Genomic DNA, 113393 nt, shown 5'->3' on the forward strand with positions numbered 1-113393 from the left:
GCAGACCGATTTCATTGTTGTAATTGCCCTGGGTCTTATAGGTCTTGTAAGTGGTTGCTAGTAGCTGGGCCAGCATATCCTTGGTCGTCGTTTTACCATTGGAACCTGTCACTGCCAGCACATCCACCTGCATCTTTTCCAGATAGTACTGGGCCAAGCGCAGAAAGGACGTCAGGACATCATCAACCAAGATGTAAGTCCCCTCTGCCACTGGGCGCTCAGATAGGGTGGCAGCAGCTCCCTGAGCAAAGGCTGTTGCGATAAAGTCATGGCCATCACGCGCCCCTTTAAGCGGCACAAAAAGGTCACCCGACTCAATCAAGCGGCTGTCAAACTCTGCATTTCTAAGCGCAACATTTTCAAACTGAGTCACATCATTTTTCGCAGATAGGACTTCTGCAATTTCATATAAATCTAATTTCATACTTCTTCCTCGTTTTTCGGTTTGCTCGCAAAAAGAAGGACCGAAAATTTTCAGCCCCTCTATTATATCATATTTTAGAGAAGATGCGCCTCTCTCTTGGCAAATGCCTCTTCAGCTAGGCCAACTAACTTCTCAATCAAGTCAGGATAGGCCAGCCCCATATTTTCCCAAAGCAATGGATACATAGACCACTGGGTAAAACCTGGCATGGTATTGAGCTCATTAAGGAAGACCTGACCATCTTCTGCATAGAAGAAATCACAGCGGGACAGTCCCAGACCGCCCAGAGCTCGGAAAGCGGCCTCTGCATTTTGACGCATCAGGCTCACTACTTCTTCTGGAATCTTAGCCGGAATATCCATGGTAATTTTATTATCAATGTATTTGGCTTCGTAGTCATAGAAAGCTACGTCTTTGACCACTTCTCCGGGCAGGGTACTCTTGACATCCACATTGCCCAGAAGCCCAACCTCAATCTCGCGAGCCGTCACTCCTTGCTCAACCAGCACCCGGCTGTCATATTTGAAGGCCAGATCCAGAGAAGCACGCAATTCTTCTCGATTTTCGGATTTAGAAATGCCGACACTGGAGCCCATATTGGAAGGTTTGGTGAAGACTGGATAGGTCAATTTCTCCTCGATTTCCTGGATTTTTTGCTCGAGATCCTCGCCATCAACCAGTGCTACATAAGGCACTTGGGCAATACCTGCCGATTCCAGCACTCGCTTGGTCGTGATTTTATCCATGGCTAGGCTAGAAGATAAAATATTACAGCCAACATAAGGCATTTTGAGTACTTCTAGGAAGCCTTGGATAGAGCCATCTTCGCCCATGGGACCATGCAGAACTGGAAAGACTACTGCTCCATCTTCGTAAATATCGCTGGGTTTGATCTTTCGAGACATGTCCACTGTGGCATTGGTCATCAGCTTCTCATCAGCCGCTGGCTTTGCTTCAAATTCCTGAGTTTGGATAAAAGCTCCGTCCTTGGTGATGAAGTAAGTCTTCACCGAGAATCTATCATAATTGACAGCCCGCATGACGCTCTCAGCTGATAAAACCGAAACTTCCCGCTCTGCACTGCGTCCGCCATACAATAAAATCAATCTTTGTTTTGCCATGATTTTTCCTATCATTTTCTAAAAATAGTACGATTTACAAAAGCTGCCATCTCGAGAAGAATCAGGCTCAAAAGCTTGGTTTTACACCTACCTAGCTGGTCGATTCTTCTAAGCAAGAGCTTCTGTATCAGTCCGTTTTAGTATATCACAATTCCCAGCATTTTTGAACAGAAAAAAGGACTCTTCCAGCCAGCTAAAGCCAGAAAAATCCTTGACGTTTACAATTCCGTCCGATTTTCGATAGCGCGAATCAGCGTAACCTCATCCGCATACTCAATATCGGAGCCAACCGCCAAACCACGCGCTAGGCGAGTCACCTTAATCCCAGCGGGTTTCAAGACCCGTGAGATGTACATGGAGGTCGCTTCGCCATCCGCAGTCGCATTAGTCGCGACGATAACCTCCGTCACCTCACTATCCATCAGACGAGTGATTAGACTTTTGAGATTGATATCGTCCGGTCCAACGCCGTTCATAGGCGAAATCAAGCCATGCAGGACATGATAAAGTCCGTGGTATTCTTGGATATTTTCCATGGCTGACACATCCCGGCTGTCCTCAACAATCAAAAGAGTTGATTGGTCTCGCGACTGGTCTTGACAGATAGCACAAGGGTCTTCGTCCGTCAGGTTGCCACAGACAGAGCAGTAGCTCAGCTCACGCTTAGCAGCCAGCAGATTCTTGGCAAATTCATTGACATCGTCATCGCTCATGCCAATAGTGTAAAAAGCCAGTCGAGTGGCTGTTTTGATGCCAATGCCGGGCAGCTTTGAAAAACTGTCAATCAGCTTGGCAATAGGGGTTGGGTAAAGCATAAAATCCTTTCTCTATTCTCAAAAATCTCCTCAAACCAGATTGCTGCACTTGCGTACTAACTGCTCTTAGCTTTCTATGTTTGCTGATGATTTTCATTGAGTGCTAATTCATAGGGTGTTGTTGATTGTATAGATTGATAATATCACGAGTGATACTGTGGCTGACAGTAGAAGATAGGTTCGTATTGTGAGGGAACACCACTGCCACCGCAATCTGTGGCTTCTCACTCGGTGCATAGGACACGACATTAGTATTGATGGCTTCTTTCTTGCCCTTGTCCACAAAGGTCTCAGCCGTACCAGTCTTGGCACTGATTGGCACACTCTCTCCCTGAGAAATTGTCCGGCCAGTCGTAAAGCCACTGCTGCCATGAACCACTTGATAGAAGCCTTGCTTGATAATGCTCATATCCTCGTCAGAGATATTGACCTGATTCAGCTCCTTGGTGTCAATTTTCTGCACCAAATCACCCAGTCCTCCTTGGTCGCTGTTGCCGTAAATGCCTTCAACGATATGCGGAGCCACACGCTTGCCATTATTAGCTACTGTTGAGGCATACTGGGCCAGCTGAAGCGTTGTATAGTTGTCAAACTGGCCGAACGAATTGGTCAGATAGTTGGCAAAGGTAAACTTGTCTGGAAGATAGCCTGTGGACTCATTTGGCAGGTCAATCCCTGTTGAAGTGCCCAAACCATATTCTGCAAAGGTGGACCGCAGCTTTTTCATGGACGGATCCAGCTCATCAAAATCCAGCTTCATATCCGCTGAGTAAGGCGTCCCCATCATCTTCAGCGCTACCTGCACCATATAGGTATTGGAAGAGTATTCCAAGGCCTCTTGGGCTGTGATAGCACGTGAACCATACTGGGTGAACCAAGAAGTGATACTGTCCGTACCGCCAAAGCTAATCGGCTGGTCTGTCAGGACTTGGTTGCCGCTAATGGCGTTATTCTCCCAGCCCGAGGTCAATGTTGCAGCCTTGACCACAGATCCCGGAACAAAGACATTGGTCATGGTTCCCAGAGCATCGACAGAGTTTTCTCCAGTTTCCAGATTGTGACGTATGCCTGCCATAGCTAAGACGGCGCCGGTATTGGGATCCATAGCTACGGCATAGACACCCTCAGAGTAAGTCGCATTGCCACTAGCCAACTCTGCATTAAAGGCATTTTTGAGAATGTCCTCTACTCCCTGCTGGAAGTTCAAGTCCACCGTCAGCTTGAGATTGTCGCCCTTGCTGCCGTCAGAGATATTTTCCACACTCTCCATATTACCATTTTTATCTAGATGAATCTCCTTCTCAGCTCGCTTGCCTTGAAGGACTGACTCATACTGCTTTTCCAGATAGGAGGTCCCCACCCGGTCATTGAGGGAGTAGCCTTTTTTCAGGTAATCATCCACTTCCTCAGCCGGAAGTCCAGTCTTTTCTGTCGAGATATTACCCACGATAGAAGCCAGTGAGGTATCCAAGACCTTGCGGTCCCAGCCCGTTGAGACACTGATACCTGGCAGCTCTTTGCTGCTGGAAGCCAGTACAGCTACCTGCTCTGTTGTTAGCGCATCTGTCTGGATGGTCCCCGTCGCAAAGTTGGAAATCGCATTCATCTGACTAAAGAGAACGATGGCCTTCTTTTCCTCATCCGTATAGCCCAGCTGCTTAGGGTCAATGCTCTCAGCTGCCGCTTTATAGATTTTGGACTCAGGCAGGCGGTTGCCGTCTGTATCAAATTTCTTGTCCTTGGGTAGCTTTTCCACTACTTCTTGATAGACTGCGCTGTCCGCCAAATAATAATCGACTTCTTGGCGGTCTGTCACCTCTGTATCGCTGACACTGACATAGGTCAGGAGCTTTTGAGCAGTCGCCCGAATCTCCCCAGCCGTCAGCCGGTTATCCCGTGTATAGGTCACTACCTGCTTGGTCGTATTTTCCACCAAAGGCTTGCCAGTAGCATCATAAATCTGCCCACGTACTGAGCTAGTCGTAATCTTGGTCTTGCTAGCCTTGGCCAACTTATCCGTGTAAAAGTCCTGATTGACCACCTGCATATAGCCTAGACGGGCAATCAAGGCTAAAAACAAAAGCATCACGATTCCAAACAGCAGATAAAGCCTTCTGGTGATGGAATGACTGTCAAATTTTCTCTTCTTCCTTGCCATCTTCTCTCTCATTCTAGTAAAAGTTCTGACCTTTATTTTACCATAAATCCAGCTCGATGAATGTTTCAAAACTGATAGAAAATCTGAAAATATGGACGAGTTAAGAGGAAATCCGCTAAACCACAGAACCTAAAAGACTTGCCGGCTAGGCTTCTAACAATCCTTGTCCTTCCTCTCTGGAAAAGCAAAGAACCTGAGAATAATCTCAGATTCCTTTAAGCTTATTTTCCAAGGTAGTATTCTTTTACTACGTTCAATTTTTCGTCAAATTCGAATACCAATGGTGGGAAGTTTGGAATTTCCACGTCCATGATTTCATCGTCAGACAATTGTTTGATGTGCTTCACAAGGGCACGGATTGAGTTACCGTGTGCACCTACAAAGACATTTTTGCCATCTTTCAAAGCTGGAGCAATCTTATCTTCCCAGAATGGAAGGGCACGCTCAAGCGTAACTTTCAAGTTTTCAGCATCTGGAATAACTGAGTCGTCCAGTGAAGCATAACGACGGTCAGTGTGTGCTGAGTGCTCATCATCGCGATCCATGTTTGGAGGCAATACATCGTATGAACGACGCCAGATATGCACTTGCTCATCACCAAATTGCTCAGCTGCTTCTGCCTTGTTTTTACCAGTCAGACCGCCATAGTGACGCTCGTTCAAACGCCATGATTTTTCAACTGGTACCCAAAGCTGATCAGCCGCTTCCAAAGCAAGGTTAGTTGTCTTAATCGCACGCTTCAATACTGAAGTGTAAGCTTGGTCAAACTCGATACCAGCTTCTTTAATCAGTTTACCAGCGTCGATTGCTTGCTGTGTACCTTTTTCAGACAAGTCAACATCAGCCCAACCAGTGAAAAGGTTCGCTTTGTTCCATTCAGACTCACCGTGGCGAGCAAAAACTAATTTTACCATTAGATGGATTCTCCTTTTATTTTCCGAGGCAGTCCCCGTTTATCTATTCTATTTTACAAAATTTTCGCCTAAAAAGCTAGCCTATTTCGTCAAATCAGACGTTTTTCAGCAAGAAAGCGCTTTTGTATTTCCGAGCAGAAACCTTTGCCCTAACACCCACCAGATAGATAAACCTCGTTGGCTTCCTTAAGCCACCAAGTCCGCCGCCTGTCTATCAACTGATAAATAAGCAGTAAGCCAGACACAATCCAGATAGAGAGCATATTGACAAAAATGAAAAGTTCTACACCTTTAGCATGCTGGGCCGGAGTTAGCTGGCTATGTTTACCTATAAAGACATCTCCTTCAACCCCATAAATCTTTGGCATAATAATATTAATAAAGCAAATAACAGCGATAAAAGTAACAAGCCGAACAGGCCAAGAATAAAGGATTTTATGAAAACGCTCAAATCCTAAAGAAAAAGTAGAGAAACGTTTAAAGCGTTCTTTGCCCATAAAAAAGATGAATAAAGGAATGTAGCCTTCATAAGTGAAGCTAATCATTGTAGGCGTATGACGGCTAGCAATGAAAAAGCTAGAAAAGCCGTAATCTCCAGTGGTTAAAATCCAACGGCTTAAAAATTCTGGAAGAAAAATAGCTGGTATCACAAACAAAGCTGCTGAAAATTCCCTTCCAAATCTTACACTCCATACTCGCTGCATCTTCTCCCATATCAGGTGCAGACGTGCTTTGTCCGCGCCTTTCTTAGGAAAATTCTCTTTTATGAGTCCACCGCAAGAGGGGCAAATGGGATAGCCAGCTTCCTCTTCAAAGAGAAGATGACGACATTCCAAAAGAGGCGATTCATCACTGTCTGACAACTCATCCAGCCATTTCTTTCTCCACCAGAACATAAGACCTCCTAAAAATCTAACCTACCCACAAAGTAATACCCCTTAAAGATTTCGATACTACAGACTTATGGCGAATTTACCTATATTGTAAATCCTTCAGAACTCTTTGAATCTCTTTGTACAAGGCTTTATTCTGCTTTCATTATATCAAAAGAGAATTGGCCTGTAAAATAACAGCATAAATATATAAGGTATTATCCTTAAAATATATGATCTTGCTAAGTGCTGTACTTGACTAGGTATCAACGTCTCTATGCTCAGATAATATCCTGCGAACATGCCTTGCTAAAACACATAGAAAAAGGCTAAGAGACATAAGTTCTAGCCTTTCTTTTTATTAGAAATAGAATCTTGACGCAATAGCTGATTGCTCAAGTACTGCTTTGAAGTTGCTGATTGAATTTGCGAAGCGAGTCACAACTTTGTTCGTCTTTAGGCTCCAAAAAGCTGCTAATAATCCTCGCAGTCACACCGCCCCTTGCTGGCATTGGGGGCATAGGCCATAGACAGTCGTTTGGCTTTGGGTGATGTGGTAGCCAGTCTGCACTTCAGCCTCATGCTTCACATCTGGAAGTTCCAGCTCCATATCAGCGATACGGCCGCATTTTTCACAGATGACATTGAGATGCTGATGGCCCATAAAGTCAAAGTAGGTCGTCGTATCATTGCGAACCTTGAGCTCAGCGACAAAACCCTCATCAATCAGAACCTTGAGATTATTATAAACTGTTGCCAGACTCATATTAGGAAAATTGGGCTTCAAGTCCTGATATATCATTTCAGCGCTAGGATGGTCGTGACTTTGGATAATATAGTCAATTACCGCCTTCCGCGTTTCTGTAATGCGCACACCCTTGGCGCGCAAATGGCCAATTACTCGGTCAAAGTCATGCTGATGTTCTTGTTTCATTATTTACTCCGTTGTAGCCTCTCATCTAAGTCATTACCATTATACCATGACTAGGCTTACTTGGCTATTAAGAATGATTGTAAATAAGACCTAAAATTTTTAAATTCTATCAGTGCCTTGATTTTCCTGCCAAAAATAAAAAGCCTGCTATTCCCAACAAAAGTTGAGATAACAGACTTTTCATTTATTCTAGATTTTCAAAGCTTTTTACTGAAGCTTAATCTTAGTCACGCTGACGTTTGGTCAAGCCAACTGCTCCTCCAAGAGCCAAGAATCCAAGAATCAGCATCCAGACAGATGTATCTTGGCCGGTCTTAGGCAGAATTCGTTTCTTGCCAATCTCTTTAACTTGAGCATCTACAAGCAAGCGGTTGGTTACATTCATGCCTTCAGCTTGATTGTTGTAGCCTTCCACTTCGTCCTCGCGGACACTATAGATGATTTCTTTTCCATCCTTGAAGCGAGGCAGGTTTTCAAAGCTGTATTTCCAGCCCATCGCCTCATCAACAGTTACGCTGATGCCTGTATCCTGTCCATCTGCAAGTAAATGAACAAGGACACTCTGTGGTCGGCGACCTGCAGCGTTATCATTGTCAATCCAGATCACACTGCCAGTAAGCGTAGTTGAGTCAGCTGCGAAAGTCCAAGTACCGACAAAGTGAACATCTGCACCATTAATGGTTGCTTCGTTCTTGTCATATGACTGGAAGCTCCAGGTACCGTCAGATGTTTCAACTTCTGTCTTCACTAGTTGTGTTGGAGTGGCTTTCGTACCGTCGGCTAAATCAAGTTTGTCGGCTGGAAGCAAGGATTTAACTTCTTGTGGCAATTCCTTACCTGCTGTACCGCTGACAAATTCATGTGTAGCCTTGTAAGTTGGTGCCGGACTAGGTTTTGCCACAAACGTCCAAGTTCCAACAAATTTAGCGTCTGCACCATTAATAGTTGCTTCGTTCTTGTCATATGACTGGAAGCTCCAGCTGCCATCAGATGTTTCAACTTCTGTCTTGACCGGCTGTGTTGGAGTGGTCTTAGTGCCGTCTGCCAAATCAGATTTATCAGTTGGAAGCAAAGCCTTCACTTCTTGTGGCAATTCCTTACCTACTGTACCACTGACGAACTCCTGAGTTGCCTTGTAAGTTGGCGCTGGTGTAAAGTCCCAAGTGCCGACAAAGTGTGCATCCGCTCCGTTAATAGTCTCTTCGTTCTTATCATACGACTTAAAGGTCCAAGTGCCGTCGGCGGTCTTCACTTCTGTCTTAGATGGCTGGGTCGGGGTGGACTTAGTACCATTCTCCAGATTCTTTTCTGTTTCTGGTGTTAGGTCTTTGATTTCCTGCGGGAGTTCCTTACCAGCAGTGCCACTGACAAATTCATGTTTCTTTTCATAGAGCAAGTCAGTAGTAACTTGATTAGATGGTGCTGAAAGATTATCTACTTTTAAAGTCACGGTATTTGCAATCGTTGCAGCACCCTTTTCTGCTAACTTTTGATTGGTTGCAGTCTTGTAGGTAATGACAATATCCTGAGAAGAATTTGCTTTAACATACTCCGGTGTCATCTTGACCATAACGGTCTGACCTTTCTTTTCAATCGTGTAATCACGACCTTCCTGCAAGGCATTACCGCCAGCCTCAACCTTGAGCTCCTTGTAATCCAGACGCTCGTCAAAGGTTTCAGTCATCTCAATAGTAGTCGGGGTAGCCAAAATATCCTTACCAGGAACTGGAATCTTGAAGGTTCCCTTATAAGTCACCTCTTGACCTTCCTTAGCTGGAATCTTAACTGGATCCACTTCTAAGACTGGCTTGGGATCAACTTTTTCAATATAAAGACCAAAGACTGCCGAGCAAGCTTCTGTTGATAAATAACCGAAATTCAACGTGTTATCTGCAGAACGAACGGCCAAACCAGAGATGTTGTTTTCATTAGCAGCACCGCTAGTTGAAGTCGTTGCTTCCCAAATTGTCCGACCGCTCTGATCTGTTTGATTCAAAGCATTGGCATTGTTCATCAAGCGCTTATCAACAGCATTTTTATAATCATTAATATAGAAAGACTCTTTTAGACCAAAACCGTCAACTACATCAATGTCAGTCGGTTTCATAACCAACTTCAAATCTGTATCCGAACCATCCGCATAGCGTAGCTCTGCTGTAACATCAGCCTCCACCCAGAAAGCTTTGTTCATAATGTTATTATGGGCCGCATCCACATATGGGATATTCCCAATCTCAAAAGCGCTTCTCTCCCACAACTCTGAAATAGAGAAAAATTCAACTGCATTTTTTTGAGTATCATTCATCTGAGCTTCTGCTGTAGATGAGTTCAGATAGTGGAGTGTTACCTTATTAAAAGTCAGATAGGCATCTACTTGTTTTCCATAAGCCGTTCCAACATTAGAGAACTTAAGAGAAAGCGGCTTATTAAAGACCTGATCTGCTTTTTGAGACTTGTCTACTTTGATGGTGAAATTTTCCATTTCTCCAGGATAAACTGCTCCCAGATACTCATAGTTTGGATTAGTCAAATGAACCTGTTCAATCGCCTCTGACTTAGAAAGAACACTGACATTGTTAACATTCAAGTCAAACTTATGAATATTCAACTTGGACAAATCCGTGCCATCCTTCAGCTCCTCCAAGGCAGACAAGGTCTGAATGGGGAGCAGAAAGATTGAAAAAAGCACAACAAATAATCCTATCAGCAAGCGAAATTTGCTGCCATAAGGATTAACAGGACGCAATGAGCCCTGAAGTGGTTTCCATTTCATTTCTTACCTCCTAAACTTTTTCAATGATTTCGCAATCATTACACAAAAAGAAATGCTCTCTTCATTTTATCATAAACACCTATGATTTAAAAGCACTTTTGCTAAAATTTTAAACTTTTTATTTTAAGTCTTTAAAAAAGTTTGTCTCTTATCATTTTCTTTTGTTTAGAGACAAATTCCTTCACTTTAATGCAAAGTAAAAACTCCAAGAAAGTTCATAAATCAACTTTCTCGAATCACCTAAATCTCTTATTAAGCTCAAGAAATGAGAGCAAAAAGAAAAACCTGACATACTCGCCAGAGGCAAGTGTATCAGGCTTTATTAACCAAAATTATTTTACAGCGTCTTTAAGAGCTTTACCTGCTTTGAAAGCTGGTACTTTAGAAGCTGCGATTTTGATTTCTTTACCAGTTTGTGGGTTGCGGCCTTTACGTGCTGCACGCTCACGAACTTCAAAGTTACCAAAACCGATAAGTTGAACTTTTTCACCTTTTGAAAGGTACTCAGTTACAGCTGCGAATACAGCGTCAACTGCTGCTGCTGAATCTTTTTTAGTCAATTCTGTAGCTTCTGCTACTTTTGCGATCAAATCTTGTTTGTTAGCCATTTAACAAATCCTCCAAATTTTTTCTGGGTTAATAACCCTAACAAATATTATCATATCTAAAAAAAGCATTCAGGTCAAGTACTAAACCGCTATTTTCTAAATTATTATGGTTTTATTCGTAACGAATCAGCACAGCCCAAGCATTTTCCCCAGTATGCGTCTGAATAATGGACCCTGTTTCCAGCACTGAAATAGGTTTCTTGACATATGGCTGTAAACTTTCCTTCATTTCTAGTGCCAATTCTGGACTGCCTGCATAGGAAATTCCAATTTCAGCCACTTGTTTGTTTGGCAGACTTACTGTCAAATCATCCAGCCATTTCTTAAAGGTCTTAGCGCCCCTTCCCTTGACAATGGGCTCCAGCTGATGATCCTTCATTTGCATGATAACTCGGATATTGAGCAGGGAGCTAATCAAACCAGAAACTCGGCCTATACGGCCTCCTTTAACCAGATTTTCTAAGGTAGAGAGACCGATGTAGAGCTCTGTCTTTTCCTTCACTTCCTCTATTTTAGTCAGAATCTCCTCTAGGCTAACTCCTTCCTTGGCCAGTTTAGCTGCTTCAGTGACTTGGAACTTCATAGCCTGATCAATAAAAGAGCTGTCAACAACCGTCACATCAGCATTAGCCAAAGTCGCTCCTTGACGGGCTGCTTCGACAGTTCCTGACAAGGCATGAGACATGTGAATGGAGATAATCTGTGCTCCATCCTCTGCCAAGCGCTCAAAAACATCAGCAAAGACTCCGACAGGCGGCTGGCTGGTTTTAGGAAGATTGCGACTAGACTGCATAAGACGAAGGAACTCACCTTCCTCTAGGTCTGCATCCGAATAGACCACCCCGTCCACCATAACAGAGAGAGACACAATTGTAATGTCTAATTCCTTAGCAACCTCCGGTTCAATGGTTACGGATGAGTCAGTTACGATTTTTATTTTTGTCATAGATTTCCTACTCTGTATCTAAATTTTAACTTGTTATTACACTACATTATACCAAATTTTTATGGTTTTGTGGGGGAATATTCGCTAAAATCACAGCTCAGGCCAAGCGTTTCCTAAATTTAATCTGCTTGTTTTAGTTTTTTAATCTTTTTGCGCTTCTTTAAAATTAGATGAAAAAGTGTTTACATGCCGCTTTTTTTAGCTTTATTGGGGAAAATTTTGGGAAAAAGCTGGTTTTCAAAGAGAAACTCAGCAAAAAAAGATTGGATTTTCCCAATCTTTTTTCAGTCTTCAGCTACCAAACCATCATTTTTTATAGCATACTGCTCTATAATGCCATTATGGCCAAAGAGAACTCCATGGAGGACTCCTCCATAGACAGCTCCGCCATCCATTCCAATCTTGCCATCCTCAGTCATCCATAGTTGCTTAGTACCTGGCGCTTCATGCAAGAGGTAAAATGTCGGTGTATGGCCAAAGACAATCGTTTTGCCAGTCTGATTGCTGCCTTCGTGAAAAGGAGCACGAATCCAAACCTTTTGATAATCACTGGTTTCTCGCCAGTCTTTCAGCTCCAAATCTAGACCAGCATGAACAAAAATGTACTGTTCCGTCTCCAATAGGAAAGGCATCTGGCGAATAAAATCTACTAAATTGGCCGTCTCCGTCTTGACACGTTCCGCGTCTGCTACTCCATCTACAGGAGCATTAAGAGGTCGGCCTAAAAGCGAATTAATCGTCGTATCTCCGCCATTGCGTCGGTAGTGGTCATAAGACTTTTCAGGATTATCCAGCCAGGTCAGAAACATATACTCATGATTGCCAGAAAGACAGATAGCTCCTTTCTGATCCACTAAATCCTTGACCCGCTCCAAAACCGCTCGGCTGTCCTCGCCACGATCTATCAAGTCCCCTAGAAAGACTAGTTGGCTGCGACCGTCCCAATGCTGGATCAGCTCATCCAGCATACCAGCCTTGCCATGGACATCACCGATTGCAAAATGTTCTGTCATACTCGTCACCTCCTAAAGGAGACCGAAACACTAGTGTCTCAGTCTCGATTGTTTATTTCTTTAATAATTCTCTGGCTTGAGTCAAAGCAGCCTCCGTCACATCTTCGCCAGCCAGCATCTTAGCAACTTCCTGAACACGCTCGTCAGCCGTCAGCAAGCGAACCGTTGAGACGGTTGAATTCTCATCCGAAATCTTCTCAATAAAGAACTGATAATCGGCAATCGCAATAACCTGCGGCAAATGGGAAATAGCCAAGACTTGGCCGTTGGAGCCAATCTTGTGAATCTTCTGAGCAATAGCTTGGGCCACTCGGCCAGAAACGCCCGTATCCACTTCGTCAAAGACAATGCTGGTCTTGCCTTCCTTACGAGAAAAGGCAGACTTGATAGCCAACATGAGACGGGAGAGCTCCCCGCCAGACGCAACCTTCACCAAAGGTTTGAAATCCTCGCCCGGATTTGCTGAGATGTAAAACTCTACTTGTTCATTGCCTTCACGGTTGAACTTGCCCTTACTGAACTGCACTTTAAAGCGCGCCTTTTCCATGTAGAGGTCCTGCAGCTCTTGCTTGATTTCCGCTTCCAGCTGGGCTGCTAGGCCGTGACGGGCCTGACTTAGCTCCTGAGCTAGCTCTACCAGCTCTCTCTCCAAGGCCTTCAGCTCTCGGTCCATATCCTCTGAGGACAAGTTACTTCCAGTTAAAAGGCTGTATTCTTTGGAAATTTGAGCAAAGTAATCCAACACATCATCTACCTGACCGCCGTATTTACGTGTGATGCTGTTAATCAAGTCTAAGCGACTCTCCACCTGCAACAGCCGATCTCCGTCAAAGTCCAGTCCATCTAAAATATCCTCTAGGCGCTTGCTGACATCTTCCAAGACATAATAAGTCTCTGACAAGCTGCCTGAAAGCTCCTTGTAGGCTGGATCGTAATCCTCGATAGACTCAAGGTCATTCATAGCTGAGCGGACATTGGTCAAACTGGAAAAATCTTCATTATCCAGCATAGTATAGGCATTCGTCAGCGTATCGGCAATGAACTTGTGGTTGAGCAGGCGGTCTCGTTCCTGATGCAGGGCAGTATCTTCACCGCTTTTGAGGGCTGCGCTCTCAATCTCCGCCATCTGAAACTCCAGCATCTCAACCCTGGCCTTATGCTCCTGCTGATTTTTCTGCAAAATCAGGACTTGCTTGCGCAGGCTTCGATAGCGGTCAAAGGTCTCCTGATATCGGCCTTTGAGATTTAAAAAGTCTGCTGAGCCAAACTCATCTAGCATGGCAATATGAAGCTGGGGTCTCATCAGCTCTTCCTGATCATGCTGACCATGGATATCCACCAAGTGCTGGCCGACAGCCTTTAGAACAGACAGATTAACCATCTGACCGTTGATACGGCTGACACTACGGCCGTTTTGCAGAATTTCCCGACGGATAATCAGCTCATCGGTCAGTTCCCAGCCCTGCTCCTCAAAAATCTCTCGCAAAGCTCTGCTATTTTCCAGAGAAAAAAGTCCCTCTATCTCAGCTTTGGGCGCTCCATGACGAATAACATCCGTCGTGGCACGGCTGCCCAGCATCATGTTCATCGCATCAATAATAATAGACTTGCCGGCTCCAGTTTCCCCGGTCAAAACCGTCATTCCTTGCTCAAAATTAAGGGATATCTCCTCAATAATGGCAAAATTTTTAATCGAAATTTCTAATAACATAGGCTTTCCTACCAATGGTGAATGATGGTTGCAATCCTTGCAGCTGCTTCCTCTGTCATCATAACCATCAAAATGCTGTCGTTGTCTGCCAAGATACTGAAAATATCCTCAGCAAATTCATTTCTAAGATGGCGCTTGACCAGTGCTGTGCTCCCCGGAACCAGACTGAGATTGATCATATTTCCCAAAACCTGACAGGACAGGATGTTATTTTCAGCCAAGCCCAGACTGCTAGTCATGGTCTTAGGCAGCTCGTAGATATAGGTGTTATCCTTGAGCGGTATCTTGACAATGCCCAGCTCCTTGATATCCCTAGAGACCGTAGCCTGCGTCGCTGTAATCCCAGACTCCCTGAGATGTTCTACAATTTCCTCCTGTGTGCCAATGTCATAGTCACTGACAAAGCGTCTAATCTTTTCTAATCTATCTTTCTTATTCATCCTTAAATTCCTTGTGTGCTGCCTCTACGACAGCTGTCATCATTGCTGAATCAAGAGGCTGCGGCTTTGTGCTCTTTTCTAAATAGGCCAGAAATTCCACATTGCCCTGACCGCCCTGAATAGGCGAAAAATCCAGTCCCCTAACAGAAAATCCAGACTCCATCATAAATGCTATGACCTTTTCCAGAACTGCCAGATGGACCTTTTTATCCTTGACAATCCCTTTTTTCCCAATCTGCTCGCGGCCCGCTTCGAACTGGGGCTTGATCAATGCAACCACTTGGCCATCCCGAGCCAAAATCTCATGCAGAGCTGGCAAAATCAAACTCAGCGATATAAAGCTGACGTCAATACTGGCAAAGCTCGGCTCCTGCTCAAAGTCAGTCCTTTGGGCATAGCGAAAATTAAACTGCTCCATGCTGACAACCCGCTCATCCTGTCTGAGCTTCCAAGCCAGCTGATTAGTACCGACATCTACTGCATAGACCAGCTTAGCTCCGTGCTGCAGCATGACATCTGTAAAACCGCCGGTCGAAGCTCCGATATCCAAGGTCACTCGGTCAGTGACCGAAATATCAAACACTTGCAAAGCCTTTTCTAGCTTGAGGCCGCCTCGGCTGACATATCTGAGTTTCTCACCTTTTAAGCGCAGCTCTGTGGCTGTGTCAATCTTTTCACCCGGCTTGTCAAAGCGCTGGCCATTGGCCACAGCAATGACCAACCCAGCCATTACACCACGCTTAGCCTGCTCTCTGGTCTCAAAGAGCCCTTGTCTGTAGGCCAGCACATCTACTCTTTCCTTAGCCATTCAATCTCAAACTTTCTATTATCTTTTGAATTTTTCCACCTGAAAACACTGTCTTCTCTTCCAAGTCTGACAGAATAACCACAGCTTCATCAAGGGTCTGATTGAAAAAGTTCTTAGCTCCATCCAGTCCCAGAAAGGCTGGATAAGTCGACTTGGCCGCAGCTAAATCTTTCCGCGGGGTTTTACCCAGCTTTTCAAAGCTGGCTGTCACATCCAAAATATCGTCCCGCACTTGAAAGGCCAGCCCTAAGAGCTCTCCAATCCTACGAAGCTTGTCTTGAACAGGCTGCTCGGCCTCAGCAATCAAACCAGCTGCGACAAAGGGATACGTCAGAAGTTTTCCAGTCTTATTGGCATGGATATTTTTTAAATCTTCCAGACTAATTGCTTGACCTTCGCCTTGCATGTCCAGAACTTGACCTGCGACCATACCAAAGCTCCCTGCTGCCAGAGACAACTCAGAAATCAAGTCCACCTTGACCTGACTAGGCAGCTCAGCCCTTGCCAGTAGTCCATAGGGGTCCAAAAAGAGAGAATCACCCGCTAAAATAGCCATATCCTCTCCAAACTTCTTATGGCTAGTCAGGCGGCCGCGACGATAGTCGTCATCATCCATAGCTGGCAAATCATCATGGATAAGGCTACCAGTGTGAATCATCTCAAGAGCCGCCGCGACCTGATAGTGGGCCTCAGCCAGCTCTAGGCCAAAAGCTTGAATCAACTCCAATAGCAATAGGGGACGAATTCGCTTGCCGCCTGCCTGCACCGAATACAAAATAACTTCTGATAAATCCGACGACACTTGCTGAGACCTATAAAAATCTTCAATCGTCAGACCGATTTTTTCCAATTGCTCGTTTCTTGTCATTCCATTTCCGTTTCTGTGCCGTCTGCCTGCATGACCTTAACCAAGGTCTTTTCTGCCTTGTCCAGACTAGCCTGGAGTTCCTTTGAAAGCTTCATCCCCTTTTGGAATTCCGCAATCGCCTCTTCTAGCGCTACATCACCATTTTCCAGCTTTTGGACAATGACTTCCAAGTCTGCTAAGTTTTCTTCAAATTTCTTTTCTTTGGACATGTTTTACCTCTACTTCCAGCTGCCCATCCCGCATGAGCAGGGTCAGCTCATCTTTTTCTTCAATGCCTGCACTTGATTCGACAACCTTTTGATTCTTTTGGACAATAGCATAGCCACGCGCCACGATTCGACTGGTATCCAGCATAAGCAAGGCCTCGGACAATCTCCTGACTTGAGCCACCTTGTTATCATAAATAACTGCCATATTACTGCGCAGTAAGCGCTCCAACTGGGCAGTCTGCTCCTGAAGACGCTGAACGCGACTGAGCGGATTCAATGCTTCCAAACGATGCTGCAAGATTTTGACCCGCTGTTGCTCTTCACTATAATATTCGCGAATTTTTTGCTTGAGTCGCAGGTTGAGCTGGTCTAACTTCTGCAGATGACCATCGTAAAGCCGTTCTGGCTGTCTGAAGATAACCGACTGGGTCAGCTTATTTAACCTCTCTCGATAATAGCTCAGGCGATTGGAAATCGCTCGAGACATGCGGTTTTCCTGCTGCTGCAAATGGCCCAGCAGGTCTAGCTTGGTGACCGGTGTTGCTAGCTCAGCCGCAGCCGTCGGAGTCGCAGCCCTGCGATCTGCTACAAAGTCCGCCAAAGTCGTATCTGTCTCATGGCCGACACTAGAGATAACAGGAATCCGAGACTCAAAAATAGCCCGAACCGTTTCCTCTTCATTGAAAGCCCAGAGATCTTCAATAGAACCGCCACCTCGACCAATAATCAGTACATCCAAATCCGACCGCTCATTGGCCAGTCTGATGTGGTCAGCAACCTGAGCTGCAGCACCATCTCCCTGCACTTTTGTCGGATAAAGGACAATCTCCACTCCCGGAAAGCGACGGCTGACCGTCGTGATAATATCCCGGATGACCGCTCCGCTGGGACTGGTTACGACACCGATTTTCTTAGGAAATTGGGGCAAGGCTTGCTTGAATTTATCTTGAAAAAGCCCTTCTTCTCCCAGTTTTTTCTTGAGCTGTTCAAACTGGATAGCCAAAGCCCCGATACCATCTGGCTCTGCCTTTTCAATAATAATAGAATAGGAACCGTTCGGCTGATAGAGCTGCACCCGGCCAATGACATTGATTTTCATGCCTTCTTCCAGCTCAAAGCCCAACTTCTGATAGACACCAGACCAAATCGTAACCTGAATGACGGTCTTCTCATCCTTCAATGAAAAATGCTGGTGATTGGGACGCCGGCGGAAATTGGACACTTGGCCAGTCAGATAGACCCGCTCCAAATAAGGATCCCGCTCAAACTTCATCTTCAGATACTTGGTCAAGGTCGAAACCGACAAATACTCTGGCATGCCCTTTTCCTTTCTTTTCTAGTTTTTCAGTAACTTTTATTATAACAAAAAACTGCATAAAAAACCGATTACAAAGTCTAAAAATTCCCTGAAAAGCAAGAAAAAAACTGGGCTTCCACAAAAGAAACCCAGCTGACTTAAAACCCAAGAAAAAGTCTACTGACTCACCTCCTTCATCCACTTTGGAATGACCCTGCTGATTGCCGTTGGCAGGACGACATAAGCTTCCTGACTCAAATCATCTGCGATAAGGGAGTGAAGAAGTGTTGCAGCCGCCACTCGCTCAAAGAGGCTGCTGGACTTGAACTGTCCTGCAAATGCGGCAATCATACCAGCAAGCGTATCCCCCATGCCGCCAGTTGCCTGATAAGGTCCGCCTACTGTCAGCTCAAAGACTTGTTCTTGCCCACTTTGATAGATGGTCGTCCCATGCTTTTTCTGCACAACAATACTACCTAGAGGCAGCTGATTGACTGCTACCTGATTGGCTGCCGCTGTCTGATCTGACAAGCTCAAACCCGCTAAGCTTTCCCACTCCTTCTGGTGAGGGGTAAAAACTGTTTGGGCTTTTGGAAATGGCAAAGCTGCCTTGCTAAAGAGTGAAATGGCTCCGCCATCCATGATGAGTATCTGCTGTTCTGCCACAGTCTGGACTACCTTTTGTAGGATATCTAGACCTAGTTGATTCTCCGCCAAGCCAGGACCAATCAAGACTAGATCTGATTTGGTTAGTTGCTCTGTCAATCGGTCTTGCTCCTCTAGGTCAAAGGCCATGGCCTCCGGTAAATGACTGTGCAGAGGGGCGATATTTTCTCTGTCTGTAGCAACAGTCACCAGACCGGCCCCACTATTGACTGCTGCCAAAGCTGCCATGATAATGGCGCCCCCATAAGGATAGGTCCCCCCAATCAGTAAGAGACGGCCGTAGTCGCCCTTGTGACTATCCAAGGGACGTTCCCTAATGACTCTTTTTAAAATATTTTCAGCATTTTTTGACATGATATTCTCCTAGATCAACTTCATCCTGCACTTGTCTCAAGATGACCAAACCTATCTTCATTATACACCAAAAGGCACCTAAACAGGTGCCTCGTATCGCAAGAAAGTTATTTTTCTCGGAAATCTGCAAATTTTTGTAAGATTCTTGCTGCGACTGCCTTGGGTAAATTTTCCTGAAAGGCGACCTGCTCATCCGCATAATCGCTCAAGCCTGGGAAATCACCAACCTGCACAGCATAGAGAGAATTCTTAAAGAGCTGGATATCATTTTGATCATTACCAAAAGCTACATAATCCGAACCGCAGAGTTCCTTTACAGTTGAAGCTTTATTGGTTTCAGCCGGATTGATATAAAAACATTTCTCATGTTCATGATAGTCTAGACTCAGATTGGGCAAATTTCCAAAACGAGCCTGTAAATCGTCTAAGAGCTGCTCATGATTCCCCATGTATATAACAACCTTAATGGGATGCTGGAGTTCACTCAGTTTCAGATGTCTTGCTCGCTTGAGAGGATCTACACTGGCAATAAAAGGAATTTTTTCTAAAATCTGGCCGCTGTAGTCAAAAGTATTATCAACGAAAAAAGGCAAATTATAGGTCAAACAAGTATCTAGAATGGCTTGATAACTTGACTGATGCAGCTGACGCTCAAACATCAGCTGTCCATCTTGATAAGCCACTCCGCCGTTCAGGCCAATCACAATCTGCTGGCTCAATTCCGGACCTAATAGTCCCAGACAATCCCGATAGGAGCGCGCCGAAGCAAACAGAACTTCATGCCCAAACTGAGGAGCCGTCAGCAGAACCTGCTTAATCTCCTCATCAATCGTCATATAATCAAAGGACAAGGTCCCATCCAAATCAAAAACAAATTTCATGATTCAAGACTCCGTTTAAATGCTTGGTAGGTCTGCTCCATTAGCATGGTAATGGTCATAGGCCCAACACCTCCAGGTACTGGGGTAATCAGACTGGCAATTTCAGACACTTCATCAAATTGAACATCGCCAATCAGCTTGCCATTTTCATCCCGGTTCATACCGACATCAATGACAACGGCCCCCTCCTTGACAAAGTCCTTGGTCACAAAATGTCCACGTCCGATAGCCACCACCAAAATATCTGCCCGCTTAGCAGTCTTGGCTAGATTGTGAGTCCGCGAATGCGTTAGAGTAACCGTCGCATTCTTAGCCAAAAGCAGCTGAGCCATGGGTTTACCGACAATATTACTCCGCCCGATGACGACCGCTCGCTTGCCTTCCAGTTCAACGCCATATTCATGGAACATTGCCATAATTCCTGCAGGAGTAGCTGGAATCATAACCGGATGGCCGCTCCATAGCTTACCCATATTAAGCGGATGAAAGCCATCAACATCCTTGTCTGGATCAATGGCCAACAACACAGCTTCATCATCGATATGGTCAGGCAAGGGCAGCTGGACCAAAATGCCATGCCAGTCAGGATTTTGATTATAAGTTTCAATCAAGCTCAAGAGCTCTTCCTGGCTGGTCTCTTCTGGCAGACGTTCTACCTTACTCCGAAAGCCAGCAGCCAAGGCTGAGCGCTCTTTATTACGTACGTAGATTTGACTGGCTGGATTATTTCCCACCACAATCACTACCAAGCCCGGTACCTGACCTGTCTTTTCTTTGAGGCGAGCCGTTTTTTCAGCTAATTTTTTCTGAAGCTTCTCTGCCAAACCTCTACCATCAATAATCTGGGCCATGTCATTCTCATTTCTTTTTCATTATCTTTTTCATTATACCAAAAAAATCTGTGCCCAACCTATAACTTTTTCTTATACAAGGTTATAAGGCGAGGATTCATTGGCAGCTAGTGGTAAAATTTTCAGACCTACTAAATCTTTTTCAAAATAAGATAAAAAGGGTAAAAATAAAAAGCAGCTAAGTGCTTTTTAGTAGAGTAATTCATAAATTTCCATTGCAATCAAATCGATGCTGTCGAAAGTATAGGTCTCACGCGCTGCAACATCACGCAAGGTGAAGACAGAGCCGTTTTCTTCGTCGTAACTGTAAGCTACTTCAGCCACAACCACTCCTTCACGCTCAAAATTACGTTTTAAATTTCCGCCATCCTTAGCCATAGCTTCTAAGCGGTTGATAATTCTAACTAAATGTGATTCCATTTTGTTTCTCCTATTTACTTAGTTCCCTCTTATTTTACCATAAATAGCGACTGAAATACCACTAAAAGCCAATTTTTTGCAATTTTTCAAGAATTTGTTTTCATTCTGCTCGGTCTAAGGGAGGATTTTGTAGTAAATTCTTGCAAAGTTCGAGAATACTGATATAATGAAAATATAAAACTTTGACTATTTTTGACCTTTAATCATTTCTATAAATAGCTTGCACACTAAAAGAAAAGAGGTAACTGCATGCTTTGCCAAAATTGTAAAATCAATGAATCTACGATTCACCTTTATACCAATGTAAATGGCCATAAACAGCAGGTGGATTTGTGCCAAAACTGCTACCAAATCATGAAAACAGACCCCGAACATTCCTTGTTCGGCGGAATTGCTAATGCCAACAATCACGGAACAGATCCTATTGATGACTTCTTTAACAGCCTCAGCAATTTTCAACAGCCTCAGGAACCAACTACTCCTCCTACCCAATCTGGCGGAGCCTATGGAGGCGGTGGCGGCTACGGTTCCAATCCTAGCAAGGGTGGTCAGCCTCAGCCAAGTCCGCAAAAGCCAAAAGGCCTGCTGGAAGAGTTTGGTATTAACGTGACTGAGTTGGCTCGCCGAGGCGAGATTGATCCTGTTATTGGCCGTGATGAAGAAATCGTCCGTGTCATTGAAATCCTCAACCGCCGCACCAAAAACAATCCTGTTCTCATAGGAGAGCCAGGAGTCGGAAAAACAGCCGTGGTTGAAGGCTTGGCCCAGAAAATTGTCGATGGTGATGTGCCTCATAAACTCCAAGGCAAGGAAGTTATCCGCCTAGACGTTGTCAGTTTAGTACAGGGAACTGGTATCCGTGGCCAATTTGAGGAGAGAATGCAGAAGCTTATAGATGAGATTCGTTCTCGTCAGGATGTCATTCTCTTTATTGATGAAATCCATGAAATTGTCGGAGCAGGCTCTGCTGGCGATGGCAATATGGACGCTGGGAACATCCTCAAACCAGCTCTGGCTCGCGGTGAGCTCCAGATGGTCGGAGCAACCACCCTCAATGAATACCGTATCATTGAGAAGGATGCAGCACTGGAGCGCCGCATGCAGCCAGTTAAGGTAGATGAGCCGACTGTTGAAGAAACCATTACCATCCTCAAAGGGATTCAGAAAAAATACGAAGACTACCATCACGTCAAGTACACGGATGCGGCTATTGAAGCTGCTGCGCTTCTCTCCAACCGCTACATCCAAGACCGCTTCCTGCCAGACAAGGCTATTGACCTCTTGGATGAGGCTGGTTCTAAGATGAATCTGACCCTCAACTTTGTCGATCCCAAGGTCATTGACCAACGTCTGATTGAGGCTGAAAACCTCAAGGCTCAAGCGACGCGTGACGAAGATTTCGAGAAGGCGGCTTACTTCCGCGACCAGATTGCCAAGTACAAGGAACTCCAGCAGACAAGTGTGCTAGACAAGGACACTCCGATTATCAGCGAGAAAACGATTGAGCACATCGTAGAGCAAAAGACCAATATCCCAGTTGGCGACCTCAAAGAAAAGGAACAGTCTCAACTAGTCAATCTTGCCAGTGACTTAAAGGCCCATGTCATCGGTCAAGACGATGCCGTAGATAAGATTGCCAAGGCCATCCGCCGCAACCGGGTCGGACTAGGAAGTCCTAATCGCCCAATCGGCAGCTTCCTCTTTGTCGGACCTACTGGTGTCGGTAAGACTGAGCTGTCTAAGCAACTAGCCATTGAGCTCTTTGGCTCGGCTGACAGCATGATTCGCTTTGATATGAGTGAATATATGGAAAAACACAGCGTGGCCAAGCTAGTCGGTGCTCCTCCGGGCTATGTCGGCTATGATGAAGCTGGTCAATTGACTGAGCGCGTCCGCCGCAATCCTTACTCACTTATTCTGCTGGATGAGGTGGAAAAGGCCCATCCCGATGTTATGCACATGTTCCTGCAGGTTCTAGATGATGGCCGCCTGACTGATGGCCAAGGCCGGACTGTCAGCTTCAAGGACACCATTATCATCATGACATCCAATGCCGGAACTGGCAAAGCTGAAGCCAGCGTTGGCTTTGGAGCAGCGCGTGAAGGCCGCACTAACTCCGTTTTGGGTGAATTGGGCAACTTCTTCAGTCCTGAGTTTATGAACCGCTTTGACGGCATTATCGAATTCCAGGCGCTCAGCAAGGACAATCTGCTGCAAATCGTCAACCTTATGCTAGACGATGTCAATCAACGCTTGGCAACCAACGACATTCATCTGGATGTTACGGAGAAGGTCAAGGAAAAATTGGTTGACCTGGGCTACGATCCGAAAATGGGGGCTCGCCCACTGCGCCGTACCATTCAGGACCATATCGAAGATGCTATTACTGACTTCTATCTGGAAAATCCAAGCGAAAAAGAGCTCAAAGCTATCATGACCAGCAATGGCAAGATTCTCATCAAGTCAGCAAAGAAAACTGAAAGCACAGAGTCCGTTCATTCATCTCAAGAAGAAAAATAAATTTCGACAAAATAGAGCAGAAAACAGTTAGTTTTCTGCTCTATTTCTTTATTTATCCTTCTGAACCTTGTAGCGCAGAATTGTTTTCAGCTTGCTAGGTTCTGTCCGATTCAGATTATTGAGATAGATTTCCCTATGAGTATTTGAAATCCGTGTCAGCTGGTGACTCTGGCAAAAGGCATCCATTTTAGCGAAAGATTGAGGTTCTTCGTCAAAAGGTCCTAGGTGCAGCATGGCGACACACACTCCTTCCGTCATTTCTTCAAAGCGAATCTCATCATAGAGAGGATTAGGCTTTTTGACACGGACTTGTTCCAGAGCCTTTTTCACCATCTCTCCAGTGATAAAGTCCGGCTGGCCAATCATAATAGTATAAATCAATTCTTCTTTAATGAGTTCTCCTGCTTGCTCTTGCTGCCAAAGTCCTTCCAAGGGATAAACTGTAAAATCAGTAAATTCTTGCTCGGCCGCTGTCTTTTTGTAGTTCATCTTGATAGCATAGGCTAAACTGTACAGAGCACCGACTCGTTCAGAAAAGTCGGCAGCATTAGGATTGCCCTTGCCGTCAATCATGATAAAAGATTGGGCAGGAACATCTATAAGACAGGGTGCAGACTTGATTTGATAGATTTCACGATTGGCTTTTCTCCATTCATATTTCATGAGAGAGCCCTCCTTTCTTTACTACAAACAGTATAGCAAAGAAAAGCTGACAACCTCTGTCAGCTTTTATAAATATCGGCAATAGCTTTTAACTTTTCTTTGAATTCTTCCCGTAACCGAGGCGGCTCCATGATTTCAACTCCATCCAAAAAGGATAGCAAGTAGGTATAAAGACTATCGTGACTCGGCAAAAGGGTTTCGACATAAAGGCTCCCATCAGTCTCCTCTATCTCTGCTTCCGAAAACTCCTCGTACACTCGAAAGGCATGCTTCCGATCAAATTTCAAGAGGACTTTTACAGTGCCTCCTAGCCGCTCCTCAGGACTCAATTTCTCATCCAAGACTCTCTGCTTAAATCTTTCCTCTAACATCTGACAGTCTCTCATTCTGCTGAGTTTAAAAAAGCGCGGAGCTTGTCTTAAACGACAAAAGCCAGCAACATACCAGTTTTGGCTTTTAAATACTAACTTCAGCGCCTCTATCTTGCGCTGCTCTCTTTCTCCACGCCCATTCAAGTAAGAAAAAGATAAGACTCTTCTTTGCAATATTGCTTGCTTAATGGTATCAAACAGTTCTTTCTGATCTGCTTTCTTGCGCCAATCAGTGAAATCCACCTCCAGCCAGGAAGTTGCCTGAACTTGAAACAATGACTGCAACTTAGACAGGGTCTCTACTTGCTCGCCATCTGTTAAAATCTGCAAGCCTTGAAGAGCAGCTAATAGCTCATCCCTCTCATACTCTGAAAATAAGGCCTTGTCTAAGACAAAATCCTTCATCAGAAAAATACCCCCGCCCTTGCCTGGGCTGCAATAGATAGGGATTCCTGCCAAACTCAGCTTGTCCACATCTCGATAGATGGTCCGAATGGATACTTCAAATAGTGAGGCCAATTCGGGAGCTGTTGTGCGACCCTGCTCTAAAAGAAGATATAGGATTTTAAAAAGTCTGCTTTCTGTCATAAAACCACCTCGCTACTATTATAACAATTTCTCCTATAAATGTTTTACTATTCCCATAAAGAAGAGATTTTTAAACAGTCCAAAGAAGGAATTTATAATTTGAAAGGAATTTCTTTCAAAGACTATCATTCTTTTTCTGTCCAATAAACCGAGTAAATTCTTGACAGCTGGGCCTTAGTCCATTATGATAGATAGTAAACTGACTAGAGATTGAGGATATTAGAATGACAAATCCAACCTTTGGTGAAAAGGAAGCAAATGTAGAATATGTGACCCGCTACGGAGTCTATGCCGTTATCCCAGATGAGAAGAAAGAAAAGATTATTTTGGTTCAGGCGCCTAACGGGGCTTGGTTCCTGCCCGGTGGAGAGATTGAAGAGGGGGAGAACCATCAGACTGCCCTTGAACGCGAGCTGATGGAAGAACTTGGATTCACAGCCCAGCTTGGACGCTATCTTGGACAAGCTGATGAATATTTTTACTCCCGCCATCGCGACACCCATTTCTACAACCCGGCCTACCTGTATGAGGTCACCTCTTTCCAAGAAGTCCAAAAACCGCTGGAAGATTTCAACCAGCTTGCCTGGTTCCCAGTCGAAGAAGCTATTGAAACACTAAAACGCGGCAGCCATAAATGGGGTATCCAAGCCTGGAAAAATACACTTAAAGCTTAAAGAAATCATTCACAATTCATAGCAAACATGTTATAATAATAGCAGGTATAAAGCAGGAGGAAATCGTATGAAGCTTATTAATACAACAAACAGTCATGCTGACCTTGTCAAAAGCCAATTGGAAAGCACCGATGCGATATTAGTCGAAGTTTATTCTGCTGGAAACAGCGATATTGTTTTTACACAAGCTCCTCTTCACTATGAAATTTTGATTTCAAACATGCACCGTGCTGTACGCGAACAGGAAATCGAAAAAATTAGAGAGTTTTTCTTGAAGAGAAAAATTGATGCAAATACTATTGATAGAGCTGCTATCCGCACGATTTACGCTAATAATCTAATCGAAATTTCCATTCCTGTGAAACAGTAAAAACTAAGGCCTGTCCTTAGTTTTTTTATTGTTTATAGATCATGGTAATGTGAGGTGTCGATTCAAAAATAAAGGGTTGGCCAACTGATTTGAAGCCATACTTTTCATAGAGAGCAGCCACCTGAACCTGAGCCTCTATTTCAATTTCCTTTCCTGGCCATTTCTCAGCACATAATTGCAAGATTTCTCTGATAAGCTGTCCTCCTAAGCCCTGTCCTCGTGCAGACTGAGCTGTGACTACTCGACCAAAGACTAAATGCTCTCCCTCTTCAAAGACACCGGCATAAGCATCAATTTCCCCTTGTTTATTAGCATGGTAAACATGCACTGCTTCTAGGTCTTTCTCATCCAGTTCATGATAGATGCGCTCCTGCTCCACCACAAAGGTGTCAATGCGAAGTTTTAAGATTTGATAAAATTCTATCGGGTTCAGCTCTGTTAATTTTTTCCTAGACCACATACTTGTTTCCTCTAACTTTTTAATGTATAATAAGTGCAAATGCAACTATCAAGGAGTTCCTATGGATTACCGTCAACTTTTCCGGCAAATGGGCTTGATTTCTAGACAAGCCATGATGAAAATGAATCAGAAAGCTAGTAACTACGGCCTAGACAATAATTTGTTTCTACTTCTCATTCGCATCGTCGAAAATGAAGGTCTCAGCCAATCACAACTGGCAGAGCTAGTGCAGATTGACAAGACTACGCTCAGCCGATCTCTAGGAAAGCTGGAAGATAGAGGCTTGATTATCAAAAAGACCAAAGCTCAAAATAAGAAGTTCAAAGAGCTCTATCCTAGCAGTCAGGCTCTCAAACTCTATGACCAGCTGATTGGCTTTGAAAATACCTACGCCAGTCAGGCTCTGCAGCAACTAACTTCCTCTGAGCTCTTTCAGCTCCAAAATATTTTGGCTAAAATAGACACACCTAAGTTATAAGTAGTATAACAGAAAACAGTTGCGTTTGCAACTGTTTGTTTCTTCTAATCCGCCTACAAATCAAAAAATCCTCAAATCTATCTAAAAAATGGCTTGCCACTAAAGGGCAAAGCCATTTTTTATTTTGGAAACTTACTTGCTCTCAAAGCCTTCTGAGACAGCTTGAGCGAAATTTTCTTCTAAAATTTCTGCACAGTGGTCACAGACAAGAGCTTGATAACTGCGCTCTTTAACTGTTGTGTCAATGCGACGGCAGCGATCACAGACTTGTCCCTGCGCATGCTCTACGACAAAAGCTACATCTTCAAAGACTAGAGCGCCTTCTGGAGCAGGTCCTTCAGCAATCGTTAATTGAGAAACGATGAAGAGCTGGGCCACATCGCTGTTAACTGCTTCCAGCAAGGTCTTGATGACTTCATTCGGATAGACAGTCAGATGTGCTTCCAACGATTTCCCAATAACCTTCTCATTGCGGGCTTCTTCCAAGGCTTTCTGAGCTTGACTGCGGAAGTCCATAAAGGCAGACCAAGTGTCCAAGATTTCTTCTTGATTTGGGAAAGTCAGAGCTTCTGGCAATTCGGATAACTGAACAAATTCTTCCTCTTCATGCTCCAGATAAGACCAAATCTCTTCTGCTGTGTGTGGCAGAATTGGCGTCAACAGCTTAGTAATCTTGACCAAAATATCATAGAAGACAGTCTGCATCTGACGACGTTCTAATGATTTAGCTGCTTCGATATAGACGACATCTTTGGCAAAGTCCAGATAGAAAGCGGACAAGTCAACGGTCACAAAGTTGACAATCGCTTTATAAATTGTCAGAAACTCAAAGTCTGCGTAAGCCTTGCGAATAGTGTCTACTAATTGATTGAAGCGGATAGTCATGTATTTATCAACAGAGCGAAGTTCTTCGTAAGCTACGGCATCCTCAGCTGGATTAAAGTCAGAGGTATTGGCAATCAAGAAACGCAAGGTATTCCGAATCTTACGGTAGGTTTCAGAAACTTGGCTCAATATATCCATGGAGATACGAACGTCATTGCTGGAGTCGACACTGGTTACCCAAAGACGCAAGATTTCCGCACCAAATTGTTTTTCCACATCACTTGGAGCAATGGTATTTCCAAGGGATTTAGACATCTTTTCACCCTTGCCATCTAAGGCAAATCCTTGTGACAAGATTTGTTTGTAAGGAGCCACGCCATGGTTAGCAACTGATGTGATAAGAGATGAGTTAAACCAACCACGGTATTGGTCAGAGCCTTCTAGGTAAAGATCAGCCGGATAAGTCAATTCTGGACGGTTAACCAAAACCCCATTCCATGATGAACCTGAGTCAAACCAAACGTCCATGATATCCGTTTCCTTAGTAAACTCGCCGTTTGGAGAAGCCGGATGAGTAAAGCCTGTAGGAAGCAAATCCTTAGCTTCGCGTTCCCACCAGACGATAGAGCCATGCTCTTCAAAGAGCTGAGCTACGTGTTCGATAGTTTCAGACGTCATGATTGGTGTTCCGTCTTCGGCATAGAAGATTGGAAGTGGAACTCCCCAAGCTCGCTGACGAGAGATAACCCAGTCACCACGGTCACGAATCATATTGTAGAGACGTACCTTCCCCCATTCAGAATGGAATTTAACCTTGTCAATTTCATCTAAAATTTCTTGACGGAATTTAGAAACAGATGCAAACCACTGTGGTACTGCCCGCCAGATGATTGGCTTCTTAGTACGCCAGTCAAATGGATAAGAGTGAGAAATTTCTTCCTGAGCAAGGAGCAAATCACCAAGCTTTTCAATAACCGTCGGCACAACCTTATCATAGAACTGGCCTTCAAAGTCAGGACCAGCATTTTCCATCATGATACCGCGCTCATTGACTGTCACAGCAACTTCCAGTCCATTGGCTACACCGACATGGTAGTCGTCCTCACCAAAACCAGGCGCTGTATGAACGATACCGGTACCAGAGTCAGTCGTAACGTGGTCACCCAGGATAACAAGTTCATCTACAGCAGTATCCCATGGGTGAACTGTCACGATGTGGTTTAATTCTTGACCACGGTAGGTAGCTAAAACTTGAACATCAGTCCAGCCAAATTTCTCTGACAGACTATTCAACAATTCTGAAGCAACCACAAACTTACGAGATTCACCAGCTGGTTGAACGACTACGTAATCAATATCTGCTCCAACTGTCAAACCACGGGAAGCCGTAATGGTAAATGGAGTTGTTGTCCATACGACGATGTAAGTATCTGTGTCCAGTACCCCTTTTCCGTCTTTAACTCGGTTGGCATAGTAAAGAGATGTGGAAACCAAATCATGGTATTCAATTTCCGCTTCAGCCAAAGCTGACTCAGAAGACCAAGACCAGTAAACGGGCTTAGCGCCACGATAGATATAACCTTTTTTAGCCATTTCGCCAAAGACGCGGATCTGAGCGGCTTCATAATCGGGAGTTAAGGTCACATATAGATTTTCCCAATCACCTGACATACCTAAGCGCTTGAAATCATCACGTTGTTTGTACACTTGAGAAAGAGCGTATTCATGGCAAAGTTTCAAGTACTCAACCAAGTCCATTTCTTTACGTTTGACACCTTGTTTTGCCAAGACTTGCTCGATTGGCAAACCATGTGTATCCCAACCTGGAATATACGGTGCATAAAAACCAGTCATGGATTTTGAACGAATGATAATATCTTTAGAAATATGGTTCATGGCGTGGCCAACGTGAATATTCCCGTTAGCATAAGGAGGGCCATCATGTAGGATAAAGTGCGGCTTACCTTCATTCAGTTCCTGACGGCGTTGATAAAGCTTAGCTTCATCCCATTCCTTCTGCCAGATTGGCTCCTTATTTGGAAGACCGGCCCGCATAGGAAAAGCAGTTTTTCCAAGGTTAAGTGTTTCTTTCAGTTTCATTCTATTCCTCTTTATTTTTAAAATTACAAATTAAAAACCGCAAACTTCTCCAAAAAGGACGAAAATTCGCGGTACCACCTTTGTTTAGGCAAGACAATAGCATAATGCTCCTCTTGCCCCTCTTTGTCCGTAACGTGGACTGCCGTCTCATCCTACTGATTTCAGACGAAAGTTCTGTAAAATGATAGCCCAAGCAAGATGGACTGCAGATCTCTCACCATCATCTGCTCGCTGAAAGTATTTTGCTTGGTCTGTGTTTTTACAATCTTATCTTCTTTAAAAATTATAAAATATTTACTGGAACTTTTTGTTCCCCATTTGTATCATCATCGTGATGGTCAGCTTCTGAGTTTTCCTCAGCTGCATGAGCTTCTATATCTTCATCACTGAGCGGAGAAAAAGCTTGGGTCGCAGCTAATTCACGGTTAGCAGCTTCAATGCGCTCTTGCAGCTCAGCCATTTCTTCTGGAGAAAATTGACGAGTCACATCCACTTCTTCCTCACGAACAACTGCTTCTTCTCCCAGAACCTCAGATACAACTTCCTTGAAGGCCTCATCGCTGGTCTGCAGATAAGTAGCTGTCGGACGCAGGATTTCTTCCCACTCAGAAGAATCCACAATGCTGAGTTGGCTCTCAATGGTTGATTTCAAACGTTGATGGAAGACACGTGTTTTGTTTTTCAGTTCTTCTGTTTCAATGGCTACTTTCTTAGCATTGTCAGCTGCCTGACGCAAAATTTCATCAGCCTTGTACTTAGCTCCATCCAACAAATGCTGCGCATCCTGCTCTGCCTGACGGACAATATTCGTAGACCGCTCGTTGGCAGCAACTTTAACACGCTCAGCCGTATCTTGAGCAATCAAAACAGACTGGCTGAGAGAGTCTTTCATCTCATCAAAATATGTCAGACGTTCTTCCAGATTGCGAATTTTTGCTTCTTTTTCGTGGTTTTCGCGAACCAAGTCCTCATAATCGCGGACAACGATGTCAAGGAATTCATCTACCTCTTCAACATCATAGCCTCTAAACTTGGTTCCAAAGGATTTATCTTTAATTTCTAATGCTGTAAGTGTCATAGTTCCTCCTCATTTACTAGCTAATAATTCAACGGTTAACTTATGTTTTCCATTCTTGGAAAGGCCATTTTCTCTTAAAACCTTAAATCTTCCAAATCGTCTAACGCTTATCAAGTCTTCAAGCCCGACCTGCTGGCTGGGATTGTCATTAACAGCATAGTTCATTTTCACATGCTTGCCAGAAATCAGCTGAGCAGCCTGGCTCCTTGACAACTTAAAGGTGCTGGCTACCAATTTATCCAAGCGAAGACTAGATGCTAAAATTTCTCTGGTAACAGCCTGCTTCTGCTCTTTCAGCTGCTCCTCAAAGGAAACTTCCTTTAATTTGACAGGCATCTTTGCTACTTTAGTGACATGATCTATAAAATACTGAGCCAGTCTCTTATCTACAAAGAGCTGAGCGCGGTCTCCAACCACAAGAATATCACCAAAGGTCCGTCTTTCAATCCCTAATTGATTGAGAAGAGTTCCCATAATCTGCGAATGACTGATTTTATAAAATTTGCTTGCATAGGAAATTTCCAGCAAGCTCAATTCAAAATCATCCATATTTAGTTGGTAATAAGAAGGCGCCACAAGAACTCTTGCCAGTTCACTTGGAAAATAATCTGAACTAGCAAAGACTTGCACATCATATTGCTTGCCAATATTCTTCAGGATTGAGACCTGATGGGGATTCAGAAAAGACGTTGTTTCAAAGGCATAGGTATCTTGAACCCGCTGAAGCAACTCCAGACTCCTATCAATAAACTCTCGATCCTCATGCGAAAAGTGTTGATATAAATCTTTCATCATAATAACATTAGTAAGACGCTTATTAAATAAAAGACCACACGATTTAAAAGGTTTAAAGCCAGAATTGCAACCCAAACGGTAAAGTCCAGCCCTGCAAACTGCAAGGGAAGACGGCGGAAAAGTTTTAAATACGGTTCTACAATTTGTGTTAGAAACTCTCCGAATTTGGTTTGATAGGCTCCTGGAAACCAAGACAGAAGTGCATAGACAATCAAGGCAATGCTATAAAGATCGAAAAGATTAGAGATGGCACGAATTACAAAATATAACATATCTCTTATCTACTGCGCTTCATATCAAAGTCGAATTCACTGATTTCAACATCGTTAGGCAGGCGGATATCTTCCACATTTACCACTACATTAATCGGAGTCAGCAAATACATAGTGCTTGCAACTTTTTTCAAATTTCCAGCCAAGACATAACGCGCACCGTCTAGGTAGTCTAAACAGCGACGAGCCTGTACCTCAGTCATATACTGGAAGTCAATCAGGATGCTTTCATTGGCCAAAAGCAAGTCAACAATTTCAGTCGCTTCCTCATATCTCCTCGGATAACGGACATCAATCGTAATCTTCTCATCCGCATTTGCCCGGTGCTGAGCCAATTCCTGCTGACGTGCATGCAGTCTGGTAATATTCTCTGTCGAAGATTTCTGTTGTGGCTGTGGTTTAGGCTGTGGCTTAGCCGCAGCAACCGGACGAGGAGCTGGCTTGCTCTCTCTGACTGGTTTAGGCTGAACCAATTCAGGCTTCTGCTTAACAGGCGCTGCAGGTCTGCTGACAGTCTGCTCCTGAACCTCAGTCTCATCTCCATCTTCTGTAAAATAATCTATAAATTTATCAAATCTATCTTTTAATGACATATTTCTTTCCTATTTAAAAAATGCTGTACCGATTCTGACATAGGTCGAGCCATGGGCAATTGCTTCTGGATAATCACGGCTCATTCCCATGCTTAATTCAGAAAAGGGCATATTATTTAACTGTTTCTTTTTTAATTCTTTTTGTAGTTGATGAGCCTTTTCAAAAATTTGGTTCAGCTCCTCATGACTAGCTTCAAACGGAGCCATAGTCATCAATCCCACAATTTGAACATTTTCTAATTTTTCAAGTTCAGGCAGGACAACTTCAAGTTCTTCAATCAAAAAGCCATGCTTGCTCTCTTCTTTAGAAATATTCACCTGCAGGAAACATTTAATCACATGTTGGGCCCGTTTGTCAATCTCCTTGGCCAATTTTACAGAATCTAAAGCGTGAAAGTAATCAACATAGTTAATCACATCCTTGACTTTTCTCCTCTGCAAACTGCCGATCAGGTGCCATGTCAGATTCTCATCTTTCAGAGCATGGTATTTATCTAGAAATTTATCTACCCGATTTTCTCCGATATGCTGAATACCTGTACGAACAAGCTCCTGAGTTGTTTCGCAGTCAACATATTTGGTAACTGCAATGATATTTACTGAATCTTTCAAACGCTGGGCTTGCTCCGCCGCTTGAGCGACGGATTGAAAGACCAACTCTTTATTATTCTGCAAATTCATGATTTAGATTAACGATTTCTGAAGAATGGAGGTGTTTCCAATTCATCATCATCTTCATTAGTTTCTGCATAGCGCTCCACGCGGGCTGAGGAACTTGGTTCAGCCTGACGAACAATCGCTTCGCGGCGAAGATCCCAATCACCAAAGGCTGAACCTTTAGGCGCATCCGTTCTTTGACGAGTTGGAGCAGGAATATCAACCGTTTCGGTCATATCAAAGTTTCGTTCAAACTGTCCTGAGCGAACTTCGCGATTTGGCTCAACTTGCTGCGGACGGCTTGGACTAGTAGGTTGTGGTGTCTGACGAATGCCGCTGACCTTTTCAACCTTGTCCTGACGAACACCAGTAGCTACAACCGTCACGCGGATTTCATCCTTCATAGACTCGTCAATAGCAGTACCGAGCCAGATATTCACACCATGGCCTGCTGCTTGGTTGACAATTTCTGAAGCTTCTTCAGCTTCAATCAAAGTCATATCTAAGCCACCAGTAACATTGACAATCACATCCTCTGCACCATCAATGGTTGTTTCCAAAAGAGGTGAGTAGATAGCTTTGCGAGCAGCTTCAATGACGCGTTCTTCACCGCTACCAACACCAATTCCCATCAAAGCATTACCCTTGTCTGCCATAACTGTTTTCACGTCAGCAAAGTCAAGGTTAATCAGTCCTGGGCTGGTAATCAAGTCAGTAATCCCTTGGACACCTTGGCGAAGAACATTATCTGCTTCACTGAGTGCTTCAAGGAGCGGAGTCTTCTTGTCTACAATTTCAAGCAGGTTGTTATTTGAGATAATCAAGAGTGTGTCTACATGCTCGCGAAGTTCGTTGATTCCCTCTACCGCAAAAGTTCCACGCTTGCTTCCTTCGAAACCGAAAGGACGTGTAACTACAGCAACAGTCAGAGCACCAACATTTTTGGCGATACGAGCAATCACTGGAGCAGCACCTGTCCCAGATCCACCACCCATACCAGCAGTGATGAAGACCATATCTGCTCCTTGCAGAGCTTCGGTCAGGACTTCTTCGCTTTCTTCAGCTGCCTTACGTCCTACTTCAGGCTGCCCTCCGGCACCAAGTCCGCGAGTCAGCTTAGGACCGAGCTGAATAACTGTTTCAGCTTTGGCACTGCTAAGAGCTTGAACATCTGTATTTGCTGCGATGAATTCAACACCAGCAACACCTTCATCAATCATTCGGTTGATGGCGTTACCGCCACCTCCACCGACACCAATAACTTTAATTACTGCGCCTTGTGCAGCAGCAGCGTCAAATGAAAATGTCATATTCTCTGTATTCTCCTTAATCAAACATTTTGCCAATTAGGTTGCGCATCCGATCTGTAATACCTGTTTTGGGTTCTTGGTTTGGCACATCAGCACTGGCAATTGGAACTTCTTGGACCGGCTCCTCAGGAATCTCATCAGCTGGTTGAGGTTCAAAGCGTGGTACTGACTGAGCAGGACGCTCAAAGGATACAGGTCGATGGCGCAGTTGCTCATCACCATGAACAGCAACCTGAGCCAGCATATCCACATCTGTTAAGTTTCCAGCATACTCTGACAAGCTGATAACATGTGCAAAGGCTGGATTGCGAATGCCGATTTGATTTGGCACATAAAGCTTGACATTCACGCCAAACACTTCCTGAGCCAGCTCAACCACTCCTGGAAGAATAGCTGCTCCACCAATAATCACAATGCCGCCTGGCAACTCGAGGAGATGCCTTCTATCCAAATCGCGTTTGATTTGCTCAAAAATATGTTGGATACGAGCAGAAATAATCTCAGCCAGATACTTTTCAGTTACTTCAACCGGCTCAATCTCTCCAATCACTTCTACTTGGAAAGACTCTGTCCCAGCTTCAGGAACATAAGCAGAACCATAGTTAAACTTGAGACTTTCAGCTAACTTTTGCGAAGTCTTCAAAACCTTGGAGATGTCCTTGGTTACGTAGTCGCCACCTTCTTGGTATATATTCGTATATTGAAGTTCTTGACCTTTAACAGAAGCCACTGTAGTTTGGCCGCCGCCCATATCAATGACAGTTGCCCCAAACTCACGTTCCCCTTCGTTCAAGATTGACTTAGTCATAGCCAATGGGGAGATAATAACGTTCTCAAGCTGAACTCCCGCACGCTCCACTGTCTTGCGGAGGTTGTGGAGAATAGTCCGTGGTCCAGTATAGAGAAGACCACGCATTTCTAAGCGAATCCCCATCATACCGCGTGGGTCACGAATCCCTTGGAAACCATCCACTACAAACTCTTCTGGGATGAAAGTAATCACTTCCCGGTCAGGAGTCATACTCTTAGTCAGAGCAGATCTAACAACATTCTCTACATCTGTATCTGTGATTTCCTTAGAATCACTAGTCACAGGAATCATACCCTGAGTAGGCTCAATCTGTAAGAGATTAGCCGGAAGCCCGACATTAACTAAACCAATTGAAATGCCTGCCTTTTCTTCTGCTTGAGAAATAGCTGTCTTAATGGCAGCAGCAGCAGCCTCAATATCAACAATAATTCCATCTTTAACGCCAGCGCTTTTTGCGTTGCTGACCCCAATAACATTCATTTCATCGTTGATGTGCTCTGCCACCAACACTTTAATTGAGCTAGTTCCTATATCTAATCCAGTAAAAAAGCCGTCTCTAGCCATTACACCAGTCCTCTCTATCTTCCATGTTTCCGGTCTATACTAATAACGCTAAAAATTAGAGTTACCCAAGCTTTATTATAACATAAAGAAAATGAAAATGCGCAGTTTTTCTACATATAATTTAGCGATTTTCGGTATTTCCCGGGTTTTCTGTTGAATTTTGTTGCTCTGCAGATTCTTGTTCTTGACTTTCTGTCACCTGCTCAGCCGCTTGTTCTGTTGGCTGTCCCGTCGATTCCTCTTCTGCTTTCTGCTTTTCTTCGTCAGAAGAAGACGACTCGTTTTGAGCTCCTTCAACATAACTAAAAATCCCTGCTTCCATATCTACGACACTAGGTACACCCTCTTCCAGCTGCGATTGGATTCCCTTATAATATGGCAGTTTCTTAGCAATATGCGAAATTGGTACCAAGACTTTGTTGCCATCATGCATGGTCAGCGTAACCAAATCCGGTGTCACCTTGCTTGGGGTCAGCTGAACTGTCTTAATATTTTTCTTAACCGAAGCCGGTACTTTTTCAATTTGAAGAGCAAATTCTTTAATCAATTTTTTATCTGAAAACTCTATCGAAATATGGGTTTCCGGCATAGAATCTGCAGCAGTCGGGTCCGAAATAATCTCCCCATTTGTCAGAATAGGATAGTACTGCCCACCCTTATGCAGATAGGCCAGAACTCCGTACTCCTTGACCTTTACCTGAAAAGTAATCGGAAACTGATAAGCCATCTCCAGGTTGTTAATCCAAGGACTAGAAGCTTTCATATTGCGGATATGATTGCCGCCATTGATAAAGGTTGTTAAAGTATAGTCCTTCTCATCAATCTTACTGCTTTTGAGCAGGTCTTCCTGACTGACCATTTGATTCCCTGAAAATTCGATTGTCTTCATGGTCGCCAGTGGCGTCAAAAAATAAACTGATATGATAAAAATCAAGCCACTGCCCAGTAAAACCGGCAGTGCTCGATAAATATGAACCTTCGAGATATGCACCTTAGCAGCTTCTTTTTCTGCCTTTTTCTGAAGTTTCTCCTGTTTTTTGCGCTCTTTCTCGCTCAATCCGGTCTCTAGCTCAGGTTCGGATGAATCATCTTTCAAATATTCTGTTTCTTCCTCTTCATAAGATGAGTCGTCTTCTTCCGTCTCTTCAGCTATTTCTCCGCCTTCGATTGGGTCCTCAGCTTCAGCTTCTTTTACTTCCTCTTCTTCCAGCTCCTTCTGTTTACTTGCTTCTTCCTGAGCCTTCTTTTCAAGATATTCTTTGTTTCGTTTCTGCCATTCAGAGAGGTGCTCACTTACCTCTTCCTTTGGCTCATCATTGTTTTTCTTGCTCATTTCTTTCCTTTGTCAATATCCACTTTCAATAAAGCATAAAATTCATCTACAGACTTGATTTCTTGGGAATTTTTCATAGCTTGATGATAAGAAGCTTGGTTAGCCAAAAGGTCATCAAGTGCTGCCTGTAAATTGCTCATATCCAGCTGTTCCTCTGCCAATTGCTTGGCATATCCCTTTTTCACAAAATAATCCGCATTTTCAATCTGATCGCCGCGGCTGGCTTCGCGTCCCAGAGGAACGATAATGTGCAGCTTAGCCATGGCCAAGAGCTCAAAGATTGTATTGGAACCGCCGCGAGTCACCACTACATCTGCCAAGTCCATCAAAGGCTGGTAGAGGTCGGTCACATAGGCTCTGCGAAAGAAACGGTCAGACAGAACATCCAAACTTGCATCGCCTGTCAGATTGATAATGTTGTAGCGTTCGGTCAGCGCAGCTTGATTCTGGCTGACAAAGTCATTAAAGACCTTAGCACCAGCAGAACCGCCGACAAAAAGCAGGCTGGGCAGTTCTCTATTAAAATATTGACGAATTTCTTCTAGTTCCTGCGGTGCGACTGACTCTTGGTTACCGACCTTGGTCACAGCTCCGACATGCTCAATCTTGGTCAGACTGGAAGGTTGCTCAAAGGTTGCATACATCTTGGTCGCACACTTATAGGCAATTTTATTGGCCAAGCCAATGGATAGATCCGACTCATGAACATAAACGGGAACTCCTGACAGCCGGGCTGCAATCACGGGTGGAACGGACACAAAGCCTCCCTTAGAAAAGAGAGCCTGCGGCCGCACCTTGAGCATGATGCCCAGCGACTGGAAAATGCCCCAGACGACCTTAAAGCCATCCAGCAGATTCTGCCATGAAAAATAGCGACGAAGCTTACCCGTAGCCACCGAATGAAAGGTCACGTCTAATCCTGACTTTTGGATTTCCTGGTACTCAATACCATGCTTATCGCCAATATAATGAACCTGCCAGCCTTCTTTGATAAATTTCGGAATCAGGAGAAGGTTGAGAGTTACATGCCCAACCGTTCCTCCGCCTGTAAATACAATCTTCTTCATCTTAACCTTTTAATTCTTCAAATGCAGCGAGAAACTCATCGCCACGGACTTCAAAATTACTATACATATCCCAGCTGGCATTGGCAGGACTGAGCAAGACAATGTCTCCTGGCTCCGCTTGAGCAAAGGCCTTGTGAGCTGCATCCCGGACATCAGTCGCATCGAGATAAGAAACACCTGCCAGATCAGCCGCCCTCTTTACACGCGCAGCTGATTGTCCTAAGATCACCATTTTCTTGAGTCCTTTGAGGTCAGGCACCAACTCGTCAAATTCATTACCACGGTCCAAGCCGCCTGCAATCAGAATCACCTTGCTATTGTCAAAACCAGATAAGGCTTTCTGGGTTGCCAAGATATTGGTAGACTTGCTGTCATTGTAAAAGGCAACCTCATTCACCTGCCCCACATACTGGAGGCGGTGCTTAACACCACCAAAAGCAGACAAGACTTCTTTGATCGTCTGATTGTCAATGCCACGCAGTTTGGCTACTGCAATCGTAGCCAGAGCATTTTCGACATTATGACTGCCAGGGACGCCGATTTCAGCCGCCTGCATAATCGCTTCTCCACGGAAGGTCAAGACATCACCCTCTAAATAGGCACCATCCACCTTTTCAGTTGTTGAAAAAGGGACAACAGTAGCCTGAGTATGGCTAGCCATTTCCTTGGCCCAGTCCTGATTGAAATTCAAAACCAAATAATCATCAGCTGTCATGTTTTTCTGGATATTCCACTTGGCAGCTGCATATTCCTCAACAGAGCCGTGATAATCCAAATGAGTCGGCATGAGGTTAGTAATAACAGCGATTTGCGGATGAAAATCTTCAATCCCCATCAACTGGAAGGAAGACAGTTCCATGACCAATGTATCTTTGCTGCTGGCTGTTTGGGCTACCTGACTAGCAGGAAAGCCGATATTACCAGACAATAAACCGTTTTGACCGCCAGCCGTCAAGACTTGCGCAATCATGGTTGTGGTCGTCGTTTTGCCGTTTGAACCCGTAATACCAATAATCGGTGCTTCCGAAATCAGATAAGCCAACTCGACTTCAGTAATAACTGGAATCTTCTTCTCCAGAGCTCGGACGACCATGGCATTGTCATAAGGAATACCTGGATTTTTCACCATCAGTTCAAAGTCTTCGTCCAGCAACTCCAAGGGATGACCTCCTGTCACCACTTTTATGCCTTCTTCTAGCAAGGATTGGGCAGCAGGATTTTCCTCAAAAGGTTTGCCGTCGTTAACTGTCACGATAGCTCCTAATTTATCTAAAAGGCGAGCTGCTGACTCACCCGACTTGGCCAATCCCAAAACCAAGACCTTTTTATTGGTAAAATTTGTTATATTTTTCATAAGCAACCTCTTCCATTCATACTTCATTCTATTTTACCTTTTTTTGTGAAAATAAAAAAGTCATAGGAGTCTTTTATTTTCGACTGTAAGCAAGTTTTGAAAAAAATGATATGTTTTCATCTATTTGAAATATTTTGTAACATAAACCTATTATTTTTGTAAAAATATAGATCAACAAAAAAGCAAGATCTCAAAAAGTCTATCTAGCTTTCTAAGTTCTTGCTCATTTATTATTCTTCATCAAAATTCTTTTTTGATTTCTTAGGCGGCTTGAGGCGATTGATATCCCGCAAAGCCAAGACAGTCACTACGGATAGGCCGAAACCTACAAAATATTCAGCCGGCAACTGGAAAATTTTAAAAATGCCTAAGCCAAATAAGATAATTAAGGCTACAATCAGTAGCACCATGGTCACTGCATTAACAGTCCCTTTAATACTGGATGGAACAGCAAAAATGTAGAAAAAGAGGATTAAAATCCCAATGATAAGATAAACCATTTTGCTGCTCCTTTCCTTTTTGCTTATTCAGCTGCAGCTGATTTTTTCTTTTTATTGGCTTTTTCGCGTTCTTGTTTGTTCAAAATTTGCTTACGCAGACGAATAGATTCTGGCGTTACTTCCATATACTCATCATCGTTCAAGAACTCCAGCGATTCTTCCAAGGTCAAGATACGTGGTGTCTTGATAACTGCTGTCTGATCCTTGGTTGCCGAACGAACGTTGGTCATCTGCTTAGCTTTAGTGATATTAACAGTTAAGTCATTTTCACGAGAGTTTTCACCGATGATCATTCCTTCGTAAACCTCAGTACCTGGATTGACAAAGATGGTTCCGCGCTCTTCGATAGACATGATAGAGTAGGTCGTTGCCTTGCCAGCATCGATAGATACTAGAGCACCACGGTGACGGCCACCAATTTCCCCTGGAATCAATGGCAAGTATTGGTCAAATGTATGATTCATAATCCCATAACCACGAGTCATGGATAAGAACTCAGTTGAGTAACCAATCAAACCACGCGCTGGAACGAGGAAGACCAAACGAGTTTGACCATTACCAGTTGAAATCATATCCAACATTTCGCCCTTACGTTCAGAAAGACTTTGGATAACAGACCCTTGATATTCTTCAGGTGTATCGATTTGGACGCGCTCAAATGGCTCACATTTGACACCGTCAATTTCTTTCACGATAACTTCTGGACGAGATACTTGCAGCTCATATCCCTCACGACGCATGGTTTCGATCAGGATTGACAAATGCAACTCACCACGACCTGAAACAGTCCACTTATCTGGTGAATCCGTCGGGTCAACTCGAAGGGATACGTCTGTTTGCAGTTCGGCCTGCAAGCGTTCTTCAACCTTACGAGAAGTTACCCATTTCCCTTCGCGACCAGCAAATGGTGAGTTGTTGACCAAGAAGGTCATTTGAAGCGTTGGCTCATCGATGTGAAGAATTGGAAGAGGTTCAATGGCATCTGTCGGTGTAATCGTCTCACCAACAAAGATATCTTCCATACCTGATACGGCAATCAAGTCACCCGCTTTTGCTTCGTTGATTTCACGACGCTCCAAGCCAAAGAAACCAAATAGTTTTGTAACACGGAAGTTCTTGGTAGTGCCGTCTAATTTAGACAGGGTTACTTGGTCACCAACCTTAACAGTACCACGGAAGACACGGCCGATACCGATACGGCCAACGAAGTCATTGTAGTCCAAGAGTGAGACTTGGAACTGCAAAGGCTCATCTGAGTTGTCCACTGGAGCAGGGATATGGTCGATAATGGTATCAAAGATTGGTGCCATTGTTTTTTCTTGATCAGCTGGATCGTCTGACAATGAAGAAGTTCCGTTGATAGCTGAAGCATAAACAACTGGGAAATCAAGCTGATCATCATCTGCACCAAGCTCGATAAAGAGTTCCAAAACTTCGTCCACTACTTCTGCTGGGCGAGCTGATGGTTTGTCGATTTTGTTGACAACCACGATTGGGACAAGGTCTTGTTCCAGAGCTTTTTTCAATACGAAACGAGTTTGTGGCATGGTTCCTTCGTAGGCATCTACCACCAAAACAACACCGTCAACCATTTTCATGATACGCTCAACTTCTCCACCAAAGTCCGCGTGTCCTGGTGTATCCATGATGTTGATACGAGTCCCGTTGTAAGCAACGGCTGTATTTTTAGCAAGGATGGTAATACCGCGCTCTTTTTCAATATCGTTTGAATCCATAGCACGCTCTGCCAATTCAGTACGTGCATCAAGCGTTTCTGATTGTTTCAATAATTCGTCAACGAGGGTTGTCTTCCCGTGGTCAACGTGGGCGATAATCGCAATGTTACGGATATCTTCTCTTAATTTTGTCATGATTTCCTCTGAATTTTTAAATTTTATTTCTAACTGAACAATTATACCACAGACGCAGGCAAAAAACACGGCTTTGATAAGTGTAAATGTTTTCATTAAAAAATATGGGAGCTGCATGAGGATTTGCATTTCCCATCCTGAAAATTTATGATATGATTTAGAAAAAAACAAGGAAAACAGATGCGCCTCGACCAACTGCTGGCTGCCAATCATATCAGCCGAAAAAAGATGAAACAAAGCCTTTTGCAAAAACAGATTTTAGTGGATGGTAAGCCCGCCTGCAAACTCAGCCAAAACGTTGATACCGGCCTGCAGCAGATTACTTTTCAAGGAAAACAGGTCAGCGGTCCTGCCCACCATTACTACATGCTGAATAAACCCGCAGGTGCAGTCACTGCCAATCGCGACGCTGAAAAATTGACTGTTCTGGATTTGCTGGACAAGGAGGTAGAGAAAGAAAATCTTTACTCTATCGGACGGCTGGATAGAGATACCGAAGGGCTTCTTCTGATTACCGATAATGGTCCTCTGGGATTTCAGCTGCTGCACCCTCAATACCACGTTGAAAAAACTTACTATGTAGAAGTCAATGGACCTTTGACCCCTCAGGACAAAATTGCCTTTCAAGAAGGCATTCGCTTTTTAGACGGTACCGTCTGTCAGCCCGCCCAGCTCACTATCTTCTCTAGCTGCTTCAGTCTGAGCCGTGCTAGCGTCAGGATTTCCGAGGGGAAATTCCACCAGATCAAAAAGATGTTTCTGGTAGTTGGTGTCAAGATCATTTATCTCAAGCGGATTCAATTTGGGAATTTTACATTAGACCCAGACCTAGCAACAGGTGATTGCCGTCCTTTAAACCAAGAAGAATTAGAGATTATTAAAGAATATTTGGAGAAAAGTCAGTAAAACAAAAAAGCTTTAAAAATAAAGCTTTTTTGTTAGTAGCCTGCTCCGTTCATAAGTACCATGACATTTAGAATCCAAACAATTACGGAAATTACAATCCCTACGATACCCAGAATTTTTTCTGTTTTATAGTCTAATTTAGACTCTTTTTGATGTGAATTAGCCAACACCAAACCGATAATACCCAAAATAAGACCTACCAATGGAATGAAAAAACCAAAGATGATAGATAGGATACCTAAAACAAGTGAAGATTTTTTCTTTTCTTGCATGTTTTAAAAACTCCTTAAAATTAATATTAATTTATTATAACATAAGAAACTGGCTTTGTATATATAGTGCGACAAATTTTTGATTTATGTTAACTTGCCTTCACCTTACCGTTCCAAGAATCCAACCCATAAGAAAGAATATAGATTTCTTTAAATCCTTGTTTTTTCAGATACAGAGCCGCATTGGTCACGCGCTGACCACGACTATTTTCATAGAGGAGAACAGCCTTGTCCTTACGAAGTGCACCGACACTATCCTTGAGCTGCTGAGATGGAATATTGCGAGCGCCTAAGATATGCTTCCGGTGAAAATCAGATGGATCCCGCAGATCAACCAACTGACCTTGGCGAATCAGGTCTTCAAATTCTCCGTTATCTACGATTTTTGCTGCCTGACGAAGGCGCAGATAATTAAAGCCCATCCAGCCAATTATTCCCAAAAGTACCGCCCACAAAATCCAAATTGTCATCTCAAGTCTCCTTTTTCTTTTCTAAATATTCTAACTCTAAGCGATGTTCTCGTCGCAAGACTGCCTCCGCCTCAAAATAAGCTAGCTTATCCATTAGACCGGCATCGTAAATCCTCTTCAGCTCAATTTTCATCATCTCAATATCGTAAAGGCGCTTGCCCATATAGATAATGATTCCGAAACTTTTAAGAAATTGCTGAACATCATACAGGGTTTTCATGAGCTATATTTTATCAGATTTTCCAGCGCTTTTCAAGATGAAAAAACAGAAAGGAAAGCCTGTTTCCTTTCTGTTTGGCATGGATAACTTTTTATAAACCTGGTGCTTGACCAATTTCAGCTGTCAGCATCCAGATAGTCTTTTCTAGGTCAGCCTTGGCACCGACAAAGATATCATTGGTTACATCGTCCCCCTCTTCGTCTGTTACATCCAAAGCTTCTTGGTAAAGACTTGTCAGATAACGGAAAATCTCAATCACACGCGCCAGACTTTCTTCTACATTCTTGCTGAATTCACCAGCTTTTTCTTCAATCTTGCTGTGTTGGATAAACTCGGTCAACGTAGAATAAGGCTTGCCTCCCAATGTAATCAAGCGTTCGCTGACTTCATCCAAAGTTGTATCCAAAGTTTCCATGTATTCATCCATTTTTGGATGCCAAACCATGAAGCCTGCGCCACGCATATACCAGTGAACTTGGTGAAGAGCGATATGAGCTGTATAAAGATCTGCCACTACTTGATTAAGAATAGCCTTAGTCTTTGGCAAAGCCTTTTGATTGCTGAAAGTTGCTACGTCAGTTGCTGCACCATTTTTTACTTGTGTCATTGTATTTACCTCGTTTTTATTTATAATGATTCTAATCTTTTTAGATTATGGTTTAATTATAATGCTTCTAAATAAGAAAGTCAAGACAAAAGATTCAAAAAAAGACTTTATTAGAAAAGTTGCAAAATTTCAGAATTTTTCTGTTTAAAATTACGAATAAATAAGTATGATTCATCTATACTTTTTTCTTATTGGCACTGTCTTTGCCTCATTCCTAGGCTTGGTCATAGACCGCTTTCCAGAGCGGTCTATCATCACTCCCGCTAGCCATTGCAATGCCTGCGGGAAAAGATTGGCTCCCCGTGATTTGATTCCTATTTTTTCTCAAGTCATGAACCGTCTTCGTTGCCGCTTCTGTGGAGACAAGATTCCCTTACGCTATTTATTTTTTGAATTTATATTAGGCAGTCTTTTTCTGGCAACTTCGCTTGGTACGATTTCCATCAGTCAACTTCTACTGCTCACTATGGGCTTGATCCTAGCCATCTACGATCAAAGAGAGCAGCAATACCCCTTGATGGTCTGGCTGTTTTTTCAGCTTTCGCTGATGATGACAACAAGTGTCAATCCTCTCATGTTCTTCTTTTTAACCCTAGGACTTCTAGCCTTCTTTTACAATCTCCATATCGGAGCTGGAGACTTTCTCTTTCTGGCGTCCTGCTCAGCTATTTTCAATCTAACAGAAATTCTCCTTCTTATCCAAATCGCTAGCTTCTCTGGCCTCGCCTGCTTCTGCTTTAAAAAGAAAAAAGACAGGCTGGCATTTGTACCCTGTCTTTTGTTTGGTGTGGTGGTGATTATTTCTTATAAGCTGCTGCTTCTTGGATAAAGGCCGCTATACTGGCGTCCTTTTCATGAAGAGCTTTGACAATCTTAGATCCGACAATGACTCCGTCTGAGACTTGATTGAAGCGGTCAACATCCTCTAAAGTCGAAACGCCAAAGCCCGTCAATACTGGAATCTCTGCAATATCACGAAGCTTACTCAAGTGCTGGTCCAAATCATCGCGGTAGCTTCCGCTCTTACCTGTCACACCGTTGATGGCTACAGCATAGATAAAACCTTCAGCTTCCTTGATCAGCTCCTGCTGGCGTTCTAGTCCAGTCGTCAGGCTCACTAAAGGAACAAGAGCGATATCTGAATCTTCCAGTAAAGGCAAGATGAAATTTCTATGTTCGTAGGGCAAATCTGGAATAATCAATCCTTTAACCGGCGTCGTAGCCAAATCCTTGACAAAATCTTTGAGCCCGTACTGGAAAATTGGATTGAAGTAGGTCATGATGATGAGAGGCAGCTGAGTGTCCAACTTCTGCAAGCTTGCGATTAAAGACTTGGCGGAAGTATGGTGACCCAGACTTCTCAGACCGGCTTCTTCAATAACTGGCCCGTCTGCAACAGGGTCTGAAAACGGCAGACCGATTTCAATGGCTGACACACCCAAGTTTTCCAAAAATGCGATAGTTTCTGCTAATCCTGCTAAACCTTTCTCATGATCGCCAGCCATGATATATGGAAGGAAAATTCCCTTACCTGCTTTTTTGATGGCTTCTAAATGCTGAGTGAGTGTTTTAGTCATGGGCACCTCCTTTTTGAGCCGCTTCTCTTTCCAAGCGTTCCTTTACCTGAACGACATCCTTGTCACCACGGCCGGATAGGCAGACAATCATTGATTTATCTGGTCCCAACTCCTTAGCCAGCTTAACTGCGTAAGCAATAGCGTGGCTAGACTCTAGAGCGGGGATAATCCCTTCGATACGAGACAGGAGCTGGAAGGCTTCCAAGGCTTCTTCATCTGTGACTGGGACATAAGTGGCGCGCTGGATAGCATTAAAATGAGAATGTTCTGGACCGATGCCTGGATAGTCCAGCCCAGCAGAGATAGAGAAAGCTTCCAGAATCTGCCCTTGCTCATCCTGTAGGACATCCATCAAGGCACCATGTAAAACACCCGGCCGTCCCTTGGTTAAGGTCGCAGCATGTTCATCTGTATCCACGCCCCGCCCAGCTGCTTCTGTTCCATACATAGCAACTGCGCTATCGTCTACAAAGGGATAAAAGAGCCCAATAGCATTGGAGCCACCGCCAACACAGGCTACTAAAGCATCTGGCAAGGCACCTGCATTTTGCTCAGCAAACTGACGCTTGGCCTCACGACCAATCACGCTCTGATAGTCGCGAACAATCTCTGGGAAAGGATGGGGTCCCAAGGCTGAGCCCATAATATAGTGAGTATCATCCACCTGAGCCACCCAAGCTCGCAAGGCAGCATTGACTGCATCCTTGAGGACTCGAGAGCCATCGGTCACTGACTCCACCTTGGCTCCAAGAAGTTCCATCCGAAAGACATTAAGGGCTTGGCGCTTGACATCTTCTTCACCCATGTAGATAGTACAGTCCATGTTGAAAAGGGCTGCAGCTGTAGCGGTGGCCACTCCATGCTGACCCGCGCCAGTCTCGGCAATGATTTTCTTCTTGCCCATTCGCTTGGCTAATAGAACCTGACCTAGAGCATTATTGATTTTATGGGCACCGGTATGGTTGAGGTCTTCTCGCTTCAGATAAATCTTAGCACCGCCAGCATAGGCTGTCAGATTTTTAGCAAAATAGAGAGGATTTTCTCGCCCTACATACTGCTTCAGCAACTCGTCCAGCTCTGCCTGAAAGGCTGGGTCTTTTTTACTCTCACGGTAAGCTTTATCCAGCTCCAAAACTGCTGTCATCAGAGTTTCTGGAACAAAGCGCCCGCCAAACTCACCGTAAAATCCTTCTTGATTGGGTTGATTATATGCCATGTTTCACTCTTTCTATAAATTCTTTTATTTTCTCTAAGTCCTTCTGGCCGTCAGTCTCGACCCCGCTTGAGACATCAACTGCGTAAGGGGCAAAATGTTGAATAGCTTCTCGGACATTTCCTGCATTCAAACCACCAGCGATAAAGAAGGGCTGGTGGATTTGTCCTTTATCAAAAGCTTGCCAGTCAAAGGTCTGACCACTACCAGCAAGAGGGGCATCAAAGAGCAGGTAGTCCGCTTGTTGGCTGACATCTTTTAACGCTCCCTTGACCTGATAAGCTCGAATAACCGGCCGGCCAATCTGAGTCAGGAGCTCTTCATCAAAATCGCCATGAATCTGCACCAAATCCAGATTTGCCACTGAAATAGCTTCCTGCAGCTCTGCCAAGCTCGGAGAGACGAAAACTCCTACCTTTCGGACAGCAGGCGGCACCAAGGCAGCTAGCTCCTGAGCTTGCTCCAAACTGACCCTCCGACGGCTCTTAGCAAAGACAAAGCCAATGTAATCCGCACCAGCCTGGCATGCAGTTTCCACAGCGCTGGCCGTTGATAAGCCACAAATCTTAACCTTTGTCAATTTTTAGCTCCTTAATTTTTTCTGCCACATCCTCAGCCTGCATCAAAGCAGTTCCGACTAAAATTGCATGGAAATAAGGAGCTACTAGCTCAGCATCTTCCTTGCTGAAAATAGCGGACTCAGATACGTAAACTCTGTCATCTTTGAAATGGGCAGACAGCTGAAGACTGGTATTGATATCTGTCTCAAAAGTGACTAGATTGCGGTTATTGACACCGATTATCTGGGCTCCTATTCTATGGGCAATTTCCAACTCCGCCAGATTATGGGTTTCGACCAGAAGTTCCAATCCTAAACCCGTCGCAAAATCATAGAGTTCTTGTAGACGCTTTTCAGACAAGGCAGCTACAATCAGAAGAATAACTGTCGCTCCTGCATTGCGGGCGCGAACAATCTGCTTTTCATCAATGATAAAGTCCTTATTGAGGGTTGGAATGGTCACTTGACTGGAAATCTCTCTCAGGTAATCCAGATGTCCTTTGAAGAAAATCTCATCTGTCAGGACCGAAATCATAGCTGCACCGCATCGTTCATAAGTGCGTGCCTGCTCCACAATATCCACAGCAAGATTAATATCTCCCAAACTTGGACTGGCTTTTTTGACCTCAGCAATCAGCTGCAGCTCTTGGGACTGGCTTTTGAGATACTCATAGAGGGAATAGGTCGAGCGCAGGGGTTGCAGTTCTTCATAGGACATGGCTGCCACTTCCTGCTCTTTTTGCTTTAGAATGGTCGGGAGAAATTCTTTGCTCATTTTTGATACTCCTGTAGTTGCTTGAGTTTTTCATAGGCTGCACCACTAGCAATCACTTGGCGGGCCAAAGCTATTCCTGCTTCTATACTGTCTGATTTCCCATTAGCGTAGAAGCCCAATCCAGCATTCAGAACTGTCGTTTCCAGATAGGGACTGGCTTGATTTTGCAGGACAGATAGCAGAATTTCTGCATTTTCCTTGGCATTGCCTCCACGAATCGCTTCAAGAGGTATTTCTTCCATGCCAATATCTGACGGCAGAAAGCTGTGCAGGCTGATTTGCCCATTTTCCAGCAGAGCATACTGGGTTCGGCCATGAAGACCCGCCTCGTCAAGACCATCTGGCCCCGACACAACTACTGCACGCTTACGGCCCATATTTTTCAAGACCTCTGCTGTGCTCTCTAGCATATCCGGCCGGCTGGTCCCCAAAAGCTGAGTTTCCAGAGTCATGGGATGGATAAGCGGACCAGTTAGATTCATGATAGTAGGAATGCCGAGACTAAGACGTGCTGGCATGATGTATTTCATGGCTGGATGCATATTCTTTGCAAAGAGAAAGACGATACCTGCCTGCTCAAAAACCTTGCCCAAGCTAGCAGCATCCAAGTCTAGATTGATACCCAGAGCTTCTAACACATCAGCTGAGCCTGACTTAGAAGAAATGGAGCGATTGCCGTGCTTAGCCATCTTAATCCCGCCACCTGCCAGTACAAAAGCTGCCGTAGTCGAAATATTGAAGCTGAAAGACTTGTCCCCGCCCGTACCGCAATTGTCCATTGCAGTGCGAATAGTGGTCGGAATCTGCTTAGCGTGGCCTCGCATGACCTGAGCCAAAGCAGTTCGTTCCTCAATCGTCTCCCCCTTCATCTTAAGCCCCAGTAAGAAAGCTACAATTTGAGACTCTGTCACCCGTCCGGTGACAATACGCTCAATCACATCTGTCATCTCAGCGCTGCTTAAATCCTTAAAATCAGCTAGTTTTGCAATAATCTCTTTCATACACGCTCCTTTACTTTACTAAATCGATGAAATTCTTGATAGACGACAAGCCGTCCGGCGTGCCAATACTTTCTGGATGATACTGAAAACCATAAATAGGCAGGCTCTTGTGCTGGATAGCCATGATTGAGTTGTCATCAACCGCCCGAGCCGTCACTTCAAACTCCTCCGGCATCTCCTCAATCAAAATCGAATGATAGCGCATGACCGGCCGCCCATCCTCTATCCCTTGATAGATAGGAGATTTTCTCTCAAAGCGCAGAATACTTTGCTTGCCGTGCATGACTTTGGGAGCCAAACCCAGCTTTCCGCCAAATACTTCTGCAATGGCTTGATGCCCCAAGCAAATCCCCAAAATCGGCTTTTTACCGGTAAAATTACGGATAAGTTCTTCCATCCGTCCTGCATCTGCTGGCCAGCCTGGACCCGGAGACAGCACCAAAGCATCAGCTGCTTCTGCTGCTTGATAAAGACCTGCATCATCATTTCGCAAGACCCTAACTTCTGCAAAATTGCCGATATATTGGGCTAGATTGTAAGTAAAAGAATCATAATTATCAATCAATAAAATCATTGCATCTCTCCTATCTTGGTCATTGATTTGGCCTTGTTGATGGTTTCTTGGTATTCATTAGTAGGGATTGAGTCATAAACAATACCCGCTCCAGCTTGAACATAAGCTCTGCCGTTTTTCAAAATCATGGTCCGGATAGCAATGGCAAAATCCATATCCCCTGTCGCAGACAGATAGCCAATAGCACCCGCATAAACACCACGTTTTTCCTGCTCCAACTCATAAATTCGCTTCATGGCTCGAATCTTAGGTGCACCCGAGACGGTGCCGGCCGGCAGGGTTGACTTGAGGGCATCCATAGCTGTCAGTTGGGGCAAAAGCTGACCACGGACTACACTGGTCAGATGCATGACATAGCGGAAATACTCTACCTCCATGTACTTAGTGACTTCCACGCTATTATTCTGAGCAATTTTACCAATATCATTACGCCCCAAATCAACTAACATGCGGTGTTCCGCCACTTCCTTCTCGTCAGCCAGCAACTCCTCTGCCAAGGCTTTATCCTCTCTCTCATCCTTCCCGCGCGGCCTGGTCCCAGCGATAGGATTGGTCGTAACCTGACCCTGCTTGACAGACACCAGACTTTCTGGGCTGGCTCCGATAATCTGATAATCCCCGAAATCATAGAAGTAGAGATAGTTGGAAGGGTTGGTCACACGCAGATTGCGATAGTAATCCAGTGGTTTACCAGAATACTCTGCTGAAAACCGCTGACTGAGCACACATTGGAACATATCTCCCTGCCGAATCAAGCTGCGCGCATCTTCCACCATTTTTTCAAAAGCCATCTGCTCGATATGGCTCTGGAAGTTCAAACTGGACAGTTCCAGTGGTGAAAATTCATCTGCTGCTGGCTGCGCCAGCTCAGTCATGATTCGCTCCAGACTAGCAGCCAAATCAGCTTCGCTTCTATTACTGTAGAGCGCCTCCTCAACGATATAGACCTTGTCTTTTTTATGGTCAAAAACCATGTAACTCTCATAGACGAAAAAGTGCATATCCGGCGTTCCAATCACATCAGCTGGAATCTGGCCAATCTCCTCATAGAGGGAAATCATATCATAGCCGACAAAACCGATAGCTCCACCACCAAAAGGCAGGTCTGAATGATGGCCTTTTTTTACGGCCAACTCATGAAGATAGTCCAAGGGATCCGCCTCTATTACTTGCCCGTTATTTGTTAATCGGCCGCTTTCATAGCGGACTTCAAAGACTGGATTATAGGCTAGGATAGAAAAGCGGGCTGTCTCGCTATCTCTCGGAATACTCTCCAAAATCACCTTGTGGTCGCCCTGAATCCGCATATAAGCCAGAATCGGTGATAAAATATCAGCTGGTAAAATCTTTTGCATAATTTTTCTTTCTATTTAATCAGAAGTGCTTAAGGAGGAACAAACTGCTAGCTATGACTGCATTCGCAAGAACAGATAGCACCTGTTCACTGTCGTAACTTGCTCCAGAACTACAGAAAAACGCCCGCACAGTTCATCCTGTGAGGGCGTGTCATCGCGGTGCCACCTCAGTTATGGAGTTTTCAGGCTCCACATCTCATTTACCTATTTACAGTCATTTAGATCCCTTTTAGTAGAAGGCAGCATACTGGTTTACAACAAAGCATGCTAACAAAGTAATAAAAGTTCAACTAATGGACAAAATTTTGACTCCAACAGCCCATTTCATAACTTCTCCTGCCTGTTCTCAGCAACCACAGACTCTCTGAAAGGAGGGATGTTACTACTCTTCTGCTGGGTATTTTATTTTCGTTTTTCTAGATAGTCGGCAATGGCTGCCACGTCCTTGTCTCCACGACCAGATACATTGATAATGATGATTTGGTCAGATGACAGTTGCGGAGCTCGCTTGATGGCTTCAGCAATGGCGTGAGAACTTTCGATTGCCGGCAAAATTCCTTCCTTTTGTGTCAAGAGGAGCAAAGCATCTACAGCTTCATCATCTGTCGCTGCTACATATTCTACTCGACCAGAATCTTTAAAGAAAGCATGTTCAGGACCAACTCCCGGATAGTCCAAGCCTGCTGAAATTGAGTAAACCGGTGCCACCTGACCATCTTCAGCAAAGACAGCGTAGGTCTTCATACCGTCCACTACTCCGACACTTCCCTTGGTCATGGTCGCCGCGTGCTGGTCTGTATCAAGTCCACGCCCAGCTGCTTCAACACCAACCAGCTTGACTTCTTCATCCGCCACATACTGAGAGAAGGCGCCGATAGCATTGGAGCCGCCACCTACGCAGGCAATAACATAGTCCGGCAAGCGGCCTTCCTTGTCCAAAATCTGCCGGCGAGATTCTTCACTGATCATCTTTTGGAACTCATGAACAATCGTCGGATAAGGGTGAGGACCGACAGCAGAACCCAAAACATAGAAGGCTTCCAAATCGCTCATCCAAGCTCCAAAGGCTGCATCCACAGCATCCTTGAGGGTTTTGGTTCCCGTTTCCACTGCATGAACAGTCGCACCCATCATTTCCATGCGGAAGACATTAAGGCGCTGGCGTTCTACATCCTCTGCACCCATGTAAACATCGCACTTCATACCAAACTTAGCTGCGGCTGCCGCAGTTGCCACACCATGTTGGCCAGCTCCAGTTTCAGCGATGACTCGGGTCTTGCCCATGCGCTTAGCTAGAAGAATCTGTCCCAAAACATTATTGAGCTTGTGAGAGCCCAGATGATTGAGATCTTCCCGCTTCAGATAAATCTTAGCTCCGCCCAGGTGCTGGGTCAGACTTTCTGCATAGTAGAGCGGGGTTTCCCGACCTGAATAATCTGCCAAATAATGTCGGTATTCATTTAAAAATTCTGGGTCATCCTTGTACTTCTCAAAAGTCGCTTCCAATTCATCCAGCAAGGCCTGGATAGGCTCCGGTACAAAGGAGCCGCCGAATTGTCCAAAATATCCTTTAGTTTCTGTCATCTTGATTGCCTCATTTCTTTATTTTCAAGCAAAACAAAAGCCCACACACAGAAAAAACTCTGTGTGAGGGCGTAAAATCGCGGTGCCACCTCAATTATGGAGCAAAGTATAGACTGCCTCCATATCTCTGTCTTGTCTAACAACAAGCTGCACTGTAAGGTGTGCTCACCGAATTTTTATTGCTTCAAATTCATTTTTTGCATCAGCCCACTTCATAACCTTCCACTGCCTGTTTCCACCAACCACAGGCTCCCTGAAAGTAGAAAAAATTATTACTTTTCTGATGATTTATTTTATTATAGGCCTTTCCCTTTTTCTTGTCAAGAAAAAATTTAATTTTTTCTCCTAAACCCGAACCTTTCGCGCGCTAATCTCTTTTGAGAGCGTCGTCTTGACGATTTTTCCAGATTTTCTGACCAAGCTGAAATGCCCGCCAAGCCAGATAACCACCCAAAGTATTGGTCCAAAGATCATCAATCTCAAAGACTCGGTTGGCGTTGATAAGAAGATCCAGCAGAATCTGAGTCACTTCGATAGACAGGCTCATCCCAAAGCTCAGCCATACAACTCTCTTTGTGCTCCGCAGTTTAGGAAAGAGGTAAAGCAATTGAAAGATTAAGGGTGATAGCAAGAAGATATTGGCTAGATTTTGGATAAAGACCTTGACCAGCTGAATCCAAGAAGTAATCTCGCCAATATTTACAAAGGAATTAAAAGGGATTAACAAAACCACTATTCGGCCAAAATACTGGATTCCCGGCGTCTCCATTCCCGGCTCTGGAACCTGAGGAATAAAGCACAGAATGCAAAGCATCAGGAAATAGAGCCAGCTTCCCCCTGCTAGCAATCTCCGTCCCTTAGAAGTCAGCTCACCGTCTGAAGTCAGATAGTTCTTAAGGCTGAACATTTTCTACCAATGCTTTCTCGCGATCACGCTTCATAGTATTAGAACGCAGCTGGCCACAGGCTGCATCAATATCTGTACCATGTTCCTGACGAACTACACAGTTGACTCCGTTTTTCTTGAGAGTATCATAGAAAGCCATCACGCGCTCTTTGGGACTGCGGCTATATTGGTCGTGCTCGCTAACGGGGTTGTAAGGAATGAGATTGACATAAGACAGTTTCTTAATATTCTTGAGCAGCTCAGCCAGCTCCTTGGCCTGCTCTACCCCGTCATTGACTTCATTGAGCATGATGTACTCAAAGGTCACCCGGCGGTTGGTCGTCTCAATATAGTATTCGATAGCCGCAAAAAGCTTTTCGATAGGGAAGGACCGGTTAATCCGCATGATGCTGGTCCGTAAATCATTATTCGGGGCATGGAGGGATACAGCTAGATTAACCTGCACACCTTCATTGGCAAAGTCACGAATCTTATGAGCCAGCCCTGAAGTCGAAACCGTGATATGACGGGCTCCGATAGCCAAACCTTTGTCATCATTGACCGTCCGGACAAACTTGAGCACGTTGTCATAGTTGTCAAAAGGCTCACCGATTCCCATAACCACGATGTGGCTGACCCGCTCATCCTGACCACGCTCGTCAAAATACTTCTGAACCAGCATAATCTGAGCTACAATCTCACCGTTATTGAGGTCGCGTTGCTTTTTAATCAAGCCAGAGGCACAGAAAGTACAACCGATATTGCAGCCAACTTGGGTGGTCACACAGACAGAAAGTCCATAGTGCTGGCGCATGAGCACCGTCTCAATCAGCATACCGTCCGGCAGCTCAAAGAGGTACTTGACCGTACCGTCAGCAGACTCTTGGACGATACGCTGTTTAAGCGGATTGACGGCAAACTGATCATTTAGCTTGGCAATCAAGTCCTTGGACAGATTAGTCATCTCTTCAAAAGACTGAACCCGTTTACGGTAGAGCCACTCCCAAATCTGGGCGGCCCGAAATTTCTTTTCTCCCTGAGCTTCCGCCCATTCAATCATTTCCTGACGCGTTAAGCTATAAATAGATGGTTTCATTTTTCTCCTTTATTCTGACGAATTACAAAATGGCGATTGCTGTCTTTTTGCTTTTTCTGCCTATCTTGCTGGGAATTGTTACGAGAGCGCTTATTGTCTCTTTTAGAACGGCTGTCTCGGTCTCGCTCGCTTCTGCGATTACGGTTGTTCCCAGAACGGCTATTGCGAGAACGTTTTGACCGACCTTCTGTCTCTTTCTTGCCATGCGATTTCTTATCAAAGGAAGCGCGCTGGGGATTTGGATTTTCCAAGACAAAATAAGCACAGCCATAGCTGCAGTACTCCAGCAAATAGTCTTCTAAGCGGCTGATCTTCTCATCGCTCTCATTAGCCCGCTCGTCCTTGTAAAAACCACGCAGGCGCAGCTGCTCATTGCCCCAGTCACCGACAATATAGTCAAACTTGGTGAGAATTTCTGAAAAACGCTGATGAAAGGCCGTCAAGTCAAAGCCTTCCTTATAGTTCTCAATCAATTCAAACTCGAATTTTTCTGCAACAATCTTGCTATCAATCTGTTTGAACTCCGGTCCTGGGAATTTATTATAATTATATAATTCAGGTGAAATATCTTTACGCATACTCTTCCTTTAACAATCTTGGATAGTTTATCTACAACACTTTATTTTATCATAAATCAGCCAGTATTTCGCGGACTTTTCATCAAAAATATCTTTCTGAAAAAAGTCAGACGATTTAAAGTAGAGAAGACCAGCTGATCTTGTCTGTTTCACAAGAAAAATCTTAGCAAAAGCTAAGATCTTACTTGTTCTTTTTCAGATAGTCAATGGCGTCCTGTAGCGTTTTAACTGGAACAATTTTCATATCCGTTTTAATCTTCTTGGCTGTCTCCAGAGCCGTTTGGTAGTTGTTTTTCCCATTAGGAGAAAGCTTCTTCTCTTCTTCTGTCAGTTCATTGTTGGGTGCAAAGAAGATATCTGCTCCGCTTTGGGCTGCTGAAACAACTTTCTTATCAATTCCGCCGATCTCACCAACTTCACCTTCTCGGCTGATGCTGCCGGTCCCTGCAATATCGCGGCCATCACGAAGGGTCGGATCAGCCAACTGGGTATAAATAGCCAAGCTGAACATAAGACCAGCACTAGGACCGCCGATACCCTCAGTTGAAAATGTAATTGGAATACTGCTGCTGACTTCCGTCCGGTCTATCAGACTAATCCCAATCCCGTTCTTACCGTTCTCCAACTTGATAATCTTTCCGGTTGCCGATTTCTCCTGACCATCTTCTTGGAAAGTCACCTTGACCTTATCCCCAAGCTTCTGCGCGTTGACATACTTGACCAGCTCCTCAGAACTTTCAAATGTTTTGTCATTGACACCAGTTACCGTATCAGCAATATTGAGAACTCCCTTGAAGGTTGAGTTATCAGCTACCTGCAGGACATAAACCCCCAGATAATCCATCTTAATCTCTTTACCAGCTGTCGTCAACCCTTGATATTTAGCCATATTTTGTGATGTTTCCATGTAAAATTGGTTGATCCGATTGAACTCCTCATCCGTGGAGCCACCCGTCATATCCTTGGCAGAATAAATATCTGTAAAAGGGGTCAGCCAAGCATAGACCAGATGAGCAAAGGTTGCCTGCTCTACTCCGACCGTCACAAAGTTGTAGGAACCCGCTTCCTTGTCGGCCTTATTATCAACCAGCAAGACCTTACGAACATCCTCGGCACCACCAGGAACTTCTATATAATAAGGCAGACGAACGTAAAGAGCTGCTATAAAAAAGGCAATAGTGACGCCAATGACCGTCGGCAATATAAACTTCTTAATTCTTTTCATTGTTGATTCTTTCTAATTCTTTGATTACACTTTGGGGCACATAGGCTGCGATATCCTGTTGAAAAGCAATCAGCTCACGAATACGTGATGAACTGATATGCTGATAGTCCGGCTTGCTGAGTAAGAAAATCGTTTCTATTTCTCCCGCCAATTCCTGATTGAAAAAGTTCATATTGGCTTCATAGTCTAGGTCTTGACTGTTACGGAGACCACGCACAAAGACCTTGGCTCCTAGTCTTCTGGCCACTGTCACTGCTAGCTCATTCTGAGAAGTAATAACCTCAACATTATCCAAATGCTGCAGAGCTTCTTTGACCATGCGCTCTCTGGCCTCAATTGTGAAAAAACCAGACTTTTCTCGGTTATAGAAAATCCCTACATAGAGCTTATCAAAGAGCCTGCTGGCCCGCTCAATCAGGTCCACATGGCCCTTGGTCATCGGGTCAAAAGACCCTGTGAATAATCCTATCTTATCTGACATACACCGTCACCTTTGAAATTCCATATATCTTCTGCTTCCAAATGCCCAGCCCTGCAATTTCCTCAGGCAGCTCTACTTCCTTGTCCGTCTCACAGACTACTAGGACATCTTGACTCAAGAGCTGACGCTCCTCTAGCTTCCCAAGGTCAGCCACAATCTGCTCCTTGGCATAAGGCGGATCTAAGAGAACTAAGTCAAAAGCCCCCGTCAACATTTCCAAAGCTCGGCCAGACTCCATCTTGAGCAAGTCAAAACGTTCCGGCTCCTTTGTCATCTGAATATTCTCTGAAATAATAGCCTGAGCTCTGCGATCCCTTTCGACTAAGACAGCTTCCTCCATACCTCGCGAAATAGCTTCAATGGCCAAACTCCCACTCCCAGCATAAAGATCTAGCACCCGACCGCCGTCAAAATAGGGACCAATCATATTAAAAATTGCCCCCTTGACCTTATCGGTCGTAGGTCTGGTCGTCTTGCCGTCCAAAGTCTTGAGGGGCCTGCCCCCGTATTTACCTGCAACAACTCTCATAAAAAACATTATAACACACATCGCACAGGAGGCCAATTTTTTGAAAACTTGACAGACAAAAAATAGAAGTCCCCCAAATTAGAGACTTCTGTTTTCTTTTAGTTTTAGTAAAAAATCAATTAATTCAGGCTGACAGTCTGCCTTATCCAAGATCAGCCCTATTGACCGGCCAACCATAATATAAAAAGTTTCTGGCTTGTCTATAATCGCCACAATATCTTGATAGTCAAATCTGGCATTGTTATTCCGATTAACGACACGAAAGTCTGTCTCATAGAAGCTAAACTCCTGCTCTATATCATGCCAGAGGGGGTTGCCTCTATAAAACTTTTTAATATGGCGATTCATGGACAGATAGTAAAGAAAAGGAAGGACAGCCACAGTAACAAGAAAAGCTACGCCTCGCAAAGGTTCCCCGATGAAAAAACAGATTGCACCGCATATCAGCACCACTATCTCAGGGAGAATCAGTGAAAAGAGGCCATTCTTTTTATACCAAAAATTGGTCCAAGCGAAACGGCGATAAGCTTCTTCTGTCATAATCGTTTTTGCTGTCATAGGAAACATCTCTCTACCTCCAAGTTATATTCCTCCCTACAGTTTACCACACTCTTGCTAAAAATAACAATACTCAAGAAAGAACTTGCTTTTCTCGATTTCATTTGTTATACTATATGTAACTTTTAAAACGTTACATAGGAGGTGTGATATGTTTTCGCATGAAAAATTAAAAAAACGCAGGCTGGAGCTTAATCTGACACAGTCTTCCATTTACCAAGAGCTTGGCATCTCTCGAAAAACTTACTCTGCTTGGGAAAATGGTCTAGCAGAACCCCACGCAAAAAATCTCAGGAGGTTGGCCACCTGTCTCAAGGTCCAAGAGAACTACTTTGTGGATGAGACCAGTACGCTCTACACCTACCCTTTACTAACCCCACCGCATAAAAAGGAAGTAGACCAGCTAGCTAGTCAACTCCTAGAGAGACAGCGCAAGGTTAGCTCTCTTACAGCCTATAAAGTTCTATCCGTTGAGCTGGCTGCAGGTCGTGGTCACAGTTATTATGACAATGAAACAGACTATGAAACTGTCTACTTTGATCAAGATATCCAGCACGACTTTGCATCTTGGGTCTCTGGGGATTCTATGGAGCCCAAGTATCCCAATGGCTCTGTTGCCCTTATGAAACAGACAGGATTCGACTACGATGGGGCAGTCTATGCTCTCATGTGGAATGGCAAGACCTATATCAAAAAAGTCTACCGAGAAGCTGAAGGTCTACGTTTAGAATCTATCAATCCTGACTACGAGGATCTCTTTGCTCCCTACGAAGACCAGCCTAGCATTGTTGGTATCGTAGTCGGACATTTTCTGCCGATTGAGGTATAAAACTATGGTCCTATTTGATTATTCACGCGAGCCTCGTTCAGACATCGCTTTTGTGGATATGAAAAGTTTTTATGCCTCTTGCGAATGCATTGCCCTCGGCCTTGACCCTTTAAAAACCTCGCTCTGTGTCATGAGCCGAATTGAAAATTCTGCTGGACTGATACTAGCTGCTACCCCTCTCTTTAAAAATAATTTCGGCAACCAGAATGTCAGCCGAAGCTATAATCTTCCTTTTGATGTCCACACCCGTAAGTTCAACTATGCTGTTGCTCGCAAGCAGGGACTGCCGATTACAGCAGATTATGTGCGCTTTATTGAATATGCTGCTCAAAAGACCTTATTGGTCCCACCTCGGATGAACTACTACATCCATAAAAACATGGAAATCCAAAAAATTTTCCAGGATTTCGCAGCTCCCGACGACATTTTTCCCTACTCAATCGATGAGGGTTTTCTAGATTTGACAAGCTCTATCAACTACTTCATTCCCGATCAGACGCTGGACCGCAGGACCAAACTGGATCTGCTGGCTGCCCGCATTCAACAGGCTATCTGGAAGAAGACCGGGATTTATGCCTCTATCGGCCTGAGCAACGCCAATCCCCTCCTCGCCAAGCTAGCCTTGGACATTGAAGCCAAACATACAAAAAAGATGCGGGTCAACTGGTCCTATGAAGATGTTCCCAGTAAGGTCTGGACTATTCCAAACATGACTGATTTTTGGGGCATCGGCCACCGAACAGCCACCCGTCTTAAGAAGCTGGGAATCCACTCCATTTATGATTTGGCTCACTTTAATCCCGATATTCTCAAAAAAGAAATGGGGGTCATGGGCCTGCAGCTTTGGTTTCACGCTCACGGCATTGATGAAAGCAATGTGCACAAGCCTTATCAGGTCAAGTCACACGGCCTAGGGAATTCGCAAATTCTCCCCCGAGATTATAGACAGAAGGCAGAGATTGAGCTGGTTTTTCGAGAAATGGCTGAGCAGGTCGCCATTCGTCTCAGACGCTCTGGCAAAAAATGCCAACGCGTCTCAATCTATGCCCGCTATTCCAAACAGGAGCGCCTGCCTTCCATTCATACACAGAAAAAAATTGAGCCCACTAACAACAGCGATCGATTGGCTCAAATCGTCGTTCAGCTTTTTCGTTCCAAATATCAGGGCGGGGCTATCCGACAGATTGGCGTTTTTTACAGTGACTTTGTCGATCAAGGATATGGTCTGATTTCTCTCTTTGACGATCCTCTGCAAATTCAAAAAGAAGAGGAGCTCCAACAGACGATTGACCGCATCAGAGATTGCTTCGGCTTTGCCTCTCTGCTTAAGGGAAATGCCTTGCTGGACTCCTCCCGTGCTATTGCTAGAAGCAAGCTAACCGGTGGCCATTCTGCTGGAGGTTTGGAGGGCTTATCATGACTGACCGCTCTTATCTCCCCTATCAGTCTGCTCGTGACTTTCAGGATCGGGGCATGGCTAAATGGGCTGGCTTTTTCCTCTCTGAGCATAGCACTGCTTTGGCCAAAAAAGAACTAGATATCAGTCGCCTGGCCCAGCTTGACAGACAGGAGAAATTCCAGTTACTCAACCAAGCCTACAGTCATCAAGTTCCCATCAGAATCACCTTTCTTAATCAGGGAAAGCTGACCGACATTACTGCTACCGTCTTTCATCTGGACTGCAAGCAGGTCCTCCTGCAGGAAGGTGACCATTACAAAGGCCTTGCTATCCATCAGATTCTTTCGATACAAGCTTCAGGAGGCGCAGATGACCACTCAAAATGTACATGAGGAACTTCAATTTGACTATTTTTCCCAGAATTACTATCAATTTCAAGAGGATTTTTATCAATTTTCCAATCTTCCCCAGCCTCTGATGGTCATGGAAGATGATATCCTACTCCACATGGCCAGCCGCCAGGTCACTCATTTCAAACTTTCCAAGACCAAAAGTTTGGACAAGAAAGACCATTACTTCCACTTTACCGTCAGTCGTCCAGACCAAGCAAAACGACTCTGTATCTACCACTATCAAGGCCAAACAGAAGATATAAATCAATAAGCTCCCAAACTTAGTTTGGGAGCTTATTGTAGGGAACTGGCCATCTACTAGAATCTTCTCAATTATTTATTGCTTTAAGTCAGGTAAATAACATTAAAGATTTGAGCCAGCTATATTTAAAGCCAAGAAGCGCCATTCTTTTTAGGTTATCTATTCAGTTCATTTGTATAAACTAATTTCATACTAAAAACACCCCAATCGTTAGATTTTCTGTCTAACTTTTGGGGTGAAAGTCAAAGCGAATTATCTTTTCTTTTATTTTTTATCGGTGTCAAGATTTGCAGCTTCAATAACCGGCTGCTCATCTTGTTTTAGCTTGTTAACAGTCATATTAACACCAAGAGCTCCTGCTAGGAGTTGACGAATATCGAAGCCTGCACCTTGCGACACTTGGTCAATACTCTGCATGATATCACCAACCATCTTAGAAGCATTGCCTTCACCATACATAGTGATTTTGTCCACTTTAGTAAGCGGCTCTGCTACAGCACGGGCAATTTCTGGCAGTTTGTCTACAATCATCTCAGTAATGGCTGCTTCTTGCATCTTCTTCATGGCTTCTGCTTTTTTATCCAAACCTTGAGCTTCGGCTTCTAGCTTAAGACGAATCGCTTCCGCTTCAGCACGTCCTTTAGCTTCAATAGCTTCGGCTTCTTGCAGTTGCGCAAACTTTTCAGCCTCGGCTTGAGCCTTGCGAGCTTCGGCTTCTTTTTGTGTTTCAAAGAGTTCTGCCTCGGCTTGACGTTGACGCTCAATCAATTGTGCTTCCGCCGCTTGTTGGCGAGAGTATTTTTCAGCCTCAGCCTGTTTGCGGATGTTAGCATCCAGTTCTTGCTCCCGGACCTTAACTTCACGTTCCTTGACTTCAGCTTCCTTCTCTTGCTTCATGATATTAGCTTCAGCGGCCACGCGCTCTTGCTCACGACGCTGAATTTCTGCCTCGATCCCTTTGGCTGCATCAGCCTTAGCTTGCGCAATATCTGCTTCCTGCTTGAGGGCTGCTTGCTTCAGTTTCAACTCATTTTGCTTTTGAGCAATTTCCAAGTCAGCAGCTACCCGCTTGTCGTTTGCTAATTTGTCTTGCTCAGCTTCTACTTCCTTGCGCTCACGTTCAGCTTTAGCCTTTGCAATTAAGGCATCTTTTTTGATGGTTTCGACATTTTCAATACCGAGATTATCAATCACGCCACCTTCATCTGAAAAAGATTGGACAGTAAAAGCGATGACTTCCAAGCCCATTTTAGCCAAATCAGGAGCTACGTTATCCTGCACTTTTGAGGCAAATTCCTGACGGTCATTGACCATCTTGCGTAATTCCATCTGACCAATTACTTCACGAAGATTTCCTTCCAAGACATCTTGAACAGAGTTAGAAATATCAGTTGTATTCCAATTAAGGAAGTTTTCTGCCGCACGAGCAATCATTTCGTCAGTCGTTCCGATTTTTAGCTTAACTGCTGCATCAGCACGAACATTAATGAAGTCTAGAGTTGGCACCGCCTCAGACGTACGAACATCTGTTGAGAACTGCTCAATGTCCAGATAAGAGCGTTGCTCAACAAAAGGAATCATAAATCCAGCCTTACCTCGAAGGTGACGCTGTTTACGAAGACCTGTAATTACAACTACTTCGTTAGGGCGTGCGTTAACATAGCCTTTCACTAAAAGTACGACAAGGACAACCAGACCAATAATTACTGGAATCAACCAAGTTGGAAAGAAAAATGTATCCATTAAATCTCCTTCTAAAAGACAATTTCCATTGTCTATTTTCTTTTTATACTTAGTATAACAAATTATTTCAAATTCTCAAATTATTTTCAAAATTTTTACAAGAATTATTCATCAAACAGTCCTTGCAAACCGGCGAAAGGATTGTTCTTCTCTTTTTGAGCTTCCTGGGCAGCGGCGAATTCTTCTTCTGTCATAACCTGCCAGTCCTGACCAGACAGAAAACCTTGACCGGCTTCTTCCTCAGCTGTTAGGATTTTCAGCGGGATATTCATCAGGATATTATCAGCTACACTCTCGGCTATATTAATCTCGCCATTTTCAATCGGAAGCACCAAGTCCTGATCAATCAATTCCTGCGATGCAGCCTGGCCTTCTTCCATGAAAATTTCGTTGACTAGATAAGACTCCTTGAGCTCCACCGGCTCCATACTGCGACTGGACGTCAAGGTAATGGTATAAGACAGGTCATAATCCAGAAAATAAAGGCCGTCTTCATATTGAACTTTTCCTTTGGCTACAATATCCTGAACATCTAAAATCTCAGGATTGCGTTCTTTTAACTCCTCTGCCAAGTCCAGCTTTTTCTCAAAGGCTAGTCCATCTGGATTCTTCCGAATTTCTTGAATATGCAACATAAGTTCCTCTTTGTTTTTTTCTTTATATTATATCATGTTTGAGCGCTTCAATGTTATTGAAAATTATTTTGTTATAATAAATTGTAAGGAGGGAAGACAATGGAACATCTAGGACAGGTTTTTAGATTTTTTCGCGAGGCAAGGCACATCTCTTTATCCGAGGCGACTGGCGGAGAATTTTCAAAATCTATGCTCTCTCGCTTTGAAAATGGGCAGAGCGAACTTTCGGCACAGAAACTTTTTAGCGCTCTCAGCGCCATCCGCACGGAAACGGAAGAATTTACCGTTGCAGCCGGCATCCAGAATCATCATTCTCACAAGGAACTCTTAAGCCAAATTCAAGACCTGTTGCAAGCCAATCAGCTTGATCTCTTAGAAGAACTTTATCTGAAAAAAGAAAAAATCACTCAAAAAAGCAAGCATGCTAGTGATTGGGTTGAACGCCTGATTGTAAAGGCCTATCTCTGTGCCCTCAAAGAGTCTGAGAAGGCTAGCCCAGGCGAGCTGGATTTCCTGCATGATTACCTCTTTTCAGTTGATATTTGGGGGCGCTACGAGCTCAATCTCTTCTCTGTCTGCACTCCGGTTTTATCCCTAGACTTGTTTTCCCAATACACCAAAGAAATCCTCTCAAGAAAGGATTTTGCCGCCTTGTTTGCCAACAACCGCAACACCCTGCACACTACTTTTCTTAATGGATATTTGCTGGCCATCAGTCAGGAAAATATCACCCAGGCAGACTATTTCCAACAAGTCATTGAGCGACACTTTTATGAAGAAAATGAGACTTACTTCCGAATTGTCTATCTCTTTGCTCAGGGAGAGTTAGCTTGTTTGAAAGGGCAAACAGAAGAGGGGCTTTCGCAAATGAAGAAAGCTGTCGATATTTTCCGAATCTTGAACTGTCAGCATAGCGCTGACTACTATCAAGAAGCCCTTGATACTGCTTTTCAAAAATATAGCAAATAATGCAAATCTCCACTTTTAAGCTCAGCGATGTCGAGTTGAAAAGTGGTTTTTTTATGCAAAATATACTCCAACTTACTCATCTTAACAATTGCACCCAAGAATCGTTGAATATATGCAATATTTCCTGCTGCTTAGGTTTTCTATTTTATACTAAAAGCAGAAAGAGCTCTCGCAAGTCACTTTCAGAATTTTACCACTTACTTATGAGACCTAACCAGTTGCCGAAAAGCCCTTGTTTTTGGCTTTAAACGGTCTATAATGGTCATCAGAAAGAGAAAAAAGCTAGATTACAGATGCACCCAATCAGCTTTTATACAATCTTGCAGTTTAGAAAAAGAGTCTACGATGAAATTATTTTTTAAAAATGGGGTCTATGCCTCACTCAGCCTTTCCCGAATCTTCAACACCTTGGGAGCTTCTATTTTCAATATTGTTTTTGTGGTATTTGCTTCCAGTATGCCCAATCCCAAGTTTGCCATTGCTGTGGCTAATTTTATCGTCCTAGTTCCGACATTTTTTACAATCTTTGCCGGCATCAAAGCTGACAAGACTGTTCATAAGGCTCATTGGCTGATTCATTTTGGTTATCTTCAAGCCCTACTCTTTGTCCTTGTTGCCTTCATGACTCGCTCCAGCTCCTACCTAGCCTTTTCAGCCGTCTGCTTGATGAATATTCTTTCAGATATCATCAGCGACTATCGGAGCGGCCTGCAAATGCCGATTTTGAAAAAGAATGTTCCAGAGAAAGACCTTATGGAAGCCTTCTCTTTTACCCAGCTTATCAGTTTTCTCTGCAGCCTGGCCGGACAAGCTTTGGGAGTTTGGCTCCTAACCGTCAGCCAGCAAGACTTTTTCTTAGTTGCTTTGGTTAACGCTTTGACCTTTCTCCTATCCTCCACCATCCTCTACTTAGTCCGCCGCAGATTGACCCATGACCCAGTGGCAATTTCTGAGAAAAAAGCTCCTCTGAAGGAAGAATTGAAGAAAATGTACACATCGTCCAAGCTGATCTTTGAGCAGGAAGGTTCTAACAATTTTCTCAAACTGCTGGCTCAAATCCTGATCGTCAACGCTATGGCAGGTTCTCTTATAGCTCTTTATAATCTCTACTTGCTGGATAACCCCATCTTCCAGCTATCCTTTAGTCAGTCTCTCTTGGTTCTTCAGACCACTCTTGTCCTAGCCATGATTGCAGCCAGCCTGACGCCCAACGATTACTTTAGCCGTCTCTCTCTAAATCAACTAACCCTCTGGGCTGCTCTTACCATGATTCTGCTTGCTGTCAGCAATTTTTTGCATCTGCCTGTTTTCGTCGGCATTGCTTTTGGATTTTTACTAGCTTATATCTCCGGTAAGATCAATCCCAAAATCAACACCCTCTTACTGAGCAAATTGCCTTCTGATGTTCTCGCTCAGACTTCCAGCTTTCTGAGTCTGCTCTTTTCTTTCTCTGTTCCCTTTGGTACTATGGTCTTCAGCAGCCTAGCCCTCTGGAATATGAACGCTAGCTGGCTCATCTTCAGCATTATCGGTGTGATTTCTCTGCTCCTATCTATCGAAAAAAAGAAAGATGTTAAAGAAAATTGATAGATCAATCTTGTTTCTTTTAAATCAAAATTTATTCGCCTGTAAGACAGTCATAACAAAAAGGAATCAGGCAATAATCGTCTGATTCCTTTAGATAAAACACGCGCGCTACCCTCGTTTGATTCTTCCTTTTTCTTATAATTCTCTAGTATTTTCTGCAAAAATTACCGAGAAAATCGAAATTAGGGGAATCAGTAGGGGGAAAGGGGCGCGTGCGAATTTTAAGCTGAATTTTCACTATATTTACTAGAAATTATGGTACAATAGTCATAAGCAAGGAGCTGCAACTCCTTATTATGATAAGAGCTTATTTAAATTTGCGGGGTTTGCGAGTTTGCTTAGGCTCTTTTTTTATTCTCTTAATGAGTTCTAACAACATAACTAAAATAGTTAGAAGCCTTACTAGTGAATCTAAGAAATTAGTTGATACTTGTAGAAAGTTACTAAAAAGCTCTAGCAAACCGCTCAATGCGCTTAGCGAAATTTGCAAGATTGGGAACAATTCAAACGATAGTTTCAAACTTGCCGCTAAAAATAAAATTACATTTAGCTGATGCATATTCATCACCTCCCTCCATTTAATTTTAAATGTATTATATCGATTCTGTAGAATCGTGTCTATGCTAGAAACTATAACTTTACACACACTGTATATTTTATAAAATCAATACTACTGTTAGAAAGTTGATAAAAGTTTCTAGAAAATTGCTGAACCTCCTTTCACCTTGTATTCTAGCACCGTTTCAAAATATTGTCTAAGGCAACTATAGGTCTTTTAGAGCAATCTTTAATTTTTTTTAGAGCAATCTTTAGCTTTTTTATAGCTAGGAGAACTTTTTATAGTCAGGATAGCTTTTTATGGTCAAAGAAGCTTATCCTTTTTTTATTCTATCATCCATCGTCATTTTTTTCATTTACTTTGGAAGACTTTTTCACACAGTGTATTCTATAAAAAACGATAGAAACAGTTATAGTCATTATAAGCCCTTTTACTGATTCTAGAAGTGCTTCTAATGAATTTAAGAAGCCAGTTGCTACTTGTAGAAAGTTATTAAAAGCCTCTAGACAACTGCTTAAGGTAGTTAGCAACTCTGGTTGGAGTAGCTTTTCGATTATAAATTGAATGATAAATAAATGATTCATAATTACATTTCCTTTCTAATGAATTTAAATTACAAAATATAGTATAATGGTGAATTTTTGAAATAATCGTATTTTTTAAAAATTTGTGTTAAAAATTTTTAAAATATTGTTGGAAAGACGCTTAAAAACTCTCCTATCGCTTGATACGACTGACTTTTCAAGCTCTTTTCGTTTCCGTTTAAAAATTTTAATAATTTCCAAAACTTTCTTTTTTATTTCTTTAATTAGCTCAATAATCCTCTGAATCCTCGAAATACATAAAAGAATATATGGAAACGAATTGTCGAATGGATAAAATTGAAAGACACAATATGCTAACAAAAGAATGTTCCGCAATAAACTAAGCAATTTTGTTCCGATTATTTGTTTTTCATAGGGAGTAAAGTTTGTTATAACTTTTACTAGATTTGTTTTAGTGTTTGTCAATATGAAATCTCCTGTTTTTAAAATAATTAAATGAATGATAACTAAAAATTTTTTCTTTTTTTCCAAATTGGTTTTCTCCTTTTTTAAACTAATATAGAAAGCGATAGTCGTCAGAATTATAAGAATATTGTTCATACTTTGATTTCCTTTCTAATGAAATTTTATTATTATTGTTACTTATACGATTCACCAAATATTTTTTGCTCATCTGAATAAGTCCTTTCTTCTTAAAAAATTAATGGTATTCACTGCTATTCACGCGATTTATCTTCATCACCTCCTTTTATTCTTGCTGATGAATGCACTTTACATTACATATTATAAAAGTAAATTTTTCGACCAACTTTTACATTAGATATTATAAAAGTAAATTTTTCAACTAACTTTTACACTAGGTATTATAAAAGTAAAATAAATGCTATTTTTCAGTTGTTGATAAAAATATAATAAACGTAAAAAATTTGATTTAGTTTGTAAATCTTTTTTATATTTTATAAATACAAGGTGTTTTCTAAGAGAAATGAACTTTACTTTTTAGTTCTCGCCCTTATTTTGATTTACCCTAGAATGTAGTAAAATAAAAAACGATAACTTCTTATTTAGAAGTTATCGTTTTTGTATATTAGAAAGCTAAAGATTAAGTTTCAGCTATTTCTATTGCTATTAGTTCCAGCCAAAGCGTCTGCCTCTACCATTGCGGTCAAAGTACATCCAGCTTCCATCTTCCAGCTGAATCCATTTATTGCGCGCCATTTCACCTGAATTCGGATCAAAGTAACGGTTAGCACCATTGACATAGACAACCTTGCCTTTGACTTGCTTGCCATTTTGGTCGAAGTAAAGGGTTTGTTGACCAATCTGCTGCAAACCAGTCACTGCTTTACCAGTCTGATCGAAGTAATACCATTCGTTCTTGGCACCTTCAACAAACTTATTAGCTGCCATTTCACCGGAGTTGGCATCGAAGTAACGGATAGATTTATCAGCCAGAGTTACTAGCTGTCCTTTGACTTGCTTGCCATCTTGGTCAAAGTAAAGTGTTTGCTGGCCAATCTTCTGAAGACCTGTCACTGCTTTACCAACCTGATCGAAGTAATACCATTCATTCTTAGCACCTTCTGCAAACTTGCCGACTGCCATTTCTCCTGAATTAGCATCGAAGTAACGGATAGTTTTATCAGCCAGAGTCACTACTTTACCTTTGACTTGCTTGCCATCTTGGTCGAAGTAAAGGGTTTGCTGACCAATCTTCTGAAGACCTGTCACTGCTTTACCAGCTTGATCGAAGTAATACCATTCATTCTTGGCACCTTCTGCAAACTTGCCGACTGCCATTTCTCCTGAATTAGCATCGAAGTAACGGATAGTTTTATCAGCCAGAGTTACTACTTTACCTTTGACTTGCTTGCCATCTTGGTCGAAGTAAAGGGTTTGTTGACCAAGTTTTTGAAGACCTGTTACGGCAACACCATCTGCTCCGAAATAGTACCAGTCACTTGGATTATCACCTTGGGCAAAGCGGTTAGCAGCAGCGTTACCTGAATCCTTATCAAAGTAACGAAGTTTACCATCTTTGGCACGCGCAATCTTCCCCTTGACTTGATAGCCGTTTTGGTCGAAGAATTGCTGATTGCCGCCCATGGTTACCAGACCTCTAGCCATGACACCCTTGGCATCAAAGTAACGCCAGTTTTGACCATCAGTAGTGTAGTAACGGTTGAGAACTTGGGAGCCAGTCTTATCGTAGTAGTACTGATTGCCGTTTTCATCTTCACGGAGAGAGTCTCGCAACTGAATACCATTCTTGAGGAAGTAGAGCTGTTTGCCGTCAATTTCTTGCGCGCCTGTCACCAGATAGCCACGGTTGTTGAAGTAATACCAATTTCCATTTTCATCTTGGATAAAGGCATTCTTAGCCTCATATCCACTAGTTGAATAGTACTTAGTACCACTAGCATCACTAACAAATCCAGTGGAAGCTTTCTTATTGACTAGTTGCTTAGGCAGTACCATCTCACCATTCTTGTTGTTGAGGTATTCGTTGCTAGCCCAGTCTTTAAGAACATAGTAAGCACCACGACCTAAGATATTGGTACCGTTGAAGTGTTTAGCTGACCACTTGGTAATCTTCTCATCAGTCGTCATCTTTTGACCGTTGGAAATCTGTACTCGTTCAAAGATTTCTGGGTATTTAGCTTTGAGTTCATCCAAGAAGGCTCCACCATACTTGCCTTGATAGTCTGTACCATTCGTTCTAGTATTGGCAACGTAAAGTTTTTCCTTGATTTCTGCGCCTTCACGGTAGGTTCCATAGTTGTTGACACGAGTTGCCGTTACCACTTCCTTGCCTGGCAGGTTGTAGATTTGGTCTGGCACCCAGTCCGCAATGGCTTGGATATTGACACTGTGAAGAGCACGGAGAGCATTGAGCAGGTCATTTAAAGAACCATATTTATTGTTCTTGCTCATTGCCATGTCATAACGGTCTTCAAAGGCATAACCATTCTGGATGATAGAATCTAGGAAAGTCCCGTCCTGGCTAGATACATACTGAGGCGGCAGCTCAAATGAAGTCACTCCCCATTCTTTGAAGAGGTTGACATTTTTAGCAATGACTTTATTGGTATACTGATCATCACGGGTTGCAAAGTCTTGGAAGTTAGAGAAACCTTCGTAAATCAGCTGAGAATCAAGGGCTGCGCTAGATTCGTAAACCTGACTGCTGGCATTTTTCTTCTTGCTGGCTGCTACACGAGCATCCTGATCTGCCTTAGCACCAACTGGTACCCAAACAGCCAGATAACCAGAAACTTGGACATTGCTGTAGCCTGCGATATCATTCATATCAAAGGTCAAAATACCATTAGCATCTGTCTTCTTCCAGAGCGATTGCGGCACTTCTTCGTCAGTTAGATAGCGGGAAATACCATCTTTGGTCGTCAAGAGTACCGGACGGTAGTATTGATTCTTATGGGCTGCTCCCATATTGACTTGCAGTTTATCCCACTCGTTCAGCTTAAGATTCGGGTTATTAGAAGCAATAACTGCCATCCCTTGGGTACGAGTCTCTTCTGTTCCTTCATCTGTCGCTTCGTTGGCACCAGTACCGTAACGAACAGAAGTCAAAATTCCATTGTAAGACCATTTATCCGCCTCACGAGGCACACCCATATAGGTGACTTTCATATCCTGACCGCCGGCTACATATTTAATACGAGCCCGTAACAAGGCATCAATAGCGTCATAGTAAGGAGATTTCTTCTCCATATATTGGCCATCATCAGTATAGAGATCCCCATAGTAGACCCGAGTGATGGAGTCTTTGTTGGAGAGCATGAGGGCATGAGCAGTTGGGATATTGAACTGCGTATACTTCTTGTCCGCCTTGCGCATATCTTCATTGTAAATCTTGAAGGCTTGCTTGAGCTCATCCATGGTAAAGGTCAAACCATCAGTATTTGGATTGATATTTTCCCGAATGATGTCGGCAATAACGGTTTGCACTTCACTGTCATGAGCTCGAACAAAGATATAGTTGGCCATCCGTTCGCCATTTTTCTTTTCAGTAGAACGGTCATTCAGGCTGTTGCTAATCGTTGGCTCAACTCCGCTACGGACAGAAAGCTTACGCATGAACGAATAAAGTAAGGACAGACGAAGCTTATTATCAATCGGCAATTGAGCACCCTTGGTGTCCTTGTTGTAGTCAGGGTCGTTGTCAGACCAAGCTTCCAAGATAGACAGATGCTTAATAGCCTGCTCTTCACTTTCTCCAACCTTGTAGCGAGACTTGAAGTAATCAGAAGCAATTTGGAGCAAGTCCGCATTGACATTGTCTACCGCATCGACACGGACTCCGTCAAAGTTAGCAGTCGGATCGTTGGCTACGATGCTTCCGAAGTTCATCATAAAGTGCAGCCAGTTGAGTTGCTCAGCCTGAACAGCTGGATTAGAGTTGTCAAAGTCGTTGGCTAGCAGGAACTCATAACCGCCAGTTGACTTGTCAATGAAGTACTTAGGTGTACCAGTTTGGTTGGTAGGTGTGCGGTTCAGGATACGGTACTTAGAATTAGCATGAGAAGTCTTATCACTATTGGTATAAAGCAAAGCTCCGCCTTGCAAGTGGTCCTTATTAGTACCAGTTGTTTCAGACTCTGTCTTGATATTCCAGTTTGGCTGAGTTTTGACAAATGTGCCCATCAGTGTTCTCAGCCATTTAGTATCGCCTTCTTTACCGATTCTTTCTTCAATTTTGCGCTGAACCTGCTGAGAAGCACCTGTCAGGATAGCTTGTTCCACTTTGTTTTCAAAAGCTCCTGCTCCCAAACCTTGCTGGTTCATATAGTTGAGATAGCTAACCTGCGTTTGCTTATCAGGCCACCAAGCCATTAAAAGCGGACGCAAGTCAGTCTCTGTAGACTGAGTCCATGTTTTTCCATCCTTGAGGATAGCTTTTGGACGATACCAGCTATCTGCTGTCAGGTAGCCGTCAACTGTTTCAATATCCTTTTCCGTAGTGCCATGGAAGGCATTCATTCTGGTAAATTCATTGTTAAGACTGCTAGTACCTTGCTGGAATTGATACTCAGCTGAATCAATCAAAGCTCCAGTCTCTGCATCGAAATAAAGAATTTTTCCATTGAGCTCAACAGCGAAATTCTTTTTAACTGTACCGTCGTCCTGAACATAATATTTCTTGCCATCAATGGTCTTAATGTGAGATAAGACATCGTCATCATGCTCAGTATTAACAGGTGCTGCTTGGGCTTGAGCAGCAAGCATTCTTTCAGCTATCGCTCCCTGTCTTTGAGCTGGTTCTGGCAAGCGGTCTTTCTTTGCAACTTTTGGATTTGCAACAATCTTGTCTGTAACAGTCTTCTTTGCTTGTTTGTCAGCAGTTGCTGGACTTGCTTGTCTATCCTGAGCAATTGCTGCAGTGTTAGCAGTTTCTGATGTTGCATTAGCTACTTTTGCTTCTTCAGCAACGGCTGCCTTTTCTGTAGTTGCTGTTTCTTCTACTGCCGGCTTAGTCGGCTCTTGAGCATCTGTTTGAGCTGTCGCTTCCGTATTTGCTGCAGTTTCAACAGTTTTTTCACTGGCTACAGCAACATCAGTCACCTTGTCTGCAGAAGTTACTTTTTCTGCTTCCAACTGAGAAGCTGAGTTGACTTGTACTTGAACTGGCTGACCTGAGCCACTATCCTGAGCTGCAGTTGGTTCTTGAACTGCCACCTGCTTAACATCATCAGCGTGGACAAGACCTGCTTCGAGACCAAGTACTTTTGGTGCTACGATAAGTGCTAAGGTAGTCACACCGATGGCTACCCAGTTCTTCTTAACTTTATGCATCTTATAATGAATTTTTTTCTCCATCATAAAGCCTCCTTCTGAATTTGGTATAAAGTTATACTCTTATTCTAGTATATTTTTAGAGATGAGTCTATTTTATTTGCACATCTGCAACTGCGAAAGGCAAATTCTTTCAAACTGAGCCTTGAGCTTCTGGGCAACACCGAAGGAATCTAAAAATTCCAAGAAAGATAAGCACTCCTCAATATCACTCAGAGCATAGCTATTCCCAACCTTGTAGGAATAAAGAGCCCTATGATACTTAATCAGCATCCGATCATAAAGATCTGTCTCAGGGATTTTAGAATGGTCAAGATAATTGAGGAATCTCATAGCAACCAGCAAATGATTACTCTCTATACAGACGCTGATAACATTAAGCAGCATCTTGATAATACGCCGGCGATTCTCCGGTAGATTATTATAAAACTGGGTGCGGTTAATCATCTCACTAGCAAAGGTCTCCAGTGTTTCCAAGGTCAATAGATCCACACTATTAGTAAAGAGCCAGAGCTCATAACGCCCCCACTCCTCAACGGAAAAGAGATAATCGGTCAGAAATTCTACATCTTTCTTGCTAATCTGAAAATCTGGACTGCAGGAAGACAATACTGCTCTAACAACAATTGTATTAAGCCTATAATTCTTCTTCTCAGGGAACTTTTTAGCCAAAGCTTCTGAGCTAGCCAATATACTTTGGAGCTTGACGACATTGTTTTCCTGATAAGCATCAGCTACTTTTTTTGAGAAAAGCGCATCATCTGCCTCAATGTAGTTATGGTAAACATACTGAAATTCGTCTAGAGAAACAGCCATATTCTTTAAGCAGCAATAGAAAGAATCAAGCGTGATACCACTGACTCCCCGCTCAAAACGAGACAGCTGAGCCACTGAAATATCTCCGGCTGCAGCCTCTTTAAGAGACATGTTTTTTGATTCTCTAATGACTTTGAAAATTTTTCCAAATGTTTTCAACATATTGAGCCCTCGGTTTCATATATGCAATAAAATTTTTTACTAAATTTAATATACTAGTAATATATTTCGTATATGTTACAAAAAAATTACTTTATATTTCCAAATAATACAAATAGATTAATTTGAAAGACAGGAATACTCAATATAGTGATTTTTTTTGAAAGTTTTATGGTTTTCAAGAAAATATTGATTTTATAAGAATTTCAGAAGGGTTCAACCTGACAACTTGAAAACATTGGCTTTTTTAAATCTAGCCTCCTTACTTATACAAAAATAAACTTGGATAATCTAAGGTTTATAGATGACTGACATAAAACTGTAACAAAATCTAAACGAATATTTTTTAGACATGAATGAAAGGAAGTAAAATGAATCTGCCTAATGAACTAAAATAGATTTGACTAAAAAAAGAGGGAATAGAATCATAAAATTCCCCCTCTTCTATTCCTTTCTGTATCAATCAGGCCAATCAACCATGTGGTCATACCCTTCGTCTATGGAATAGCCTATACTACCGCGATAAGAGTATTCTAGCAATGATACTGACCCTTCAGTCAAGTCTTGGTCACTGTCGTTCTTATTTAACTGGACTAACTTTCCGTCCTTAATTTTAGCAAAAAATTGCTTTTTGCTAGTAACATTATCCTTGTCTGTCTCCTCTATCTCAAAGACATAGTTTCCTGTCTGAAAGAGGGAATAGTCCATATCATGCAAGAATTTTTCTCCTGAATCTGAAGCAAAGAGCCTTTGCTTCAGATTCAGCTCAATTCTAATACTGATCCAAACATCTTCTTTTTCTAGCAATTTCTCATCAGTAATATCAAAGAGAGAATTTAACTTGAAATCTTTTTCCTCAAAGCTCTTGGGTTTTAAGCGCTTAGGATTAGTTATGTACTCTACAGAAACCTCTGTATTCCCATAATGAGGAATGATATTAACACTCTCATCTATATTATCTAGACTTTTTTCTACATTTTCTTTCGTTTTGATTAGATTTTCTTGACTATTTTCCTTTTGGAGAATAACTCGCAGGATGGGAGAAGGTGTTGTTTTCGGATCAATAAACGCAGCTTCTTCAATGCCTCCCGCCTTATTGACTCGAACTTCTTCATAGAAAGAATGCTTGCCAATAGTTACTTTAAATTTCCCGATTGGGTATATATCATTAAAGTCTGGATTATTCGAATCTTCTTCCCCGTATCCACTTGGTACAGTCTCTACCTTAGCATCCACACCTCGCTTTTTGTACTCCTGCTCCAAGCTGCTGAGAACTCGGCTGGTTCGTGTTAGTTGGGGAATGATAGGCTGAAAAAAAGCTACAATCATGAGCAAAGTTAGCACGCCATTAACCACATGCCCTGCCCAGAGCAGTGCCTTCTTTCTTTGTCCTTTGAGTCCATACCGAGCGTAAAGATAGCTGAGGAAAGACAAAATCGAGCATAGTGGCACAACCCCTATCAACCAGCGATAAGGTTCTATGGTTCGCGTATCTTTCAAAGCAGAGATGAATGGAAATAGCTGAAGCAACAGAGTCAGAATTAGACTGATTGGAGCCAGATGAAGCGAGTCCTTGCTTGTCTTTATACTCTGAATCAGCGAACGAAAGCTCAAAATCAGATAAATAAACAGATAGATCAGAACAACACACTTAAAAATCATACTAAACATCATAAACTGCATTAATATGCTTGTCTTGCCTGAACTCAGAAATTCTATAGTAGATAGCATTAGAACTATAACTGCATAGCCACCCAAAGGGGCTATTATTGTAGACAGAATCCAATTAACAATATAAAAAATTGCAAATAAATCTTTAGAGGCTTTTAGTTTTTTCATTACATTTCCTACTTACTATATTATTCATCTATCATTATAGCATAAACAATAAAAAAACTGAGATTTCTCCCAGTTTTTACATATGTCTCAAGCGCTCCACCCGCTCTGAGATGGATGGGTGCGTATAGAAGAGTTTCTTCAGTCCGCCTTCTTTCTTAGGGTCGCTGATATAGAGAGCTGCGCTTGCATCATCGACATGATGTTCCATAGGCTCACTGCGATCCAGCTTGAGCAGGGCATTAATCATCCCTTGCGGATTGCGGGTCAGCTCTACACTGGAAGCATCAGCCAGAAACTCCCGCTGACGAGAAATGGCCAACTGCACCAAGGTAGCTGCCAAAGGTGCCAGAATGATGGCAATCAGCGATACGATAAGGAGAATAATTCCCAAACCACTATCGTTATCTCGATCATTACTACTGCGCCGTCCGCCACCAAACCACATCATCCGGCCAGCCAGGCTCGACAACATGGTAATAGCACTGGCCAAAGCCACAGCAATCGTTGAAATTCGAATATCGTAATTACGAATATGACTGACTTCATGGCCAATCACTCCCTCAAGCTCCTCACGATTCATGATTTGCAAGATACCTGTCGTTGCTGCGACAGCTGCATTTTCAGGCTTAGAACCGGTCGCAAAAGCATTGGGAGAGGGATCCTCTACGATATAGACACGTGGCATAGGAATCTGAGCGACCATAGCCATATCTTGTACGATATGATAGAGCTCAGGTGCTTCCTGCTCAGAGACCTCACGGGCTCCGTTCATCGCCATGACCACTTCTGTAGACTGAAAAATCATCACTCCGGCATAAATAGCTCCGATAATCAAGGCTAGCAAGACACCACCTACAGCAGACCGCAGCCAGAGATAGCCAACAGCCGCTCCAAGGAGAGCCAAGAGACCGAAAAAAGCGATAAGGAGGAGCCATGTCCTCCTTTTATTGCTGGCAATTTGATCAAATAGCATCTTAGTCACCTAGTCCAGTACTGCCAAAGTCAACTTTTGGCACAGCCTTTTCTTCTTCTGGTGTCTTGAGGAAGTCTGCAGCTTTAAAGCCAAACATTCCTGCAACAATATTGCTTGGGAAAGTTTCCAGCTTCACATTGTAGTTGCTAGTTACTGAATTATAAAGCTGACGAGAATAAGCGATTTTATTTTCTGTATTGGTCAGCTCTTCCTGCAACTTCAGGTAGTTAGTGTTAGCTTTCAGATCTGGATAGCTTTCAGCTACTGCAAAGATTCCAGAAATCTGACGAGAAAGAGCGTCACTGGCTTGCATAGCTTCTGCTGGTGAAGCAGCTGAAGCTACCTGGTTGCGCAGTTGCGTTACCTTTTCCAAGGTTGCCTGCTCATACTTCCCATAGCCTTTGACCGTTTCCAAGAGGTTGGGAATCAAGTCATTACGACGCTTGAGCTGCACATCAATCTGGCTCCAAGCTTCCTGAGTCTGCATGCGGCTTTTAACCAAAGTATTGTATGCGCCAACGACAAAGAATGCTAAAACCGCGACAATAATAAGAACAATAATAAAAGTCATGATATACTCCTTCAATTTTGATTAGACTTATTATATCAAAAAATAGTGGAACTGTCTTTATTCTTGACATGGATTTAGAAAAGATGTATGATGAAGGAAAGAATAAACCGACTGTCGGTCGAATAAAATTTTACTACTAAAAAGGATGCAAACATGGCCAATAAAAAAGACTTTATCTTAGATACCGCTCAGGAGCTTTTTATGGAGCAAGGCTTTGACCAGACTTCGATCTCCCAGATTTTAGAAGCGACTCAAATCGCCCGCGGTACTCTCTACTATTACTTTTCTTCTAAGGAAGAGATAATGGATGCCATCATTGAGCGAACCATTGAAAGAGCATTTACAGCTTCCCAAGCCTTTGCTGATAATCATGAACTGACTATATTAGAGCGCTTGGTTGGCAGCATGGCTGCTCTAAATCTTAATCATCAAGAGGGAGAGGGAGTGCTGCTGCATCTCAATCAGCCGCAAAATGCGCTCCTGCACGAAAAGACCAATCAAATTCTTCTTGAACGGGCACCTCAGATTTTACTTCCCATCATCCAAGACGGTATCGCTGCTGGAGATATGAAGACTGACTATCCCTACGAAAGCCTGGAAATGATTCTTACTTATTCGCTTCAAGTTTTTGGTAGCAGTTTTCAGGCTCTTCCGCCAGAAAAACAGCAGCAAAAACTTCAGGCCTTTCTCTATCTTTTAGAAACTCTTTTTCACAGCCGGCAAGGCTACTTCGATCCCTTTCTATCTCTGATTCAGACCCAAAGCAGCTAGAAAGCTAATTACTAATTCACTATTTACACTTACTTGACATCACAAGATTAGGAGGTAACTATGAAACAATCAGGCTTTAGACTCTTTTTATTGATTTGGATAGGAAGCCTCATTTCAGAAATCGGCTCTGGTATGACTTCTTTCGCTTTAGGTGTTTATATCTTCCAGCTGACCGGTTTGGTTTCTGTTTCTTCTTTTGTTACTCTTTGTGCTTTCCTGCCTGGTCTTTTGGTTACTCCTCTTGCTGGAATTCTGGCAGATCGCTATGACCGAAGATTGCTGATGGCTCTGGGAGATGGCTTGTCAGGCTTAGGCGTTCTCTGGATTTACTTCAGTATGAAGAATCCTGCTTTGATTTTTATCTGTATCGGAGCTGCCATTAGTTCGCTCTTTTCAGCCTTGGTCAATCCGGCCTTTCGAGCTACGATTTCCGACTTGCTGCCGGAAGATCAGTTATCAAAAGCAACTGGTTTGTCCCAGATTAATGGCATTGCCCGCTATCTGATTTCACCAGCCTTGGCTGGAATGATTTTGGCGAGTGGACATATCAGCACGATTCTGTTGCTGGATTTTTCGACCATTTTCGTGACAGTAGCCTGCACCTTGCTAGCCCGACGGGCCATTCGTTCACAAGTTTATAGCAGTGATAGCCGTTTCTGGGCTGATTTCCTTAAAGGTTTTCAAATCGTCTATGGAAAAAAAGGCATCTGGTTTTTAGTCTTAGCTGGAACAGGCTTTTCCTTCTTTCTGGGAACAGTCCAAATCCTGCTTTCTCCCTTGGTGCTAGCTTTCGCAGATGCCAAAACAGCCGGCTTGGTCATGACCATCTCCAGCAGCGGGATGCTGATAGGAGGCTTGGTTCTGGGGATATTTGCCATCAAAAAGCACTTCCATCGTATGCTCTGTCTCTCACTATTTCTACTGGGACTCTTCATGGTTGGGCTAGGAATGAAGGAAAACTTCATCTGGATTTGCAGTTTTGGCTTTCTCCTCTTTGCTGCCCTACCTTTCGCCAATACAGCCATTGACTATCTAGTCCGCATCAATATTAACAAAGCCGATCAAGGCAAGGTCTGGGGGACCATCGGGATTATTTCTCAGCTAGGCTATGTGCTAGCTTATGCCGGCATGGGTTGGGTCGCGGATACCTTTTTCAAACCCTCACTGACTTACTTTGGCTGGCTGGCAAATTCTGTTGGAAAAATCATCGGTGTTGGCGGAGGCAGAGGCTACGGTCTGCTCTTTATCCTATCCGGTATCTCTATCAGCATCGGTGCTTATCTGCTCTCCCGAGCACGTTCAGTAAAGGAGCTGGAATATGTTTCAACGCTTGATAAAAAATGATTTAAAAGAAAACAAAGTCAGCATGCTAGTCATTGGACTTTTCCTGCTTCTGACTCTGACTCTGAGCTTTGCAGCCACGCGCCTGACCGTCAGTCTGACTAGCTCAATTGAGCGCTTTGTGGAAACAGCTAAAAGTCCTCACCTGCTACAGATGCACAGCGGAAGCGTCGACCGAAAACGGATGCAAAACTTCGTCCAGCAGCATCCGGAAATTGCCTCTTGGCAGCTGACAGACTTTGTCAATGTGGAAGGGTCAGCCATACACATCAATGGGCAGGGCTCACTTCACGACAGCTCCCAGGATAATGGCTTTTCCAGTCAGAACCAAAACTTTGACTTTCTGCTAGATCAGAATAACCAGCCAGCCCAGCCTCGACCAGGGCAAGTTTATATCCCCCTTTATTATTACAATAGCGGAAAAATCAAAATCGGCGACCAAATAAGGGTCGGCAAGCTACGGCTAACTGTCCAGGGCTTTATCCGAGATGCCCAGATGAATGCTGGCCTAGTCTCCTCCAAGCGCTTCCTCATCTCACAGACTGATTTGCAGACTCTGAAAAAAGAAGCATTTGCATCTAATGAGAACCTGATTGCCTTTCGAGTACATAAGCTTAGCCAGATCTCAGCTGTCGAGCAAGCCTATAAAAATGCCGAGCTCGAGTCCAATGGGCCGCCCATGATTACCTATCCGACGATCAAGATGATTAACGGCTTCAATGATGCTCTAGTCATCCTAGTCATGGGGCTGCTAGTTGTGGCCATTATCGGCATCACCTTTCTCTGCATGCGCTTTGCCCTCCTGACCAAGATTCAAGAAGAACTGCAGCAGATTGCTGTTATGAAAGTGATGGGGCTGCCCCAAAGCTTTATCAGCAGAATCTACCTGACCAAGTATTATTTCTGCCTGGCTCTAGCAACCATCGCAGGCTGGGGGCTATCCTTTTCTCTAAGTGCTCCTTTTAAAAAGCAGATGGCACTGTCTATGGGGCAAAGTCCGACGCCCTTCTATAGCTATCTTTTGGAAATGCTAGTAGCGCTGCTGCTCTGTCTCTTGGTCTTCTGGCTAACTGCCCGGCCTCTAAGCTCTTTTAAGAAAATGACGCCCGGCCAAGCTTTAAGATTAGCTTCTTCCAACAGTCTGACCGAGACGCGTTCTACTCCGAAGATGGGCTTACCGTCTATCCCCTTCTTAGACAGACCCTATTTCGCTCTGAAAACGATTCTGAATCATAAAAAACTCTATTTGACTATCTTGCTCATTGTCAGTCTGATTAGCCTGCTTATCCTGCTGCCAGCCAGTCTCTACCGCACCGTGATGGACAAGAATTTCATCCAGTATCTGGGAGCCGGTCAGGCAGATGTGTTGGTCGATATTTCTCAGACTGAAGATATCGATACCAAGGCTGCCCAGCTTCTGAAAGAACTGCAGGCAGACAAGGATATCGCAGAGATTAATCAGTATCAGAGCCAGAATTTCTCCTATCAAGACCAGCAAGGTCAGACTCAACAGTTGCGGGTAACTCTGGGAAACCATGCGGGATTTCCAGTCAAATACAGCCAAGGCCGCTATCCTAAAAACGATCATGAAATTGCCCTCTCCAAGCTTAAGGCAGAGGAGCTCAAGCTAAAAGTAGGCGACAGCCTGACCTTGACGGTAGACGGTCAAGCCAGAAAACTAAAAGTAGTCGGTATCTACTCAGACCTGACCTACGGCGGCAAGACCGCCAAGGCTGTCTTTGTGACAAAGCAAGCTCAAACGCTCAATAGTCTGACGACCATCCGTCTTAAAGATGCTAGCAACAAAGCTCAAAAAATCAACGAATGGAAAAAACACTATTCCAATTATAAATTAACCGACGTAGAAGACTTTTTCCATCAGACTTTTGATGATACTCTAGCTATGCTCCGCCTGATTCAGATCAGCGTTTTCTGGACAGGGCTTGGCATTGTCTTCATCCTAATGACTCTCTTTGTCTATATGATTTTCACCAAGGACCAAGCTGACTTGGCACTTTATCGGATGCTGGGATTTGGCAGTGAACGACTCAGGAGCCACTACCTGCTCGCCGTCTGCTTCATCTTGATGCTGGCTCTGGCAATAGCCGACCTGCTGCTCCTTAGCCTAGGGCAAGAAGTCTGCAGTCTGCTGCTCAGCAGCTTCGGTATCAGCAAACTCCAGCTCATCATCAATAAGCCCCTTACTTTTCTATGGACACCGCTGGCTCTACTTCTTAGCGGACTTACAGCAGCACACATCAGTCTCCGAGCGCTGAACAAGCTGGAAATTGGACGCTATCTCAAGGAACATTGACCTTAAAAAGATTTAGCATTATTTTACATCCGAGGAGAAGCCTATGTTATTAGAAGCACACAACCTCAGCAAAAGCTATCAGGAAAATCAGGAACCCATTCTCCGTGATTTGTCGCTAGAGATTGAGAGCGGCCAATTCATCGCCATCATGGGGCCGTCTGGCTGCGGGAAATCCACTCTTCTCAATCTTCTGTCCACCATTGACAGACCTGACCAAGGACAGATTCTTTACGAGGGACAGGACCTGCTAGCTATGAAAGACAAGGACTTAGACCGCCTTCGCAGAGAGGCTTTCGGCTTTGTCTTCCAGCAGGCAACCTTCCTGAAAAATCTCAATATCCTAGACAATATCTGCCTACCGAGTATCATTGGTAAGAAAGGCAGTGAGCGAAAGGTAGCCTATGAACGAGCCAAGGAGTTAATGGCTCTGACTGGCATTAAGGACATTGCTCACCGCTCTATCCATCAGGTATCGGGGGGCCAGCTCCAGCGAGCCGGTATCTGCCGGGCTCTCATGAACCAGCCTCGAATCATTTTTGCTGACGAGCCGACAGGAGCGCTCAATTCTCAGGCTGGCCGTCAAGCTATGGAGCTCATGCAGCACTTCCACCAGCAGGGTGCAAGTATTCTCCTAGTGACGCACGATGCCAGCGTGGCTACCTATGCCGACAAGGTCCTGCTCATTTTAGATGGCAAGATCAAAAAAGAAATTCTCTTTGACCCAGCTGCTAATCAGGATGAGCGGCGTCAGCTGCTCTTGGCGGAGCTAAATCAAATTGGCATATAAGAAAAGAGGCCCTTTGGCAGAATGCTGGGGTCTCCTTTTTATGATATAATAGGATGAATACTGACAAACAAGGATGAAACTATGACACCGCAAGAATTTTACCAGCTCTTAGCCCAGCAAGGAATCGAGCTGAACGACCGCCAGAAAGACCAGTTTGAGCGTTATTTTGAACTTCTGGTCGAATGGAATGAAAAAATCAATCTGACAGCTATCACCGAGAAAAATGAAGTCTATCTCAAGCATTTCTATGATTCAATTGCCCCCGTTTTGCAAGGCCTGATTGACAATCAAGACCGTAAGCTGCTGGATATCGGCGCCGGTGCCGGCTTTCCCAGTCTCCCTATGAAAATCATCTGTCCTCAGATGGATGTGACTATCATTGACTCGCTCAACAAACGAATCAACTTTCTCAAACTGCTGGCAGAGGAGCTCGAGCTGGACAAGGTTCACTTCTACCACGGCCGCGCAGAAGACTTTGCTCAGGACAAGGCTTTTCGGGCTCAATTTGACCTGGTCACTGCCCGTGCAGTTGCTCGGATGCAGGTTCTGTCTGAACTGACCATTCCCTATCTAAAAGTTGGCGGGAAGCTCCTAGCGCTCAAGGCTTCCAATGCTCCAGAAGAACTGGAAGAAGCCAAAAATGCCCTTAACTTACTCTTTAGCAAGGTCCAAGACAACCTCAGCTATGCCCTACCAAACGGCGATCCCCGCTTTATCACAGTGGTAGAAAAGAAGAAAGAAACACCCAATAAATACCCCCGCAAAGCCGGCATGCCCAATAAAAGGCCATTATAAAAAGAAAAATCAGGCAAGGATTGTCTGATTTTTCTTCGCTATTAAAGAATATTATTTTTTTGCTTCATTATAGATTCTAATCTGAGGGGCGACTTGATTCACCACATCTAAAAACTGTAATAGTTCAACATAATTTTGATTAGTATATCGTCCCAGATGCAGACGAATATCTTTATTGGCACTCATGGGACTATAATACAAATATAGATGAGGATACTTGACGTACTTGTTCTCTTGAACTTTCTCAATCTTAATAGTCAAATCAGTTAAATCAGAAAGCATAAGAAACTGAAAATAGGTATCATCCCGTATGATTGCATCCTTATAAAGATAAAGAGATAGTTTTTCACGTGAATAGCGAGACTGGCTATAAATCTTGTAAAACTTCTTCTCCAGCTCCGGATATTGAGAATAAAGCTTCTGATAGCTCTGCAAGCTCTTTTGCTTAGTAATCCAAGCAAGCCAGGTAAAGAGTGCACTCATCAGTAGTAGCAAAGCAGCAAAAATCAAGGATGCCCAAAAACCAAATTCGTCCGCATGTGGCATATAGAAGAGAAAAATTATACCTCCTAAACCATATAAAACAGGAAATAATAAGTCCTTACGGAATCTACTCTTTATTCTTTCTTCCACCTAGTAGTTATCCTCCTAATATATATTAAACGAAGTTCACACACTTTATCCTACCTCCACGGGTTATAAAAGCGGCCGTGATTAACTGCGAAGAGGCCAAAGCAAAGTAATAGAAAGGCGACTGCCAGTGTCAGCACCAGCATATCTCGTTTGCTTAGAGCCTGATAGGTATACCAGGTGCGTTTTTTATTTTTTCCGAAACGACGCAGCTCCATTGCTGTGGCAATGGTATTTATGCGCTCTAGGGAGCTGAAAATCAGCGGAATGATAATCTGCAGATTTCCCTTCACGCGCTGAGCCAGTTTGGCTTTCTTGGATAATTCCTGCCCACGCGCTTCCTGAGACATCCGGATCAGGAAGAATTCTTCCTGCAAATCTGGAATATAGCGGAGCGTCAGACTGACTGCGTAAGCAATTTTATAGGAAATACCAAGCTGATGAAGGCTGGAAGCAAACTGACTGGGATGGGTTGTCATGAGGAAAATCACTGCCAGAGGAATGGTCGAAACATACTTGAGCAGGAGATTAAAGAGGTAGAACAGCTCTTGAGCTGTTAGATTATAGGCTCCCCATCCAGTCCAGAGGACATCTTTGGCTCCGTAGATATCGACACCATACTGAGGCGCGAAAAGATAGACCATCACTAAGTTAAGGGCCGCAAAGGATGCCGCAAAGACTAAAACAAATGAAATGTCTCGAATGCGGATATGGGACAGCCGAAAGAGACAGAGGGACAGCAGGGCTAGCCCCAGCAAAAAGCGAGTATCGTAACTAATCATGGCCGCCACTGATACCAGAACGAAGAACAGCATCTTGCTGGCACCGGACAGACCATGAAGAAACGTGTTGCCTGAATGGTAGCCGATTAATTTTCGCTGATTAAGCATGCTTGTCCTCCTTTTTTCGCATATAAAACTCGGTCAAAGCCAGAGGATCGGCACCAATCTTCTCAGCCAGAGCAAAGATTGACGTTTCCTTTAGATAAGCCGCTGCAATCAACTCTTGATCTGTCAGAACCTGAGCAGGCGCCTTATCGGCTAAAATCTGACCACCCACCACAACCACTGCCCGATCTGAATAATCCAGCATCAGCTGCATATCATGGGTAATCATGATAATCGTATGTCCCTGCTGGTTGAGCTCGTCTAGAAAGTCCATCATCTCTGTATAATGGCGCTGGTCCTGGCCAGCTGTCGGCTCATCCAAGAGGATAATCTCCGGATTAAGCACCAAGATAGATGCAATGGTCACCCGCTTCTTCTGTCCGAAAGATAGAGCCGAAATCGGCCAACTACGGAATTCATAGAGTCCACAGGTCTTAAGAGCCGTATGGACTCGCTCTTCGATTTCCGCTTCTGCCAGTCCACGCAAGCGCAAGCCTAGGGCCACTTCATCAAAAATCATGGCTGCCGAAATCATCTGATTGGGATTCTGCAGGACATAGCCAATCCGCTCAGCTCGCTCCTTGATGGAGTCTCCTTTGATATCCTGACCCTGCCAGCTATAGCTCCCCTCAGTCTCGATAAACTGACAGAGGGCCTTGGCCAAGGTTGACTTACCAGCTCCATTTTTACCAACGATAGCTATCCGCTCTCCCTTGAAAATCTTCAGGCTCATATCCTGCAAAATAGGCTTGCCGCCGCTCTGGTAAGCAAAGGAAACATGCTCCAGTTCCAGTAAGGGCTCCTGAGATTCTTTGTCAGAATCAGACCAATCCCTGCCCTCAAAGGTCACATCTGCTAGCTGCAGCTGATCCAAGCGAGACAAGCCTTCAGTCTTTTCCACTTTAACGCCCAGCTGGCGTAGAGTGGTAATGTATAGCGGCTCGCGAATGCCATTTTCAGCTAGCAGTTGTGTTCTGAGCAGGTCATCTGGCTGTCCATTAAAGAGGATGCGTCCGTCATTGACAAGCACAATTCTGTCTACCGGTCTGTAAAGAACATCTTCCAAGCGGTGCTCGATAATCAGAGTCGTCGTTGCCGTCTCCCGATGAAGCTGGTCAATCAAATCAATGGTATCCTGACCCGACTTGGGATCCAGATTGGCCAAGGGCTCGTCAAAAAGCAGAATAGGACTCTCGTCAATCAAAACCCCAGCCAAACTGACGCGCTGCTTTTGACCGCCTGATAAATCCTGGGGCCGATGCTGCAAAAGCTCCGCTAAATCCAGCTTCTCTGACCAGGTTTGGACTTTTTCGCGCATAAGCGACAGCTCCATCACATCATTTTCCAGCGCAAAGGCCAGATCTTCTGCTACGCTAAGCCCGATAAATTGGCCATCCGTGTCCTGCAAGACCGTGCTGACAAGATTGGACTTATCATAAATACTGGATTCAAAGACTGGCTGCCCCTTAATCAAGAGCTGACCGCTGACCTCTCCTTTATAAATGTTGGGGATAATCCCATTGAGGCACTGGCCCAGCGTTGACTTACCAGAGCCAGATGGTCCAACAATCAAAACCTTCTCCCCCTCGTAAATGGTCAGATTGATCTGCTTCAGGGTCGGCTCAGACTGGGCCTGATATTGAAAGCTAAAGTCTTCAAATTGGATAATTGGTTTTTTCATCTTATTTCTCTATAGTACCAGAGCGATTTGAATCGCGAGATTGGCAATCTTATCTTTTTCGTCTAAGTCAGCGTGGTTAGCCAGATTGCGCATATCCCAAGCTTCCTCAGATAAGTGGTCAGCTGCATAGAAGAATTGGCAGACGGATATCTCTCGAAAAGCTGCTAAAGCCGCTACGGCTGAGCATTCCATATCCACACAGATCGCTCCCTCAGCCTTTCTCTGGCGGAGTTTAGCTGGTGTCTCACGGTAAATGCCGTCTGTCGTCCAGACCTTGCCCTTACTATGGGAAATACCCCGCGCATCCAGAAAAGCCGTCAGAAAATCTTTCAGGCCAAGATTGACTTCCTGCTCACGGCTAGCTGGCTGGTAGTGATAGCTAGTCCCCTCATCACGCAGGGCCTCCGTCGGGATAATGACGGACGTTTCCTTAATCTCCTCATCCAAGATGCCGCAAGTCCCGAAAAGTACCAGCTTTTTCATACCAAAAGCAATCAAATCTTCCAGAATAGCTACACAGGCCGAAGCTCCAACAGGTGCATTGAAGAGAGCTAATTCCCGTCCATCTGCGAAAACACGATAGATAGGAATTTCAATATTAGCCATGCTAGTTGTTGTAATCAGCTCATGCTCAAAATCCGCTAGCATCCGCGCAAAAGTCTCTCTGGCAAAGCAGGAAACAGCCGTCTCAGGAAATCCTTCTATGGATTCATTCAAGTCTTCTGGATTGATGATGGCCTTGCGACTTTGGTCAAATTCTTCAAGTATCATAGGCTTGCTCTCTTATCCCTTTCTTCCTGATGAAACAGCCAGCAGATGTCTACTGACTTCATCTTACCATTGTATCATAAAAAGGCGGTCTGCTGAACGCTGCCTGCATATTTTCTACATAGCAAAAGCCATAGGCAGGCTCTATAGCTCAAGTGAAGTGAGCACTTTGTCCAATAATTTTCCAACAAAAAAGACTGGGCATAACTCCCAATCTCATCTTACATAAGGGCCGTTGCAGCAGTAATCAAGCCAAATACAATGCCCGGCATATTAGCCGCTGCCAAAGGAATGTCCCGCTTCTCTTTAAATAGACCATAAATGACCCAGAGAGTACAGTTTAGAGCAGCTACTGAAGGCTGGATAAAGTCACCCTTATTGCCAGCTAGATTATTCATAATCTGTGGGATATAGGAAACATACATCATAACAGACATAAACGTGGCCACCCAGCCCAAGATTAGCATGTGTTTTTCTTTCATTTCGTTCTCCTTTTTATAAAACTGACCTCTATTCTATAGTTTCTTTCTGAAATTTTCAAGATATTTTCAATAATGTTATCAAAACGAAAAGAGTCACAAAATTGTGAGAACTGCTGACAGCCCTAAAAAAGCCGCCTTTTGGCAGCTCTGTTAAGATTCAAAAAGTAGATTTTCCTAGCGCTTAAAACTTTGGCTCTCCATTGGGGAGCTGTTCCAAAATGTCTTCCAGTTCCAGCCGATTGAGTGGCTGAATCCGGATCTGGCTGGAATCCAGATAGGTACGGTGAGTCTCTGGAATCTTCTCCAAAAAAGCTTTTAAATCCTTTGTTGTCAGATATTTATAGCCCTGCGGACTGCTGGCATCCTCTATCAGGATATGAAGATGCCATTCCATATCTTGACTAGCACCGCTCTCAATCATCTCTTTAACCAAGTAGCCCTTGGGCATGGGCTGAGTTGGAAGGACTGTGTCTACTCCTTCTGCCAGAACATAAGAACCCAGGTATTTCCCACCCTGATCCTTATAATACTTAGGAGTAGAAAATTGACTCTGAACCTGCTGCATCTCAGCCATCTGCCTGCCAAACTCCTCCACGGGATCTTCAGCCTTGAATAGCTCCAGAAGCTTTTCCTGCGACATGTACAAATCATGAGCATAACCTTCAAAAACATGCATGGGCGCAGCTGCAACTCTGGCATCGTTCAGGCCGTAGAGAATATCCGCTTCAAAATCAATATTAAAAATCCCGTCAGCTGTGTAGGTGGTGCCGTATTCGTCAACAATATCCTGCTTCATCTTCTGAGCCAAACGACTCATGAAGAGAATAGCTCCTTTCCAGTCGCCAACAGTCGATGGTGTCAAAACACGAACCTGATAGGTTTCTCGGTCTGGCAGATAATAAACTTCAAACCCTCGGCCTGCCCCTTCCCAATAGACAGCCAGAAAAGTTCCGACCTGATCCAAGGATTGATAAGCCTTATCACCCTCGAGGCCTACGACCTCCAACCCTTCTACTAGGGAAACCAAAGACAAGGGTGTTTCGACCGCCTTATAGCTAAACAAGCCCTTTCGGTTCTGAATGTAAAAAGAAATACTCATACTATGCTCCTTTCTAACTACAAAAGCCTTTCAGAAAGCGAGAAAATGCAAAAACAAAACTCAATACTGGTACAAACTAGCTTTTCTCAAAGACTTTTAAGGATAAACTCCATTCTTAAAACGGACTCTGGTATTAGTATAACATTTTTGGAAGAAAAAGACGAAAAAACCTGTATCCATGAAGAGACTCTCCGACTGAAAGTTTCATCAATACAGATTCTAAGAATATATTTGAATTTCATAAAAAGGTAATGAATAAACTTCTAAGAGAACAAAACTCATTCTGAGTACTTCTTACTTTTTATCCTGCTGTGTCAGCTCCTGATTGTAGGACAAGGCTAGCTTGATCCAGTAAGGCAGTTCCTTTTGTCCTTCGCCATCTAAATCAATATAGCCATGATAAAGCCTACCCTTCATCACTGTGACACTGGCACCATTTTTAGGCAGGACCTGCTTTTCCAGTTCCTTACCGATGCGTACCATGACAAGCTCTTGACTTCTCGAACTCACAGTAACGGCCATCTTACCACGGACCATAAAAGCCAAACCACCAAACATCTTCTTCTCTTCTACCTCTTCTTCAAAAACATGAGGAGGAAGTTCAGTAGCTAAAATGGCACGGACTTGCTGGGCTAGGGATTCACTATAAACCATCCTTCTGCCTCATTTCATCACATCCCAGCCGATGCCAAAACGGTCAATCAAGCGACCATAAAACTCTGCGAAAGCTTGTTCCTCTAAAGGATAGAGAATTTGTCCACCTTCAGCAAGCTTGGCAAAAAGCTCATCAGCTTCTTCTCTACTGTCTGGGCTCAGAACCAACCATTGATTGGGCTGGTGATTGCTAGGAATAGATAGGTCGTTAAAAATGCCTACATCCTCACCATTCAGGGTTAAGTTTTCCGTATCTAAGGCAATCCAGGCAACTTTATCCCGTTTTTCTGCAGGAAGGTCTGCTGGATCCAGCATCTCACTGGCTCGGACAAGTCCCTTTATCTCTATCTGAAAAAGATCTGCATAAAAACGAAAAGCCTCTTCGGCCTGACCATTAAAACTTAAAAACACGTCTAATTTCATTATTGTTCCTCCAATTTTTTATAGCTGAGAATAAATCTCTAGTATCAGTTTATCAATTAGGATAAAAATTTTCTTATTCTCAATTGCGCTTGTTTGGCTAGGGAACGCATGATTAAAACTGGAAGATTAACTGTAATAGGTGGATCGCTGGGCAAGGGCCTGCGCATGCTGATTTCCTCTTGATAGATGCTATCGCCTGAAAAAGTGAGAGGCTCATCGCTGCCCCAGCGAAAGTTATGCTTCAAGACATAGTTTTTAGTTAGGCGTAAATCCTCCAGCAATTCACAGGCCAAAAGATAGTAGTCACCATCCGGTACATTTTCAAAAGTAAACTGTCTCTCTTGGCTCAGTGCTACTCCGATAACCGGCTCTTCTTTGGGTATGCGGGTTTTAAAAAGCCCGACACAACTAATACGTGGTTCATACCCCTCAGGATAAGATAGCACCACGGTCAAGCGATTGCCACTTTTACAGTCGGGATCCTGATGCAAGAAAGCTCCCTTCTCATCCAGCTGTTTTACCATAAAATCATAAGCTTTGGTTGATTCCTGGTAATATTTTTTAGGCGAAAGTCCAGTATGCCGCTTAAAAGTATTAGAAAAACTGCCTAGACTATCATAACCAGCTTCCATAGAGGTCTCGGTCACATTTTGCCGGCCTTCTACAATCTCCTGAATCCCTTTTTCCATCTTAAGAGCTTCCACATATTGCTTGATAGAAAAGCCCATCTTTTTCTTGAAAGTTCTGGATAGATGGGAAGGACTATAATGGAAATGCTCAGCCAAATCAGTCAGACTCAGCTCTTCATCTGCATGCTGACGCAGATAGGCTGCCACTTCTTCCATGATAGCTTTAGACATAGACCTGCTCCTTTCCCATTTATTTAAGCCCATTATATCACATCAAAAAAAAGACACAAAACATCGAAACTGTGGAAAGAAAACCAGAAAGCAAGTATTACTCCGCGAGATGTCCCAAGAACTGGCGGAAATAGTCTGCTTTCCCAAATCTCTGTCTAACAAGACTTCTACCTGTAGATAAATGTGAAAAAACTTTAGACGCTTAAATCGTCTAAAGTTTTTAGTCTTCACGATTAAATTACTGAGCCACCAATGTTTCCAAGCTTTCCCCAATCGCAGCCAAACGCTCCATCACTTCTGCCTGGCTCAAGCCGTTTTCAGCCACATAGCGGTTGCGAGGGTGAACACGGCATTCATGCGAACAGCCACGGAGGTACTTGTCTTCATTTTCTTCTGAAGTCAGGATGCGGCGGTTACACTCTGGATTACCACAGTTGACATAGCGCTCACAAGGAGTACCGTCAAACCAGTCTTTCCCAATCACAACTGGATCAACATGGTTGATATCAACCGAGATACGCTCATCAAAGACATACATCTTACCATCCCAAAGCTCACCTTGAACTTCTGGATCCTTGCCGTAAGTCGCGATACCGCCATGAAGCTGACCAACATCTTTGTAGCCTTCACGCACCATCCAGCCTGAGAATTTCTCACAGCGAACACCACCGGTACAGTAAACAACCACGCGCTTGTCCATGAACTTCTCTTTGTTATCACGAACCCATTGCGGCAACTCACGGAAGTTGCGGATGTCTGGACGGATAGCACCGCGGAAGTGACCTAGATCGTACTCATAGTCGTTACGAGTATCTAGGACAACAGTATCTTCGTCCAAGAGGGCTTCCTTAAATTCCTTAGGTGATAGGTAAGCTCCTGTCGTTTCCAGCGGGTTGATGTCATTATCAAAATCATTGTCTTCCAAGCCCAAGTGCACGATTTCTTTCTTGTAGCGAACAAACATTTTCTTGAAGGCTTGCTCATTTTCTTCGTCAATCTTGAACCAAAGGTCTTCCATGCCCGGAAGGCTGTGCACATAATCCATGTATTTTTGAGTGGTTTCATAATCACCAGAAACCGTTCCATTGATTCCCTCATCTGCTACTAGGATGCGGCCTTTAAGACCAATGGACTTACAGAAGGCCAGATGATCAGCTGCAAATTTCTCAGCATTCTCAATCGGAACATATTTGTAGTAAAGTAGGACGCGAATATCTTTTGCCATAAGATTTCAACTCTCTTTTCTCTATAAAATTTTCTGAATTTTTTAATTCATCTATTTATTATAACCTGATTGAAAAAGCTGGGCAAAATATTTGTTTGAAAAATAGCAGAGCTGGAAAGTTTAAGCGAGAAGAACAAGTTATCACTCTTCTTCCAATTGATCCAAATACTTCTCAAAGCGCTTTTTCTGCCATTTATTTATATACTCCAAGAAAATATTGACCAGCAGCATAAAGGGAAAGTGAATGACAAACGTAATAAAAATAACAAATAGAAACATGGGGTGAAAAACACTGTTATGATAAATAACATGATTCAGTTGGAAATTCTGGCAGGCAATCAAAAGAGTTAGAGACCCCGTCCAAGCTGCTATACCCCAAATAGTCAGACTGAAACTATTGTAATAATTGGCTCCCAGATACTGAGCCCGAAAGAAGAAATATAAGCAGGCGATAATGATCAAAACCAAGAAGGGCTGATAGTTAATGGCTCTAGCATTCATAGCTACAGAACCAGCATATAAGGCTAAACCACCATACAAGAAGAGACTAAAAGCCTCCATACCAGCCTTATTAACCAGCTGCTCTTCCCGCTCGTCCAAGATCTGTCGTTTAATAAGTTTAATTTTCATGACTAGTCCTTTCTCTATTCAATCCAAAACAATTGATCCAGCGTCTTATTGAGACATTTGCAAATCGCTAAGCATAAACTGAGACTGGGATTGTACTTACCTGCCTCAATCAGGCCAATGGTCTGGCGGGTCACTCCGATAGCATCTGCCAAGTCCCCCTGGGTCATATCATGCTCAGCTCGTGCCATTTTTAGTCTAAGATTTTTAGCCATGGTCGCCATCCTCTCTGTCCCTGTCTCCCTTCTTCTGCCCGCCTATAGCATAGGATGAACAGGCAAAGATGACACTGCTAAAAGCAAGGACGATAAAGGTTTGATTTTTCTGAGTCCAGCCTACAAAGAAAAAAATTCCAGCCGCTGCAAGCCAGACCAGCGACGGCTTTTTCTTATCCATCTCCGCTCTCCTTTCATCTTTATAACTCTATTATACAATATATTTTAAATAATGCAATATATAAATTACATTTTATCTTTTATTTTGTACAAAAAAAGACTGGGAATTCTCCCAATCTTTCAATTTTTGGTGTAATCAATCCTTTTTCAGACTTCCTGCGCGAGTGCGGGTGCGAGCGTAAGCAGTCAGCAAGACAGTTCCGATGACTGCTACTGTCGCAGAATTCACCAGAATCGCTACAATACTTTGAGCAATAACCTTATTGACCGGCTCGCCAGACACAATCACGTCACCAATCGGGCCGATTAGCCAAGCGATTGCATTGGCTCCAAACTGAATCAAGTTAAAGCGAATAATATCCTTGACTTCAAATTTTCCTTCTTCCACTTGGAAGAATTTTCTAAAGAAGCCAACCAATAGACCAAAGACCCCGCTGCCGGCAATCCAGAACCACCAAAGTCCGCCACCACTCATAGCGTCTTTAATGGCGTGCCCAATGAAGCCCATCAGGAAACCGACGATTGGTCCAAAGATGACGCTAAAAAGAGCTTGCAGAGGGTATTGGAGCTGAATGCTGGTATTGGGTACAGGCGTTGGGATATTGATCATTCCGATGACCACGAATAGGGCAGCTCCAATTCCTGTTGCGACTACGTTTCTGATTGTATTATTTTTCATTTTCTTCTTCCTTAATTTTCAATTCTCTTGATTTCAATATGCCACTGGGCACCGACGCCAACATTGTAGGCCTTAGCAAAGGAACCTTGGTTAATCGCTAAGCCAACCCGATAGAGGGAGTTGATATAGAGGATAGGCTGGCCGATGCGGACATCCGCAAAGGACTTGCCATAGGTTACTTGGTTTTGATAAACCAACATGTCATTGTTGTAGATGGTAACCTCAAACCGGTCGCCAAATTCCGGTTCCAAGGTGCAGAATTCCTCGCGGGTGATAGAGGTCCAGAGAGAACCAAAGCGGACATCCAGGATATCAATAGCTCCGCTGACATAATTCTCCGCAAGCGTAGTCTCTACTACCTGAATTTCGACGATGTCTTCAACTTTAAGCTCTGGCCCGACTTCTTCAAAGCTGATATGGCCACTGGCTAGCTTGGCACCTGTATAGGCATAGACATCACGGCCGTGGAAAGTATAGGAATGCTCAGTATTCTTGCGGCGATTTTCCACCTCAGAAATTTCCCGAATAGCCTCAATGCCAACATGCTTCTTGATAAAAGACAGGGTGCCATTGTCAGGCGTAACGATGTACTGACCTTTTTTAGTCTTGGCTACCACACTCTTACGTTTGGAGCCAACGCCCGGATCCACTACTGACACAAAGGTCGTTCCTGCTGGCCAGTAATTAACTGTCTGAAAGAGACGATAGCTTCCCTCAAAGATATTGTAAGGGGTGATATCGTGAGTCAGATGATGAATTTTCAGAGTGGGCGACTCTTCTAGCGCCACTCCGATCATGGCTGACACAGCTCCATCCACCAGACCAAAGTCCGACTGGAGTACAAGTAAATTGTTCATGTTTTCTCCTTAGTTATATTTTCAATGATATTAGACCGAAGCTGACTTGGAATGTCTAGCTTTAAGGATTTTCTTTCCTAAAAGGGCTCCAAGTAAAGCGCCCAGTAAAATGCTGGCTACAAACCAAAGAACTAAGCTGGGTTCTGGCTTAAGCATGACTTTCTCGATATAAGCCTGAGTCTTTCCTCTGGCAAGAAGACTAGCTTCGTACTGCTTGGGTGCCAGCCACATTAGGAAAATAGGACCCGCTGTGCTAAAGCTGAAAACCATAAAAGCCAGCAAACTTCTAACAGTCTTTTTATAGCCGCCTGACCGAGCTATAAGATCCGCTAAAACACCGCAAATCAAACCTGGTAGAAAGGCTCCAAAGCCATGTCGACTAAGCAAAAAGAAGAAACCTAGCAGACAGCCTAGACCGCTGATTAGACCGAAGGTCTTTATTTTCTCCGTATAGAAGATGAACAGAACTCCGCCAAAGAAAGCTGTAAAAGCCGGAGCATAAAACATATTGCCTGAGCGGTCAAATAGAAGCCCAACCAAGACGCCTAAGATCATGGCTAAGAAATAAAAGAGGTAAAAGAAACCAGCCTGCTTCAGTTTGTCTTTTCTTATAGAGTATAGCATAAGACCTCCTTTCCCGCTAGTCAGCTTGACGGTAACTGCCAATCAGCTCCTGAATGAGCTCTATGTGCGTATAGTAGTCAGAAATTTTCACATTCTCATCTCCGCCATGGTCTCGGCTGTTGGCATTTCCAAGTCCGAAAGCTGCCATAGGAACCTCCAAGGCTTCATAGACCGTGTGCATCGGACCAGTTCCAGCTGAAGTCGGCAGAACAGAGATGCCCTCTTGGTAGTAATCTTTAGCCAGCTCGATAAGATTGAGAATGGAAGGCGCACTCATGTCGCTGCGATAACTCATCTCTCCCAAGGTATAGGTCAGTTCAACCGCTGGATAACCATTTTTATCCAGTTGCTGATGAATCTTGTCCAAAACATCTTGTGGCTCCAGACCTGGCACCAGACGAACCTCCATCTTAGCCTGGGCATCTGAAGGCAAAATGGTTTTAACCCCTTGGCCTTGATAGCCTGATCCGAAACCTTCAATATTCAGCGAAGGCTCAAAGTAAAAGCGACGGAGAAATTCCTTCCGTTCGCCCAACAAAACCGGCAATTTCAAGCCATAGACTTGACTCAACTCTTCAGGAGTCCGCAGGGCATATTCCTCAATCAAGGCCAGCTCTCGTTCATTTGGCTCTTGAATCTGCTCATGAATGCCTTCAACTAGAATGCGGCCGTCTGGACTGCGCAAGCTGGATAAAGCATTGAGCAAATACCAAGAAGCTGAATTGATAACCCCACCGAAGCTGGAATGGATGTCTACATCTGCACTTTTGACCGTCATGTCAAAGGTAACAATTCCCTTGTTGCCACCTGAGATTTCCAGCTGACCTAAATTGTTGCGGCTGCCTTGCTCCCAGACCAGCAAATCCGCTCCTCGCAGGCGTTTGCGATGCTTGGCCAAATATTTATCCAAGTCTGTCGAAGCGGACTCTTCTGCCCCTTCCATCATAAAGATGATATTGACCGGCAAATCACCGTGCTCTCGAATATACTTGCGAACGGCCGTCAGACGAGCGGTAATGTGCCCCTTGTCATCATCCACTCCTCGCCCATACATAACCCCGTAATGAACCGACAGTGTAAAGGGATCATTTGTCCATGGCTGGTCATCGTCTGCCGGCACTGTATCGTAGTGGTTGTAGAAAATAATAGTCTTAGCAGCAGGATTTGAAGAAAGAAACTCCGCCAAAATAAATGGAGCAGTATAGCTGTCGTCAATCATGACCTTGGCACCTGCAGCTGTAAAAATCTCTCCTAAATAATTGGCTACTTCCTGAAGACCAACCTGCTGGGCAAAGATTGATTTTTTAGAAATCAAGGTCCGCAGCACTTCAAAATAGTGCTGGGCTACCTCGTCGTTTTCAAATTTCTTGATTTGTTCAGTCTCAGTTGAGAAAGGCATGCGTTACTCCTATTAACAGCAGATAAAGGGCTGGGGAAATAAGCTTCCCCGCCCTTATCGTATTTCTTGTATCAAAGTCTAGTCGGCCAAATGCAGACTAGACTTGATGAGATTTCTTACTTGATGTCTTTTGCATCTGGCAGGTAAGAGCCGCCAAAGAATTCTTGTGATAGTTTTTCAAGCGTACCATCCTCATAGAGTTCTTTGATTCGCTTGTTGACAAATTTTTGCAAGTCTTCTTGACCGCTAGCAATAATCGGATAGACATAAGGTTGCTGGTCGCTTGGAAGCTCAATCACTTCCAGATTATCCAAGCCTTGGTCTTTGATAATAGACTCTACAGTTATGCGCTCAAAAATCTTATAGTCCGTACGACCGTCATTGAGATTGGCCAAGATTTGCTGAATGGTTCCGTCCGTATAATTGATTTTTGTCGGTTTATCGCTATGCTCCTTGTTGTAGTCCTCTAGTTGCTGAGCTGTTGAAGTCCCCTGAACAACCTCAGTAGACTTGCCGCCAATGTCATCCAGCGATTTGATTCCCTCGCCTTTACGGACAACTAGAACTGTTGGATTTTTCGCATATGGACTAGCATAGAGATATTTGTTAGCCCGTTCTTCAGAGTAGCTGATATTATTAGCACCGATCTGGTAGCGGTCGCTGTCCAGACCTGAGAAAATAGAAGCCCACTTGGTCTTATTGAAATTGACTTCATACTTGTCTGAGTCCTTAAAGATAGCGCGAAGGACTTCGATATCGTATCCAGTCAGTTTACCATCTTTATCCTCGTATGAAAATGGTTTGGTCGTTCCCACTGTTCCGACTTCTACCTTTATTTTCTCTGTTTTCTTCTCACTTGATGATGAGCAGGCCACTAGGGCACCAATGGCCAAGACACTGACAGCCGCCAGAGAGAAGTATTTCAAGGTTTTCTTCAGGTTCATATTTCGAATTCCTCCTAAAAAGTCTTTCTTTATCATATCAAATAAGGAGAAACTTGACCATTATATATTTTTTATGGAGGTGATAGCTTTTCTTTATCAGCTTTGAGGCAGCTATTTCTAGGCTTTTTGCTTGTAGTGCTGCAGGAGGAAGAGGGCGCTTTCGACATAGTAAGGAACGGAAACTTTGAAAGCTTCGTCATCAATGACCATGCTGTCGTGATGGAGGTCAGGAGCATTTTCTGCCCCATTTGAGCCGATAAAGGCAAAGACACCTGGAAGTTTCTCCTGATAAAAGGCAAAATCTTCTCCAGCTGAGGATGGATTGGCTGGCAGGACCTCGGCTAGATTCTGTGAATGCTCATAAAGCAGCTCGGCCAATTCGGGATCATTATAGGTCACTGGAGGAGTATGGTCCCAAGAAATCCTGACTTGAGCCCCAAAATTCTCTGCTGTATTCTCTACAATTCGGATAAAGTCTTCCTTGAGACGCTGCTGCAAGGTCGGATTGAAACTGCGAATCGTTCCTTCAAAAAAGCCCGACTGCGGCAGTACATTCCAAGTTGCCCCCGATTCTATATGAGTTACAGACAAGACAGCTGCTTCAAAAGGAGACACAGTACGAGCCACTAGAGCCTGCAGATTTTGAATCATACTAGTCAAGGTCAATACTGTATCAACCCCCAGATCTGGTCTAGCCGCATGGCTGCTGACTCCTTCTACCTCAACCTTGAACTTCTCAACCCCAGCCATCATGGCTCCAGCTTTAAGTGCCAGCTGCCCCGCCTTAAGCTGGGGCATATTGTGAAAGCCGATAATCGCAGACACATCGTCCAGCAAACCAGTCGCAAGTACCTGACTGGCTCCCTGAGAAGTTTCCTCAGCCGGCTGGAAAATCAGACGAACCGTCCCTCTCAAATCTCCTTCCATAGCCTTGAGTAGCTCCGCTGCCCCCAAAAGGCTGGTCTGATGAAAATCATGACCGCAAGCGTGCATGACGCCTGCATTCTGACTGGCGTAAGGCAGACCAGTCTGCTCCAAAATGGGCAGAGCATCGATATCAGCCCTCAGGGCAATAACCGGCTTGCCAGAACCTACCTCGGCAACTAGGCCGGTTTTCAGACCGGATTCTAAAATCCTAATATCCAAATCTTCCAGATAGCCTTTTAGAAAAGCCGTCGTTTCAAATTCCTGCCCAGACAGCTCTGGATGCTGATGAAGATAATGCCGTGTTTGTATCAGTTTATCATAAAATTTTTTCATGGCCGACTCCTTTACTCGAATACACCTATCTACCATCCAGTATAGCACAAAGCTGGACGCAGAAACAAAAATAGAGAGCAAATAATCAATAATTAGCCCTCTAATTTTTGTATTATGATATATCGCCTTCGAAGGAGATGACAATGGATTCATTAGAAAAATCACACTCCAAGACCCACTTACCATCTGTCTTTACAAATTTTAACTGATAATCTCGTTCTGGTTTGGAAGCAAGTCACAGGCCGCCAAGCTCATCTCCTTAACAAGTTAATACTATGACTTTTGTATTTTACCCTACTTAGCTGAGCTAGTAAATATAATTTGAAGCTTATCATCATAGAAAAACCTGTAGCTCCAACTACAGGTCAAGTATCTTTAGAATCCATCTACATTCGTATAGATTTTTTGGACATCTTCGTCGTCTTCTAAAACGCTATAAAGCTTTTCAAAGGTTTCGAGGTCTTCACCGGTCAACTCTACTTCAGACTGAGGAATCATTTCCAGCTCCGTTACTTGGAATTCTTGGATGCCAGACTCACGCAGAGCCACGATGGCCTTATGAAGGTCAGTTGGCGCTGTATAGACAGTGATGCTTCCTTCTTCTGCTTCAACATCATCAACATCCACATCCGCTTCCAGCAGCTGTTCAAAGACACTGTCAGCATCGTCACCCGCAAAGACAATCACACCTTTATTATCAAAAAGATAAGCTACAGAGCCACTAGCTCCCATATTGCCGCCATTTTTACCAAAAGCAGCACGGACATTGGCTGCAGTCCGATTGACATTTGAAGTCAGAGTATCGACAATCAGCATAGAACCGTTTGGCCCAAATCCTTCATAGCGGCCTTCAGTAAAGGTTTCGTCAGTATTTCCTTTTGCCTTATCAATGGCCTTGTCAATGACATGCTTCGGCACCTGAGCCTGCTTAGCTCGGTCAATAACGAATTTCAAAGCTGTGTTAGACTCTGGATCTGGATCACCTTTTTTAGCTGCTACATAGATTTCCACACCAAACTTAGCATATACTTTTGAGTTCGCGCCGTCTTTGGCCGTTTTCTTTGCCACAATATTGGCCCATTTACGTCCCATTGGAGATTCTCCTTTTGATAAATTACATTTTTAATCTTTCTTATTATAACACAGGGAATCAGAAAAATCACTAAGAAAAAATGATTGTTCCTAGAAGATTCTGGTTGGTTTCTTCAACTTCTACTAGGCTAAAATCGAGACAAAATTGATTTCTGTTTTCCTTCCATAAAAAATCCAGTCGCTAAAAGAGCAACTGGACGATACATTCTATTTCCCGAAACCGGCAGGTCTGTCATAACGGACCTTTACCGAAATCCATCAAAAATATCACTGATAATTTTTCACAATAGGCAAATCCGGTTTGCATCTGCTTAAGCAGGCAAAGACATCTTCTATTCGGCCATCTAAAAAAGTAACATCTACTCGAACGGACTTGCCATGATAAGGCTTGATATATAGGTAGTCTCTCCGATAGTACCTGACTCCTAGTCGAAAAGAAGCCTGCCCGTCAGAAGTCCGGCCCCAAGCCGGCCGGTACAAGATGCTTTCCAGCTGATTCCAAGCAAAGCTATGCCTTTTCAACAAAACACCTCGCACGGTCAAGCCCCATTCTGTTCCCGCAAGAACAAAGCACTTTTTACTCAGCTTACGTCCTGCATGGACTATTGCAAAGATTTCGACTACAGCAGTCATGAAAAAAGCAAGTATAAAAGGCAAACTGAACGAGCGTATTCCTGCTCCAGGCATGGCTTTATCAATTGAAAACAAGAGCAAGCAAGCTAAAGCACCGAAAATGATGCCTGAGACTAAGAAGACAGATGCCAAGATGACTATGGTCAAATAGAGTCCTCTACGATAGCGAAAAGCAAACAATAAAGGCATGGCTTTTCCCTTCTTTCTCAGCTAATAGTTTTGCTTATGCTTTACTGAGGCGCCTTAAACTCATCTTCCTCTACATTATTCCAGTCAGAATATTGAGTATCTGTTTGAACATCCAAACTGCCTTCTTCACCTTTATAAGATAAACCTAACTTAAAGTCTTTTAAGAATAAGGTCTTTTTATCCAAGCGTACTTCTAACTTCTTATCCATATCAGCCTGAGTAACACCTGTCAGCTCTAGTTTGAATTCTTCACCAAAAAGTCCTAGCAAATCAGCATTTTTACTGCTTAATTTAAAGATATATTCATCACCGCTTTCCTTTACAGTGACATCATCAGCCATTTGATAAAAGCCATCCATGAGTTTGAAATAATCGGGCTGAACATAATAATCTGCTCCGCTTCCCATTTCTTGCTTAGACCAGGTTCCATTTTTAGAAGAACGAGTATACAAAAGTTTATTCTCTCCGCCCGGCATAATCGCTTCTTGATAACTCTCCTGACCACTCTCTTTTCCATCTATGATTAAATGCCCCTTGGCTAGCTCATCCGTGCTTTTATCATAGAGAAGATCCCCGCTCATCGTTTGAGTTTTATTGGAACCATCTACAGTGATAGATAATTTCACCTTCATTTTCATTGAAGTTAGATCTTCATTCGCAGTTTCTGCTTTCTCCAAGAGTTCTTCAATATCGTCAGAAGAAGTATTCTTTTGGCTCTCACGGGAGCTATTCTCAGTCCCACCCTGATTCTTTTGAGAATGCTTCTGCCCAATCAAGCTACAAGCACCTAAACTAAGCGTAAGCAAGGCTGTAAGTGCCATAAAGGTAATCTTTTGAATTTTCATGAGTCTTCCTCCTTTGAGACATGGATAGGAAAGATAATCATTCAATCAGCACAGCAATGTTTTATTGACCAAATGCTAGCTTTCATATCTACAGTCAAATCAATAAAAAGCAAATCGTACTTCTTAGTGAAAACAAGTTTATTTTTTTATTATACCATTTTTTATTTATCGTCGCAAACAAAGCAAAAAGGCTGAACATTCAGCCTTACTTGTCTTTCATAATCGGAACTCGTCCAAAGTTCTGTTCCGTAAGTGCAGGATTGCCTAGTTGATAGACCTTATCAGCCTGCTGGGTCAAACTGTCCCACGGCTCCTTGCCGATACGGCTGACTAATTCAACCTTGCCCTTAAGCTTGGACAAATGCTGGCGTCCCTGCTCGGAAAATCCTAAAATATGAACACCTGACGGAAGCTCTTCTTGCCTAGCTCCGACCAGAATATAGGTCAAAAGACGCCGAACCCGAGCCTTGGTATAGCGCTTGGTTGCCACCTGTTCAACTAGCTCTTCTATGGTCTCACTGCTTTTCAAGGCCTCTCTTATCCTAACGGCCAATTCCTGATTGACCTGATAAAAGTTTGTCAAATCCGGACAGGTCACTATCTGGTAACGGAGATAGGAAAAAAAATTCGACCAGGTCACCTTGGGAGCCGTTTCCAGCAAGTGATGGGCTGGGGTGAATTTCTTGAGAAAGTCTGGCTGATCCAGATTCTGACGAAGGGCAGTTGCAGAGGCAAATTCTTGATTAGCTGATAAGGAATGGTAGCCAGCTCCCTGACGTTGAATCGGGCACAGTTTTATATCTCTTCCCGCCACAGCCTTGGCATAAGCCAAGCCCAAGATATGATTGGGCGTAGAGCCTGAGAAATTGAGCCCTGCAAACTCCTGCCACATAGCCTGAGTCTTCTGGGGATACGATAAGGAATCAGGCAAGCCAGCCAGATAAGCCTCCATCTGCTCTGCCTTTTCACCATAGACCTTGGAAATTCTCTCATAATCCAGCACTTCCTCGGTCCCAAAAGTCAGCTGTTCGATGCCCAGTCTCTCTAAGATATCTACTGCCCCCTTAGCGAAAAAGTCCGCCGCCTGAACGCTGACCAAGAAAGGCAACTCAAGGACCAGATCCGCTCCAGCTTCTAAAGCCATCTTCGCCCGAGTCCACTTGTCCACGATAGCCGGCTCCCCTCGCTGAACAAAATTACCGCTCATGGCGATGATTTTCAGACCAGAAGTCTGCTCCAGCAGATATTTATGCCCATTATGAAAAGGATTAAACTCTGCGATAATACCGGTGATAGGCATTAATTCCTCCTCGAATATAGAATTATTACTATTTAAATATTGTTAATCATATCTTTTGACTGAATGATTTCGTCAGTTGATTTATAATCAGCCAAAGCAATCCTTATTTTTTCTTCCTCGCCGCTACCATTTGTTGCTAACCTTAGTAAAGGAAGTTGATAATTTTTGAAAATATTATTTTTCATCGAATCTCGCTTCATTTGGTCAGGATTATTATGATACTTAACTCCATCAACTTCAATTGCTAGAACCGGAACTTTTGTAACCTTATTAAATATCAGGAAATCTACACTGGTTCGACTCTGATTAACAAATTTTGCTTCATCAGATGACAGCAATGAAAAATCTTTTATCAAATGTTTTAATCGGTACTGTGTGATAAAGTCAAGCTCTGAATATGAAGTAAGAATTTCTTTTAGTAATTCAAACATCAAATTTTCTGAATCATATTTTGAATGTTTGCTCCGATTTTTAAAATAATTTAGTCTACGTTCTTCATATTGTTTATACAGATAATCAAATACTGATCTAACCATACTGTCTTTGATATCACAATTTTGATATGCAATATAGTCTATTAAATCTGTTATATTCATATTTGATTTTTGTTTATTACCAGAAGTAACTAAAATAAGTCGATTTTTAGCTCTTGAAACAGCCACATTCAATAGGTGGGGATCATCAGTAAAATGTGTTATTTGATTATCTACTGTAGAAAGGATTATTGTTTCACATTCTCTACCTTGAAATTTATGTACAGTTTCACTAATATATTCCTCCAGTTGATTTTGAGACAACTCAATCTGATTACGATATGGAGCAATAATTCCTGTGGTATTATTATCTAATAGATAATAATCAATCACCTCTTTTTTTATGATATCAATTTCTCTCTGATTTGAGTGCTGGCGTGCATGATTCCCCGCTACAGACTTATAAGCAATAAGTACATCTTTCTCGCCATGATCTTTAGTCATAATACATAATTTCCCATTATAGAATTTTTGATTACAAAACTGAATAATTTTAGGATGACAGCGATAATGCTCTTTCAATAAGGTAGCAGGCTCTTCAGGAAATAATTCTACCATTACTTCCAAAAGGCTCTTTTTAAAGCTATATATAGGTTTTATCTTCAAATCCTTTCGTAAACATTCTGACTTTTCTTTTGCTTCCCTTGTAACAATATTTGGTAATTGCTTAAGATCTCCAACAATTACTACATTTTTAGCACATGATAAAGCTAATGCTCCTGTAGCAATATCGACTTGTGAGGCTTCATCAATAATTAAATAGTCGTACAACATAGAATCAGCTACACAGTTTCTGGCAGAAAATGTTGTACTTAAGATTATAGGATAATCTTTTAAAATTTTTTTAGAAAAATTTAGCCTATTCTTTGCAGAGTTATCTGTATTATTTACTTTCCGAGGCGCCCCAGGAATATATTTTTCTAACAAAGCACTTTTCAAAATAGATTTTGAATATTCTATCATATTGGCTATATATTCATCGCCCAAATTCGTTTTATAATCATTTTCGAGTTTTGATAACTTTTTATTAAGTTTTTCCAACTCAGTCTCATAGAATTTCTTCTGAATCGTTGCAGCTAAAAAATCTGGATTTTGCTTATAAAAACTAAAATTCCTTATTTTATATTTAAAAATACTTTTTATTTTAAATATAAAACCGATTTTTCTATTTTGTTCAAAAATTTTTTCATACTCTAACAATAAATCCAAAAGAACTTTTGGAGATAACTTTGATAAATCTACTTCAAAAAGATCCTTATCAGACATGTAATCTTGAAAATGTTGATATTCTATCTCAATAAAAGAGATCTGTGATTTTATATTTGCTATTTCTTCTTTTAGCGAAAAAGCCTTTTTAACCAGTTCAAACTTTAGATTTCTTTCTTTATTTTCAAGAATATCTGGTAAATAATTAGGATAATGAGAAGATTGATTTTTTAAAAATTTTTCTTTATTTTTTTTACTGCCCAGTGTAGCTGTCAAAAAATCTAAAGCTATCTCTGGTTGAGATAATTTCTCTTTAATATTAGCAATTGCAGAATTATTATTTGACACCACTAAAGCTGTCTGATTTCTGTAAATAATATTCGACAAAATATTTAAAATTGTTTGAGTTTTTCCTGTTCCGGGAGGTCCCTCAATGAAGCTAATTTGATTTTTCAACGCTTTTTCTGTCGCAATGAGTTGACTATTATTACAACCGAAAGGAAATATTAGATTTTGATCATCAGATTTAGATTCCGATTCAGATTTTGTACTTGATGCTGATAGGAAACGATGTAAGACAGATTGTTGTGAAACAAAAGTAACTCTTTCATAATTCTTACCTAAAAGAGAACTACCATCGTCAGATTTTATATTATTTAAATTGGCAAGTTTTTTAAGATACTCAAAGACGTCATTAGCCTCTTTTTCAAATAAGGCGGATTGTTCAATTTTTAAATTCTCTTGATTTAAAATAACGTTCTTACCATGTTCAAAACAAACTTTTATTTTATTTTTCTCTAAATATGAGTATTTTTCAACAGAGATAACATTATTATAGGCGCCACATCCTGAGCGGCTAAATTGATAATTTTCTACAGGTAATTTTTCCAAAAATTGATATTCTTCAACATCTTCTTTGTTATAGGAATATTCTTTATTATTTGTATACCTCACCTTAATTTTGCCCTCTATTCCCGGCTTAATTGATAAAACATCATCTGTCCGATTTTTCTGTTTTATAAAAATTAAAGTCTGTTTATTTTCCAAATTCAATTCCTCAAAACATATTGCTAGGCTTTATTTCTCCGCCACAAAGAACCAGCGAGCGCTCTTGTCAGTTGGCTCCTTGTCCTCAAAGTCCGCGTAAACCTTGATATTCTTAAAACCAGCCTGCTCCAGCAAGATATCATAGGTCAGAATCTCATAGGTCCGCTCCTCATGCACCTCATCATGGCGCGTGAAGCTCCCATCCTCCTCTTGGACAAAGAAGGTCAGCTCATGCACGATGGAATGAGGCGGTTCATCCGCATAAGAATCCCAGACCATGGCAAAGGTTTCAGCATTTTCATGATAGGAATAGCCTGGAAAAACCTCATCAATCTGGTAAATCGAGTGCACATCAAAGATAAAGCGACCGCCCTCATTTAGATGCTGGTAGACTTGAGTGAAAACCTGACCGACATCGACTTCGTCCTCCATATAGCAAATGGAGTCTGAGTAACAAGTCACCAAATCAAACTGACCAACGCCGCTCAAATCCAGCATATTGCCCTGGATAAAGGGAATGTCCAAACCAGCCTCTCTGCTGCGCTTCTCTGCCAAATCCAGCATTTCCTGACTCAGATCCAGCCCCGTCACATCAAAACCAGCCTTCTTAAAATAAATAGACTGAATGCCCGTACCACAGGCCAACTCCAGCAGCTTTTTCTTATCCTTGGGAAAATGACGCAGGCTGAAATCTGTCCACTTCTCATACAAAGAATCATCCATAATCGCATCGTAAACCGACGCGAAGGTTTCATAAGTTGCCATACTTTTCCTTTCAAAAATAGCCCAGCCAGCAGGCTGACTGAGCTAAATTCTGCTTTCTGCCCAAGGGCAAAAAATCACTTGTTTTTTTCTTCCAATAAGGCTGCAACATCCACACCAGTTGCTTCGTGCCACAACTTTTCAAGATTGTAATGCGCCCGCATTTCCTCAGAAAAGACATGGACAACGATGCCGCCCAAGTCTAAGAGCACCCAGCCGCCAGCTGCGTCTCCCTCAACATGACCAGCAGAAACACCCGCCGCCGCAGCTTTCTCACGGATATTTTCAGCGACTGCATCCAGCTGACGACTGTTCATCGAGCTGACGATAACAAAATAATCTGTCACAGTAGTCAGACCTTGCAAGTCCAACGCCACAATATCTTCTGCACGCTTTTCATCGGCCGCTTTCACGACCAGTTCCAATAATTCTTGTTCTTTCATAGTTCCTCTTTAATTAAAAATGTTTTTGTAATCTAGAACATCCACAAAACGTCTGTCCCAAATTTTTTGGTAAAAAGTATTTATTTTTTCTGCCGAAGCGTCTTCTCCATCAAAAGTTGTAAAAGCACCCTCTGGAATGACGAGTTTATAATCAAATTCAAATCCAACTTTAACCGATGCATCTACACAATATTCTGTCTGCATTCCACATAAAACTAGACGACCAATATCTTCTTTATCCAAGTAATCCTTCAAACCTGTCTCTTTAAATATACTATTATACTTCTTCTGAAAGACCTTTTCATCTGACTTTCTATTCAAGAGAGGAGACAACTACCAATCTTCCAATGCACTGTCTTCTGGATTTTCAATATGCTGAATATAGATAATTTCGACACCTTTACTCCTAGCCTGATGCTGCAGAAAGGAAATTTTATCCATCATTTTATCAGATCGAAAACCTGTTTCTACTAAGATATTTTGTACATCTATAATGATTAGAGCTGTTTTCATTCTTCTATTTCCTTCAAATATCCTACAAAGGCATTGTAGGTCTCCAAGGTCTGCGGGTAGATAGGGATTCCTTTATGGGCTAGATGCTCCACCGTCCTTGCTGTTTCATAGGCCACAGCTTGATTGAGTGACCGCTGAGCCAGCTCTCTGGCCTTGTCTACTCCCGGAAAATCTCGGTTGTGCTCGATATAGTCAGCGACATAGACGACCTTGTCCAGTTCAGACATGGTGCCACTGCCTACTGTATGAATCTCGATGGCTCGCAGAATATCAGCGTCTTTCACGCCTAAATCTTCCTGAATCTTGTAAATGCCCACCATGCCATGCCAGACATTATTGCCCCAGTTTTTCAAGTCAGGATCCAGCTGATATTTGTCAATCAAGGATAGAAAATCCTCGTCCGATACCTTTTTGGCATAATCGTGTAGAAGGCCTGCCAGACCCGCTTTTTCGACGTCAAGACCGAAGCGCTCCGCTAATTCACGAGCAGCCTTTTCCACGCCTAGACAATGCCGCAGGCGCTTCTCAGGCATAACAGTTTCCATCTTAGCCAGCAAAGCCTCACGGCTCATGCTGATATAGCTTTCATAGATCATAGGTAAAGCCCTTCTTTCTCGATATAGTCTAAGACTAGCTGAGGCAGCAGGAAATTAGGAGTCCGTCCCTGAGCCAGAAAATCCCGCACCATACTGGAGGAAATATCCATAAGGGGCACATCCACCCAGATGACAGGGTAAGAAGTTCCCGCCTTGTATCGCGGCCGCTGAACACCGACAAACTGAACCAGCTCAACCAGCTCATCAATCCGGTACCACTTAGGAAGATAGTCCACCATATCTGCACCGATGATAAAGTAATAGTCCGTATCTGGATGCTGCTCTGTCAGGAGCTTCATGGTGTCGTAGGTATAGGAAATTCCCTTGCGCTCCAGCTCAATGGTTTCAATCCCTAAGCCTTCAATGCCCTCAATAGCCAGCTCCAGCATTTTCAGCCGATGCTTTTCATCAATGGTCTCTTTCTTGTCCACATGGGGCGGCTCGTACTCAGGCATGAGTAGGACCTGATCCAAGCCTAACTGTTGCCGGACCTGATCCGCCACGACCAAATGAGCATTGTGGACAGGGTTGAAATTCCCACCTAAAATACCAATCTGCTTGCGTTTTTTATCTTTAACTTCTGGTTCTAAATCCACCTTGGTAAAGGGGGTCAGTAATTCAATAGCCATAGGCTGATATCTCCACAGAAATTTTTTCTTAAATTTGCTTGACTTTGACAGAGAGTTTGCGATTTTCCTTTTTGCTGGACTGCTTGTAGAGGATTAAGATCCGGCCAATCTTCTGCACTGTATCCACTCCGATTTCCTCTTCCAGAATCTCAGCAACTTCATGGATATTCTCATCTGTATTCTGCAAGAGCGTAACCTTGATTAATTCTCGTGCGTCCAGTGCCTGACGAACGCTGGTTTTGATTTGGTCATTGAGTCCATTTTTCCCAATCTGAATGATGGGTTTGAGACTGTGTGCCTGACTGTTGAGAAAGGCACGTTGTTTTGATGTTAGTGTCATGTTCTTCTATAAGGCTTGAGACAGTTGGGACCTGCTTGTCTCCCCACTGCTCATGGCCTTTTCCTTCCTTGTTTTAAGGGGATTTATTCCTCTTTGTTTCTTGAGTATTATATAATAGCTTTCCGAGTGACAACCGCCACACCCTCTGGCGCCCAGCCAGCTATTCGAGCAGGACCACTGACGCGAATCCAACCCAGACCAGAGAAGACGATATCTGTCTTGTCCTTGATAGTAAATTCATGCTTGACCAAGGCTGGAAATTCTTCCTTTTCCTTGCCAACCGGCGGTACTAAGAGACTGCCGACATGCTTGTCATAAAAATCGCTGGCACCTTCCAACTTGGTCCGGTGAAGCTTGAGCTCATTGTCAAAATAAGCCGTGAAGCCCTGCTTATCGCCTGCCACAAAATCGAAACGACCTAAACCACCCAAAAAGAGGGTTTGCTCTGGATTAAGCTGATAGGTTTTGGGCTTGATTTCCTTTTTGGGGCTGATGTATTTGAGATTCTTAGCAGAAAGATAGTGAGCCATCTGGTGACGATGGATAATGCCTGGTGTATCATAGATATGACTGCCATCTGCCAAAGGAATCTCGATTTTATCCAGAGTTGTGCCCGGGAAACGCGAAGTCGTAATAATATCCTTGTCACCCGTGATTTCCTGAATAATGGCGTTAATCAAAGTGGACTTGCCCACATTGGTCACGCCGACTACATAAACATCACGTCCCTTGCGGCAATGCTCAATCTTGTCAATCAAGTCCTTGATGGCCTGCTTGTTCTGAGCAGAGGTCAGGACCACATCGACCGGACGCAGGCCTTCTTCGTGAGCCCGCTCTGTCAGCCATTGGGTCACCTTGCTATCCTTGACCGACTTAGGCAGAATGTCCTTTTTATTCCCAACCAAGAGAACATCGTTTCCAGCAACAAAACGAGGCAGGCCAGGAATAACCGAACCATTAAAATCAAAAATATCGACAACATTTACGACCAAGGCGTCGCTATCTCCAACCTCATGCAGAAGCCGCAGAAAGTCATCATCCGTCAGCTGGACATCGCTGATTTCATTATAATGGCGCAGGCGGAAACAGCGCTGACAATAGAGTTCACCTGTCTCCAAGCCTTTTTCTAGAGCTGACTGAGGTGTGTAGCCCAGCTTGCCCTTATCTTCTGTCTGAATAGGGGCTCCGCAGCCGATACAGAGAAGTTCTTCCATACTTAAATTCCTTTTTTGTATTGAATTGGGCCGTATTTTTCAGTGATTTTCTTGAGCACACGGCGTTCACGCGCCCGATTGATCTGGGTCTTGATAGAGTCGTGCTCGACCAGCGGCTTGACCAAAATCGAACGAATCCCAGCCCGATGAGCAGCTCGAATATCCGTCATGAGCTGGTCGCCCACCATGACCACTTCATTTTTTTCAAAATGAAAAAGCTTGAGCGCCCGGTCAATTCCCCAAGTGAAGGGTTTCATCGCCCAGTAGACATAGTCAATTTCAAACTTTTCAACAGCCCGCTTGACCCGTTTTTGGTTATTATTGGACACCACGATAATCCGAATGCCCGCGTCCCGCAAATCATGGAGCCACTTCTTCATCTCTGGGGTCCCGTCAGGATTATTCCAAGCAATCAAGGTGTTGTCCAAATCCACCAAAACCGCTTTGATCCCCTGTTTTTTCAAACTCTCTACTGTCAAATCGTAAACTGCCTCAACCGCAAAGTCCGGCATATAATCTTCAATCGCCACATCTCTCTCCAAAAATTCGTATTCTCATTATTATAGCATAAAATGGGCTTTTTGGCACTCCTGGTCCTATTTCTTCTAGAGTGAATAGGTGATGTTCACTTTTCTATTTTTCAAGCAAATGAAAACAGCTCCCCAAGCGGGAAGCTTCATTTTAAAATGGAACAAAAATTTATACTCACAGTCTAGGCCAGTGGCCATCTTTTTCTTTCCGTAATTTTAATTCATAAAATTCTTGAAGATCGAGAATAATACCGGTAGCACCCTCTGCTTCATCTATTTTTATATGAAGAACCTTAGAAAATTTCTGAAAATCCTTCTCCTCAACACCTGGGGCGATACGAATATCGACAGATTGCCATTCACCATCTTTCTCTTCGTAGCCTACTAAAGCAACTAGAAAATCTGTTCCTATTTTATACTCACCGGTTAATAACATTGCTATATCATTAAAAAGACCGTCGTAGTAGGTAGGATTCGACACTGCAAACAATATAATATCTTCTCTCTTGAGCTCTCCATCGACACTAGCTAGGGGAATCTCATCTACATGCTCAAGCATCGGAAGAACGGTTTCATGTCTTAATGAAGCAATGCTTAAAGAATTGTTGTATGGAGAAGATGGATTCATAATTTTGCTATAGCTATTCACATACTCTGCGACTCCTCCCAAAAGGAACAAGAAGAAATAACTAACTACAAATAGTAAAGTACGTGTTTTTCCGAAAAATAAGAAACAAATTAAGGAACAAATAATTAAAAATAATACAAAGAGAATAATTGTATGAGGGTGGGAAAATACTCTTATGAGATTATCATATGCAATTTCCCATAATTTTTGATGATATAAATTTAGATATTCTTCCACTATAGGCTCTCCTCTTACGCATTTTTTGATTTTGAACGATTATTTGAAAACTTATGGTTTACTAATTACATCATTATATCATCTTTGAGGCTTTTTGGCACCTTCAGCCTCAAGAGTTACAAAAAGGAAAAAAGATGATATTATAGTGGTGATAGTATAAATGTCCTGGAGGTTTGTATGACAGAAAAAAACAGGCAGATGCAGGCTGTTTCCCCTCTTTTGCAAAAGATTATCAACTGGTCGTCCGCCATTGGCGCTCTAGGAACGGTGGCCTTTTGTCTTTGGGCCTATTTCGCAGGTGTTCTCCAGTCCAAGGAAACTCTCTCAGCCTTTATCCAGCAGGCGGGCATCTGGGGACCTCCTCTCTTTATCTTCCTGCAGATTCTACAGACGGTCGTGCCTATTATCCCCGGAGCCCTGACCTCTGTCGCCGGTGTTTTCATCTACGGCCATATCGTCGGCACCATTTATAACTATATCGGTATTGTCATTGGCTGCGCCATTATATTTTATCTGGCCCGCACCTATGGTCCAGCTTTTGTCCAGTCCGTCGTCAGCAAGCGCACCTATGATAAATATATCGGCTGGCTGGATAAGGGGAATCGCTTTGAGCGCTTCTTTATCTTCATGATGATTTGGCCTATCAGTCCAGCCGACTTTCTCTGCATGCTGGCGGCCCTGACCAAGATGACTTTCAAAAAGTACATGCTGATTATCCTTCTCTGCAAGCCCATCACCCTCGTCATCTATACCTACGGATTGACCTATATCATTGATTTTTTCTGGAAAATGGTCTCCAAATAAAAAGAAGTTGAATTGAACCGCACCCCAAAATTTAGACAGAAAAAATCTAACTTTTGGGGTGTTTTTAAATGAAACTAACTTATGAGGATAAAGTTCGAATCTATGAACTAAGAAAACAAGGAATCAGCTTAAAGCGACTTTCAGAAAAATATGAAATGAACCTTTCAAAACTTTTGACATCCAACCTCTTTCTAAATCTTTACTTATTACAGCACAAACCATAAAGAAAAATCAGCCAGTTTTGACTGATTTTCGTCTCATGATTAAGCAAAGATTTTATTCTGGCGATACCAAAATCTTGATCTGCGCCTTGTCCTGAGTCAGCTCGATAAAGCCTTCTTGCACAATATCCTCTAGCTTAATCTTCTTGGTCACAAGCTTGTCAGCAGAGAAATAGCCCTGCTCCATCAGTTCCAGCACCTTAGGGAAAATATGCCGATAGGCGATAATACCCT

118 protein-coding genes, 3 pseudogenes and 1 other annotated feature (2 of these 122 cut by a window edge) are annotated in these 113393 nt (G+C 43.4%); of the genes and pseudogenes, 19 read left to right on the forward strand and 102 right to left on the reverse strand.

Annotated features, from left to right (window positions below; all coding sequences use genetic code 11):
* The 22 genes from J1C81_RS08365 to J1C81_RS08470 form a co-directional block, all read right to left on the reverse strand.
* On the reverse strand, nucleotides 1–424 hold the 5' portion of the coding sequence (locus tag J1C81_RS08365) for a UDP-N-acetylmuramoyl-tripeptide--D-alanyl-D-alanine ligase (RefSeq protein ID WP_002915671.1). 947 nt of this gene lie to the left of the window's left edge; only the first 424 of its 1371 coding nucleotides appear in the window; it begins with the start codon at nucleotides 422–424; its stop codon lies beyond the left edge, outside the window.
* 74 nt (nucleotides 425–498) lie between these two features.
* Entirely contained in the window at nucleotides 499–1545 is a 1047-nt protein-coding gene (locus tag J1C81_RS08370) for a D-alanine--D-alanine ligase (protein WP_032909750.1), read from the reverse strand.
* Between the two features lie 218 nt (nucleotides 1546–1763).
* On the reverse strand, nucleotides 1764–2360 hold the full coding sequence (gene recR / locus J1C81_RS08375; RefSeq protein WP_002902619.1) for a recombination mediator RecR: 597 nt from the start codon (nucleotides 2358–2360) through the stop codon (nucleotides 1764–1766).
* Nucleotides 2361–2463: 103 nt separating this feature from the next.
* Nucleotides 2464–4530 carry a penicillin-binding protein PBP2B gene (pbp2b, locus tag J1C81_RS08380; RefSeq protein ID WP_002915673.1) on the reverse strand — a complete coding sequence of 689 codons (2067 nt, stop codon included), beginning with the start codon at nucleotides 4528–4530 and terminating at the stop codon, nucleotides 2464–2466.
* A gap of 209 nt (nucleotides 4531–4739) precedes the next feature.
* Nucleotides 4740–5432 (reverse strand): phosphoglycerate mutase, encoded by a 693-nt coding sequence (locus J1C81_RS08385; protein WP_002898001.1) that lies wholly within the window; start codon nucleotides 5430–5432, stop codon nucleotides 4740–4742.
* 149 nt (nucleotides 5433–5581) lie between these two features.
* Nucleotides 5582–6328: a hypothetical protein gene (locus tag J1C81_RS08390; protein ID WP_002915674.1), complete on the reverse strand. Its 747-nt coding sequence runs from the start codon at nucleotides 6326–6328 to the stop codon at nucleotides 5582–5584.
* A 466-nt stretch (nucleotides 6329–6794) separates the two neighbouring features.
* Entirely contained in the window at nucleotides 6795–7238 is a 444-nt protein-coding gene (locus J1C81_RS08395) for a Fur family transcriptional regulator (protein ID WP_002915675.1), read from the reverse strand.
* A 223-nt stretch (nucleotides 7239–7461) separates the two neighbouring features.
* Nucleotides 7462–10011: an LPXTG-anchored SHIRT domain periscope protein gene (locus J1C81_RS08400; protein ID WP_002915676.1), complete on the reverse strand. Its 2550-nt coding sequence runs from the start codon at nucleotides 10009–10011 to the stop codon at nucleotides 7462–7464.
* 332 nt (nucleotides 10012–10343) lie between these two features.
* Nucleotides 10344–10619: an HU family DNA-binding protein gene (locus tag J1C81_RS08405; protein WP_002896125.1), complete on the reverse strand. Its 276-nt coding sequence runs from the start codon at nucleotides 10617–10619 to the stop codon at nucleotides 10344–10346.
* Between the two features lie 112 nt (nucleotides 10620–10731).
* On the reverse strand, nucleotides 10732–11565 hold the full coding sequence (locus J1C81_RS08410) for a DegV family protein (protein ID WP_002915677.1): 834 nt from the start codon (nucleotides 11563–11565) through the stop codon (nucleotides 10732–10734).
* Nucleotides 11566–11849: 284 nt separating this feature from the next.
* Nucleotides 11850–12578: a metallophosphoesterase gene (locus J1C81_RS08415; protein ID WP_002915678.1), complete on the reverse strand. Its 729-nt coding sequence runs from the start codon at nucleotides 12576–12578 to the stop codon at nucleotides 11850–11852.
* A 52-nt stretch (nucleotides 12579–12630) separates the two neighbouring features.
* Nucleotides 12631–14289 (reverse strand): DNA repair protein RecN, encoded by a 1659-nt coding sequence (gene recN, locus J1C81_RS08420; RefSeq protein ID WP_002915679.1) that lies wholly within the window; start codon nucleotides 14287–14289, stop codon nucleotides 12631–12633.
* Nucleotides 14290–14297: 8 nt separating this feature from the next.
* The gene (locus J1C81_RS08425; RefSeq protein ID WP_002915680.1) at nucleotides 14298–14729 is read right to left on the reverse strand and encodes an arginine repressor; all 432 of its coding nucleotides are present in this window, start codon (nucleotides 14727–14729) and stop codon (nucleotides 14298–14300) included.
* Nucleotides 14722–15537, reverse strand: coding sequence for a TlyA family RNA methyltransferase (locus tag J1C81_RS08430; protein WP_002915681.1), 816 nt, complete (start codon nucleotides 15535–15537; stop codon nucleotides 14722–14724). Before J1C81_RS08430 ends, J1C81_RS08425 begins: the two co-directional genes overlap by 8 nt.
* Nucleotides 15530–16405, reverse strand: a complete 876-nt coding sequence (locus J1C81_RS08435) for a polyprenyl synthetase family protein (RefSeq protein WP_002915682.1) — start codon at nucleotides 16403–16405, stop codon at nucleotides 15530–15532. The genes J1C81_RS08430 and J1C81_RS08435 overlap by 8 nt, the downstream gene beginning before the upstream one ends.
* Nucleotides 16402–16614: an exodeoxyribonuclease VII small subunit gene (locus tag J1C81_RS08440; protein WP_002896137.1), complete on the reverse strand. Its 213-nt coding sequence runs from the start codon at nucleotides 16612–16614 to the stop codon at nucleotides 16402–16404. The genes J1C81_RS08435 and J1C81_RS08440 overlap by 4 nt, the downstream gene beginning before the upstream one ends.
* Nucleotides 16592–17932 (reverse strand): exodeoxyribonuclease VII large subunit, encoded by a 1341-nt coding sequence (xseA, locus tag J1C81_RS08445; RefSeq protein WP_002915683.1) that lies wholly within the window; start codon nucleotides 17930–17932, stop codon nucleotides 16592–16594. Before xseA ends, J1C81_RS08440 begins: the two co-directional genes overlap by 23 nt.
* Complete coding sequence (locus tag J1C81_RS08450) at nucleotides 17877–18113, reverse strand: hypothetical protein (RefSeq protein ID WP_002915685.1); 237 nt, start codon at nucleotides 18111–18113, stop codon at nucleotides 17877–17879. The genes xseA and J1C81_RS08450 overlap by 56 nt, the downstream gene beginning before the upstream one ends.
* A complete protein-coding gene (locus J1C81_RS08455; protein WP_002915687.1) occupies nucleotides 18089–18931 on the reverse strand; it encodes an NAD(P)H-hydrate dehydratase in 843 nt (280 codons plus the stop codon). Before J1C81_RS08455 ends, J1C81_RS08450 begins: the two co-directional genes overlap by 25 nt.
* Nucleotides 18932–19038: 107 nt before the next feature.
* A complete protein-coding gene (locus J1C81_RS08460) occupies nucleotides 19039–19812 on the reverse strand; it encodes an HAD hydrolase family protein (protein WP_002915688.1) in 774 nt (257 codons plus the stop codon).
* Entirely contained in the window at nucleotides 19809–20663 is an 855-nt protein-coding gene (locus J1C81_RS08465) for a bifunctional methylenetetrahydrofolate dehydrogenase/methenyltetrahydrofolate cyclohydrolase (protein WP_002915689.1), read from the reverse strand. Before J1C81_RS08465 ends, J1C81_RS08460 begins: the two co-directional genes overlap by 4 nt.
* A gap of 189 nt (nucleotides 20664–20852) precedes the next feature.
* Nucleotides 20853–21083 (reverse strand): DUF1797 family protein, encoded by a 231-nt coding sequence (locus J1C81_RS08470; RefSeq protein ID WP_002896146.1) that lies wholly within the window; start codon nucleotides 21081–21083, stop codon nucleotides 20853–20855.
* A 249-nt stretch (nucleotides 21084–21332) separates the two neighbouring features.
* Here J1C81_RS08470 and J1C81_RS08475 point away from each other — a divergent pair, with 249 nt between their 5' ends.
* On the forward strand, nucleotides 21333–23603 hold the full coding sequence (locus J1C81_RS08475) for an ATP-dependent Clp protease ATP-binding subunit (RefSeq protein ID WP_002915692.1): 2271 nt from the start codon (nucleotides 21333–21335) through the stop codon (nucleotides 23601–23603).
* A 48-nt stretch (nucleotides 23604–23651) separates the two neighbouring features.
* Here J1C81_RS08475 and J1C81_RS08480 read toward each other — a convergent pair whose 3' ends face one another.
* Nucleotides 23652–24266 (reverse strand): GyrI-like domain-containing protein, encoded by a 615-nt coding sequence (locus J1C81_RS08480; protein WP_002915693.1) that lies wholly within the window; start codon nucleotides 24264–24266, stop codon nucleotides 23652–23654.
* A 59-nt stretch (nucleotides 24267–24325) separates the two neighbouring features.
* Nucleotides 24326–25225, reverse strand: coding sequence for a helix-turn-helix transcriptional regulator (locus tag J1C81_RS08485; protein WP_002915694.1), 900 nt, complete (start codon nucleotides 25223–25225; stop codon nucleotides 24326–24328).
* 224 nt (nucleotides 25226–25449) lie between these two features.
* Here J1C81_RS08485 and J1C81_RS08490 point away from each other — a divergent pair, with 224 nt between their 5' ends.
* Both J1C81_RS08490 and J1C81_RS08495 read left to right on the forward strand, forming a co-directional pair.
* Nucleotides 25450–25899, forward strand: a complete 450-nt coding sequence (locus J1C81_RS08490; protein WP_002896150.1) for an NUDIX hydrolase — start codon at nucleotides 25450–25452, stop codon at nucleotides 25897–25899.
* Nucleotides 25900–25966: 67 nt separating this feature from the next.
* Nucleotides 25967–26269, forward strand: a complete 303-nt coding sequence (locus J1C81_RS08495; RefSeq protein WP_002915695.1) for a DUF1827 family protein — start codon at nucleotides 25967–25969, stop codon at nucleotides 26267–26269.
* Between the two features lie 25 nt (nucleotides 26270–26294).
* On the opposite strand, the gene J1C81_RS08500 is transcribed toward J1C81_RS08495, so the two are convergent.
* The gene (locus J1C81_RS08500) at nucleotides 26295–26729 is read right to left on the reverse strand and encodes a GNAT family N-acetyltransferase (RefSeq protein WP_002915696.1); all 435 of its coding nucleotides are present in this window, start codon (nucleotides 26727–26729) and stop codon (nucleotides 26295–26297) included.
* A gap of 22 nt (nucleotides 26730–26751) precedes the next feature.
* Between J1C81_RS08500 and J1C81_RS08505 the strand changes: the two genes are divergently transcribed.
* The gene (locus J1C81_RS08505; RefSeq protein WP_002915697.1) at nucleotides 26752–27207 is read left to right on the forward strand and encodes a MarR family winged helix-turn-helix transcriptional regulator; all 456 of its coding nucleotides are present in this window, start codon (nucleotides 26752–26754) and stop codon (nucleotides 27205–27207) included.
* A gap of 132 nt (nucleotides 27208–27339) precedes the next feature.
* On the opposite strand, the gene ileS is transcribed toward J1C81_RS08505, so the two are convergent.
* From ileS to typA, 13 genes are all read right to left on the reverse strand, one after another.
* Nucleotides 27340–30132, reverse strand: a complete 2793-nt coding sequence (ileS, locus tag J1C81_RS08510; protein ID WP_002915698.1) for an isoleucine--tRNA ligase — start codon at nucleotides 30130–30132, stop codon at nucleotides 27340–27342.
* A gap of 283 nt (nucleotides 30133–30415) precedes the next feature.
* A complete protein-coding gene (locus J1C81_RS08515; RefSeq protein ID WP_002907042.1) occupies nucleotides 30416–31210 on the reverse strand; it encodes a DivIVA domain-containing protein in 795 nt (264 codons plus the stop codon).
* 9 nt (nucleotides 31211–31219) lie between these two features.
* The gene (locus tag J1C81_RS08520) at nucleotides 31220–32005 is read right to left on the reverse strand and encodes an RNA-binding protein (RefSeq protein WP_002915700.1); all 786 of its coding nucleotides are present in this window, start codon (nucleotides 32003–32005) and stop codon (nucleotides 31220–31222) included.
* A complete protein-coding gene (locus tag J1C81_RS08525) occupies nucleotides 32002–32277 on the reverse strand; it encodes a YggT family protein (protein WP_002915702.1) in 276 nt (91 codons plus the stop codon). Before J1C81_RS08525 ends, J1C81_RS08520 begins: the two co-directional genes overlap by 4 nt.
* Nucleotides 32278–32282: 5 nt before the next feature.
* On the reverse strand, nucleotides 32283–32870 hold the full coding sequence (locus tag J1C81_RS08530; protein ID WP_002896164.1) for a cell division protein SepF: 588 nt from the start codon (nucleotides 32868–32870) through the stop codon (nucleotides 32283–32285).
* A 9-nt stretch (nucleotides 32871–32879) separates the two neighbouring features.
* Nucleotides 32880–33551, reverse strand: a complete 672-nt coding sequence (locus tag J1C81_RS08535; protein ID WP_002915703.1) for a YggS family pyridoxal phosphate-dependent enzyme — start codon at nucleotides 33549–33551, stop codon at nucleotides 32880–32882.
* An 8-nt stretch (nucleotides 33552–33559) separates the two neighbouring features.
* Complete coding sequence (gene ftsZ, locus J1C81_RS08540) at nucleotides 33560–34837, reverse strand: cell division protein FtsZ (protein WP_032908876.1); 1278 nt, start codon at nucleotides 34835–34837, stop codon at nucleotides 33560–33562.
* A 16-nt stretch (nucleotides 34838–34853) separates the two neighbouring features.
* Nucleotides 34854–36212 (reverse strand): cell division protein FtsA, encoded by a 1359-nt coding sequence (gene ftsA, locus J1C81_RS08545; protein ID WP_002915704.1) that lies wholly within the window; start codon nucleotides 36210–36212, stop codon nucleotides 34854–34856.
* 121 nt (nucleotides 36213–36333) lie between these two features.
* Complete coding sequence (locus J1C81_RS08550) at nucleotides 36334–37545, reverse strand: cell division protein FtsQ/DivIB (RefSeq protein WP_002915705.1); 1212 nt, start codon at nucleotides 37543–37545, stop codon at nucleotides 36334–36336.
* Complete coding sequence (locus J1C81_RS08555; protein ID WP_002900924.1) at nucleotides 37542–38612, reverse strand: UDP-N-acetylglucosamine--N-acetylmuramyl-(pentapeptide) pyrophosphoryl-undecaprenol N-acetylglucosamine transferase; 1071 nt, start codon at nucleotides 38610–38612, stop codon at nucleotides 37542–37544. The genes J1C81_RS08550 and J1C81_RS08555 overlap by 4 nt, the downstream gene beginning before the upstream one ends.
* 1 nt (nucleotide 38613) lies before the next feature.
* A complete protein-coding gene (gene murD / locus J1C81_RS08560) occupies nucleotides 38614–39966 on the reverse strand; it encodes a UDP-N-acetylmuramoyl-L-alanine--D-glutamate ligase (protein WP_032909506.1) in 1353 nt (450 codons plus the stop codon).
* 230 nt (nucleotides 39967–40196) lie between these two features.
* Entirely contained in the window at nucleotides 40197–40466 is a 270-nt protein-coding gene (locus J1C81_RS08565; RefSeq protein ID WP_002898040.1) for a DUF3165 family protein, read from the reverse strand.
* A gap of 23 nt (nucleotides 40467–40489) precedes the next feature.
* A complete protein-coding gene (gene typA, locus J1C81_RS08570) occupies nucleotides 40490–42337 on the reverse strand; it encodes a translational GTPase TypA (RefSeq protein ID WP_002932699.1) in 1848 nt (615 codons plus the stop codon).
* Between the two features lie 180 nt (nucleotides 42338–42517).
* On the opposite strand from typA, the gene J1C81_RS08575 reads away from it, so the two are divergent.
* On the forward strand, nucleotides 42518–43243 hold the full coding sequence (locus J1C81_RS08575) for a pseudouridine synthase (RefSeq protein WP_002900928.1): 726 nt from the start codon (nucleotides 42518–42520) through the stop codon (nucleotides 43241–43243).
* A 32-nt stretch (nucleotides 43244–43275) separates the two neighbouring features.
* On the opposite strand, the gene J1C81_RS08580 is transcribed toward J1C81_RS08575, so the two are convergent.
* The 4 genes from J1C81_RS08580 to J1C81_RS08595 form a co-directional block, all read right to left on the reverse strand.
* A complete protein-coding gene (locus J1C81_RS08580) occupies nucleotides 43276–43515 on the reverse strand; it encodes a DUF4190 domain-containing protein (RefSeq protein WP_002896181.1) in 240 nt (79 codons plus the stop codon).
* Nucleotides 43516–43604: 89 nt separating this feature from the next.
* Nucleotides 43605–43985, reverse strand: coding sequence for a rhodanese-like domain-containing protein (locus tag J1C81_RS08585; protein ID WP_002900929.1), 381 nt, complete (start codon nucleotides 43983–43985; stop codon nucleotides 43605–43607).
* Nucleotide 43986: 1 nt separating this feature from the next.
* A complete protein-coding gene (locus tag J1C81_RS08590; protein ID WP_002898045.1) occupies nucleotides 43987–44205 on the reverse strand; it encodes a YqgQ family protein in 219 nt (72 codons plus the stop codon).
* Nucleotides 44206–44296: 91 nt separating this feature from the next.
* Complete coding sequence (locus J1C81_RS08595; RefSeq protein ID WP_002900930.1) at nucleotides 44297–44812, reverse strand: Dps family protein; 516 nt, start codon at nucleotides 44810–44812, stop codon at nucleotides 44297–44299.
* 166 nt (nucleotides 44813–44978) lie between these two features.
* Between J1C81_RS08595 and J1C81_RS08600 the strand changes: the two genes are divergently transcribed.
* Nucleotides 44979–45641, forward strand: a complete 663-nt coding sequence (locus J1C81_RS08600) for a prepilin peptidase (protein WP_002900931.1) — start codon at nucleotides 44979–44981, stop codon at nucleotides 45639–45641.
* Here J1C81_RS08600 and trpA read toward each other — a convergent pair.
* The 15 genes from trpA to J1C81_RS08675 all read right to left on the reverse strand — a co-directional run bounded on the left by trpA (nucleotide 45610) and on the right by J1C81_RS08675 (nucleotide 58812).
* Nucleotides 45610–46389 carry a tryptophan synthase subunit alpha gene (gene trpA / locus J1C81_RS08605; RefSeq protein ID WP_002900932.1) on the reverse strand — a complete coding sequence of 260 codons (780 nt, stop codon included), beginning with the start codon at nucleotides 46387–46389 and terminating at the stop codon, nucleotides 45610–45612. The two genes, J1C81_RS08600 and trpA, sit on opposite strands and share 32 nt — an antisense overlap.
* Nucleotides 46382–47605, reverse strand: coding sequence for a tryptophan synthase subunit beta (gene trpB, locus J1C81_RS08610; protein WP_002900933.1), 1224 nt, complete (start codon nucleotides 47603–47605; stop codon nucleotides 46382–46384). The genes trpA and trpB (J1C81_RS08610) overlap by 8 nt, the downstream gene beginning before the upstream one ends.
* Nucleotides 47595–48182, reverse strand: a complete 588-nt coding sequence (locus J1C81_RS08615) for a phosphoribosylanthranilate isomerase (RefSeq protein ID WP_002915706.1) — start codon at nucleotides 48180–48182, stop codon at nucleotides 47595–47597. Before J1C81_RS08615 ends, trpB (J1C81_RS08610) begins: the two co-directional genes overlap by 11 nt.
* On the reverse strand, nucleotides 48169–48936 hold the full coding sequence (gene trpC / locus J1C81_RS08620) for an indole-3-glycerol phosphate synthase TrpC (RefSeq protein WP_002915709.1): 768 nt from the start codon (nucleotides 48934–48936) through the stop codon (nucleotides 48169–48171). The genes J1C81_RS08615 and trpC overlap by 14 nt, the downstream gene beginning before the upstream one ends.
* Nucleotides 48933–49937 carry an anthranilate phosphoribosyltransferase gene (trpD, locus tag J1C81_RS08625; RefSeq protein ID WP_002915712.1) on the reverse strand — a complete coding sequence of 335 codons (1005 nt, stop codon included), beginning with the start codon at nucleotides 49935–49937 and terminating at the stop codon, nucleotides 48933–48935. Before trpD ends, trpC begins: the two co-directional genes overlap by 4 nt.
* 10 nt (nucleotides 49938–49947) lie before the next feature.
* On the reverse strand, nucleotides 49948–50511 hold the full coding sequence (locus J1C81_RS08630) for an aminodeoxychorismate/anthranilate synthase component II (protein WP_002915713.1): 564 nt from the start codon (nucleotides 50509–50511) through the stop codon (nucleotides 49948–49950).
* Nucleotides 50508–51866: an anthranilate synthase component I gene (trpE, locus tag J1C81_RS08635; RefSeq protein WP_002915714.1), complete on the reverse strand. Its 1359-nt coding sequence runs from the start codon at nucleotides 51864–51866 to the stop codon at nucleotides 50508–50510. The genes J1C81_RS08630 and trpE overlap by 4 nt, the downstream gene beginning before the upstream one ends.
* A gap of 402 nt (nucleotides 51867–52268) precedes the next feature.
* Nucleotides 52269–53450 carry a tryptophan synthase subunit beta gene (trpB, locus tag J1C81_RS08640; protein WP_002915715.1) on the reverse strand — a complete coding sequence of 394 codons (1182 nt, stop codon included), beginning with the start codon at nucleotides 53448–53450 and terminating at the stop codon, nucleotides 52269–52271.
* Between the two features lie 62 nt (nucleotides 53451–53512).
* Nucleotides 53513–53742: a binding site (T-box leader), on the reverse strand.
* 75 nt (nucleotides 53743–53817) lie between these two features.
* The gene (locus J1C81_RS08645) at nucleotides 53818–54357 is read right to left on the reverse strand and encodes a VanZ family protein (RefSeq protein ID WP_002915716.1); all 540 of its coding nucleotides are present in this window, start codon (nucleotides 54355–54357) and stop codon (nucleotides 53818–53820) included.
* A complete protein-coding gene (gene rlmN, locus J1C81_RS08650; RefSeq protein WP_002915717.1) occupies nucleotides 54344–55432 on the reverse strand; it encodes a 23S rRNA (adenine(2503)-C(2))-methyltransferase RlmN in 1089 nt (362 codons plus the stop codon). Before rlmN ends, J1C81_RS08645 begins: the two co-directional genes overlap by 14 nt.
* The gene (locus J1C81_RS08655) at nucleotides 55429–56010 is read right to left on the reverse strand and encodes a YutD family protein (RefSeq protein ID WP_002915718.1); all 582 of its coding nucleotides are present in this window, start codon (nucleotides 56008–56010) and stop codon (nucleotides 55429–55431) included. The genes rlmN and J1C81_RS08655 overlap by 4 nt, the downstream gene beginning before the upstream one ends.
* A 181-nt stretch (nucleotides 56011–56191) precedes the next feature.
* A complete protein-coding gene (locus J1C81_RS08660; RefSeq protein ID WP_002915720.1) occupies nucleotides 56192–57235 on the reverse strand; it encodes a SepM family pheromone-processing serine protease in 1044 nt (347 codons plus the stop codon).
* Nucleotides 57222–57716 (reverse strand): pantetheine-phosphate adenylyltransferase, encoded by a 495-nt coding sequence (coaD, locus tag J1C81_RS08665; RefSeq protein WP_002915721.1) that lies wholly within the window; start codon nucleotides 57714–57716, stop codon nucleotides 57222–57224. Before coaD ends, J1C81_RS08660 begins: the two co-directional genes overlap by 14 nt.
* Nucleotides 57706–58254: a 16S rRNA (guanine(966)-N(2))-methyltransferase RsmD gene (rsmD, locus tag J1C81_RS08670; protein ID WP_002915722.1), complete on the reverse strand. Its 549-nt coding sequence runs from the start codon at nucleotides 58252–58254 to the stop codon at nucleotides 57706–57708. The genes coaD and rsmD overlap by 11 nt, the downstream gene beginning before the upstream one ends.
* A 69-nt stretch (nucleotides 58255–58323) precedes the next feature.
* Entirely contained in the window at nucleotides 58324–58812 is a 489-nt protein-coding gene (locus J1C81_RS08675) for a YcxB family protein (protein WP_002915723.1), read from the reverse strand.
* A 142-nt stretch (nucleotides 58813–58954) separates the two neighbouring features.
* Here J1C81_RS08675 and J1C81_RS08680 point away from each other — a divergent pair, with 142 nt between their 5' ends.
* The 4 genes from J1C81_RS08680 to J1C81_RS08695 are packed head-to-tail and all read left to right on the forward strand — an operon-like array spanning nucleotide 58955 to nucleotide 61694.
* Nucleotides 58955–59632: a helix-turn-helix domain-containing protein gene (locus J1C81_RS08680; protein WP_002904012.1), complete on the forward strand. Its 678-nt coding sequence runs from the start codon at nucleotides 58955–58957 to the stop codon at nucleotides 59630–59632.
* A 4-nt stretch (nucleotides 59633–59636) separates the two neighbouring features.
* Entirely contained in the window at nucleotides 59637–61052 is a 1416-nt protein-coding gene (locus J1C81_RS08685) for a Y-family DNA polymerase (RefSeq protein ID WP_002915725.1), read from the forward strand.
* Nucleotides 61049–61423, forward strand: coding sequence for a hypothetical protein (locus J1C81_RS08690; protein ID WP_002898070.1), 375 nt, complete (start codon nucleotides 61049–61051; stop codon nucleotides 61421–61423). The genes J1C81_RS08685 and J1C81_RS08690 overlap by 4 nt, the downstream gene beginning before the upstream one ends.
* Nucleotides 61401–61694, forward strand: a complete 294-nt coding sequence (locus J1C81_RS08695) for a DUF5960 family protein (protein ID WP_002898071.1) — start codon at nucleotides 61401–61403, stop codon at nucleotides 61692–61694. Before J1C81_RS08690 ends, J1C81_RS08695 begins: the two co-directional genes overlap by 23 nt.
* Nucleotides 61695–61949: 255 nt before the next feature.
* Here J1C81_RS08695 and J1C81_RS08700 read toward each other — a convergent pair whose 3' ends face one another.
* Entirely contained in the window at nucleotides 61950–63428 is a 1479-nt protein-coding gene (locus tag J1C81_RS08700) for a flotillin family protein (protein WP_002898072.1), read from the reverse strand.
* Between the two features lie 104 nt (nucleotides 63429–63532).
* Complete coding sequence (locus J1C81_RS08705) at nucleotides 63533–64063, reverse strand: YceD family protein (protein WP_002900960.1); 531 nt, start codon at nucleotides 64061–64063, stop codon at nucleotides 63533–63535.
* Nucleotides 64064–64162: 99 nt separating this feature from the next.
* On the opposite strand from J1C81_RS08705, the gene J1C81_RS08710 reads away from it, so the two are divergent.
* Entirely contained in the window at nucleotides 64163–65032 is an 870-nt protein-coding gene (locus tag J1C81_RS08710; RefSeq protein ID WP_002915728.1) for an Rgg/GadR/MutR family transcriptional regulator, read from the forward strand.
* 345 nt (nucleotides 65033–65377) lie between these two features.
* Nucleotides 65378–66619 (forward strand): transporter, encoded by a 1242-nt coding sequence (locus J1C81_RS08715; RefSeq protein WP_032909753.1) that lies wholly within the window; start codon nucleotides 65378–65380, stop codon nucleotides 66617–66619.
* A gap of 307 nt (nucleotides 66620–66926) precedes the next feature.
* On the opposite strand, the gene J1C81_RS08720 is transcribed toward J1C81_RS08715, so the two are convergent.
* The 8 genes from J1C81_RS08720 to J1C81_RS08755 all read right to left on the reverse strand — a co-directional run bounded on the left by J1C81_RS08720 (nucleotide 66927) and on the right by J1C81_RS08755 (nucleotide 77895).
* Nucleotides 66927–67178, reverse strand: a complete 252-nt coding sequence (locus J1C81_RS08720) for a hypothetical protein (protein ID WP_155114773.1) — start codon at nucleotides 67176–67178, stop codon at nucleotides 66927–66929.
* A 332-nt stretch (nucleotides 67179–67510) separates the two neighbouring features.
* The gene (locus J1C81_RS08725; protein ID WP_002915733.1) at nucleotides 67511–67762 is read right to left on the reverse strand and encodes a hypothetical protein; all 252 of its coding nucleotides are present in this window, start codon (nucleotides 67760–67762) and stop codon (nucleotides 67511–67513) included.
* A 75-nt stretch (nucleotides 67763–67837) separates the two neighbouring features.
* Nucleotides 67838–68323, reverse strand: coding sequence for a hypothetical protein (locus tag J1C81_RS08730; protein ID WP_427197457.1), 486 nt, complete (start codon nucleotides 68321–68323; stop codon nucleotides 67838–67840).
* A 528-nt stretch (nucleotides 68324–68851) separates the two neighbouring features.
* On the reverse strand, nucleotides 68852–73564 hold the full coding sequence (locus J1C81_RS08735) for a glycoside hydrolase family 70 protein (protein WP_002915736.1): 4713 nt from the start codon (nucleotides 73562–73564) through the stop codon (nucleotides 68852–68854).
* Between the two features lie 69 nt (nucleotides 73565–73633).
* Nucleotides 73634–74515: a helix-turn-helix domain-containing protein gene (locus J1C81_RS08740; protein ID WP_002898077.1), complete on the reverse strand. Its 882-nt coding sequence runs from the start codon at nucleotides 74513–74515 to the stop codon at nucleotides 73634–73636.
* A gap of 456 nt (nucleotides 74516–74971) precedes the next feature.
* Nucleotides 74972–76351 carry a hypothetical protein gene (locus J1C81_RS08745; RefSeq protein ID WP_002915738.1) on the reverse strand — a complete coding sequence of 460 codons (1380 nt, stop codon included), beginning with the start codon at nucleotides 76349–76351 and terminating at the stop codon, nucleotides 74972–74974.
* 76 nt (nucleotides 76352–76427) lie between these two features.
* Entirely contained in the window at nucleotides 76428–77324 is an 897-nt protein-coding gene (htpX, locus tag J1C81_RS08750) for a zinc metalloprotease HtpX (RefSeq protein WP_032909755.1), read from the reverse strand.
* Between the two features lies 1 nt (nucleotide 77325).
* Entirely contained in the window at nucleotides 77326–77895 is a 570-nt protein-coding gene (locus J1C81_RS08755) for a LemA family protein (protein WP_002915741.1), read from the reverse strand.
* Nucleotides 77896–78048: 153 nt separating this feature from the next.
* On the opposite strand from J1C81_RS08755, the gene J1C81_RS08760 reads away from it, so the two are divergent.
* The 5 genes from J1C81_RS08760 (at nucleotide 78049) to rsmG (ending at nucleotide 83903) form a co-directional block, all read left to right on the forward strand.
* The gene (locus J1C81_RS08760) at nucleotides 78049–78666 is read left to right on the forward strand and encodes a TetR/AcrR family transcriptional regulator (RefSeq protein ID WP_002915742.1); all 618 of its coding nucleotides are present in this window, start codon (nucleotides 78049–78051) and stop codon (nucleotides 78664–78666) included.
* A gap of 60 nt (nucleotides 78667–78726) precedes the next feature.
* Nucleotides 78727–80010 (forward strand): MFS transporter, encoded by a 1284-nt coding sequence (locus J1C81_RS08765; protein WP_002915743.1) that lies wholly within the window; start codon nucleotides 78727–78729, stop codon nucleotides 80008–80010.
* Complete coding sequence (locus J1C81_RS08770) at nucleotides 79985–82321, forward strand: ABC transporter permease (RefSeq protein WP_002915745.1); 2337 nt, start codon at nucleotides 79985–79987, stop codon at nucleotides 82319–82321. Before J1C81_RS08765 ends, J1C81_RS08770 begins: the two co-directional genes overlap by 26 nt.
* 43 nt (nucleotides 82322–82364) lie before the next feature.
* Nucleotides 82365–83108 carry an ABC transporter ATP-binding protein gene (locus J1C81_RS08775; RefSeq protein ID WP_002915747.1) on the forward strand — a complete coding sequence of 248 codons (744 nt, stop codon included), beginning with the start codon at nucleotides 82365–82367 and terminating at the stop codon, nucleotides 83106–83108.
* An 81-nt stretch (nucleotides 83109–83189) separates the two neighbouring features.
* Nucleotides 83190–83903: a 16S rRNA (guanine(527)-N(7))-methyltransferase RsmG gene (gene rsmG / locus J1C81_RS08780; protein WP_002915749.1), complete on the forward strand. Its 714-nt coding sequence runs from the start codon at nucleotides 83190–83192 to the stop codon at nucleotides 83901–83903.
* A 51-nt stretch (nucleotides 83904–83954) separates the two neighbouring features.
* Here rsmG and J1C81_RS08785 read toward each other — a convergent pair whose 3' ends face one another.
* The 34 genes and pseudogenes from J1C81_RS08785 to J1C81_RS08950 all read right to left on the reverse strand — a co-directional run bounded on the left by J1C81_RS08785 (nucleotide 83955) and on the right by J1C81_RS08950 (nucleotide 112134).
* The gene (locus J1C81_RS08785) at nucleotides 83955–84536 is read right to left on the reverse strand and encodes a hypothetical protein (protein ID WP_002915751.1); all 582 of its coding nucleotides are present in this window, start codon (nucleotides 84534–84536) and stop codon (nucleotides 83955–83957) included.
* Nucleotides 84537–84586: 50 nt separating this feature from the next.
* On the reverse strand, nucleotides 84587–85423 hold the full coding sequence (locus J1C81_RS08790; protein WP_002915752.1) for an energy-coupling factor transporter transmembrane component T family protein: 837 nt from the start codon (nucleotides 85421–85423) through the stop codon (nucleotides 84587–84589).
* The gene (locus tag J1C81_RS08795) at nucleotides 85416–87101 is read right to left on the reverse strand and encodes an ABC transporter ATP-binding protein (protein WP_002915755.1); all 1686 of its coding nucleotides are present in this window, start codon (nucleotides 87099–87101) and stop codon (nucleotides 85416–85418) included. Before J1C81_RS08795 ends, J1C81_RS08790 begins: the two co-directional genes overlap by 8 nt.
* 9 nt (nucleotides 87102–87110) lie before the next feature.
* A complete protein-coding gene (locus J1C81_RS08800) occupies nucleotides 87111–87872 on the reverse strand; it encodes a nucleoside phosphorylase (RefSeq protein ID WP_002915756.1) in 762 nt (253 codons plus the stop codon).
* A gap of 218 nt (nucleotides 87873–88090) precedes the next feature.
* The gene (locus J1C81_RS08805; protein ID WP_002898091.1) at nucleotides 88091–88351 is read right to left on the reverse strand and encodes a SemiSWEET family transporter; all 261 of its coding nucleotides are present in this window, start codon (nucleotides 88349–88351) and stop codon (nucleotides 88091–88093) included.
* Nucleotides 88352–88532: 181 nt separating this feature from the next.
* A complete protein-coding gene (locus J1C81_RS08810) occupies nucleotides 88533–89450 on the reverse strand; it encodes a DUF4299 family protein (protein WP_002915757.1) in 918 nt (305 codons plus the stop codon).
* A gap of 294 nt (nucleotides 89451–89744) precedes the next feature.
* Complete coding sequence (locus J1C81_RS08815) at nucleotides 89745–90104, reverse strand: TfoX/Sxy family protein (protein ID WP_002915759.1); 360 nt, start codon at nucleotides 90102–90104, stop codon at nucleotides 89745–89747.
* A gap of 9 nt (nucleotides 90105–90113) precedes the next feature.
* Entirely contained in the window at nucleotides 90114–90527 is a 414-nt protein-coding gene (locus tag J1C81_RS08820) for a VOC family protein (protein ID WP_002915760.1), read from the reverse strand.
* A gap of 56 nt (nucleotides 90528–90583) precedes the next feature.
* Nucleotides 90584–91387, reverse strand: a complete 804-nt coding sequence (locus J1C81_RS08825; RefSeq protein WP_032909756.1) for a helix-turn-helix transcriptional regulator — start codon at nucleotides 91385–91387, stop codon at nucleotides 90584–90586.
* Between the two features lie 238 nt (nucleotides 91388–91625).
* Nucleotides 91626–92612 carry a rhodanese-related sulfurtransferase gene (locus J1C81_RS08830; RefSeq protein WP_002915762.1) on the reverse strand — a complete coding sequence of 329 codons (987 nt, stop codon included), beginning with the start codon at nucleotides 92610–92612 and terminating at the stop codon, nucleotides 91626–91628.
* Between the two features lie 141 nt (nucleotides 92613–92753).
* The gene (locus tag J1C81_RS08835; RefSeq protein WP_002896267.1) at nucleotides 92754–93242 is read right to left on the reverse strand and encodes a DUF6773 family protein; all 489 of its coding nucleotides are present in this window, start codon (nucleotides 93240–93242) and stop codon (nucleotides 92754–92756) included.
* Nucleotides 93243–93256: 14 nt separating this feature from the next.
* The gene (locus J1C81_RS08840) at nucleotides 93257–93454 is read right to left on the reverse strand and encodes a helix-turn-helix transcriptional regulator (protein WP_002896268.1); all 198 of its coding nucleotides are present in this window, start codon (nucleotides 93452–93454) and stop codon (nucleotides 93257–93259) included.
* Nucleotides 93447–93635: a hypothetical protein gene (locus J1C81_RS08845; protein WP_002915763.1), complete on the reverse strand. Its 189-nt coding sequence runs from the start codon at nucleotides 93633–93635 to the stop codon at nucleotides 93447–93449. Before J1C81_RS08845 ends, J1C81_RS08840 begins: the two co-directional genes overlap by 8 nt.
* Before the next feature lie 135 nt (nucleotides 93636–93770).
* Nucleotides 93771–94313 carry an ECF-type riboflavin transporter substrate-binding protein gene (locus tag J1C81_RS08850; protein ID WP_002900998.1) on the reverse strand — a complete coding sequence of 181 codons (543 nt, stop codon included), beginning with the start codon at nucleotides 94311–94313 and terminating at the stop codon, nucleotides 93771–93773.
* Between the two features lie 11 nt (nucleotides 94314–94324).
* Complete coding sequence (locus J1C81_RS08855) at nucleotides 94325–95170, reverse strand: SAM hydrolase/SAM-dependent halogenase family protein (protein ID WP_002902556.1); 846 nt, start codon at nucleotides 95168–95170, stop codon at nucleotides 94325–94327.
* Between the two features lie 30 nt (nucleotides 95171–95200).
* Nucleotides 95201–95794 (reverse strand): MptD family putative ECF transporter S component, encoded by a 594-nt coding sequence (locus tag J1C81_RS08860; RefSeq protein WP_002915764.1) that lies wholly within the window; start codon nucleotides 95792–95794, stop codon nucleotides 95201–95203.
* A 16-nt stretch (nucleotides 95795–95810) separates the two neighbouring features.
* Nucleotides 95811–97193, reverse strand: a complete 1383-nt coding sequence (locus J1C81_RS08865) for a M20/M25/M40 family metallo-hydrolase (RefSeq protein ID WP_002915765.1) — start codon at nucleotides 97191–97193, stop codon at nucleotides 95811–95813.
* Nucleotides 97194–97309: 116 nt separating this feature from the next.
* On the reverse strand, nucleotides 97310–98137 hold the full coding sequence (locus J1C81_RS08870; protein WP_032909757.1) for an amino acid ABC transporter substrate-binding protein: 828 nt from the start codon (nucleotides 98135–98137) through the stop codon (nucleotides 97310–97312).
* Nucleotides 98138–98254: 117 nt separating this feature from the next.
* On the reverse strand, nucleotides 98255–99397 hold the full coding sequence (locus tag J1C81_RS08875) for a M20 peptidase aminoacylase family protein (RefSeq protein ID WP_032909758.1): 1143 nt from the start codon (nucleotides 99395–99397) through the stop codon (nucleotides 98255–98257).
* A 112-nt stretch (nucleotides 99398–99509) separates the two neighbouring features.
* Nucleotides 99510–99620: pseudogene (locus J1C81_RS08880) on the reverse strand (DUF4352 domain-containing protein); the annotation flags it as partial.
* Nucleotides 99621–99772: 152 nt separating this feature from the next.
* On the reverse strand, nucleotides 99773–100489 hold the full coding sequence (locus tag J1C81_RS08885; RefSeq protein WP_002907099.1) for a YebC/PmpR family DNA-binding transcriptional regulator: 717 nt from the start codon (nucleotides 100487–100489) through the stop codon (nucleotides 99773–99775).
* Between the two features lie 267 nt (nucleotides 100490–100756).
* A complete protein-coding gene (locus J1C81_RS08890; RefSeq protein WP_002915768.1) occupies nucleotides 100757–101122 on the reverse strand; it encodes a hypothetical protein in 366 nt (121 codons plus the stop codon).
* A gap of 230 nt (nucleotides 101123–101352) precedes the next feature.
* On the reverse strand, nucleotides 101353–102156 hold the full coding sequence (locus tag J1C81_RS08895; RefSeq protein WP_002915769.1) for a DUF6612 family protein: 804 nt from the start codon (nucleotides 102154–102156) through the stop codon (nucleotides 101353–101355).
* 205 nt (nucleotides 102157–102361) lie between these two features.
* Nucleotides 102362–103456, reverse strand: a complete 1095-nt coding sequence (locus J1C81_RS08900) for a nucleotidyltransferase (RefSeq protein ID WP_002915771.1) — start codon at nucleotides 103454–103456, stop codon at nucleotides 102362–102364.
* 32 nt (nucleotides 103457–103488) lie between these two features.
* On the reverse strand, nucleotides 103489–106242 hold the full coding sequence (locus J1C81_RS08905) for an AAA domain-containing protein (protein WP_235787740.1): 2754 nt from the start codon (nucleotides 106240–106242) through the stop codon (nucleotides 103489–103491).
* Nucleotides 106243–106272: 30 nt separating this feature from the next.
* Nucleotides 106273–107007 carry a class I SAM-dependent DNA methyltransferase gene (locus J1C81_RS08910; RefSeq protein WP_002915773.1) on the reverse strand — a complete coding sequence of 245 codons (735 nt, stop codon included), beginning with the start codon at nucleotides 107005–107007 and terminating at the stop codon, nucleotides 106273–106275.
* 74 nt (nucleotides 107008–107081) lie between these two features.
* Nucleotides 107082–107447, reverse strand: coding sequence for a ribosome silencing factor (gene rsfS / locus J1C81_RS08915; protein ID WP_002915774.1), 366 nt, complete (start codon nucleotides 107445–107447; stop codon nucleotides 107082–107084).
* A 9-nt stretch (nucleotides 107448–107456) separates the two neighbouring features.
* Nucleotides 107457–107960, reverse strand: a pseudogene (locus J1C81_RS08920) (cysteine hydrolase family protein).
* Nucleotides 107957–108556 carry a bis(5'-nucleosyl)-tetraphosphatase (symmetrical) YqeK gene (gene yqeK / locus J1C81_RS08925; RefSeq protein ID WP_002915777.1) on the reverse strand — a complete coding sequence of 200 codons (600 nt, stop codon included), beginning with the start codon at nucleotides 108554–108556 and terminating at the stop codon, nucleotides 107957–107959. Before yqeK ends, J1C81_RS08920 begins: the two are co-directional and overlap by 4 nt.
* The gene (locus tag J1C81_RS08930; protein ID WP_002915778.1) at nucleotides 108553–109185 is read right to left on the reverse strand and encodes a nicotinate-nucleotide adenylyltransferase; all 633 of its coding nucleotides are present in this window, start codon (nucleotides 109183–109185) and stop codon (nucleotides 108553–108555) included. Before J1C81_RS08930 ends, yqeK begins: the two co-directional genes overlap by 4 nt.
* 28 nt (nucleotides 109186–109213) lie before the next feature.
* Nucleotides 109214–109525 (reverse strand): ribosome assembly RNA-binding protein YhbY, encoded by a 312-nt coding sequence (gene yhbY, locus J1C81_RS08935; RefSeq protein ID WP_002896287.1) that lies wholly within the window; start codon nucleotides 109523–109525, stop codon nucleotides 109214–109216.
* Between the two features lie 107 nt (nucleotides 109526–109632).
* Nucleotides 109633–110739 carry a ribosome biogenesis GTPase YqeH gene (yqeH, locus tag J1C81_RS08940; RefSeq protein WP_002915779.1) on the reverse strand — a complete coding sequence of 369 codons (1107 nt, stop codon included), beginning with the start codon at nucleotides 110737–110739 and terminating at the stop codon, nucleotides 109633–109635.
* Between the two features lie 2 nt (nucleotides 110740–110741).
* Nucleotides 110742–111269: a YqeG family HAD IIIA-type phosphatase gene (locus J1C81_RS08945; RefSeq protein WP_032909759.1), complete on the reverse strand. Its 528-nt coding sequence runs from the start codon at nucleotides 111267–111269 to the stop codon at nucleotides 110742–110744.
* A gap of 175 nt (nucleotides 111270–111444) precedes the next feature.
* Nucleotides 111445–112134, reverse strand: coding sequence for a hypothetical protein (locus J1C81_RS08950; protein ID WP_002915781.1), 690 nt, complete (start codon nucleotides 112132–112134; stop codon nucleotides 111445–111447).
* 177 nt (nucleotides 112135–112311) lie between these two features.
* On the opposite strand from J1C81_RS08950, the gene J1C81_RS08955 reads away from it, so the two are divergent.
* Both J1C81_RS08955 and J1C81_RS08960 read left to right on the forward strand, forming a co-directional pair.
* The gene (locus tag J1C81_RS08955) at nucleotides 112312–112938 is read left to right on the forward strand and encodes a TVP38/TMEM64 family protein (RefSeq protein WP_002915783.1); all 627 of its coding nucleotides are present in this window, start codon (nucleotides 112312–112314) and stop codon (nucleotides 112936–112938) included.
* A 68-nt stretch (nucleotides 112939–113006) separates the two neighbouring features.
* Nucleotides 113007–113111: pseudogene (locus J1C81_RS08960) on the forward strand (transposase); the annotation flags it as partial.
* A 103-nt stretch (nucleotides 113112–113214) separates the two neighbouring features.
* Here J1C81_RS08960 and J1C81_RS08965 read toward each other — a convergent pair.
* Nucleotides 113215–113393, reverse strand: partial view of a 2,3-butanediol dehydrogenase gene (locus J1C81_RS08965; protein WP_032906405.1) — the final stretch only. The gene runs 868 nt beyond the window's last position; the window shows 179 of its 1047 coding nt (coding positions 869–1047); the start codon falls outside the window, past its right edge — the gene reads right to left on this strand; its stop codon occupies nucleotides 113215–113217.

It is taken from the genome of Streptococcus sanguinis (assembly GCF_050225395.1).
Taxonomy (GTDB): Bacteria; Bacillota; Bacilli; order Lactobacillales; family Streptococcaceae; genus Streptococcus.

Excerpts from the sequence above, each read along its gene's own strand:
- J1C81_RS08680 (WP_002904012.1), top strand. The coding sequence starts at position 58,955 with ATGTTTTCGCATGAAAAATTAAAAAAACGCAGGCTGGAGCTTAATCTG.
- J1C81_RS08805 (WP_002898091.1), bottom strand. The coding sequence starts at position 88,351 with ATGAAAGAAAAACACATGCTAATCTTGGGCTGGGTGGCCACGTTTATG.
- J1C81_RS08480 (WP_002915693.1), bottom strand. The coding sequence starts at position 24,266 with ATGAAATATGAATGGAGAAAAGCCAATCGTGAAATCTATCAAATCAAG.
- J1C81_RS08455 (WP_002915687.1), bottom strand. The coding sequence starts at position 18,931 with ATGTCAAAAAATGCTGAAAATATTTTAAAAAGAGTCATTAGGGAACGT.
- trpE (WP_002915714.1), bottom strand. The coding sequence starts at position 51,866 with ATGCAAAAGATTTTACCAGCTGATATTTTATCACCGATTCTGGCTTAT.
- J1C81_RS08490 (WP_002896150.1), top strand. The coding sequence starts at position 25,450 with ATGACAAATCCAACCTTTGGTGAAAAGGAAGCAAATGTAGAATATGTG.
- J1C81_RS08465 (WP_002915689.1), bottom strand. The coding sequence starts at position 20,663 with ATGGCCCAGATTATTGATGGTAGAGGTTTGGCAGAGAAGCTTCAGAAA.
- J1C81_RS08825 (WP_032909756.1), bottom strand. The coding sequence starts at position 91,387 with ATGTCTAAAGCTATCATGGAAGAAGTGGCAGCCTATCTGCGTCAGCAT.
- J1C81_RS08475 (WP_002915692.1), top strand. The coding sequence starts at position 21,333 with ATGCTTTGCCAAAATTGTAAAATCAATGAATCTACGATTCACCTTTAT.
- J1C81_RS08440 (WP_002896137.1), bottom strand. The coding sequence starts at position 16,614 with ATGTCCAAAGAAAAGAAATTTGAAGAAAACTTAGCAGACTTGGAAGTC.
- J1C81_RS08795 (WP_002915755.1), bottom strand. The coding sequence starts at position 87,101 with ATGAAAAAACCAATTATCCAATTTGAAGACTTTAGCTTTCAATATCAG.
- J1C81_RS08590 (WP_002898045.1), bottom strand. The coding sequence starts at position 44,205 with ATGAAAACCCTGTATGATGTTCAGCAATTTCTTAAAAGTTTCGGAATC.
- yhbY (WP_002896287.1), bottom strand. The coding sequence starts at position 109,525 with ATGACACTAACATCAAAACAACGTGCCTTTCTCAACAGTCAGGCACAC.
- J1C81_RS08565 (WP_002898040.1), bottom strand. The coding sequence starts at position 40,466 with ATGGTTTATCTTATCATTGGGATTTTAATCCTCTTTTTCTACATTTTT.
- pbp2b (WP_002915673.1), bottom strand. The coding sequence starts at position 4,530 with ATGAGAGAGAAGATGGCAAGGAAGAAGAGAAAATTTGACAGTCATTCC.
- J1C81_RS08595 (WP_002900930.1), bottom strand. The coding sequence starts at position 44,812 with ATGACACAAGTAAAAAATGGTGCAGCAACTGACGTAGCAACTTTCAGC.
- J1C81_RS08745 (WP_002915738.1), bottom strand. The coding sequence starts at position 76,351 with ATGAAAAAACTAAAAGCCTCTAAAGATTTATTTGCAATTTTTTATATT.
- ftsZ (WP_032908876.1), bottom strand. The coding sequence starts at position 34,837 with ATGACATTTTCATTTGACGCTGCTGCTGCACAAGGCGCAGTAATTAAA.
- J1C81_RS08885 (WP_002907099.1), bottom strand. The coding sequence starts at position 100,489 with ATGGGACGTAAATGGGCCAATATTGTGGCAAAGAAAACGGCCAAAGAC.
- J1C81_RS08800 (WP_002915756.1), bottom strand. The coding sequence starts at position 87,872 with ATGATACTTGAAGAATTTGACCAAAGTCGCAAGGCCATCATCAATCCA.
- J1C81_RS08675 (WP_002915723.1), bottom strand. The coding sequence starts at position 58,812 with ATGTTTCCTATGACAGCAAAAACGATTATGACAGAAGAAGCTTATCGC.
- J1C81_RS08505 (WP_002915697.1), top strand. The coding sequence starts at position 26,752 with ATGTATAATAAGTGCAAATGCAACTATCAAGGAGTTCCTATGGATTAC.
- J1C81_RS08875 (WP_032909758.1), bottom strand. The coding sequence starts at position 99,397 with ATGAAAAAATTTTATGATAAACTGATACAAACACGGCATTATCTTCAT.
- rlmN (WP_002915717.1), bottom strand. The coding sequence starts at position 55,432 with ATGAAACCATCTATTTATAGCTTAACGCGTCAGGAAATGATTGAATGG.
- murD (WP_032909506.1), bottom strand. The coding sequence starts at position 39,966 with ATGAAAAATATAACAAATTTTACCAATAAAAAGGTCTTGGTTTTGGGA.
- J1C81_RS08820 (WP_002915760.1), bottom strand. The coding sequence starts at position 90,527 with ATGAAATTAGACGTGTTTTTAAGTTTTAATGGTCAGGCCGAAGAGGCT.
- J1C81_RS08690 (WP_002898070.1), top strand. The coding sequence starts at position 61,049 with ATGACTGACCGCTCTTATCTCCCCTATCAGTCTGCTCGTGACTTTCAG.
- J1C81_RS08955 (WP_002915783.1), top strand. The coding sequence starts at position 112,312 with ATGACAGAAAAAAACAGGCAGATGCAGGCTGTTTCCCCTCTTTTGCAA.
- J1C81_RS08415 (WP_002915678.1), bottom strand. The coding sequence starts at position 12,578 with ATGACAGAACATTTTGCAATCGGTGATGTCCATGGCAAGGCTGGTATG.
- J1C81_RS08370 (WP_032909750.1), bottom strand. The coding sequence starts at position 1,545 with ATGGCAAAACAAAGATTGATTTTATTGTATGGCGGACGCAGTGCAGAG.
- J1C81_RS08645 (WP_002915716.1), bottom strand. The coding sequence starts at position 54,357 with ATGTTCAGCCTTAAGAACTATCTGACTTCAGACGGTGAGCTGACTTCT.
- J1C81_RS08725 (WP_002915733.1), bottom strand. The coding sequence starts at position 67,762 with ATGAATCATTTATTTATCATTCAATTTATAATCGAAAAGCTACTCCAA.
- J1C81_RS08660 (WP_002915720.1), bottom strand. The coding sequence starts at position 57,235 with ATGAAAAGAATTAAGAAGTTTATATTGCCGACGGTCATTGGCGTCACT.
- J1C81_RS08470 (WP_002896146.1), bottom strand. The coding sequence starts at position 21,083 with ATGGAATCACATTTAGTTAGAATTATCAACCGCTTAGAAGCTATGGCT.
- J1C81_RS08580 (WP_002896181.1), bottom strand. The coding sequence starts at position 43,515 with ATGCAAGAAAAGAAAAAATCTTCACTTGTTTTAGGTATCCTATCTATC.
- yqeK (WP_002915777.1), bottom strand. The coding sequence starts at position 108,556 with ATGATCTATGAAAGCTATATCAGCATGAGCCGTGAGGCTTTGCTGGCT.
- J1C81_RS08630 (WP_002915713.1), bottom strand. The coding sequence starts at position 50,511 with ATGATTTTATTGATTGATAATTATGATTCTTTTACTTACAATCTAGCC.
- J1C81_RS08405 (WP_002896125.1), bottom strand. The coding sequence starts at position 10,619 with ATGGCTAACAAACAAGATTTGATCGCAAAAGTAGCAGAAGCTACAGAA.
- xseA (WP_002915683.1), bottom strand. The coding sequence starts at position 17,932 with ATGCCAGAGTATTTGTCGGTTTCGACCTTGACCAAGTATCTGAAGATG.
- J1C81_RS08790 (WP_002915752.1), bottom strand. The coding sequence starts at position 85,423 with ATGCTTAATCAGCGAAAATTAATCGGCTACCATTCAGGCAACACGTTT.
- J1C81_RS08845 (WP_002915763.1), bottom strand. The coding sequence starts at position 93,635 with ATGGATAAGAAAAAGCCGTCGCTGGTCTGGCTTGCAGCGGCTGGAATT.
- J1C81_RS08770 (WP_002915745.1), top strand. The coding sequence starts at position 79,985 with ATGTTTCAACGCTTGATAAAAAATGATTTAAAAGAAAACAAAGTCAGC.
- J1C81_RS08495 (WP_002915695.1), top strand. The coding sequence starts at position 25,967 with ATGAAGCTTATTAATACAACAAACAGTCATGCTGACCTTGTCAAAAGC.
- J1C81_RS08700 (WP_002898072.1), bottom strand. The coding sequence starts at position 63,428 with ATGGATACATTTTTCTTTCCAACTTGGTTGATTCCAGTAATTATTGGT.
- typA (WP_002932699.1), bottom strand. The coding sequence starts at position 42,337 with ATGACAAAATTAAGAGAAGATATCCGTAACATTGCGATTATCGCCCAC.
- htpX (WP_032909755.1), bottom strand. The coding sequence starts at position 77,324 with ATGCTATTTGATCAAATTGCCAGCAATAAAAGGAGGACATGGCTCCTC.
- J1C81_RS08760 (WP_002915742.1), top strand. The coding sequence starts at position 78,049 with ATGGCCAATAAAAAAGACTTTATCTTAGATACCGCTCAGGAGCTTTTT.
- J1C81_RS08655 (WP_002915718.1), bottom strand. The coding sequence starts at position 56,010 with ATGCGTAAAGATATTTCACCTGAATTATATAATTATAATAAATTCCCA.
- rsmG (WP_002915749.1), top strand. The coding sequence starts at position 83,190 with ATGACACCGCAAGAATTTTACCAGCTCTTAGCCCAGCAAGGAATCGAG.
- trpC (WP_002915709.1), bottom strand. The coding sequence starts at position 48,936 with ATGAGCAAAGAATTTCTCCCGACCATTCTAAAGCAAAAAGAGCAGGAA.
- ileS (WP_002915698.1), bottom strand. The coding sequence starts at position 30,132 with ATGAAACTGAAAGAAACACTTAACCTTGGAAAAACTGCTTTTCCTATG.
- J1C81_RS08840 (WP_002896268.1), bottom strand. The coding sequence starts at position 93,454 with ATGGCTAAAAATCTTAGACTAAAAATGGCACGAGCTGAGCATGATATG.
- J1C81_RS08400 (WP_002915676.1), bottom strand. The coding sequence starts at position 10,011 with ATGAAATGGAAACCACTTCAGGGCTCATTGCGTCCTGTTAATCCTTAT.
- J1C81_RS08865 (WP_002915765.1), bottom strand. The coding sequence starts at position 97,193 with ATGCCTTTCTCAACTGAGACTGAACAAATCAAGAAATTTGAAAACGAC.
- J1C81_RS08390 (WP_002915674.1), bottom strand. The coding sequence starts at position 6,328 with ATGTTCTGGTGGAGAAAGAAATGGCTGGATGAGTTGTCAGACAGTGAT.
- recN (WP_002915679.1), bottom strand. The coding sequence starts at position 14,289 with ATGTTATTAGAAATTTCGATTAAAAATTTTGCCATTATTGAGGAGATA.
- trpD (WP_002915712.1), bottom strand. The coding sequence starts at position 49,937 with ATGAAAGAGATTATTGCAAAACTAGCTGATTTTAAGGATTTAAGCAGC.
- J1C81_RS08435 (WP_002915682.1), bottom strand. The coding sequence starts at position 16,405 with ATGACAAGAAACGAGCAATTGGAAAAAATCGGTCTGACGATTGAAGAT.
- J1C81_RS08890 (WP_002915768.1), bottom strand. The coding sequence starts at position 101,122 with ATGACTGCTGTAGTCGAAATCTTTGCAATAGTCCATGCAGGACGTAAG.
- J1C81_RS08870 (WP_032909757.1), bottom strand. The coding sequence starts at position 98,137 with ATGAACCTGAAGAAAACCTTGAAATACTTCTCTCTGGCGGCTGTCAGT.
- J1C81_RS08555 (WP_002900924.1), bottom strand. The coding sequence starts at position 38,612 with ATGAAGAAGATTGTATTTACAGGCGGAGGAACGGTTGGGCATGTAACT.
- yqeH (WP_002915779.1), bottom strand. The coding sequence starts at position 110,739 with ATGGAAGAACTTCTCTGTATCGGCTGCGGAGCCCCTATTCAGACAGAA.
- recR (WP_002902619.1), bottom strand. The coding sequence starts at position 2,360 with ATGCTTTACCCAACCCCTATTGCCAAGCTGATTGACAGTTTTTCAAAG.
- J1C81_RS08530 (WP_002896164.1), bottom strand. The coding sequence starts at position 32,870 with ATGTCATTAAAAGATAGATTTGATAAATTTATAGATTATTTTACAGAA.
- J1C81_RS08515 (WP_002907042.1), bottom strand. The coding sequence starts at position 31,210 with ATGACACTTACAGCATTAGAAATTAAAGATAAATCCTTTGGAACCAAG.
- J1C81_RS08720 (WP_155114773.1), bottom strand. The coding sequence starts at position 67,178 with ATGCATCAGCTAAATGTAATTTTATTTTTAGCGGCAAGTTTGAAACTA.
- J1C81_RS08900 (WP_002915771.1), bottom strand. The coding sequence starts at position 103,456 with ATGCCTATCACCGGTATTATCGCAGAGTTTAATCCTTTTCATAATGGG.
- J1C81_RS08685 (WP_002915725.1), top strand. The coding sequence starts at position 59,637 with ATGGTCCTATTTGATTATTCACGCGAGCCTCGTTCAGACATCGCTTTT.
- J1C81_RS08730 (WP_427197457.1), bottom strand. The coding sequence starts at position 68,323 with ATGAACAATATTCTTATAATTCTGACGACTATCGCTTTCTATATTAGT.
- J1C81_RS08425 (WP_002915680.1), bottom strand. The coding sequence starts at position 14,729 with ATGAATAAGAAAGATAGATTAGAAAAGATTAGACGCTTTGTCAGTGAC.
- J1C81_RS08810 (WP_002915757.1), bottom strand. The coding sequence starts at position 89,450 with ATGAGTATTTCTTTTTACATTCAGAACCGAAAGGGCTTGTTTAGCTAT.
- J1C81_RS08550 (WP_002915705.1), bottom strand. The coding sequence starts at position 37,545 with ATGAGCAAGAAAAACAATGATGAGCCAAAGGAAGAGGTAAGTGAGCAC.
- J1C81_RS08895 (WP_002915769.1), bottom strand. The coding sequence starts at position 102,156 with ATGAAAATTCAAAAGATTACCTTTATGGCACTTACAGCCTTGCTTACG.
- J1C81_RS08755 (WP_002915741.1), bottom strand. The coding sequence starts at position 77,895 with ATGACTTTTATTATTGTTCTTATTATTGTCGCGGTTTTAGCATTCTTT.
- J1C81_RS08525 (WP_002915702.1), bottom strand. The coding sequence starts at position 32,277 with ATGTTATATTTTGTAATTCGTGCCATCTCTAATCTTTTCGATCTTTAT.
- trpA (WP_002900932.1), bottom strand. The coding sequence starts at position 46,389 with ATGACTAAAACACTCACTCAGCATTTAGAAGCCATCAAAAAAGCAGGT.
- J1C81_RS08585 (WP_002900929.1), bottom strand. The coding sequence starts at position 43,985 with ATGACAATTTGGATTTTGTGGGCGGTACTTTTGGGAATAATTGGCTGG.
- J1C81_RS08910 (WP_002915773.1), bottom strand. The coding sequence starts at position 107,007 with ATGGCAACTTATGAAACCTTCGCGTCGGTTTACGATGCGATTATGGAT.
- J1C81_RS08410 (WP_002915677.1), bottom strand. The coding sequence starts at position 11,565 with ATGACAAAAATAAAAATCGTAACTGACTCATCCGTAACCATTGAACCG.
- J1C81_RS08575 (WP_002900928.1), top strand. The coding sequence starts at position 42,518 with ATGCGCCTCGACCAACTGCTGGCTGCCAATCATATCAGCCGAAAAAAG.
- J1C81_RS08395 (WP_002915675.1), bottom strand. The coding sequence starts at position 7,238 with ATGAAACAAGAACATCAGCATGACTTTGACCGAGTAATTGGCCATTTG.
- coaD (WP_002915721.1), bottom strand. The coding sequence starts at position 57,716 with ATGTCAGATAAGATAGGATTATTCACAGGGTCTTTTGACCCGATGACC.
- J1C81_RS08600 (WP_002900931.1), top strand. The coding sequence starts at position 44,979 with ATGATTCATCTATACTTTTTTCTTATTGGCACTGTCTTTGCCTCATTC.
- J1C81_RS08855 (WP_002902556.1), bottom strand. The coding sequence starts at position 95,170 with ATGAACAATTTACTTGTACTCCAGTCGGACTTTGGTCTGGTGGATGGA.
- J1C81_RS08775 (WP_002915747.1), top strand. The coding sequence starts at position 82,365 with ATGTTATTAGAAGCACACAACCTCAGCAAAAGCTATCAGGAAAATCAG.
- J1C81_RS08705 (WP_002900960.1), bottom strand. The coding sequence starts at position 64,063 with ATGTTGCATATTCAAGAAATTCGGAAGAATCCAGATGGACTAGCCTTT.
- trpB (WP_002915715.1), bottom strand. The coding sequence starts at position 53,450 with ATGACAGAAACTAAAGGATATTTTGGACAATTCGGCGGCTCCTTTGTA.
- J1C81_RS08710 (WP_002915728.1), top strand. The coding sequence starts at position 64,163 with ATGGAACATCTAGGACAGGTTTTTAGATTTTTTCGCGAGGCAAGGCAC.
- J1C81_RS08765 (WP_002915743.1), top strand. The coding sequence starts at position 78,727 with ATGAAACAATCAGGCTTTAGACTCTTTTTATTGATTTGGATAGGAAGC.
- J1C81_RS08485 (WP_002915694.1), bottom strand. The coding sequence starts at position 25,225 with ATGACAGAAAGCAGACTTTTTAAAATCCTATATCTTCTTTTAGAGCAG.
- J1C81_RS08460 (WP_002915688.1), bottom strand. The coding sequence starts at position 19,812 with ATGAAATTTGTTTTTGATTTGGATGGGACCTTGTCCTTTGATTATATG.
- J1C81_RS08740 (WP_002898077.1), bottom strand. The coding sequence starts at position 74,515 with ATGTTGAAAACATTTGGAAAAATTTTCAAAGTCATTAGAGAATCAAAA.
- J1C81_RS08860 (WP_002915764.1), bottom strand. The coding sequence starts at position 95,794 with ATGCTATACTCTATAAGAAAAGACAAACTGAAGCAGGCTGGTTTCTTT.
- J1C81_RS08930 (WP_002915778.1), bottom strand. The coding sequence starts at position 109,185 with ATGGCTATTGAATTACTGACCCCCTTTACCAAGGTGGATTTAGAACCA.
- J1C81_RS08835 (WP_002896267.1), bottom strand. The coding sequence starts at position 93,242 with ATGAAAATTAAACTTATTAAACGACAGATCTTGGACGAGCGGGAAGAG.
- J1C81_RS08735 (WP_002915736.1), bottom strand. The coding sequence starts at position 73,564 with ATGATGGAGAAAAAAATTCATTATAAGATGCATAAAGTTAAGAAGAAC.
- trpB (WP_002900933.1), bottom strand. The coding sequence starts at position 47,605 with ATGGCATATAATCAACCCAATCAAGAAGGATTTTACGGTGAGTTTGGC.
- J1C81_RS08830 (WP_002915762.1), bottom strand. The coding sequence starts at position 92,612 with ATGGCAAAAGATATTCGCGTCCTACTTTACTACAAATATGTTCCGATT.
- rsmD (WP_002915722.1), bottom strand. The coding sequence starts at position 58,254 with ATGTTTTTTATGAGAGTTGTTGCAGGTAAATACGGGGGCAGGCCCCTC.
- J1C81_RS08535 (WP_002915703.1), bottom strand. The coding sequence starts at position 33,551 with ATGAATTTGCAGAATAATAAAGAGTTGGTCTTTCAATCCGTCGCTCAA.
- J1C81_RS08815 (WP_002915759.1), bottom strand. The coding sequence starts at position 90,104 with ATGGTTTATAGTGAATCCCTAGCCCAGCAAGTCCGTGCCATTTTAGCT.
- ftsA (WP_002915704.1), bottom strand. The coding sequence starts at position 36,212 with ATGGCTAGAGACGGCTTTTTTACTGGATTAGATATAGGAACTAGCTCA.
- J1C81_RS08850 (WP_002900998.1), bottom strand. The coding sequence starts at position 94,313 with ATGAAAAATAATACAATCAGAAACGTAGTCGCAACAGGAATTGGAGCT.
- J1C81_RS08715 (WP_032909753.1), top strand. The coding sequence starts at position 65,378 with ATGAAATTATTTTTTAAAAATGGGGTCTATGCCTCACTCAGCCTTTCC.
- J1C81_RS08520 (WP_002915700.1), bottom strand. The coding sequence starts at position 32,005 with ATGATGAAAGATTTATATCAACACTTTTCGCATGAGGATCGAGAGTTT.
- J1C81_RS08430 (WP_002915681.1), bottom strand. The coding sequence starts at position 15,537 with ATGGCTAAGGAAAGAGTAGATGTGCTGGCCTACAGACAAGGGCTCTTT.
- J1C81_RS08695 (WP_002898071.1), top strand. The coding sequence starts at position 61,401 with ATGACCACTCAAAATGTACATGAGGAACTTCAATTTGACTATTTTTCC.
- J1C81_RS08500 (WP_002915696.1), bottom strand. The coding sequence starts at position 26,729 with ATGTGGTCTAGGAAAAAATTAACAGAGCTGAACCCGATAGAATTTTAT.
- J1C81_RS08385 (WP_002898001.1), bottom strand. The coding sequence starts at position 5,432 with ATGGTAAAATTAGTTTTTGCTCGCCACGGTGAGTCTGAATGGAACAAA.
- rsfS (WP_002915774.1), bottom strand. The coding sequence starts at position 107,447 with ATGAAAGAACAAGAATTATTGGAACTGGTCGTGAAAGCGGCCGATGAA.